This is a genomic window from Empedobacter sp. GD03739, from assembly GCF_029843245.1.
Classification (GTDB): domain Bacteria; phylum Bacteroidota; class Bacteroidia; order Flavobacteriales; family Weeksellaceae; genus Empedobacter; species Empedobacter falsenii_B.
In genome coordinates, this window is the sequence record NZ_JAOCHX010000006.1 from 1 (window position 1) to 91688 (window position 91688).

General features: G+C 31.2%; 78 protein-coding genes and 1 tRNA gene. 42 read left to right on the forward strand and 37 right to left on the reverse strand.

The annotated features are described in order from the left end of the window. Positions 1-3: 3 nt before the first annotated feature. From N5E64_RS03265 to N5E64_RS03280, 4 genes are all read right to left on the reverse strand, one after another. The gene (locus N5E64_RS03265) at positions 4-576 is read right to left on the reverse strand and encodes a YceI family protein (RefSeq protein WP_038331667.1); all 573 of its coding nucleotides are present in this window, start codon (positions 574-576) and stop codon (positions 4-6) included. A gap of 218 nt (positions 577-794) precedes the next feature. After that, positions 795-2057, reverse strand: coding sequence for a phage integrase SAM-like domain-containing protein (locus tag N5E64_RS03270; protein ID WP_280035694.1), 1263 nt, complete (start codon positions 2055-2057; stop codon positions 795-797). A gap of 299 nt (positions 2058-2356) precedes the next feature. Beyond that, positions 2357-2587, reverse strand: a complete 231-nt coding sequence (locus tag N5E64_RS03275; RefSeq protein WP_114999416.1) for a hypothetical protein — start codon at positions 2585-2587, stop codon at positions 2357-2359. An 87-nt stretch (positions 2588-2674) separates the two neighbouring features. Beyond that, the gene (locus tag N5E64_RS03280) at positions 2675-2989 is read right to left on the reverse strand and encodes a hypothetical protein (RefSeq protein ID WP_114999417.1); all 315 of its coding nucleotides are present in this window, start codon (positions 2987-2989) and stop codon (positions 2675-2677) included. Positions 2990-3105: 116 nt separating this feature from the next. Here N5E64_RS03280 and N5E64_RS03285 point away from each other — a divergent pair, with 116 nt between their 5' ends. From N5E64_RS03285 to N5E64_RS03310, 6 genes are all read left to right on the forward strand, one after another. Continuing rightward, a complete protein-coding gene (locus N5E64_RS03285) occupies positions 3106-3327 on the forward strand; it encodes a hypothetical protein (RefSeq protein WP_114999419.1) in 222 nt (73 codons plus the stop codon). A gap of 70 nt (positions 3328-3397) precedes the next feature. Then, the gene (locus tag N5E64_RS03290) at positions 3398-4318 is read left to right on the forward strand and encodes a WYL domain-containing protein (protein ID WP_280035695.1); all 921 of its coding nucleotides are present in this window, start codon (positions 3398-3400) and stop codon (positions 4316-4318) included. A gap of 76 nt (positions 4319-4394) precedes the next feature. Continuing rightward, complete coding sequence (locus N5E64_RS03295; RefSeq protein WP_280035696.1) at positions 4395-4724, forward strand: hypothetical protein; 330 nt, start codon at positions 4395-4397, stop codon at positions 4722-4724. A gap of 15 nt (positions 4725-4739) precedes the next feature. Further along, positions 4740-6083 carry a DUF262 domain-containing protein gene (locus tag N5E64_RS03300; RefSeq protein WP_121935429.1) on the forward strand — a complete coding sequence of 448 codons (1344 nt, stop codon included), beginning with the start codon at positions 4740-4742 and terminating at the stop codon, positions 6081-6083. Next, positions 6070-7860, forward strand: coding sequence for a DUF262 domain-containing protein (locus N5E64_RS03305; protein ID WP_121935430.1), 1791 nt, complete (start codon positions 6070-6072; stop codon positions 7858-7860). The genes N5E64_RS03300 and N5E64_RS03305 overlap by 14 nt, the downstream gene beginning before the upstream one ends. Positions 7861-7968: 108 nt before the next feature. Next, the gene (locus tag N5E64_RS03310) at positions 7969-9639 is read left to right on the forward strand and encodes an ATP-binding protein (protein WP_114999425.1); all 1671 of its coding nucleotides are present in this window, start codon (positions 7969-7971) and stop codon (positions 9637-9639) included. A 12-nt stretch (positions 9640-9651) separates the two neighbouring features. Here the strand turns inward: N5E64_RS03310 and N5E64_RS03315 are convergent, their stop codons facing one another. Then, positions 9652-10752: a Fic family protein gene (locus N5E64_RS03315; RefSeq protein ID WP_114999427.1), complete on the reverse strand. Its 1101-nt coding sequence runs from the start codon at positions 10750-10752 to the stop codon at positions 9652-9654. Between the two features lie 196 nt (positions 10753-10948). Here N5E64_RS03315 and N5E64_RS15765 point away from each other — a divergent pair, with 196 nt between their 5' ends. Together N5E64_RS15765 and N5E64_RS03320 are read left to right on the forward strand one after the other, a co-directional pair. Next, on the forward strand, positions 10949-11092 hold the full coding sequence (locus N5E64_RS15765; protein WP_125350087.1) for an Arm DNA-binding domain-containing protein: 144 nt from the start codon (positions 10949-10951) through the stop codon (positions 11090-11092). A gap of 201 nt (positions 11093-11293) precedes the next feature. Further along, positions 11294-11367: transfer RNA gene (locus N5E64_RS03320), tRNA-Ile, on the forward strand. A gap of 641 nt (positions 11368-12008) precedes the next feature. Here N5E64_RS03320 and N5E64_RS03325 read toward each other — a convergent pair. The 6 genes from N5E64_RS03325 to N5E64_RS15770 form a co-directional block, all read right to left on the reverse strand. Then, the gene (locus N5E64_RS03325; protein WP_280035698.1) at positions 12009-12956 is read right to left on the reverse strand and encodes a HipA domain-containing protein; all 948 of its coding nucleotides are present in this window, start codon (positions 12954-12956) and stop codon (positions 12009-12011) included. Further along, entirely contained in the window at positions 12953-13279 is a 327-nt protein-coding gene (locus N5E64_RS03330; RefSeq protein ID WP_114999432.1) for a HipA N-terminal domain-containing protein, read from the reverse strand. Before N5E64_RS03330 ends, N5E64_RS03325 begins: the two co-directional genes overlap by 4 nt. Beyond that, positions 13276-13482: a helix-turn-helix transcriptional regulator gene (locus N5E64_RS03335; protein ID WP_114999434.1), complete on the reverse strand. Its 207-nt coding sequence runs from the start codon at positions 13480-13482 to the stop codon at positions 13276-13278. Before N5E64_RS03335 ends, N5E64_RS03330 begins: the two co-directional genes overlap by 4 nt. Before the next feature lie 1523 nt (positions 13483-15005). Then, positions 15006-16250: an efflux RND transporter periplasmic adaptor subunit gene (locus N5E64_RS03340; protein WP_280035703.1), complete on the reverse strand. Its 1245-nt coding sequence runs from the start codon at positions 16248-16250 to the stop codon at positions 15006-15008. Position 16251: 1 nt separating this feature from the next. Continuing rightward, entirely contained in the window at positions 16252-20613 is a 4362-nt protein-coding gene (locus tag N5E64_RS03345; protein WP_280035777.1) for a CusA/CzcA family heavy metal efflux RND transporter, read from the reverse strand. A gap of 125 nt (positions 20614-20738) precedes the next feature. Then, positions 20739-21059 carry a DUF6660 family protein gene (locus N5E64_RS15770; RefSeq protein ID WP_280061562.1) on the reverse strand — a complete coding sequence of 107 codons (321 nt, stop codon included), beginning with the start codon at positions 21057-21059 and terminating at the stop codon, positions 20739-20741. Positions 21060-21398: 339 nt separating this feature from the next. Here N5E64_RS15770 and katG point away from each other — a divergent pair, with 339 nt between their 5' ends. Beyond that, positions 21399-23621: a catalase/peroxidase HPI gene (gene katG / locus N5E64_RS03350; RefSeq protein ID WP_280035705.1), complete on the forward strand. Its 2223-nt coding sequence runs from the start codon at positions 21399-21401 to the stop codon at positions 23619-23621. A 72-nt stretch (positions 23622-23693) separates the two neighbouring features. Here the strand turns inward: katG and N5E64_RS03355 are convergent, their stop codons facing one another. The 3 genes from N5E64_RS03355 to N5E64_RS03365 all read right to left on the reverse strand — a co-directional run bounded on the left by N5E64_RS03355 (position 23694) and on the right by N5E64_RS03365 (position 31546). Further along, positions 23694-26042, reverse strand: coding sequence for a BamA/TamA family outer membrane protein (locus N5E64_RS03355; RefSeq protein ID WP_280035707.1), 2349 nt, complete (start codon positions 26040-26042; stop codon positions 23694-23696). After that, positions 26039-31087 carry a translocation/assembly module TamB gene (locus tag N5E64_RS03360; protein ID WP_280035709.1) on the reverse strand — a complete coding sequence of 1683 codons (5049 nt, stop codon included), beginning with the start codon at positions 31085-31087 and terminating at the stop codon, positions 26039-26041. Before N5E64_RS03360 ends, N5E64_RS03355 begins: the two co-directional genes overlap by 4 nt. Positions 31088-31324: 237 nt before the next feature. Then, entirely contained in the window at positions 31325-31546 is a 222-nt protein-coding gene (locus N5E64_RS03365) for a hypothetical protein (RefSeq protein ID WP_038336897.1), read from the reverse strand. Positions 31547-31685: 139 nt separating this feature from the next. Between N5E64_RS03365 and N5E64_RS03370 the strand changes: the two genes are divergently transcribed. Beyond that, entirely contained in the window at positions 31686-32012 is a 327-nt protein-coding gene (locus tag N5E64_RS03370; RefSeq protein ID WP_125349744.1) for a hypothetical protein, read from the forward strand. Between the two features lie 40 nt (positions 32013-32052). Here the strand turns inward: N5E64_RS03370 and N5E64_RS03375 are convergent, their stop codons facing one another. Further along, complete coding sequence (locus N5E64_RS03375) at positions 32053-33120, reverse strand: patatin-like phospholipase family protein (protein WP_280035713.1); 1068 nt, start codon at positions 33118-33120, stop codon at positions 32053-32055. 78 nt (positions 33121-33198) lie between these two features. On the opposite strand from N5E64_RS03375, the gene N5E64_RS03380 reads away from it, so the two are divergent. Then, positions 33199-34080: an AraC family transcriptional regulator gene (locus N5E64_RS03380; RefSeq protein ID WP_280035715.1), complete on the forward strand. Its 882-nt coding sequence runs from the start codon at positions 33199-33201 to the stop codon at positions 34078-34080. 416 nt (positions 34081-34496) lie between these two features. Beyond that, complete coding sequence (gene ccoG / locus N5E64_RS03385; RefSeq protein WP_038336906.1) at positions 34497-35951, forward strand: cytochrome c oxidase accessory protein CcoG; 1455 nt, start codon at positions 34497-34499, stop codon at positions 35949-35951. Between the two features lie 47 nt (positions 35952-35998). On the opposite strand, the gene N5E64_RS03390 is transcribed toward ccoG, so the two are convergent. Next, positions 35999-36322, reverse strand: a complete 324-nt coding sequence (locus N5E64_RS03390) for a HopJ type III effector protein (RefSeq protein ID WP_038336908.1) — start codon at positions 36320-36322, stop codon at positions 35999-36001. Between the two features lie 157 nt (positions 36323-36479). Here N5E64_RS03390 and N5E64_RS03395 point away from each other — a divergent pair, with 157 nt between their 5' ends. After that, positions 36480-36800 carry a hypothetical protein gene (locus N5E64_RS03395; protein WP_038336909.1) on the forward strand — a complete coding sequence of 107 codons (321 nt, stop codon included), beginning with the start codon at positions 36480-36482 and terminating at the stop codon, positions 36798-36800. A gap of 330 nt (positions 36801-37130) precedes the next feature. Here N5E64_RS03395 and N5E64_RS03400 read toward each other — a convergent pair whose 3' ends face one another. Further along, positions 37131-37619 carry an SPOR domain-containing protein gene (locus N5E64_RS03400; RefSeq protein WP_038336913.1) on the reverse strand — a complete coding sequence of 163 codons (489 nt, stop codon included), beginning with the start codon at positions 37617-37619 and terminating at the stop codon, positions 37131-37133. Between the two features lie 415 nt (positions 37620-38034). Here N5E64_RS03400 and N5E64_RS03405 point away from each other — a divergent pair, with 415 nt between their 5' ends. Genes N5E64_RS03405 through N5E64_RS03430 form a run of 6 tightly spaced genes read left to right on the forward strand, consistent with a single transcriptional unit; the run spans position 38035 to position 46661 of the window. Next, positions 38035-39453: a c-type cytochrome gene (locus N5E64_RS03405; RefSeq protein WP_280035723.1), complete on the forward strand. Its 1419-nt coding sequence runs from the start codon at positions 38035-38037 to the stop codon at positions 39451-39453. A gap of 22 nt (positions 39454-39475) precedes the next feature. Beyond that, positions 39476-42637 (forward strand): TAT-variant-translocated molybdopterin oxidoreductase, encoded by a 3162-nt coding sequence (locus N5E64_RS03410; protein ID WP_114999473.1) that lies wholly within the window; start codon positions 39476-39478, stop codon positions 42635-42637. A gap of 34 nt (positions 42638-42671) precedes the next feature. Beyond that, positions 42672-44075, forward strand: coding sequence for an NrfD/PsrC family molybdoenzyme membrane anchor subunit (nrfD, locus tag N5E64_RS03415; protein WP_038336919.1), 1404 nt, complete (start codon positions 42672-42674; stop codon positions 44073-44075). Further along, positions 44056-44625, forward strand: a complete 570-nt coding sequence (locus tag N5E64_RS03420) for a DUF3341 domain-containing protein (RefSeq protein WP_221627898.1) — start codon at positions 44056-44058, stop codon at positions 44623-44625. Before nrfD ends, N5E64_RS03420 begins: the two co-directional genes overlap by 20 nt. Further along, positions 44625-45305, forward strand: coding sequence for a cytochrome c (locus N5E64_RS03425; protein ID WP_038336922.1), 681 nt, complete (start codon positions 44625-44627; stop codon positions 45303-45305). The genes N5E64_RS03420 and N5E64_RS03425 overlap by 1 nt, the downstream gene beginning before the upstream one ends. An 18-nt stretch (positions 45306-45323) precedes the next feature. Continuing rightward, complete coding sequence (locus tag N5E64_RS03430) at positions 45324-46661, forward strand: hypothetical protein (RefSeq protein ID WP_125349738.1); 1338 nt, start codon at positions 45324-45326, stop codon at positions 46659-46661. Between the two features lie 79 nt (positions 46662-46740). On the opposite strand, the gene N5E64_RS03435 is transcribed toward N5E64_RS03430, so the two are convergent. The 3 genes from N5E64_RS03435 to dnaG form a co-directional block, all read right to left on the reverse strand. Continuing rightward, entirely contained in the window at positions 46741-47052 is a 312-nt protein-coding gene (locus N5E64_RS03435; protein WP_180906125.1) for a hypothetical protein, read from the reverse strand. A 487-nt stretch (positions 47053-47539) separates the two neighbouring features. Continuing rightward, complete coding sequence (locus tag N5E64_RS03440; protein WP_280035729.1) at positions 47540-48031, reverse strand: septal ring lytic transglycosylase RlpA family protein; 492 nt, start codon at positions 48029-48031, stop codon at positions 47540-47542. A gap of 247 nt (positions 48032-48278) precedes the next feature. Continuing rightward, positions 48279-50225: a DNA primase gene (gene dnaG, locus N5E64_RS03445; RefSeq protein WP_280035732.1), complete on the reverse strand. Its 1947-nt coding sequence runs from the start codon at positions 50223-50225 to the stop codon at positions 48279-48281. Between the two features lie 164 nt (positions 50226-50389). On the opposite strand from dnaG, the gene N5E64_RS03450 reads away from it, so the two are divergent. The 3 genes from N5E64_RS03450 to sucD all read left to right on the forward strand — a co-directional run bounded on the left by N5E64_RS03450 (position 50390) and on the right by sucD (position 53224). Next, a complete protein-coding gene (locus tag N5E64_RS03450; protein ID WP_114999482.1) occupies positions 50390-51172 on the forward strand; it encodes an META domain-containing protein in 783 nt (260 codons plus the stop codon). An 88-nt stretch (positions 51173-51260) separates the two neighbouring features. Next, the gene (locus N5E64_RS03455) at positions 51261-52187 is read left to right on the forward strand and encodes a UDP-3-O-(3-hydroxymyristoyl)glucosamine N-acyltransferase (RefSeq protein WP_114999484.1); all 927 of its coding nucleotides are present in this window, start codon (positions 51261-51263) and stop codon (positions 52185-52187) included. A gap of 167 nt (positions 52188-52354) precedes the next feature. Beyond that, positions 52355-53224: a succinate--CoA ligase subunit alpha gene (sucD, locus tag N5E64_RS03460; RefSeq protein ID WP_280035736.1), complete on the forward strand. Its 870-nt coding sequence runs from the start codon at positions 52355-52357 to the stop codon at positions 53222-53224. Positions 53225-53274: 50 nt separating this feature from the next. Here the strand turns inward: sucD and N5E64_RS03465 are convergent, their stop codons facing one another. From N5E64_RS03465 to N5E64_RS03495, 7 genes are all read right to left on the reverse strand, one after another. After that, positions 53275-53697, reverse strand: a complete 423-nt coding sequence (locus N5E64_RS03465) for a hypothetical protein (protein ID WP_280035737.1) — start codon at positions 53695-53697, stop codon at positions 53275-53277. Positions 53698-53873: 176 nt separating this feature from the next. After that, a complete protein-coding gene (locus N5E64_RS03470; protein WP_280035738.1) occupies positions 53874-54281 on the reverse strand; it encodes a hypothetical protein in 408 nt (135 codons plus the stop codon). Then, entirely contained in the window at positions 54281-54940 is a 660-nt protein-coding gene (locus tag N5E64_RS03475; protein WP_219034278.1) for a DUF4240 domain-containing protein, read from the reverse strand. The genes N5E64_RS03470 and N5E64_RS03475 overlap by 1 nt, the downstream gene beginning before the upstream one ends. A gap of 242 nt (positions 54941-55182) precedes the next feature. After that, positions 55183-56319 (reverse strand): glutathionylspermidine synthase family protein, encoded by a 1137-nt coding sequence (locus tag N5E64_RS03480; protein ID WP_114999492.1) that lies wholly within the window; start codon positions 56317-56319, stop codon positions 55183-55185. Positions 56320-56328: 9 nt separating this feature from the next. Continuing rightward, complete coding sequence (locus tag N5E64_RS03485) at positions 56329-56718, reverse strand: hypothetical protein (protein ID WP_114999494.1); 390 nt, start codon at positions 56716-56718, stop codon at positions 56329-56331. Positions 56719-56724: 6 nt separating this feature from the next. Next, positions 56725-57003 carry a hypothetical protein gene (locus tag N5E64_RS03490; RefSeq protein WP_280035742.1) on the reverse strand — a complete coding sequence of 93 codons (279 nt, stop codon included), beginning with the start codon at positions 57001-57003 and terminating at the stop codon, positions 56725-56727. A 104-nt stretch (positions 57004-57107) separates the two neighbouring features. Then, positions 57108-58619, reverse strand: a complete 1512-nt coding sequence (locus N5E64_RS03495; protein WP_221855308.1) for a succinate CoA transferase — start codon at positions 58617-58619, stop codon at positions 57108-57110. Positions 58620-58814: 195 nt separating this feature from the next. Here N5E64_RS03495 and N5E64_RS03500 point away from each other — a divergent pair, with 195 nt between their 5' ends. Continuing rightward, complete coding sequence (locus N5E64_RS03500) at positions 58815-59636, forward strand: AraC family transcriptional regulator (protein ID WP_180906175.1); 822 nt, start codon at positions 58815-58817, stop codon at positions 59634-59636. An 8-nt stretch (positions 59637-59644) separates the two neighbouring features. After that, on the forward strand, positions 59645-60307 hold the full coding sequence (locus tag N5E64_RS03505; protein WP_114999497.1) for an alpha/beta fold hydrolase: 663 nt from the start codon (positions 59645-59647) through the stop codon (positions 60305-60307). Between the two features lie 39 nt (positions 60308-60346). On the opposite strand, the gene truB is transcribed toward N5E64_RS03505, so the two are convergent. The 4 genes from truB to N5E64_RS03525 are packed head-to-tail and all read right to left on the reverse strand — an operon-like array spanning position 60347 to position 63138. Continuing rightward, positions 60347-61057, reverse strand: coding sequence for a tRNA pseudouridine(55) synthase TruB (gene truB / locus N5E64_RS03510; RefSeq protein ID WP_125349728.1), 711 nt, complete (start codon positions 61055-61057; stop codon positions 60347-60349). A gap of 1 nt (position 61058) precedes the next feature. After that, positions 61059-61943, reverse strand: coding sequence for an undecaprenyl-diphosphate phosphatase (locus N5E64_RS03515; RefSeq protein WP_125349727.1), 885 nt, complete (start codon positions 61941-61943; stop codon positions 61059-61061). After that, a complete protein-coding gene (locus tag N5E64_RS03520; protein WP_052217597.1) occupies positions 61943-62245 on the reverse strand; it encodes a DUF3098 domain-containing protein in 303 nt (100 codons plus the stop codon). Before N5E64_RS03520 ends, N5E64_RS03515 begins: the two co-directional genes overlap by 1 nt. Then, positions 62245-63138 (reverse strand): ABC transporter permease, encoded by an 894-nt coding sequence (locus N5E64_RS03525; RefSeq protein ID WP_114999502.1) that lies wholly within the window; start codon positions 63136-63138, stop codon positions 62245-62247. The genes N5E64_RS03520 and N5E64_RS03525 overlap by 1 nt, the downstream gene beginning before the upstream one ends. A 106-nt stretch (positions 63139-63244) precedes the next feature. On the opposite strand from N5E64_RS03525, the gene rsmA reads away from it, so the two are divergent. From rsmA to N5E64_RS03540, 3 genes are read left to right on the forward strand one after another with little or no spacing between them, the layout of a single operon-like run. Next, positions 63245-64012, forward strand: a complete 768-nt coding sequence (gene rsmA / locus N5E64_RS03530; RefSeq protein ID WP_114999503.1) for a 16S rRNA (adenine(1518)-N(6)/adenine(1519)-N(6))-dimethyltransferase RsmA — start codon at positions 63245-63247, stop codon at positions 64010-64012. 3 nt (positions 64013-64015) lie between these two features. Then, positions 64016-65371 carry a magnesium transporter gene (gene mgtE / locus N5E64_RS03535; protein ID WP_114999505.1) on the forward strand — a complete coding sequence of 452 codons (1356 nt, stop codon included), beginning with the start codon at positions 64016-64018 and terminating at the stop codon, positions 65369-65371. An 11-nt stretch (positions 65372-65382) separates the two neighbouring features. Beyond that, positions 65383-65832, forward strand: a complete 450-nt coding sequence (locus N5E64_RS03540) for a GyrI-like domain-containing protein (protein ID WP_280035752.1) — start codon at positions 65383-65385, stop codon at positions 65830-65832. A gap of 476 nt (positions 65833-66308) precedes the next feature. On the opposite strand, the gene N5E64_RS03545 is transcribed toward N5E64_RS03540, so the two are convergent. Further along, positions 66309-67460 carry a PAS domain-containing sensor histidine kinase gene (locus N5E64_RS03545; protein ID WP_219034287.1) on the reverse strand — a complete coding sequence of 384 codons (1152 nt, stop codon included), beginning with the start codon at positions 67458-67460 and terminating at the stop codon, positions 66309-66311. A gap of 157 nt (positions 67461-67617) precedes the next feature. On the opposite strand from N5E64_RS03545, the gene N5E64_RS03550 reads away from it, so the two are divergent. Both N5E64_RS03550 and odhB read left to right on the forward strand, forming a co-directional pair. Continuing rightward, complete coding sequence (locus N5E64_RS03550; protein WP_280035753.1) at positions 67618-70407, forward strand: 2-oxoglutarate dehydrogenase E1 component; 2790 nt, start codon at positions 67618-67620, stop codon at positions 70405-70407. Positions 70408-70425: 18 nt separating this feature from the next. Beyond that, the gene (odhB, locus tag N5E64_RS03555) at positions 70426-71658 is read left to right on the forward strand and encodes a 2-oxoglutarate dehydrogenase complex dihydrolipoyllysine-residue succinyltransferase (protein WP_181816285.1); all 1233 of its coding nucleotides are present in this window, start codon (positions 70426-70428) and stop codon (positions 71656-71658) included. 75 nt (positions 71659-71733) lie between these two features. Here odhB and N5E64_RS03560 read toward each other — a convergent pair whose 3' ends face one another. Continuing rightward, complete coding sequence (locus tag N5E64_RS03560; RefSeq protein WP_280035755.1) at positions 71734-74046, reverse strand: outer membrane beta-barrel family protein; 2313 nt, start codon at positions 74044-74046, stop codon at positions 71734-71736. A 229-nt stretch (positions 74047-74275) separates the two neighbouring features. Between N5E64_RS03560 and N5E64_RS03565 the strand changes: the two genes are divergently transcribed. Then, positions 74276-75745, forward strand: coding sequence for a helix-turn-helix domain-containing protein (locus N5E64_RS03565; RefSeq protein ID WP_280035757.1), 1470 nt, complete (start codon positions 74276-74278; stop codon positions 75743-75745). A 47-nt stretch (positions 75746-75792) separates the two neighbouring features. Here N5E64_RS03565 and N5E64_RS03570 read toward each other — a convergent pair whose 3' ends face one another. Continuing rightward, on the reverse strand, positions 75793-77376 hold the full coding sequence (locus N5E64_RS03570) for an FMN-binding glutamate synthase family protein (RefSeq protein WP_280035759.1): 1584 nt from the start codon (positions 77374-77376) through the stop codon (positions 75793-75795). A gap of 232 nt (positions 77377-77608) precedes the next feature. After that, positions 77609-79192, reverse strand: a complete 1584-nt coding sequence (locus N5E64_RS03575; RefSeq protein WP_038332399.1) for an ABC transporter substrate-binding protein — start codon at positions 79190-79192, stop codon at positions 77609-77611. Positions 79193-79251: 59 nt separating this feature from the next. Between N5E64_RS03575 and mtaB the strand changes: the two genes are divergently transcribed. The 4 genes from mtaB to N5E64_RS03595 all read left to right on the forward strand — a co-directional run bounded on the left by mtaB (position 79252) and on the right by N5E64_RS03595 (position 83124). Continuing rightward, the gene (mtaB, locus tag N5E64_RS03580) at positions 79252-80589 is read left to right on the forward strand and encodes a tRNA (N(6)-L-threonylcarbamoyladenosine(37)-C(2))-methylthiotransferase MtaB (RefSeq protein ID WP_038332401.1); all 1338 of its coding nucleotides are present in this window, start codon (positions 79252-79254) and stop codon (positions 80587-80589) included. A gap of 111 nt (positions 80590-80700) precedes the next feature. Continuing rightward, entirely contained in the window at positions 80701-81231 is a 531-nt protein-coding gene (locus N5E64_RS03585) for a DUF4136 domain-containing protein (protein ID WP_114999525.1), read from the forward strand. 105 nt (positions 81232-81336) lie between these two features. Further along, positions 81337-81939, forward strand: a complete 603-nt coding sequence (locus N5E64_RS03590) for a porin family protein (RefSeq protein ID WP_114999523.1) — start codon at positions 81337-81339, stop codon at positions 81937-81939. Between the two features lie 54 nt (positions 81940-81993). Next, a complete protein-coding gene (locus tag N5E64_RS03595) occupies positions 81994-83124 on the forward strand; it encodes a carboxypeptidase-like regulatory domain-containing protein (protein WP_280035764.1) in 1131 nt (376 codons plus the stop codon). 10 nt (positions 83125-83134) lie between these two features. Here the strand turns inward: N5E64_RS03595 and N5E64_RS03600 are convergent, their stop codons facing one another. Together N5E64_RS03600 and N5E64_RS03605 are read right to left on the reverse strand one after the other, a co-directional pair. Further along, positions 83135-84001 carry a cupin-like domain-containing protein gene (locus N5E64_RS03600; protein WP_280035766.1) on the reverse strand — a complete coding sequence of 289 codons (867 nt, stop codon included), beginning with the start codon at positions 83999-84001 and terminating at the stop codon, positions 83135-83137. Positions 84002-84085: 84 nt separating this feature from the next. Beyond that, positions 84086-85327 carry an NAD(P)/FAD-dependent oxidoreductase gene (locus tag N5E64_RS03605; RefSeq protein WP_280035767.1) on the reverse strand — a complete coding sequence of 414 codons (1242 nt, stop codon included), beginning with the start codon at positions 85325-85327 and terminating at the stop codon, positions 84086-84088. A gap of 88 nt (positions 85328-85415) precedes the next feature. Here N5E64_RS03605 and hutH point away from each other — a divergent pair, with 88 nt between their 5' ends. From hutH to N5E64_RS03645, 8 genes are all read left to right on the forward strand, one after another. Continuing rightward, a complete protein-coding gene (gene hutH / locus N5E64_RS03610) occupies positions 85416-86930 on the forward strand; it encodes a histidine ammonia-lyase (RefSeq protein WP_038332296.1) in 1515 nt (504 codons plus the stop codon). 3 nt (positions 86931-86933) lie between these two features. Continuing rightward, on the forward strand, positions 86934-87665 hold the full coding sequence (fabG, locus tag N5E64_RS03615) for a 3-oxoacyl-ACP reductase FabG (protein WP_280035769.1): 732 nt from the start codon (positions 86934-86936) through the stop codon (positions 87663-87665). A gap of 5 nt (positions 87666-87670) precedes the next feature. Then, entirely contained in the window at positions 87671-88897 is a 1227-nt protein-coding gene (locus N5E64_RS03620) for a beta-ketoacyl synthase (protein WP_114999642.1), read from the forward strand. 1 nt (position 88898) lies between these two features. Continuing rightward, positions 88899-89147, forward strand: a complete 249-nt coding sequence (locus tag N5E64_RS03625) for an acyl carrier protein (protein ID WP_038332291.1) — start codon at positions 88899-88901, stop codon at positions 89145-89147. Between the two features lie 5 nt (positions 89148-89152). Beyond that, complete coding sequence (locus N5E64_RS03630; RefSeq protein WP_280035772.1) at positions 89153-90049, forward strand: lysophospholipid acyltransferase family protein; 897 nt, start codon at positions 89153-89155, stop codon at positions 90047-90049. A 209-nt stretch (positions 90050-90258) separates the two neighbouring features. After that, a complete protein-coding gene (locus tag N5E64_RS03635) occupies positions 90259-91071 on the forward strand; it encodes a hypothetical protein (RefSeq protein WP_125349713.1) in 813 nt (270 codons plus the stop codon). 15 nt (positions 91072-91086) lie between these two features. After that, positions 91087-91482, forward strand: coding sequence for a hypothetical protein (locus tag N5E64_RS03640; RefSeq protein ID WP_125349712.1), 396 nt, complete (start codon positions 91087-91089; stop codon positions 91480-91482). 5 nt (positions 91483-91487) lie between these two features. Beyond that, the coding region (locus N5E64_RS03645; protein WP_280035774.1) for a hypothetical protein at positions 91488-91688 on the forward strand (201 nt) is incomplete at its 3' end.

Sequence of the window (91688 nt, forward strand, 5' to 3'; positions counted from 1 at the left end):
TTATTATTTAGCTTTTGGAGCTGCAAATTCTAAGTTAGATGTTAAGGTAACAACATCACCTACAACAGCTTCTGGGAAATTACCACCGATATTAAAATCACTTCTTTTTACATTTCCTTTTACTGTAAATCCGTACGTTTTAACTCCGTTATTATTGATGCTTCCGTTGTAAACTAATTTTAATGCAACTGGTTTAGTTACTCCGTTTAATGTTAAATCACCAACCATTTTAAATTGATTTCCTTTAACACGTGTGATTCCTTTTGAAGAGAATTCTAATTTTGAATTTTTTGCTGCATTGAAAAAATCTGCTGATTTTAAATGATTATCACGAGCTTCAACTCCTGTATTGATTGAATTGATATCTGCAACTACATGAAATTTTGCATCGCTTAAATCTTCTTTTGTAAAGTTTAAATGAACATCAAAATTTTGGAATTGTCCTTCAACATCAGAAATTGTCATGTGAGAAACAGAAAAACCTAATTTTGAGTGTGCTTTATCATTTGTATAATTTTGAGCGAATGCAGACATTGAAGCTGCTGATAACATTAACGTGAATAATAATTTTTTCATAACGAATGATTATTTGATTGTTTTTAATTAATTATTTTGATAGGACAAATTTAGCTCAGACCTCAATGAGATTTCATTGACATAAGATAAGAAATTAAAAAACTTGATTTTTTCAACTAAAAAACAATCAAATTGTATCAATTAATATTCCAAAAAGTAAAGATTTTGAATTTGTTAGCAATAAAAAAAACACTTCAATAGAAGTGTTTAATATTATTTTACTGGACTAAAATACCAGTAGGTAGATGTTTTTTTATTCTCGATTTCCAAATATCCATTTCCTTCTGCTTTTGTACTTCCTCAATTTTTACATAGCGTCTGAAAGATTTTTCATCTTTACTATTTGTGATATTTCTTAAAACACGTTCATTCATTCCTAAGATTAAACCATTTGTAATAAAGGTTTTTCGTGCTACATGGGAAGTGATTAATTGATACTTTTGAAATTTTTTATAAACTCTTTCAGTTCCAATAAAACGCACTAACTTAACTTCATCAAACCATTTTAATTCTTCGCAACAATCTTGAATTTTTTTATTTAATTTCTGTGAGTAAATTTTAGGAATTGGATTGTAAATTGTGTTTTTATATTTCTCTAAAATAGCTTTTGCAAAATCATTTAATGGAATAATATGATCATTAGTTTTGGTTTTTATTAAGGATAAATTAATATGATCGTCGTAAATATTTGCATTATCAAGATTGTAAATATCTGAATGACGTAAACCCGTAAAACAACCAAAACAGAAAAAATCTCTTGCTCTTTCCATAGATTTATTTTCAAATTTATGATTGTACAATTCCATTAATTCATCCATAGACAGATAAATAACTTCTATTTCATCTTCAGTACGTTTAATTCGTTTATATTCAATAGAATTATGATATTGTCGATCAAAACTCCATTGCATAAAGGTTTTTATGATTGAAATTAATTTTCCGTAGTAATTATTAACCGTTTTACGTTCTTCAAAACAATAAAGCATAAAGACTTCTTCAAATTTCTTATTGATAGTATCAAAACGTAATGGATATTTTGTAAAAGTTTTAAAATCTTTTAGAAAATTTTGTACTGTAGTATATTTTTTAATTGTTCCAGTAGCTTTGGTTAATTTTGAAACATCAATAAATTCTTGAAATGCTTCAAAAAAGTCAATCGAAATTTTAGTATTATCTTCATCGAACCTTTCATTAAATATTTGTTCTGAAAAATCTATTTCATTGTATTCAAAAAACTTGAAAATAAATTCTACTTTTTCAATTACAGATTGGATTTCTTTATTTGAGACTTTATAAAATTCATAAAATGAACTCTTTTTATGGTTCTTAATGGAATAATTATCTTTATTCCAGTCAGTGTTAATAGTTTTCGCATTAATATTCTTACGAATTCTAGCTTTTCCGTGCGTAACAACTAATCTAATAGGAATCAGACCATCTTTGTTTATTTTATCTTTCCTTAGCTCAAAATGATAATTCATTATAACAACTTTTAATTAGGGGGTAAGAAAGGGGGTGTTTTTGAAATTAAAATAGGTTAAAATTAATTAAAACAAATTCATGTAAAACACTAACTATCTGTTATATAATGTGTAAAAATACATTAAAAGCTGGTATAAACAAACAGAACTCCAAGTGGGACCACAAAAGCACCTTTTTAAAGGTGCTTTTTTTATTTAATTATGCTGAATTTTAATCATTTAGCAATTTTACTACATTTTAAAATCACCATTTTTCACCATTGTTTTGATACCCGTTTGATACCCATTTTATTTTTTTATTAGTTTCTTTTACTCCAAGTTCTACCTTCGTTTTTTGAATAATATAATCCTTTACTTGTATTGGCAAGTAATTCTTTACCATTGTCAATTAACTCAATAAAGTTTCCATAAGAAGACCCTGAGAATCTTGTGCTCCAAGTCCTCCCATCATTTTTAGAATATTCTAATTTGTTAGAGTTTGTTGGATTGATACGAATCATTTCGCCATTGTAATTAATCATTTGTGACATAATTTTTAATATTTATAGTTTTTGTTAATGTGGACAAGTTAATCCCTGTTTTAATTATATTTTTTCGTTTTTACATAATTGTATTATTTATTTCTCTATCAAATAATAAAGAGATAATTCATAATCGTTATTTTCTACTACATCATTTTCTTCAATATTCATTACAATAGAAGCATTATTATGCATTTCTTTTTGAATTACATCATTGATTAATCCTATATCATCCATCGTAATTTCTTTAGAATGATCGCATTTAATTTTGATAACAATTTTATCCTGGAATGATTTATTTCTTAAAAATGATGACATTTCATTTACTATTTTTTCAATACTTCCTATAAAAGTTTCTTTTAAACCATTTTCTAAAATGTGCTTTTCAATTTTATATTCTTTTTCTTTCATTTTTTTTATTTTGTTTCAAAACTATATTGAGGTGTGGACATAGTATGGTCTTAGCTATTGATAAATTTGAAAATAATATTTTTTAAAAATTATGCACACCTAAAAATTTCTTAAAAATGATTGAAGAAAATATAAATAAAGTTGATGAATTAGTAGAATTGATAAAAGAATATTCTTCTAAAAATCCTGAACAACGATTTACACAAATCTTATTTAATTTAAAAATAAACGAATTTAAAGATGACGATTTTACACAGGGTTTAAGAGATAACTACAATGATCTTGATCAAAATGTATTGAAAAGAATTCGAGAACGATTAAGGTTATTAAATAAATAATTTTAATATAAAAGCAAACCGACATTGTTTGTCCGTAAGCTATTTTATGTTTGTATTAAAATTACAAAATATGGCTAAAAGAGAACAAATGTTTCGGTTGATGAATATATCAAACTTCCTAAAATCTAAACCAAGAGGTGTAACATTTAGAGATATTCAACAGTATTTGGAAAAAAAATACGATGAAGAAGATTATGATGGTGAATTAGCTTTCAGTGAAAAAACTTTTAAGCGCGATCGTAAATTGCTTCTAGAACTTTTTAAAATAGAAACAAAGTTCAATCGTTCTACAATGCTTTATCAGATTATTGAAGATAACGAATCAAATCAAACTATTTTTGATAATTTATTATTAGTTAATGCATATAAAAAGGCAGCTGACCAAGCGAACATCTTACTTTTTGAAAAAAGACAAGCTTCTGGATTGGAAAATCTTGATGGACTAATTCATGCGATTAAAAACACAAAAATTATTAGTTGCACTTATACGAAATATTGGGAAGGTGTTCCTAATAAAAAGGTTTTAGAACCTTATGCAGTAAAAGAATTTAGAAATCGTTGGTATTTGATTGCAAAAGATCGTAATGATGATGATTTTACTTTGAAAACATATGGATTGGACAGAATTTCAAATTTAGAAATCCATTCTTCAACTTTTGTAAAGAATAATATTGTGAATGTTGAAGATATGTTTATCAATTCGTTTGGTATTATTTCGACATTAGGACAAGAGCCAACTAAAATCACTTTATCTCTGATTCCATGGCAAGGAATGTATGTAAAATCCTTACCCATTCATCATTCTCAAAAGATTCTTGTAGACAATGAAAATGAGTTGAAACTTGAACTAAATTTAGTTCCAACTTATGATTTTTACCAAGAAATCTTAACGCATAATGAACGTTTATTATCATTAGAACCAAAAGTTGTAAGAGAGAAATTTTTAAAATTTTTGGAGGTAGGATTAAATAATCTTAAGAACCAAAAATAAAATTTTCAATTACGTAAAACCGTAAAATAAATTTTTAGAAATAAAATATTTTTGAATAATTACTAAAACCAAAATTATGAAACAAATAGAGTCGCTTTTTGATACCTATAATAAATTATATGAAGAGCTTGACAATGATAATTATGATGTTGAAGATGAAGTTTATGAGTTAGAAGATGAGGTAAGACTTTTGTTAGATGAATATAGTTTTCAGGATGAACCTATGTTTGAAAATCAAGAAACTGAATTAATTAAGCTTAGAAAACTTAATAGTTTAGTAAAAGAAATGAAACAAGAGTTTGATTTTTATAATGAAGAAGCTGAATTGGATATGATGTTTCCAAATAGACATGATGATGATTTTGATGAAGATGATATGAGTTGGCGTAATGTTTTTGGAGAATAAGTAAAGAATTTTAAAATGAATGAATCAAGAATAGCAAAACAAGAAATAAAATCACTAAAAGAAATTATTTCTAATAATAGTTTAAAAATACCTCCATATCAGCGACCTTACAAATGGGACGAAAAACACGTAACACAATTATTAGATGATATTTATGAACATATTATTATACAAGAAAAAACATATAGAATTGGCAGTGTTATTTTACATGAAGTAAATAAGAATGAATTAAATATTGTTGATGGACAACAGCGTTTAACGACTATTTCTATTCTTTTAAAAGCATTAGACAAGGAAGATTGTTTATTATTAAATCAAAAATATAAACATAAAATATCGAAAGAAAATATTGTTTACAATTATAGAGTTATTAATAATTGGAAACAAAAAATATCAAAAGAAAATATCGAATTTTTCTATAATAAATTGATTGAGAACTGTGAGTTTGTTTTATTTACGGTTTTTAATCAAGATGAAGCATTTCAATTATTCGATTCTCAAAATGCAAGAGGAAAAGAATTAGAACCTTATGATCTCTTAAAAGCATTTCATCTTAGAGAAATGAAGTATAATACTGAAGAAGAAAAATCTAATTGTGTAAAAAAATGGGAAGAATCTATCGAAAACCATACTTTGAAACCAATTTTTGATAATCATCTTTTTAAAATTAGAAAATGGGCTAAAAATGAATCTATTTATAATTTTACTAAAAAAGATATTGATGAATTTAAAGGGATTTCATTATATGAAAAGCAACAATTTCCTTATGAAGAAAGTTTGCGTACACTTGATGGGGTTATAACAAATGCTCAAAATGATTATTATCTTAAGAATCATAAAATGTCCCAAACCTATCCTTTTTCTATAACAATGCCTATTATTAATGGTAAACGATTTTTTGAGTATATAGAACATTATATAGAACTAAAAAATAACTTGATTCCGTTAGAGCAAAAAATGGAGGTGTCTGCATTTAATAAGTTTTATAAAAAGTATTGTTTATATTATCAATCTGACCGCGCTGGAGATCAGAAAGTAAGGAATTTATACGAAAATATTCTTTTACAATTTATAGATAGATTTGGTTTTGTGAGTGATTTTGAAAACTATTACATAGCATTTTATAAAGAAGTGTTTTTTATTAGATGTAACTCTAAATCTATTCGTTTAGAAACAATTTTGAATAGCCCATCAAGAAAAATTATTCAAGAAATAAATAATTCATTAGATCCTAATCAATTGAGAAACTATATTTTCAAACCAATTAAAATTAAGGAAGATTTGGATTTAGTGAATAATATTGAATTTATTAAAGAAGCCATAAACACAAATAATTTTAGAGAAAATGAATCAAAATAAAGCTATTTCGTTAAAAAATATATTATCTCAAAACCAATATGTAATTCCTATTTATCAAAGAAATTATTCATGGGGAAAGGGAGAAATATCGCAGTTGATTACAGATATTAAAGAGTATTTTTCGGGAGATAAAACAGATGAAGATAAAACAGATGGAGATAAAACTTATTATTTAGGTTCCTTAGTTTATTTTAAAAGAGATAATGGAGATTTAGAATTGATTGATGGTCAACAAAGACACACGACTTTAACACTAATAAATCTTGTTTTAATGAGTAATGATTACGGTCAAGTTAAATCAACAAATTTAAAATTCGATTCAAGAAAAAATATTCAAAATTATATAGAAAAATTATACAGTAATTTTTCTGATTTCGATAAAATATCATCACAAGGTGTAAAAAATATACAAGCAGCAATCAATATTATACAAGAAGAATTGAGTCATATTGATATGCAGAAATTTTCAACCAACTTCTATGAGAACGTGAAAGTTTTTTTGGTTGAAGTACCTCAAGATACCGATTTGAATCATTATTTTGAAATTATGAATAATCGTGGAGAGCAGTTAGAAAAACACGAAATTGTAAAATCTTTGTTAATGGGGAAAATTGATGATAATGATAATGAAACAAAACAAGTAAAACAGGAAAAGTTTGCCAAAATTTGGGACGCTTGTTCTGATATGACTGATTACGTTTGGTCTAATTTTAATTCAGATGAAAGGGAAATAATTTTTAAAGAACAGGAAAACATAATTTTTGATGAGATTAATTTTAAAACCAATTATTCAATAGATCAAGAAAAGACATTGAGTGAAATTCTTAACGATGAAAAATCTATTGACTTAAGCAGTTTATCTCAAGAAAAAAAAGAAATAAAAGCAAAATATCGTTCTATAATTGACTTTCCAAATTTTTTAATGCAAGTTCTAAAACTTGTAGATGAAAATACACCATTAGATGATAAAAAATTATTAGAATATTTTCAGCATAAAGACGAAGTCTTTTCATTAAAATTTATTAATTATTTATTGAAATACCGTATTGTTTTTGATAAATATGTCATTAAGCAAGATTTGACAGTATCAGAAGAAGATAGACAAAATTGGGGGATTAGGAAATATAATGAAACATTAGATTATAATGTTAAAACATTTTCTGAAAATGATGATGAATTAATAAAACTTCTAACAATGTTATATTATTCGAATCCATCAAATTCAAATAATAATTGGTTACATGATATTTTAAAATTTAATGATTTTTCATTGAATGGATATATTGAAAAATTATTGAGCATTGCTAAAGATAAATATGATGGAAAAAAAATAACCTACCCAGAAATTACTATTTATAATTTCTATTACATTGATTTTTTACTTTGGAAATTGTATAAAGAAGATGAATTAAATAAAGAAGATAAATTATATTCATTAAAGGAAAAAATCAATCGTAAAAAATTATGGTTTAAGGATTTTAAATTTAGCCAACTCAATTCTAAAGAGCATTTATTACCACAGTCTAAAATAAATGAGAATACGGAGGAAGCTAATTACTTAAATAACTTGGGTAATTTATGTTTGATTTCAGTTTCACAAAATTCATCAGCTAATGACCAACACCCAGAATATAAGAAGAGGCATTTTGCTAATGATAATTCATCCTTAAAACGTTTAGTGATGTTTGAAAGTTATGATAACGAAAATTGGGGAAGTACTCAAATAAAAGCTCATGAAAAAGAAATTTTACAACTATTAGAGAAATATAATAATTAATTTCTACATATAGACTCATCTTTAGATGAGTCTTTTTTTATTTTATAACTTTTTAATGGACATGTATTGTCTTTATCTAAAAATACATTTGTTACAAATAAGTAAATAATGGAAACTCTTAACAAAAAACAAATCTTAGAAAATATTGGTCTTTTATATGAAAAAGCTGAAAATTGTAAATTAGAAAACTCATTTTTTGAAAGTGCAAAAGATGAAATAAATTTACTACAACGTTATTTTAAATTATCTGAAAGTCAAATATTATTCATAGCTGTTATTATTGCTTTAAATTATAAAGGGAGAACTGTTGATTTGAATGATTTAATTCAATATTTTGATTGTAATCCAATGAGAATTCTTGAATTTTCAGACGATTTAGATTTTTTGCAAAAGCAGAAATTTATTAAAAAACAGAAGTCTAGACACCGAATAAAACTTCAAGGAATTTATGATGAGTTTACAATCAATGAAGAAATTACTAATGCCATTCTTAATAATAAACCTTTTCCTAAAATTCTGGATGAGAAAAAAAATGATGTCATAGATTGTTTGGAAGAAATATACAATTTGGGAAATCGTAGAGATGAAGACGAAATTTCTACTTCTGAGTTATTTAGATATACAAGACAAATAATTAATCTTCATGTCAATTTTCCATTAATTAAAAAAGTGAAACAATTTAATTTTACTATCGATGAAAATTATCTTTTCCTGTATTTGATTTGGAAAACAATTACGGGTAAAGAATCGACAGATATTGGTAGAGCATTAGAAGGAATCTATGAAAATGCTGGTAAGCGAATTGATGTAATGCAAAATTTAATAAATGCTAATCATGTATTATTAGAAAACAATTTAATTGAAATTGTGGAAGCGAAGTTTTTTAACGATACTGAAATGAAATTATCGAGTAAATCGTATCAACTTCTATTTGATTGTGGAATTAAATTAATGCACAATAAAGTAAAAAAAGATAATGTTATTGAACCATTAGAAATTGTTGCACGTGAATTGATTTTTGATCAAGATGAGATGAAGCAACTTAGTTTTTTAGAAAATTTATTAGAAGAAAGCAAGTTTAAAGAAACACAAAATAGGTTAAAGGAAAAAGGTTTACCAAAAGGAATTTCAATATTATTACATGGATTTCCTGGTACAGGTAAAACAGAAGTAGTTAAACAATTAGCAAAATCAACAAATCGCTCAATCATGAAAGTTGATATCAGTCAATCAAAATCAATGTGGTTTGGAGAAAGTGAAAAAGTCATTAAACGTGTTTTTACATCATATAAATCGTTTTTAAATGAATGTAATCACACACCTATTTTGTTATTTAACGAAGCTGATGCGATATTTTCTACAAGAAAAGAAATTAATAGCTCTAATGTTGCGCAAACGGAAAATACAATTCAGAATATTCTTTTGGAAGAACTGGAGAATTTTGACGGAATTTTGATGGCCACTACAAATTTGGCAACGAATTTAGATACCGCATTTGAGAGAAGGTTTTTGTATAAAATATTTTTTGATCAACCAAAAGAATCAATTAAAGCTAAAATTTGGAAATCAAAATTTCCTTATTTAACGAAAGATTCCTGCAAAAAATTAGCTGCAACATTTAATTTCTCTGGAGGGCAAATTGAGAATATTTACCGTAAAAGTGAGATTAACGAAGTGCTTTATGATAAGAAATGTAATATTAACGAAATACAACAATTTTGTAATGACGAATTAATAAATTCTGAAAGTCCTAAAATTGGTTTTGGGAAAAGTAGTTAAAAGCTTTGTTAACTACATATTCAACTCATATCTAACAGAACGTCCTGCACCTTCAGTAATCAATACTTTTTTTTCAACTAAATCTTGTAAATCACGTGTAGCCGTAGCTTTTGATGTTTTTGTTATCGAAATATATTTCTTTGCTGACATTCCGCCTTCAAATCCTTCTGCTCCTTGATCCAACATTTTGATAACGACTTTTAGCTGACGTTCGTTTAAAAGAGGTTTTGTTTGATCTAAAAACTTCGTTTTATTTAAAATAAAATTGGTTATTTTCTTTGCTTGGATTTGTGCATCAAGAATAGTTGTAGAAAAATACAAAATCCAATCTGTAATTTCTAATGTTTGCTGAGCATCTTTCAATGCTTCGTAATAATTCTTTTTATCCTTTTCAATCGTACTTGATAAACTCATGATTAACGGACGATTAAAACTTTCTGCTAAACATTTTTCTGCAATAGCACGTCCAATTCGTCCATTTCCATCTTCAAACGGATGGATTGATTCAAAATATAAATGTGCAATAGATGCTTTAATTAATGCATTTTTAATATCGATTGGTTCAACTTTGATTTCATTATACCAATTGACAAATTTTTGCATTTCTGTTGAAACTAATTCTGAAGGAGGAGCTTGATAATGTATTTTTTCACGTCCATATGCTCCCGAAACAATAACCATTGGCTCTTCACCGATTCTATAATTTCCTGCATTAATAGAAGTAGAATTTTCGAATAAGATTTTATGCCATTCTTTTACTAAATCTTCTGTTAGTTCAGTTTTAAAGTTATTACGAACATCGACCATTAATTCACCTATTCCACGTGCATTTTTATCTTTTATATGGCTAATAGAAGAATGAATCCCAATTTTATTTTTAATGGATGACATTACATCTTGACGGCTATAAAATTCGCCTTCAATCTCAGAAGTTTTAATTGCTTCATCAATCATAAATTGAATAATCGTTTCTTGCTTGATATCTTCGGGCAGGGTATCAATCATTCCTTTTAATTCGCCTGTTTTTAAAGCAAATTTTATAACTATTTGGTCAATTACAGATGAGTCATATTCAAAATTTGCCCAATTTTTATATTGCCAATTGTATTTCATGAGCCGATTATTTAATCTAATTGGCTCAAATATAATAAAAATATGAGCCGATTAATAAATTTATTTAGCTCATTAAGTTCATTAACATCAATTAAACATTTTAAATTCACTATTTTACTTCATCTTTCTTAGCCCAATTCTAAATAAGAAAATCATCATTCTTATAAAATAGATTTGACTTTTAAAACATATAATTATGAGCCAAATACAAATTTCATTGGTTTATAATAGGAAGAATAAAATCAATAAAAATGAAGAATTATTAATTCAGATTTGCTGTTATCAGAATGGAAAGAGAACATATTTTTCAACAGGTCAATTATATTTAATAAAGTTATAATGATAATAAACCATAAATTATTTCATTTCATTTTTAATCAAATTAAGGATTGTAAATATTATATAAAAATTTACACTATTATTATATTGTAATTGAATTTGTTGTAAAAAATATCAAAATTCTTTTATTTTTAACTTGTTTTTTATGTTTTAGATTTTATATATTTGCACCCATGAGAAAAGAAATTGATCTTTTACTTTGGGTCCTATAACTCAGCTGGTTAGAGTAGCTGACTCATAATCAGCAAGTCCTTGGTTCGAGCCCAAGTGGGACCACAAAAGCACCTTTTTAAAGGTGCTTTTTTTATGTCTATAATTTTTAATTTTATTTGTAATTTATTGTAAATAAAGTTTTTATGTTTTTTTTAGTAAGCTTGAAAGACTTTCTTCAATAAGGTAATCCCAATTTATTTTTTTATTTCATTTAACGATGAGCCGATTATTTTGATTAATTGGCTCAAAAAAGTATGAATTATGAGCCGATTAGTAGTTTTTGAGGTTTCAGATATATGTATTTTACGATGTGAATGAGACTAAGACTAAGACAAAGACTAAGGCTAAGGCTAAGACTAAGGATGCGGTTCTGAAACGAGTTCAGAATGACAAAATTTGTTGTTAAAAGTGACAACGAATTTGAATTAGAAAAAGGATTTTGAAAAACTATATTCATTCATTTTTTATTCATGAGTTATTAATTGTTTCAAATGAATATCTATAATTAAAATAGATTAAGCTATGAATAAAAAAGTTATAGAAAGATACTGCATTTAGAATGCTCAGGGAACGGTTTTCTTGGTGGCTGAGGTTTTCGAAGTCACATTTTACGATCTTTTCTTCTCGAGAGTTTGCTCTTTTCCCTTCGAGAGCCTAGGAACAGATTTTTCTTGGTGGCTGAGGTTCTTGAAGTCATACTTGCTCTAATTATTAGAACTAAACAATTTATTAAATCTAGTGTTCAATGTTTCAATATACGCTTGTTTAGTATCCTTATTTAAGAAACTAATCTCCACAAAATCGATCCATTTTAGTTTAATTTTGATGAATCTTTTGTAAATAGATTCTACTGATTTATTAGGTATTTTTAATGTTTTCGCTAACTGATTGAAATCTTCTATTTTTAATCTATTTTTTTTACCATTAATTGTTAATGCAGATTCTTCCTTATCATTGGGAATTAATAACAGCGTATTCAATAAATCGTAAGCTGGAGATAATTCGTATTCATTGAAATCATTTTCGATTAATGAATAGTTTTTAAGATGCATATCAGCATTTGCAGTCAAATAATTAAATAAAACAATTTCAAATAATTTTTGAGCTTCAAATCCACTATTTTTAGTTAGTTGATAGATTAATTTTCCGATTTTTTCTATTGAACCTCGATATTTATGTTCCGTTAAATTTTCAGTCAATTGACAAAAGTCTTCAACAGCAATTTTATCTTCATTTTTTCGATCAAATCGCTTTGTTAAATAAGCCAATTCACCTGAATTAAGCCGAATAAGTGTGTGTGTTGCTGTTTTTATTTTTACCAATTCCGCTAAATGCATGGTTAAGTCTTCATTTTCGGGTAAGTCGATATATTCTTTTGAAGCAGGTTTTAAAATATAATTTCCTTCAAGATCAACAATTGTAAATCTTGATTGTTTATTTATATCGCTTATAAGATTTAAAGATAATTTTGGCTGTACACCTGTAACTGCAACACTTTTTACAATCAACTCTTTTGCTAATTCTTCTAATTGTTTACTATCAAATTCAATTAGTGGAGGAGTAGTTGAACCAAATATTTTTTTAGAACATTTAGAATGAAAATCAGTTTCATTTTCTGCTAATTCTTTGTAACAACTAAGGCATTTTATCATAATTCTTCATTATTTGAAATGATAGAAACAGCTCCAATACAATCTTTGCAAAGGGTTAATAATAAACCAAAACGATCTTTAGAATTTAATTTCCAATTTTTTACTGCAATATTCAAAAGCCAACCTTCTGGTATTAATCCATCAAAAAAAGGAAATAAAATTTTACTTTCATACGAATCTTGTTGTTTTGGAAGCATTAAACTAATTGGTTTCGATTCCAAATTATTCAAATATTCTTGATCGTATTTAAAAATATAACCATTTTCATTTTCAGAAATTGTTCCTGCAAATAGATTTTTATAATAGACTAAACCTTTTCTCATTGCTCAATTTTATCAATTACACCAACTTCAGAACCAAATAAAGCTAAAACTTGATTAACTTTATCTAACCTTACAGAAGGTTTTCCTTGTTCTAGTTCACGAATAAATCTTAAACCAACTCCAGCTCTCTCAGCCAATTCAGGTTGTGTAAGTTTTAATCTTTTTCTTTTTTGTTTGATAAATTCTGCAATTGATTGATTCATATTATACCCTTTGAGGTATAAATATAGTCATAATTTTTATTTTATACCCAAAAAGGTATAATATTTATTTAAACGTAAGTATTATACCTTTTAGGGTACGATTATTTCTTTGTGGCTGAGGTTCTCGAAGTCACACTTTTACGATATTTTCCTTTTTAGAACTCAGGGAACGATCTTTTGGTGGCTGAATTTTTTGAAGATAAAATTCTATTCTCGATACAATTTTTCTTCATTATTATTTCGAAAAATCACTCGAACTGACGAATTTTAATTAAGACGTATAACAAATGGATATAAACTAAATTTTAACCATACTGAAAACCTTTTCTTCTTGATAGTTTGATCTTTTCCCTTCGAGAGCCTAGGAACAGGTTTTTCTTGGTGGCTGAGGTTCACGAAGCCACATTTTTACGATCTATTCCCTTCGCATGTTTGATTTTTTCCTTCTAAAACCTCAGTGACCATACTAAAAGCGAATTTGAATATTGGAAAAGAATGACGAAAACGGTATTAAAACACACACGTTAAGAAAATGGTTGAATGGAGCGTTTAAAAGGTTTTAGCCCGTAGGGTTTTTAAAATCTTTAGAGAAATGAGAACATATTTAGTAGAGAGTTTTACAGCCAAGTCTTTTTTCGTTAGTTTTTTTGACTATTCCCCGAAGGGCATATGAATACCTATAATTAAAATAGATAAGCTATGAATAAAAAAATGAAAGTAATAGATTTCTCGATACCTCAAATTAACAACGAGTTGAGGATCTGAACATAATTACGTGAATAAGAGAATAATTAGTAGTTCTTTATTTATTACTTTTTGCTTGATCAAAAAGTAATCAAAAAATCAAGACTGCGCTTACAAGTCGGTCAATAATGGCTATTCGCTAAATGCTTTAAATCATTCACATAAAAATGTGAACAGTAAATCATTTTTAACGCTCTTTACGCCGAATTGACGCTCGACTTTTCAGCAATAACAGTTTATAAATTCTTTGTTGAAAGTGGATTTGAATATTGAAAAAGGATGAAAACCCGGCATTAAAACTCACACGTTAAGAAAATGGTTGAATAAAACGTAAAAAAGGTTTTAGCCCGTAGGGTTTTTAAAATCTTTAGTGAAATGAGAACATTTTTAGTAGAGAGGTTTACGGCCAAGTCTTTTTTCGTTAGTTTTTTTGACGAAAAAAAGTGACATAAAAGAAAAGGAATACCTGAGCCATACCATGGCTCCTCCTCTTAATCTCAAATTCTTTATTTCAAATATTTTTTTAAATGACAACGATTCGTCAAGTTGAATTTATTTCAGCTTCTCAGTATCGGGTCAGTCTGAGTGACGTTTGTAAAACGTTGTATCGAAGAATTAGACGATGATAACGAATTATTAAAAAGTATTTGAGATTTTTGAATTACGAATTAAATAGTTACTTATTTATTACAACTACTAAAAAGTCCAATAAACATATTGTCTATCGGACTTTTTATTGGAAGTTAGTTAGGGGAACAACTCAATTTATTTGAATTGTTTTAGTGTCCGTGATCTCCGGAATTACTTAATTTAGCATTCACAAAGAAGGATCCTTTTACAACAATTTGCGCGTTTGGATCAACTTCATTTACGGTTGTAATAGCTGTGTAACCCATATCTGAAGAACCTTTTACAACTTCGATTTTTTCAAAGTTTATCGATTTTTCATTTTTATGTTCTTTGTTCTTTTCGTTCGGATCTTTACTTTCTTCGTCTGTATGCTCTTCTACTTTTTTGTTTGTTTTGACAAAGATGTAAAATTTACCATCTGCTTCTACAATTGCTTCATTCGGAACAGCAGGTGTAGAGGAATTACTTAAGCTTACGGCTCCTGTAATATTCATTCCATTTATCAATCCAGATTTATTTCCTCGTACTTTGCTATGTACTGCAATGGTTTTACTTTCATTTTCGAAAGAAGAACCAATGCTGTAAACGACTGCTTCGTAACTGTTTCCTGGATTATTTGTTAATTCAAATTGAATAACTTGACCAACTTTCATTTTAGGTAAATCTTTCTCGAAAACTTGTAAATCTAAGTGAATAGAACTGTTATCAATGATTTCAGCGACAGGAGACGAGACATCTACATAACTCCCTATTTGCGCAATAATTTTACTTACTGTTCCACTAATTGGTGCTGTAATTACCATTCCATTTTTCAAATTTGCATTGCTTACTTTAGAAGGATTAATTCCCATCATTTGCAGTTGACGAGACAAAGATGCTTTTTGAGAACGTAATGTTTTCAATTCAGCAGAAGAGTTCTGAAGATTCTTTTTTGCACCAGCATCGTTATCAAACAATTCTTTTTGTCGTCTAAATTCTTGCTCTGCATAGGTAATTCGACTCAAAACAGTTAAGTATTGTTCTTGTGTTAGAATAAATTCTGGGTTTGAAATTGTCGCAATTACTTGTCCTTTTTTGACATACGAACCTTCCTGAATAGGTAATGTTTGTATTACTCCACCAAACATGGATGATACACTGGCCATATTACTGTTTGGAACATTCAAAAGTCCGTTTGCTTTAATCATAGCCGTTAGCTCTTTTACTTCAATAGTTCCCAGTTTTATACCAACAGCCTTCATCTGTTCTTCTGTTAGCGTAACAATTGTTTGTGGCGTTTCTTCGTGTTCGGCTTCTTTTTCTTCTGTAGGTTGTGCCGTTTTTGTTTCTTTGGTACAACTATTTAGAAATAATATGGCTAACACGCTATAGATAATGATCTTTATTTTTTTCATTTTATTGATTGATGATAGAATTAATATTGACAATAGTTTGATTGACTTGTTGTATCGATTCAAGATATTTTAATTGAATATCCGTTGCGGTTTGCAATGCAAAAAGATATTCGACATAGGAAATTTCACCAGTTTTGTAACCCAATTGAGCTGCTTTTACAATTTTCTCTGCATTTGGAATGGCTTGGTTTACATAATATTCATATTGTTCCCAATCTTGCTGATATTGATTTACAGAATTATCCAATTGAATCTTTAATTGTTGTTTTTGAAAATTGGCTGTTTCTTGAATGGCTTGTTTATCATATTCCAATGCTTTGATTTTTGCTTTTGTAGCACCAAACGTTAATGGAATTGCTACACCAAGGTTTACTGAAGTAAAACGATCAAGGCCATTGTAATATCTTTCCACGCCATTTTTTTCGTGCATTCCAATCATCGATAAACTGTTTACACCAACTGAGAATTCTGGTAAACCTTCGGCTTTTACGACTTCTTTGTTTCGTTCCGTAATTTCTATCTGTTGGTAAAAAGCTTTAATCGTCGGATTATGTTCAATTGTAGAACCGTCTAAAATCCCAGTCAATTTTAATGGAATATAATTCGTCTCTTTGGTAATTGTAAAACTCTCTTCGGTATTCAATAATACGTTTAGATTTTTGTACGCATTTGCTAAATACACTTTGTTTTGTTTCAGCAACAAATTGATTTCTCCTTGCTGTGTTTCTGCCGTATTAATTTCGATTTTCTTAATATCACCTGCACTAAATCGAACCGAAGCAATTCGAATAAATTCTACATAAAGTTTATTTAATTGTTCGAGTTGATTATGGTTATATTCTAAATATTCGATCTGATAGAAATAGGTTCTCACTTGTTTCAACAATTCGTTTGTTGTTACTTCTTTTTGTATCTTCTTGCTATTTACTTCTGATTCTAAAACTGCCTTTCGATGTTTAAAAATCGTTGGAAATGGAATACTTTGAGAAATGGATAAACCATAATCAAATTTTGGACTCGCATATTGCCCAAGTTGTGCTTCCACATTTAATTTTGGTAATTCATTTGCGGTTCCTTTTAAAGCTTCACTTGATGAAATACTTCGTTCATTTGCTTTGATTAATGGATTATTTTCAATTGCAATTTGTTGTGCTTCTTGAATATTAATTGAACGAGTTTGCGCTTGAATAGATTGTCCCATCAAAAACATTCCGATGACAAGGAATGGAAGTGAATTTTTTGAATTCAATTTTATTTTCGGAAGTTTTGAATTAAATATTAAATATAACATTGGTAATACAAATAAGGTTAAAAAAGTAGCTGTGATTAATCCTCCAATGACAACTGTTGCTAAAGGTTTTTGAACCTCGGCACCTGCGCCTGTGGAAATTGCCATCGGTAAAAATCCTAACGATGCAACTGTTGCTGTCATTAATACTGGTCGTAATCGGATATTGGTTCCTTCCATTATTCGTTTTAAAATATTTTTCTCTCCTTCTTTTTCTAATTGGTTGAATGTTCCAATTAAAACAATTCCATTTAAAACAGCTACTCCGAACAAAGCAATAAAACCAATTCCGGCACTAATACTAAATGGCATATCGCGAATAATTAATGCAAAAATACCTCCGATTGCACTCATTGGAATTGCTGTGAAAATTAATGCTGCTTGTTTGAATGAATGAAATGTGAAATACAATAACATAAAAATTAATAATAAGGAGATTGGTACAGCAATCATCAAACGTTGACTAGCTGCTTGTAGATTTTCGAACTGCCCTCCATAGGTGAAATAATAGCCTGAAGGCAATTTGATTTCTTTGTCTAATTTTGTCTGAATATCTTTTACAACCGATTGTACATCGCGATCTTTTACGTTGAAACCAATTACAATTCTTCGTTTTCCTTCTTCGCGACTAATTTGTGAAGCACCCAATTTATAACTTACATTGGCAACTTGAGATAACGGGATTTGATTGCCAGAATTTGTCGGAATCATTAAATTGTTAATGTCATCTATGCTTTTTCGATGCACACTATCCAAACGAACAACTAAATCAAAGCGTCTTTCGTTCTCAAAAACTTGACCTGCTGTTTTTCCTGCAAAAGCTGTACTTAACATATCATTCACCTCTTGAATATTCAATCCGTAATTTGCCATTCGGATTCGGTCATATTCAACATTAATCTGAGGCAAACCACTTACGCGTTCCACTTGTGGCGCTGTAACACCTTCAACAGATTGAATTGCTTTTGAGGTTTTATCTGCATAATAAGAGAGAGAATCTAAATTTTCGCCAAAAATTTTGACAGCTACATCTTGTCGAATTCCTGTCATCAATTCATTAAAACGCATTTGGATTGGTTGATTTTTTTCAAAGAAAACACCAGGAATAACCTCTAGTTTTTCCATCATTTCATCACCTAATTCTTCATAAGAAATGTTACGTTTCCATTCGTCCTTTGGTTTTAGAACCACAATCATATCTGTTGCTTCAGGAGGCATAGGATCTGTAGGAACCTCAGCAGAACCTGTTTTACCAACGACCATTTTTACTTCATCAAATTCTTTTAAAATTCGAGAAGCTTGCATGGATGTTTCTAAACTTTGGGTTAAGGAACTTCCTTGTGGTAAAATACAGTGAAAAGCAAAATCACCTTCTTGTAATTGTGGAATAAATTCGCCACCCATATTTCTGAATTGAATAATTGATACTGCAAAAATTGCAACAGTAATACCAACTAACCAATATTTGATTCGGATTGCTTTTTCTAATAATGGTTCATAAACTTTATGGATTTTCACCATCATTTTATCTGAAAAAGAAGCTTTGAGAGTAGGCTTTTTTGATAAAAATAAAGCACTCATCATTGGGATGTACGTTAACGAAAGAATCAATGCGCCTAGAATTGCAAAGCCAACTGTTTTAGCCATTGGTGTAAACATTTTTCCTTCTACACCAACCAAAGTAAGAATAGGAATGTAGACAATAAGTATGATGATTTCCCCGAATGCGGCTGAATTTCTAATTTTTGAAGCTGAAAGAAAAACCTCTTCATCCATTTCTTTTTGGGTTAATCGATGCGTTGATTTTCTAAGCCCTAGATGATGTAAAGTCGCTTCTACAATAATAACTGCTCCATCGACTATCAATCCAAAATCAATAGCTCCTAAACTCATTAAATTCGCACTCACACCAAAAACATTCATCATTCCTAATGCAAATAATAAGGATAGAGGAATGGCAGATGCAACGATTAAACCAGCTCTTAGATTACCAAGAAAAATAACCAATACAAAAATGACAATTAATGCACCTTCGATCAGATTTTTTTCTACTGTTTTAATTGCACGATTTACTAAATTCGTTCGATCAAGGAAAGGCTCGATGACGATATCATCTGGTAACGATTTTTGAATTGTAGGTATTTTATCTTTAATTAGGTTAACCACTTCGTTAGAATTGGCTCCTTTTAACATCATTACAACACCTCCAACAGCATCTACTTCACCATTGTAGGTCATTGCTCCGTATCGTATGGCATGTCCTAGTCTTACATCAGCTACATCTTTTATAAAAATAGGAACAGTTCCCGTCGCATTTTTTATAGGAATTAATTTTACATCATCTAAAGAAGTTACCATTCCAATTCCTCGAATAAAGTAAGCATTTGGCTTCTTATCGATGTAAGCTCCTCCAGTATTTTGATTATTTTTTTCTAAGGCATCAAAAATATCTGATACACTAATTCCCATTGCGCGCAATCTATTCGGATCTAAAGCAACTTCGTATTCCTTCAATTCTCCACCGAAACTATTGATCTCAGCAACACCAGGCGTTCCGTTTAATTGTCTACGAACAATCCAATCTTGCATTTCGCGCAATTGTTTTGAATTGTATTTTTTCTCACTTCCCTTTTTAGGATGTAAAATATATTGATAGACTTCTCCAAGACCAGTACTCACAGGTGATAATTCGGGAATGCCAACACCTTGCGGAATGTCTTCTTGTGCTTCTTTTAATTTTTCGTTGACTAATTGACGCGCAATATAAATATCTACATCTTCTTTAAACACTACCGTAATCACAGATAAACCAAAACGAGAAATACTTCTTGTTTCTTCGATATCAGGAATATTCGCAATACTTTGCTCAATTGGAAAAGTGACCAATTGTTCTACTTCTTGACCAGCTAGAGTAGGGCTGACCGTAATAATTTGGACTTGATTGTTGGTAATATCGGGTACCGCATCTATTGGCAATTTTGTTGCGCTCCATACGCCCCAGATAATCCACAATACAGTCATAATTCCAATAACAATTTTGTTTTGGATACTAAATTTTATGATTTTATCTAACACAGATAATTTGATTAATTGTATTAACATTACCCACTTATTATCAAAATAAATGAGCACAGAAAAGTGTTGACTTCAATTTTATATCAATTGAAATCAATGTGTAGACGAAAAAAGAAATCGTCTCGTTAAGCAATATTTATTTTAGGAGGTTGCCAGATATCGGCATACAATTGGTTTTGAATTGTATTCTTTTTGAATTGTATTTTCTTGGAAGTATTTGGTTCAAAAACTTTAGGAGTTTTTAGTAATCGTGTAAATTTCATTGATGAAATTGTAATTTGACAACAATTACAAACGCACAAAGGACTACATTGATCTTTATGATCTGAATTATCTTTCTCACTATGCACCATAGAAACTTGCGTTCTATTAGTATTTGTGTCTTGACATGGCACAAATGATAGAACATTAACATATAATGCAATTATGAGAATTATAAATTTCATTGTTACAAATGTATAAACATTTTTTTGACTATAATAATTTTACGATGTTAAGATATATTGAAAATTAAGATTGAGAATTTCTAAGTCCTAAAGAATTATTTGAAATGTAGTTTCGTGTTGATACAAATATAAACTTAAAAGATTGTCGATTCTCGAAATCTCTTTATTCATTAAAAATAAACGAATCAATTTTTATAATATAATTAATAACTATTTAATTTACATTCTATATAAAATAAATTGATTGATTGATAAAACAATTTGATTTTTAATTGATAAGACAAATTGCTATATTTATGATATTTACAAAACAAAATAATAAACATAAAATAATCATTAATGGAAAATCAAGGAGGAGACATCTCAAAATGCCCATTTCACAATGGTAAAGTAGCGACAACACCTGTTGCTGGTGAAGGGACTCAAAATAAAGATTGGTGGCCTAATCAATTAAATGTTAGTATTCTTCGTCAACATTCGAACAAATCAAATCCAATGGGTGAAGATTTTAATTATGCAGAAGAATTTAAAAAATTAGATTTAGAAGCTGTAAAAGCAGATTTAAAAGCTTTGATGACGGATTCGCAAGATTGGTGGCCAGCAGATTTCGGTCATTACGGACCATTTTTTATTCGTATGGCTTGGCACAGTGCTGGAACTTATCGTGTACAAGATGGACGTGGAGGAGCAGGTGAAGGGCAACAACGTTTTGCGCCTCTTAATTCATGGCCAGATAACGTATCGTTGGATAAGGCTCGTCGCTTAATTTGGCCTATCAAACAAAAATATGGAAATAAAATTTCTTGGGCAGATTTAATCGTATTAACAGGAAATGTAGCATTAGAGTCGATGGGATTCAAAACGTTAGGTTTTGCTGGAGGTCGTGCTGATGTTTGGGAGCCAAATATGGATGTGTATTGGGGATCTGAAAAAATATGGTTAGAACCAAGTGGAGGAGAAAATAGTCGTTATTCTGGAGATCGTGATTTAGAGAATCCGTTGGCTGCTGTACAAATGGGATTGATTTATGTGAATCCTGAAGGACCAGATGGAAATCCTGATCCATTAGCTTCGGCTAGAGATATTCGTGATACGTTTGCGCGTATGGCGATGAATGACGAAGAAACTTTAGCATTGATAGCGGGTGGACATACATTTGGTAAAACGCATGGTGCTGCTTCGGCTGATCATGTTGGAGCTGATCCAGAATCGGCAGATTTAGAAATGCAAGGTTTGGGTTGGAAAAACTTGTACGGGACAGGAAATGCAGGTGATACCATTACATCTGGTCTTGAAGTAACGTGGACAAGTAAACCAACAGAATGGTCGAATTTATTCTTAAGTTATTTATTTGGTTTCGAATGGGAATTAACAAAATCTCCAGCTGGTGCTCATCAATGGGTAGCAAAAGATGTAGGCGAAATTATTCCACATGCACATGATTCTTCAAAAAAAATAAGACCAACGATGTTGACTTCTGATATTGCGTTACGTACAGATCCAGCATATGAAAAAATTGGACGTCGTTTCTTAGAACATCCACAAGAATTTGAAGATGCTTTCCGTAAAGCATGGTTCAAGTTGACGCACCGTGATATGGGACCAGTTTCTCGTTATTTGGGTGCAGATGTGCCAAAAGAAGTGTTTATTTGGCAAGATCCGATTCCGGCTGTTACGCATGAATTAATTGATGAGGCTGATATTGCTGATTTGAAAGCGAAAATTTTAACTTCAGGATTATCTGTTTCAGAATTAGTTTCTACAGCATGGGCATCTGCTTCGTCTTTCCGTGGATCTGACAAAAGAGGAGGTGCAAATGGGGCACGTATTCGTTTGCAACCAATGAAAAATTGGGAAGCGAACAATCCAATTCAATTGAATAAGGTTTTGACAACTTTAGAAAATATTCAACAAGAATTTAATTCAGTTAATTCTTCAAAACAAGTTTCGATTGCAGATCTAATTGTTTTAGGAGGAAATGCAGCGATTGAAAAAGCAGCAAAAGACGCAGGAAAAACAATTACTGTTCCGTTTACAGCTGGTCGCGGAGATGCAACTCAAGAACAAACCGAAGTAGAATCTGTAGCATATTTAGAACCACTTGCAGATGGTGTGAGAAATTACCGAAAAAATACAAGAAAATCTGTTTCGACAGAAGAATTGGTGATTGATAAAGCACAATTGTTGACCTTGACTGCACCAGAATTAACTGTTTTAGTTGGTGGAATGCGTGCAATGAATGCAAATTATGACGGTTCTAAACATGGTGTTTTTACAGATCGTCCAGGTGAATTGACAAATGATTTCTTTGTGAATTTATTGGATATGGGTACTGTTTGGAAAGCGACTGATGAAACGAAAGAAATCTACATGGGATCTGATCGTAAAACAGGAGCACCTAAATGGACAGGAACTCGTGCAGACTTAGTATTCGGATCAAATTCTGAATTGCGTGCCGTAGCAGAAGTTTATGCACAAGCAGATGCACAAGATAAATTTATCAACGATTTCGTTGCTGCTTGGAATAAAGTAATGAACGCAGATCGTTTTGATTTGAAATAAATATATGATTAAATAAAAAAAATGAGCGTCCATTGTGACGCTCATTTTTTTTATTTTTGCTTTACGCTTTGCTTAGAACGGATATCCAATGGCAATATTCAAAATTAAATTATCTTTTCGCCATGCTTTATCTCCGAAATCAATCTTATCAAATGTCCATCGATCATTTTTTTCATAATATGGGACACGAAGCGGTGTTGCTAAATCTAATCTTAATACTAAAATATTAAAATCTAGACGTAGTCCTAAACCAGCTCCAACTGCAATTTCATTCATAAACTCTTTTGAAAACTTAGCACCTGGACGTGTTTCATCTTCGTTAATTAACCAAATGTTTCCAGCATCAACAAACAAGGCGAGATTAAGAAAGCTGAATAATTTTTGTCTAAATTCTGCATTTACTTCTAATTTAATATCACCCGATTGATCATAAAAGAAATTTGCATTTTGGTTACGTGGATCATAACTTCCTGGTCCTAATGTTCGCGCTCTAAATGCGCGAATACTGTTGCTTCCTCCGACAAAGAATTGTTTCGAGTAGGGAACAAATTCTGAATTTCCGTACGGATAAGCGATGCCACCAATAAATCGTGTGGCAATTGATGATTTATCTGAAAATTTATGATAAAAACGGAAGTCGTGTTCCATTTTTGCGTATTGACTAAATGGAATTTTGAAAATCTTTTTTTCCTTGTCTTTTTTTACATTTGCACCTGTAATCAAACCAGTTAAATTTCCCGCTAAATCGACAGATCCACGGTAGTAAAATGTGCTTTTTCGTGGTAACATCGTGGTTGTATACGTGTATGAATATTGTGGTCCAAAGATTAATTGTTTGTCCACTACACGTTTTAAACTTGGGTTGATGATATTTCCAATTGAATCGTAAATCTTGCTATTGTATTCGTCTGTTACTTTTTCTGGAAAGACTAAAGTCGCACTAAAAATCTTTAAATTATATTCTTTTTGCGCATTCTCTTTCCAAACGTAACCAAATGACGTATTGAAATTATGTAAGGTATATAATTTTGATCTGTTTTGATATTCGTATCCAATTTCAATATTTGTTCTTGGTACAAATGCACTCGATGAATGAAATTTGAAAGGTGCTACAATTCTTGGAATCGAAAGTTGCGTATTAAAACCAGCTCTAAAAATGTTGTTGGCATCTTTTTGCCCTCCTAATTGCATATCAAAAGCACCATATAAAGCCATTTTAAGCTGTTCTGCTCCTTTAAATATATTTCGATGAGTCCAGTTCAAGTTTAATTCACCACCGCCGTAATTCGCCGAATTTGTTCGTCCTAAAACTTCTAATCTCAATGATTGGAATTCGCGTGGTGTTAAGGTATAATACACATCAAATTTATTATTAATAGAATCAGAGATCACGAAATCATTTTTCACAAATTTGAATACACCCAAATTAATTAATCGATTTAGGGTTAAATTATGATCTGCTCGGTTGTAAATATCTCCCGTTTTAAAATATAACGCACGGTCAAAAACTTTTGGTTTGAAACTGTTTTTAGAATCGACCATGTAAAATCCATTTTGCTCATATTTCGCTAAGGAGTCGTTGTTCATGGGCATATTGTAGATTCCTTTTCGAGCATCACGAATGTTATAATCAGGAAAAACAATTACTTTATCTATACTATACTGTTGTTTGGCTTGCTCTGGTGTCTTATCTTTTAATTTTACAAAAAGTTCAACATCTTGTTTATTTGTAACTGTACTATCCGCTTGTACAATAATGTTATCGGGATGAAAATAATAGAATCCATTTTCTTTTAGTCGCGCATCTATTCGTTCTCGTTCGGCTTTTATAACATCTAAATCAAAAGGCTGTTTATCTTTTAGTAAAGTGTTAGCTTGTGTTTTTTTAATTTCTTTGTTGACCGCTAAAGTGGTGTCTTTTGGGAAATTAATTTGGTTGATGTAATAACGTTTATGTGGTTTTAAAACATAATGTACTTCTGCTTTTTTGTTTTTACTTATTGTATCATCTTGTGCTTTGGCATTGAAAAATCCTTTGTTTTCTGAATAATTGACCAGAATTTTTTTATTGAATTCGATGTCTACATCTCCCAATAAAACAGGTTTTTCACCCACTTTATATTTTAACCAATATTTCAGTCCTTTTTGCTTTTTAGGTTCGCTGGTGATGTTGTAAATGTACAAACGCGGACGAAGTCCAAAAAAACTTGAATTAGGTTTTGGAATGATATTTTTTTCGAGATTATCTTTTAGTTCAGCTTTGTCGGCTTTGCTTAACGAGTCGCCTTCTATTGTTAATTTAGAGCCCGTGTAAAGCATTTCACCTTCTTTCAGAAAACGTGTATTGCTACAAGAAGAAATACCTAAAATAGAAATTGAACAAGTTATAAATTTGATATAGGTTAAAACTGATTTTTTCATGGTTTCACTTCTTGATTTTGTGTATTTCTATTTGCTCTGTTCGTTCTATTTTTTCTTCTTTTCTCGAAAATTTCTTTGAATTTATCGTAATCTAATGTGATGATAAATCCAACACCTGTTTCTACAATTTGTCCTTGTAATGCAACTTGGTATTCATCTTTTCGATAAGCTCTCAACATGTATCGACCATCACGAGATAAGCTATAATCAATTGTGATATCACCCGCAATATTAGTCATGTTTTCATTTTCTCGTGCATCACCATCTAATCCAAAATTACTTCCAACCGAAACTTTCAATCGGTCGTTTAACAAACGTTTGCTCACGGCAACATTCAGGTCTGTTCGTGTATTTTTAGATCCCGAAGAATAATCGTCTTGGGTATCTAATCCCAAATCGATATCAATTCCTTGGATTAAATCATCCGCCAAATTATTCAATTGTTGCGACAAAATATTACTTACACTTTGTAGCGCCATTGTTTCTGCAGAAACACTTGTTTTACTTTCGAATGGATTTTCGCCAATAAAACGATTCAATAATAACAAGGCAAATACTTGCTTGTTCATTTCGGCTTCATCATTTTTCAACTGATCCAATTTCGATTGTGTATTTTCTATCACCGCAGTTGCAATGGAAGGATTGTCTTTATCCATTGAAATATTGAATTTAATATCAGGTTTTAATAATTCACCTTTCAAAATTAACTCGGTATTGAACGGAATTCGTTGTTTGTACATGTTCATTTCAGAAGAAGAATAGCCCGAAATTTGTTGTTCGATTAAATCAATGGGAGCAACTTTTGTTTTGTATATCGCCGTAATGTCTAAATTGGCTGTAGTTGGCTCACCAGTCCATGTAATGGTACTTCCTTTTTGAATATCAAAACGACGTTTTAACAAGCTTACCGAAAGTTCGTACGCACCTTTTTCTACTTGATAAACGCCAACCAACGTCATTTTTCCTGAAGGATCCATTCCGCCTGTTAATTCTGCTTCACCTTGTATTTCAACAAAATCTCCGTTTGCTTTGTCGATGATAATAGATGTTTTAGCTTCTTTACTAATTTCAATATTGACACTTACATCTAACCCTTTTATTTTAGATTCGGCTATTAATTCATCTGTTTTAATCGTTTCTTGAAGCGCCACTTGATCTTGATCGATAAATTCGACAATTCCTTCGCGCTCTTGTAACGAAGGTGAGGATTGAGGTAAAACAAATGTAAAATTTGTGTCATCAGTTACGGTTAAACTTCCGTTTACTTTCGGTAAATCTAAGTCACCTTTTATCGTCAAGTTTGCATTAACAGCTAACTTTCCATACATAATCGCATCGTTCGATTTTTCTGAATTTACGACATTGAAATCTCGTCCATTTGCTGTTAAATTGAAGGCGAAGTCACGGTAAGTTTCCGTTAAAATTTCTCCTCTTATCGTTAATGAATTACCATCATTATCATTAATTTTGAATCGATTGAACTCAATTCCTTTGTTCGTGAAATCAATCGCGTCATCAATTTTTCTGAAATTACTTCCTGTTTCAGCAATCGTTAAACCTACTTGATTAAATTTCACCTGACCTAAAATGCTCGGTTTATCCATTGTTCCAACGATTTTTAGATTTCCAGAAATATAACCTTCTGTATCTTTGATTCGATTCATTGTAAATCCTTGCACTGATTTCATTTCTAATCGATTGATATCTAAAGCTAAATCAAACGCACTTTCTTTGGTATTATAATCTCCAAAAATCTTCATGTTGTTGCTGTTTCCATCTAAGGTAATATCAGCGTTAATCATGGTTGGAGAAGTGTTTTGTACTTTTGCTATAATATTTCCAATAGGATTTCCGAAAGCTTTTAAATCTGAAACGGTCAAATCAGCATTGAAGGTCATTTCTTTGTTTAAATCTCTAATTTGAGCTGTTCCATTGATTATTCCTTCGGCAGGTAAATCATCTTTTTTAATGATTTCTGCAATGGTTTCAATTTTGAAATCTTTGATGGTAATATTCAGCGGACTTGTTCCTTTTTCCGATTCAGATTGTAATAAAATTTGACTTCCATTGTTCATCAAACTGAAATTATTCGCCACAATTCCATCTTTTCTCAACTGAATTAAATTTCCTTCACCAACTTGCCATTGATCGTAGTTTAAGACCAATCCATTCGGATTAAGACTAATTTCCGCGATATCGTTTAGCGTTTTTAGATTTCCAGCCACCAAAAATTGCGTCGCATCTTTCACATCCTTTGTCGAAACGTTATAATTGATGACATTATTTGTAATATCACCATTCAAATCAATTTTTTGTAATTGAAAACTTTCGCTTTTTAACGCATCCACATTCAACGAATACAACAAGGCTTCATTTTGGTTGGATAGTTTTAAAATTCCGTTGTTAATTGTATTTGTTCCGTACGTTAAATTCGGAATTTTTCCATCTACATTAATCTGTTTTGAATCTGCATTATAAGTTGCATCAAATGTTATGGTTTCGAAGTTTTTCAAATCTGGAACAAATCTTCGAATCAACTCATCATCTTTAATTTTTGCATTCAAAGTAAAGAATTGATGAGGTTCTATTTTTTCGTCTTTATTTGGTTTCTGAAATTCATAATATTGGTTAATTGTTGAAGTTAATGAACCGAAAATTTGCGTCAATTTAAACTTTCCCTTCATATCCAAATCGGCCAATTGTGAAGTCAAACTAATTTGATTCGAATCAGCAGTTGAAGTCGCAATCAAGCTCACTTCTTGCATTGGAAAAACATCTTTTGTATTGGATAATGCAAAGTTTTTCAGGTATAAAGAACCATTTAAATAATCTGGGTTTAAATCAGCAAAATTGGCATCAATTTCTCCTGCAACAATCATTGGTTCATTGTAAAAACCAAGCTTTTGAACATCTAATTTGACAATATTTCCGTTCAATTTTACATCTGATAAATCCTTTTTGTACACACCAGAAGCAGTTAAATTAAGATTCGCATTTGGATCTTTTGAGAAAACATGCGCATCAAACGCACCACGATTCACTTTTGCGTCGAGCGCAATATTTTGATAAGTATATTTATTGTAATAAGCGGATGAAACGGTTCCCGAAAGTTTTGTAACCATTTTTTCTGGATTGAAACTTGTTCCAACAGCATTAATTTTTCCTGTTATTTTACCTAAATCCTTGTTGCTAACAAGTGTTCCAATATCCAAATTTTGTAGATCTGCTTTGACATTATATTTCTCAGCATCCTTTCTCAGCATGTTCACAATTGCATCAATTTTAGCATTTCCCAACGTAGAATTTATTGCCAATTGTGTATTGATAATTTCGGTTGTTCCTTTCGCTTTTCCTTTGACAGAAAGCTTTGAAGGAATTCTAATGTTATTTGGAATAGTATTTTTCGGAACTAAATTATAAATCGTTTTTGATGATGTCGAAAAGTTTTTGATGTTTAAATCATAAAATAAATTCTTCGGATTCATCGCATTTTTCACTCTTCCAGAAGCCGAAAGTTGCAAATCATCTAAACCAGAAACTTGTAAATTATTAATCAATAAATCGTTTACTTTTCCTTTTACATTGGTGTTAACACTTAGAATGGCGTTTGGATATTTATCGAAAGGCATTGTATTTCTAAGCGTTGGTGCAAGATTTAGAATATCTGCAAAACCAATTTTTGAGTTTTTGATATTCGCATTGACTAGAACATTTTCTGGATGAGAAGTTAACTCATTAATTGTATTGTAGTGCAAAATAACTTCGTCACGAAGAATAGTTCTTGGTGTTTGTAAATAAAGGTTTTTCAGATACGCTTGTGTATCTGCGTACAAGAAATTTGTTGTCAATTTCTGAATATTCAATCCTCTTGATTCCTTTATTTCTGCACTTTTTACTTGTCCAGCAAATGTGCTATTTTTCATTTCGAAATCGCGCAAATCAAGATTTAATTTAGAAAAATCCAAATGATTAAAATCCATTCCTTGTGCTGTTCGACGTTCTGCAGTATTGTTGTATTTTACTTTTACATTTTCAAATTTCGTTTCGTTCAAAACCAAATTCATTGGGGTTGAAGAAGTAGATGAAGTGGAAGTAGAATTGTTCGAAGAAAGGAATAAATTCGCTTCGATATCAGCGTCTTTCAACAAAATATTTTCGATGTCGAAAATTGAATTTTCAAGATCAAGTTTATTGATTTTCGTTTCGAATTCGTTTAAGTTAATTTTGGCAAAAGTCTTAGAGTTTTCATCACCATAATTGACTTTTATATCATTCAAATTAATTTTGTTTAATGCAATTTGAAGAGGGTTTTGCTTAGATTTTGGATCAATTTTATCAACATTATTTTCTTTGATTTTATTAACCATTTTTTGATCAAAATCAACCAACAAACCATTCACTAAAATATCATCAACCGCATAAGAATTTTGTTGTAAATCAAGTTTTTTAACACGCGTTTTGAAATCTTTGAATTTGACTTTAGCAAACATTCCAGAAATATCATCACCATAATCTACTTCAAAATTGGTTAAATTAATTCCGTTCAATTCAATTTTCATTGGCTTTTGATCATTCAAAGAATCTACTTTTTCTTCTACTTTTTTCGCAACTTCTTTTACAATATCTTGTTTCAATTTTAGTTTTAAACCATCCAAATTGAAATCGCCAATTCCATACGAATTTTGCTCTAAATCGAATTTTTTGACACGCGTATCAAATGAATTTAGATAAACTTTGATGTTATTTGCCGCTTGCTGATCATTGAAGGAAACATTAATATCATTCAGTTTTATTTTATCTAACGAAATGATAAATGGCTTTGAAGGACTTTCGTCTTTTTCGTCTGTTGCAAAAGCATTGATAATATAATTGAAATTGAATTTTCCATCTGGTTTACGAATAACATTCGCGTGAACACCATTTAAATCAATAGATTTTATATCGGCTTTACTTTTGGTCAATTGCCAAATATCTAAACCAACGTCAAATTTTTTGACCGATAAAAGTGTGTCGACATCTTGTCCTTGTAAAAAAAGATTTTCCATGACCAAACTGTTTGGAAAATCGATATAAATACGATCTAATTGAACTTTTGTATGTATTTTATTTTCGAGGTAATTAACTAATTTATTTTTTACAAAATTTTGTACAGCAGGAAACTGTAAACTAAAAATTGCAATGGTCAGCAATAAAATTATTGATAAAAGCGTAAGAGAGAAATATTTGAGTATTTTTTTTGTATTGAATTCCAATTGGTTAGATTTTATTCGTTTTAGTTGGATTCAAGATACAAATTTCCTACAAGGATAATACCAGAAATGTACTTTTTCATACATCGTTTTACCATTTTTGGAAACAATCACAACTCCATTAAAAGGAAATGAATGTTTTGAACGGATAATTTTTTCGAAGTCATGTTTTAATTTCGCGTTTTTTTGCGCAAAAATTGGTTGACAAATAAGGCAAATTAATCCTAAAGTCAAGATTTTTAGAAGAGTTTTCATTTTTGTGTTTTGGCTAATGTAAAAGTAAAATATTATCTGTTTTGAAATTGATAATATTTTAAAATTCTCTTAAAACTTTTTAATTTTCATTGGTAAAACCAATATTCTTTTATTAAATTTGAGTCAAACAATTGAAGCTATGAGAAGAATTTTTTTTGAAAAAGATAGCCACAAAGACTACTTATTTGTTATAATTGATCACGAAAGAGAATTGGATCAAATTTATAAAGTGGATAATTTTACTGACGAAACTGGACGTGAATATGTGTACACATTGATTGGAGAACGCAAAAAACTGAATGCAGATTTGTTGAAACCACATGTTGTTGCGCTAGAGAATGGAAGTTACACGAATTACAATGGAGAGGGAATTGTAACAGATTGTCACGCGTGTTTAGAAAGTATTGTGGATAATAGAGGATTGAATAGAGAACAAGAAATATTTGTTTATGTTCGAAATAAATAGAAATTAGAAGAGGCTTTGAAATTTTACTCAAAGCCTTTTTTTATGAGATTTCAACTTGATTGAAAATTAATTTTTGAACGACTTCATCCAAATGTTCTTTGTGTTTTGCGACATAATCATTGGCAACGTCCAATAATGTTTTAATGTTGCTGTTGGAAACATTTCCTAAATCCAATGCAGATTCTGGAATTTCAGGATTAAATCGATAATAATTTTGTTGATATTTTGGCTTCAATAAAGCGAACATGCTTCTCATTTCCTGATCGACCATATCAACGCCAGTCGAAATAAAAATGTCTACCAAAGGATCTACCCATTTCGATTTTGAAATTCCTGTTAAATGTTCGTGTTTATATGATTTTGCACGTGAACCATTTCCGAGAGAAATGATAATAAATTCTTGTAAAGGTGCTGTTCCATTATATTTTAATTCATCTTTGAAATATTTATTAAAATTTATTTTTTGCGTTTCGATAAAGCCAACAAAAGTTGGATTGTTTGCAAAAACACCACCATCAATGCAACTAAATTCTTGATCAGCGAATGATTTTATTTTTGCAGGTTCAAAATAAGTTGGCGCAGCTGATGAAGCACGGCAAATATCTTTTACATAGAAATTTCGGAAAGGAGAGATTCCATCAATCGAATTGAAAATTTTTGGTTTTTGATGCTCAGTATCATAAGAAACTATCGCGCAAGGACGAATCAAATCTTTTAACTCTGTATCTCCAAAAACGATTTTTAATTGCTCTTCCAATACAAGTGTTGGTAAATTATCTTTTAGCACACTCAACGGATTATTGAGAATTGTCCAAAATGTTTTTGAGAAGATATTTTTCCCTTCACCTAAATAAATATTCAGTGCATCTGTGATCGAGTGTTTTGCTCTTTTTGGATTTTCGGTAGAAGGAGATAATAACAAAGAAGCGATTAAAGCGCCAGTACTTGTACCTGCAATAAAATCGACATAATCGCCTATTTTGGCATTTTCGTCATGAATTTTCTTTAATTTATCTTCGATGTATTTTAAAATGACACAAGATATAATTCCTCTAATTCCGCCTCCATCCAAAGAAAGTAAGACAATTTTTTTCTCTTTAAATTCCATTTTTGATGTTCTATTGTTTAAAGTTAAACTTTTCCTTTTAAATATTCTTTATTTTTACACTTGATAATTTGTTTCAAAATGACCAAAAAACTTTTCCCAACATACGATATCTGTAATCTGAATACCGAAAAAAATAGCAATGAGTTGTTTTCCATCGATCATTTTAGAGGTTATGTTGATAGTAATCCTCATTTGCAGGAAGTTCACAGTCATAATTATTACCATTTGGTCTATTTTACAGAAGGTAGTGGTGAACATTTGATCGATTTTGAAAAGTTTGAGGCGAAATCTGGAACAATGTATTTTATGAAACCTGGACAAGTACACCAATGGTATTTTAAGGAAAAATATGATGGGTTTGTAGTGAATTTTTTCGATAATTTTTTTGATTGGATTGGAATTAATTCTTCCATTTTACAGAAATTTAGATTTTTACAATCTATTTTGGTGAAAGATCATGTGGTTGAAATTTCGCCAGATTTACAAGAAAAAATTGCAAGTTATTTTGAAGAAATGATAAATGAAAATCAAGAAAATAATCAATTCTCGAATTTAAAAATTGGTTTCCATTTGATGAATTTATTTATTGATATTGAACGAAGTTTGGAAGGCGTAAATATCAAAACAAGCGATTATCAATCGGTGTTGTTGGATAATTTTCAGACGCTTATCGAGCAAAATTTTAAGAACAAAAAACTACCAAAAGAATATGCCGAATTGTTGTACATCACGCCCAATCATTTGAATGCGCTTTGTAAAGATATTTTGGGTAATTCGGCAGGAGAGTTGATCAGAAGTCGTGTGGTATTAGAAGCAAAACGTTTGCTAGTTAATAAAGAAATTTCGGTGACTGAAATAGCTTATTTACTTAATTTTCAGGATGCATCTTATTTTGTGAAATTCTTTAAGAAATATACTGAATTTACGCCAGAACAATTTCGAAAACAATATTACGCTTAGATTAATTATTATTATATCGAATAGGAATATTAAAATAGATTTTTAAAGGATTTTCGTTAATTAATTAAAGCAGGTTTTATTTTGGATAATCTTTCTTCAACATCATGACTCAATTTCATGTTAAAACATTCTACGTAATTATCTGTTTTTTCTTCACATCCTGGATAAATTGCGAACTGAGTCACATTTTTTATTGTGTGTATTTTTTGTGAAAAAGTAAAAGTACAAATACAAATACAAAATACTAGTAGCTTTAGTAAGTTTCTCATAATAGGTGGTTTATGTTTTTGTTTGGTAAATATTTATAAATTAATGATTTATATCAATCTGTAAATATTACCATAAATACCATAAATAGTGCCAAGCTCTAACCTGATTGTAACGGTAAATTTGCATAGATATTAAGTAGAAGGTATATGAGTGATATAAAACAAGATTCAACGCAACTTGGTTTTGAAAAAGAGAATGAGCAATTCAGAACAGAAGTCGCAACAATGGATAAAAAAGGAACTCGAAAATGGGTGTATGCGAAGAAACCTTCTGGGAGATACACTAATTATCGAACAATTGTTTCCTCAGTTCTATTGCTTTTATTAGTTGGGTTACCCTTTATAAAATTACCAAATGGAAATCCTATTTTCAAATTTGATGTGTTCAATACGAATTTCATTCTTTTTGGTTATCCATTTTTTACAACAGATTTTTTCTTACTTGCTTTCGGGATGATTGTAAGTGTGGTTTTTATTATATTATTTACGACTGTTTATGGACGATTGTTTTGTGGATGGTTATGTCCGCAAACAATTTTTATGGAAAGTGTTTTTCGTAAAATTGAGTATTGGATAGAAGGTGATAGAAGCAAACAAATTCGTTTGGATAAACAAGATTGGAACGAAGAAAAAATTTTGAAAAGAGGAGGAAAGTGGACGATATTTTACATTATTTCGTTTTTCTTTTCGAATATATTTTTGGCATATATCATCGGAATGGATGAATTGATCAAAGTAATTACCGAAGGTCCATCAGAGCATGGAGGTTTATTATTGGGAACATTTATTTTTAGTATTTTTTTCTATTTTGTTTTCGCTTGGTTTCGTGAGCAGGTTTGTACGTTGGTATGTCCTTACGGAAGATTTCAAGGAGTTTTGATTGATAAAAAAACAATTCAAGTTTCGTATGATTTCAAAAGAGGTGAAAATACAAACGGACGCTCTAAATTTAGAAAAGGAGAAGATCGAATTGCTGTAGGAAAAGGTGATTGTATAGATTGTGGTCAATGTGTAGCGGTTTGTCCTACTGGAATTGATATTAGAAATGGTTCGCAATTAGAATGTGTAAACTGTACTGCATGTATGGATGCTTGTGATGATATTATGACGAAGATTAATCTTCCGACAGGATTGATTCGTTATGCTTCTGAAGAAAATATCGAACAAGGAAAATCATTTAAGATTACTGCAAGATTAATTGCTTTTACATTTGTATTGGTTGCAATGATAGGAGCAATGACGGTGTTTATGTTAAATAGAAGTGATGTCGAAGTGAAGTTTCTACAAGTTCCAGGAAAAGATTATGTCGTAGAAGGTGATTATATTATTAATACAATGCAATACAGTTTGATGAATAAAACCAACGAACCATATAAATTAGTTGTTCGTGTAAATGGTTTTAAAGGTGGAAAAACTGTTTTGTTAGTAGAACCAAATCAATATATACAAATAGATGAAGGAAAATTAAAGCAAGGTTTAATAGATATTAAAATTCCTAAAAGAGAACTGAAATCTTACAAAGTTCCAGTTATTTTAGAATTAAAAGATTTGAAGGGAAAAACCATCGATCATTATACGATTAGTTTTATGGCTCCTTTTTAGTTGAATTAAAAACGTCTTACATTTTGTAAGACGTTTTTTTTTTGAGTTTATTTTTTTGTCAACACTTCGTTTTCAAATGTCACACCTTTCCATCCGTTTTGCATAAATTGACGAATATTATTGTGATCAGTTCCTTCTGGCGAATCTAATACAGCTTGATAATGTTCTGCAAATAATTTTAAGGTATCATCTTCAGAGAAATTATTCAATTTTGCAAAAGCAAAAACCTTCGCACTTCCTTGATTTTGATCCACAGCATTTTCCTGATTTCCATTTACAAAAGCAGAAGCTGTATAAAGATAATTTTCTTCAATATGCGCAATAACATCAGCAAAATTAGCTTCGTTTTGGTTTAATTTTTCTAAAATCATTGTATCTTTTTGTCAAAAATAAGAACTTATTTTGAATACAATAAGTCATTAAGTATGTTAATTTTTTTATGCACTTAAATACTTAACGAATGTTTAACAACTTTCTGTTTATTAATTGATTAGATTTATAAGTATTAACCAAGTAAAAGTAAATTTTATGTTTGAAAGAAGGCAATTTAATTATGAAACGTCAAGTGTTGCGTTACGTAAACTTGCTGAAAAAGGATATCAAGAAGATTTTAATTTATTAGAAAGTGATTTGATTGATCATCCGCACGATTTTAGAATTATTTACATCTATCGTTATGAAGGGAATTCGAGCCCCGAAGATGAATCGAGTGTTTATGGAATCGAGAAAATTTCGACTGGAGAAAAAGGTGTTTTAGTTGCAGGTAATTTAGGATTTGTACAAACTAATTTAGCATCGATTTTAATTCAGTTAGAAATAGAAGGAAGAGGAGTTATTCTCAAAAACTAAATTTTAACTTATGAATCGACTACTAAATATTACCATTAAAAAATAAAAAAGCGTTACCAAGATTATTGATAACGCTTTTTTTATGTTTTCGAATAAATTTTAAATCTGTAAAAGAAGTTAATCGTTTTCTATTTTTAGTAATTGTCTATATTCAGAAAAACGATGCTCGCGAATAGGTCGTATAAAAGGTTCTGTTTTGAAAAATAAAACTAAACATGGAGAAATATTTTTATATTTTTCTACAAATTCAAACGAAATTAATTCACCATTCTTTATTCGTTGTTTTATTTTGTTGTGATAAGGATACATTTTCCTTTTTATAAAATAATATTATTTTGCTTTTCTACATAAAACCTTGAACGGAATAGAAAATGCACTATTATATTTTGATTTCAAACGACGAATATCTTTCGTAGCTGAAGCTCTTGTAAAATAATCTCCAACTAAAACGCGATAATCTGGTGAAAAATAAGCTGTTTGTGATGATAAGTCTGGATAGGAACGCGCAAATTCATTTCTTACCTTCTCTGCATCTTTTCTATCTTTCGAATAATAAATCTGAATTTTGAAACCATTCACTTGTGGTGTGCCTGCGCAAGGATCATTAGATTGTATAACTGGTTTTTTCTCTGTCGGTTTCTTTACAGTAGTGGTATAACTACAAACAGCGTCTTCTTTTGCTTTTAATACATTATTTATTCTACTATCAATTTCCATATTCAATGTACCATTGTTGATAATTTGAACGGTATCAATTTTATCTTGAGCAAAAACGCAAGAAGAAAAAGTAATAAGGAATAAAAAGATAAATTTTTTCATAAGATGAAATTAATTTGTGCAAATATACTTTTTACAATTAAGTTATTAAATTTTATAGACTTTTATTTTCTTACAACGAATATTGTTCCAATTTTTTTCAACTAACAAATATTTTATTGTCGTTTCGTAAAATTGATTGGCAGATTGTAATAAAAACAACAATGATTATTTTTTTAAATTATGTTAAATAGTAATTTTTCTTGTTCTAAATCTTTTCTATCAAATCAAATAGATAATATTTATACAGTGATATTTTTTAACAATTAATTTAGAAACGTTTTAAATTAAGCTCAATGACAAAGTTCAGTATGTAAACTTTATGATTTTATTAAGTATTGAAGCTATTTTTGCTGTTAGTTAAGTGTTCAAATAAAAACGAGTTAAAAGAAACAACGAACTGAGATTATTTAAGTAAATGAAGGCAAGATTTCTAAAAAGAATACGTTTATGGAGCTGCGCGATAATACTATCGACGTTCTCCCTAGCAAATGCCCAAGATGCAGGAAAAGGTTACGAATTATTCGAAGCCAACTGTACTGCATGTCACCAGATTGATGGTAAATTAATTGGGCCGGAATTACGTAATGTTGAGAAACGCGTACAAGAAGAAGCTGGACTTGGAAAAGAGTGGTTACACGCTTGGATTAAGGACAACAAAGCTTTGCGTGAATCAGGAGATGCGTATGCAAACAAAATTTATGCTGATTACAATAACACTGAAATGTTAGCTTTCCCTAACTTATCAGAAGGTGATATTGATAATATTCTAGCGTATACTGCCGATCCTGATGGTGGTAAAAAGGCTTTTGATGATGCAAAAGCTGCAAAAAAGAAAGAAGCTGCTGCTGCTAAAGCTGCTGCTGCCGGAAACGGAGGTGGAGCTAATTCAGGAGTAATTGCAGTAGGTTTTGTTGTTTTAGCGGTATTATTATTGTGGATCTTGGTTCGCGTTAATGCATTAGTTAAAGCGACAGCTACAGAGGAATTAAATGCAGAAACTGAAAGAGTAGCTTTTTCTTTTGCTGAATTCTTTCAGAAATACCAAAAAGTTGGTGGTGTGTTAATCGCAGTATTAGCATTCTTTGCATTGTACAACGTGTATTGGGGATTAATGGGAATTGGTGTTGATAAAGGTTATGAACCGGAACAACCAATTTATTTCTCTCACAAAGTTCACGCAGGTGTACAAGGTATCGACTGTCAGTACTGTCACAGTTCTGCTAAATACGGTAAAGTGTCTGGAATTCCTTCACCAAACGTATGTATGAACTGTCACAAAACAATCAAAGAATACAAAGGAGATTACTTCGAAGAAGAATTAATCACTTCTGGTAAATTCGCTGATGAGGAAGCAGTTAAGAATTTCTATACAGGAGAAATCCAAAAAATGTATAAAGCTATTGGATGGAATCCAGAAACGAACAAATACGATGGTCCACAAAAACCAATCGAATGGGTACGTATCCACAATATGCCAGATTTCGTATTCTTTAGCCACGCACAACACGTTGTAGCTGGAGAGAAAGCGATTAAGAAAGCGATTAAAGATGGAACTATTCCAAATGCTAAAGAATTGAACATTGGATCAGGAGACCAAGTTTGTTTTGCATGTCACGGACGTGTTGATGAAATGAACGAAGTGAAAATGGCGAATGATTTCACAATGGGATGGTGTATCGAGTGTCACAGAACTACTGAGGTAGATATGGACAACGAGTATAACAAAGAATATTACGCAGAACTACACGAAAAACTGAAAAAACAGTACGGTGACGCAACTAAGATTACAGTTGATGCTATCGGAGGTTTAGAGTGTGGTAAATGTCATTATTAATATAAAAAAGAGAGGAGTATAAATGGCTTCGAAGAAAAATTACTGGAAAAGTTTTGAGGAGTTAACTGACAATACATTAAATGAAAAGTTAACTACCAACGAATTTGCAGAAGAAATTCCTGTAGATAATTTCTTAGGGAATGATAACGCCATGGAGAATAGTCAAACTTCACGACGTGACTTTTTGAAGATTTTAGGGTTCAGTACAGCTGCTGTTACTTTAGCAGCCTGTGAAGCTCCAATCGTAAAATCTGTTCCTTATGTAGTGAAACCAGAAAACATTATGCCTGGTGTACCTACTTATTATGCATCTACAATTTTTGATGGATACGATTACGCGAACGTATTAGTACGTACAAGAGAAGGTCGTCCTATTAGAATTGATGCAAACAAAGGCGCAAAATATTATGGTTCTACAAATGCACGTGTTCAGGCATCTGTATTATCATTATACGATTCTGATAAAATAAAATCACCTTTAACAAACGCAGGTGAAAACTTCAAAGCAACATCTTGGAAAGAGCTTGATGCCCGTGTAACAAAAGCATTAGCATCAGTAGGAGGGAAAAAAGTAGTTATTTTAACTTCATCTTTACCTTCACCAACAACTAAAAAGTTGATTGCTGAGTTTGCAACAAAATATCCAACAACTCAACACGTTGTTTATGATGCAATTTCTTCTACGAATGCATTAGACGCAGCGCAAGAAGTTTATGGAAAAAGAGAATTGCCATTCTACGATCTTAAGAATGCTGAATTAGTTGTTTCTTTCAACGCAGATTTCTTAGGTGATTATAATGGTGGTGGAATGGAAGGTGATTATGGTATTGCTCGTAAACCAGGAGCAAAAATGATGCGTCACATCCAAGTAGAATCTGTTTTATCTTTAACAGGAGCAAATGCTGATACACGTTATCCATTAAAACCAACTGATACTGAAAAAGTATTGGCTGAAGTTTATAATAAATTAGCAGGTGGTTCAGCTTCATCTAAAGAAGCATTAGCTATTGCTGCTGAATTAACAGCAAAAGGTTCTAAAGCGGTTGTTATGGCTGATGGTTCGAAAGAAGCATACGCAATTGCATACGCAATTAACCAATTGTTAGGATCAGCTGCAGTTTCTGATAAAGCTGTTTTATTAAAAGAGTCTAACGACGCTGTATTTAATCAATTTGTTGCAGAAGCTAAAGCTGGACAAGTTGGAGTTTTATTAAACTTCCAAACAAATCCAATTTACAATGCTAAAAATGCAAAAGAAATTGAAGCAGCTTTCAAAAACATTGGACTTAAAGTTGGTTTAGTTGAAAAATTAGACGAAACTGCATCAGTAATGGACGTTATTGCTCCAGTTACTCACGGTTTAGAGTCTTGGAATGATTTCAACCCATTAACAGGTGTTTATTCATTACAACAACCAACAATTCCACGTGTATTTGATTCTCGTCAATTCCAAGATTCATTAATCGCATGGATGACAGGAGTAACTAAAGTAACAGAAGTAGAAGATCCAAATGATCCAATTATGGTGATGGCGGTTTCTGCAACTAGACAAAAAGTTTCTCCATATTACTTATATGTAAAACAAAACTGGGAATCAGCTATTTTACCAAAATTAGGTGTAGATTTCAACAAAGCATTATACAATGGTTATAATGAAGCGACTGAAACTTCTACATTTACTGCTAACACTGGTGTTGCTGCAGCTGCTGCTACAAAATTAGCTGCTGGTAAAGCGACAGAATGGGAGATTCAATTCTATTCTAAAGCTGGTTTAGGAGATGGTACACAAGCAAACAATCCTTGGTTACAAGAATTACCAGATCCAATTACACGTAACTCTTGGGATAACTATTTAACAGTTAATCCAAATGATGCGGAAAAATTAGGAATCAAAATTCAAGATAACTACAACGTTACAAACGGAAGAATGCAATTTGACGGTGAGTATGTAAACTTAACTGTTAATGGAGTAGTTTTAGAAAATGTTCCAGTATTCATCCAACCAGGTCAAGCAATCGGAACTGTAGGTTTAGCTTTCGGTTACGGTCGTACAAAAGCTGGTAAAGTTGCAAATAATGTAGGGGTTAACGCTTTCGCATTATACACTGGTAATGTAGGTGCATCTAACGTTAAGATCGAAAAATCTTCTCGTTCAGATAAACACGAATTTGCTAACATGCAACAACAACCAACATTGATGGGACGTTACGAAATCGCAAGAGAAGTTTCTTTAGCAGATTTCATCAACACAGATCGTCAAGAATGGAATCCAGTTGCGAAGATGCCAACATGGAGAGGAGATTCTCCAGTAGGTGAAGTAGATTTATGGGCTAGTTTTGATCGTTCTACAGGGCCTCACTTCAATTTAACAATTGATATGAACTCTTGTACAGGATGTGGAGCGTGTGTAATTGCTTGTCAAGCAGAAAACAACGTGCCAACTGTTGGTAAAGAGCAAATGCGTATGTCGAGAGATATGTATTGGTTAAGAATTGACCGTTACTACTCTGATGTAACTTATAACGATCCTAATGGACGTTTAACTCAGAAAGTAGCGTTAGAATTAGATCCAGATAACGAGCCACAACAATATACACGTTTAATTAAGCCAGAGGCTGAAAATCCAGATGTGATTTTCCAACCATTAATGTGTCAACACTGTAACCACGCTCCTTGTGAGACTGTGTGTCCAGTAGGTGCAACATCTCATGGTCGTCAAGGTCAAAACATGATGGCTTATAACCGTTGTGTTGGTACTCGTTATTGTGCAAATAACTGTCCTTATAAAGTACGTCGTTTCAACTGGTTTAACTGGGCGAACAATGATAAATACGACTTCCACATGAACAATGATTTAGGTCGTATGGTACTTAACCCAGATGTTGTTGTACGTACACGAGGAGTAATTGAGAAATGTTCATTCTGTATCCAACAAACTCAAGCTGCAATCTTAAAAGCTAAGAAAGAGAACAGAGTAGTTAAAGACGAAGAGTTTATGGCTGCTGCTGCTTGTGCTGCTGCTTGTGGAACAGGTGCGATGAAATTTGGTGATATCAATGATGATAAATCTGAAGTAAGAGCAGCATCGAAAGATAAACGTTCTTATGTTTTATTAGAAGAAATTGGTACAAAACCAAACGTTATCTATCAAGTAAAAGTTAGAAACAGAAAAGAACAAGCTTAATTAAATTAGTAAAGAATTAATAAGGTAAACAAATATGTCACATTACGAATCACAGGTAAGAGAACCCCTTATTTTAGGACATAAAACCTACCACGATATCACAGTAGACATTGCTCGTCCAATTGAGACGCCAGCAAGTAAATTGTGGTGGACATGTTTCAGTATAGCAATGGTTGCATTCATCTTTGGTGTTGGAGCAATTGCTTATACAGTAGGAACTGGTATTGGTGTATGGGGATTGAATAGAACGATTAACTGGGGTTGGGATATCACCAACTTCGTATGGTGGGTAGGTATCGGTCACGCTGGTACGTTAATCTCAGCCGTTTTATTATTATTCCGTCAAAAATGGAGAATGTCGGTTAACCGTTCTGCGGAAGCCATGACAATCTTCGCCGTTGTACAGGCAGCGTTATTCCCTGTAATTCACATGGGTCGTCCATGGTTAATGTACTGGGTATTCCCAATTCCTAACCAATTTGGATCTTTATGGCCTAACTTTAACTCACCATTATTATGGGACGTATTCGCGATTTCTACGTATTTCTCTGTATCAACAGTTTTCTGGTTGATGGGATTAATTCCTGACTTCGCTATGGTACGTGACCGTGCAACAAAACCATTCGCTAAGAAAATCTACGGAATCTTATCATTCGGATGGGGTGGTGGAGCAAAACACTGGCAACGTTTCGAAGAGTTATCTTTGGTATTAGCTGGTTTATGTACACCGTTAGTATTCTCGGTACACACGATTGTATCTTTTGACTTCGCAACGTCGGTAATCAAAGGATGGCACTCAACAGTATATCCTCCATATTTCGTTGCTGGAGCTATTTTCTCTGGTTTCGCGATGGTACAAACATTATTAAGTGTAATGCGTAAAGTTTTACACTACGAAGATTATATCACACGTAAACACATCGAGTACATGAACATTGTAATCGTTGTAACAGGTGGTATGGTTGCAGTAGCATACTTAACAGAGTTATGGATCGCTTGGTATTCAGGATCTCGTTACGAAGACTTTACATACTTCTCTCCAGGAGCAGCAACAGGACCTTATTGGTGGGCATTCTGGGCGTTAATTATCTGTAACGTTTTAGTACCAGGATTATTATGGATTCGTCCAATCAGAAGAAACTTCTTCTGGACATTCGTTATCTCTATCGTAGTTAACATCGGTATGTGGTTCGAGCGTTTTGATATTATCGTTATCAACTTATCTCGTGACTATTTACCATCGAGCTGGACAATGTTTATGCCTTCATGGGTAGACGTAGGTATCTTCTTAGGTACTATGGGATTCTTTTCTGTGTTATACTTATTGTACGCACGTACATTCCCAGTTATTTCACAATCTGAATTAAAAACTATTTTGAAATCATCAGGCGAAAGCTATAAAAAACATCATACTGAAGATGAGCATCACGAACACTAAAATCGTTTATGGTCTTTACGGAGACGATGATGATTTATTAAAAGCAGTAAAATCTATTCGTAAACAAGGTATTACGATAGATGAAGTATATACACCTTTCCCTGTACACGGTTTAGATAAAGCCTTAGGATTAAAGAAAACTCGTATTTCTGACCTTGCTTTCTTCTACGGTGCATTTGGTACAACGTTAGCATCTTTGATGACATGGTTTATTATGAACCATGACTGGGCTCAAGATATTGGAGGGAAACCATCTTTTTCTTGGGGTGAGAATATGCCAGCTTTCGTTCCTATTATGTTCGAGTTGACAGTATTCTGTGCAGCGCACTTTATGTCATTAACATACTTAGTGCGTAACAAAATGTACCCAGGTGCTAAAGCTAAAAACCCAGATCCACGTACAACAGATGATAAATTCTTAATCGAAATCAGAACAGCTGATGTTGAGAAAATCAAAAATGTATTTGTAGAAACTGGTGCTGAAGAAGTAACTGTAAAAGGTGATGTAGTCGTAGAACCAAGTGTTAACAATTTAGTACAAGAAGCATAATGAAAAAGATAGCATTACTTATAGGATTAGGAAGTATTATTATCACTTCTTGTTCTGATAAAAAACGTCACGCAAGTATCGTATATATGCCAGATATGTATTATCCTACGGCATATGATCCTTATGAAAAGGCAACTTTTGGTTACCCTCATGACGAAGAAAACTCTGAAGTTCCTGTATTAAGTAAAAATCATAATATGTCTGCATTAGAATCTGTAGAAGGTGCTGTTGCAAGAACAGATGGTGATATTTTACCATGGACTTTCAAAAACAATAACGCTGGTTATGCACAAGCAAAAGCAGTAACTGTTTCTCCTTTGAATGCGGCTAACAAAGCTGCAGACTTAGAAAGAGGTAAGTTATTGTTTGGACAAAATTGTGCAGTTTGTCACGGTGAAGCTGGTGATGGACAAGGTTCAATTGTAAAATCTAAAGCTTATTCAGGTGTTCCTAATTATAGCGAAAGAGATGTTACAGTAGGTTCTGTTTATCATGTAATTATGTACGGAAAAAATGCGATGGGTTCTTACGCATCTCAATTGACTCCTGCAGACCGTTGGAGAGTTGCTGAATATGTAATGAGTTTGAAAGGTGCTACGACAGCTCCCGCTGCTCCTGCTGGAGACGCTACTGCTGAAGCAAAACCTGCAACAGAAACTGAAACAGCAACTAATAAATAATAAAATAAGTTAATTATTATGCAATATACATTTTCCCCAAGATTAAAAAATGCATCACTTATCTTAGCTGTTATAGGTATTGTACTTTACGGGATAGGATTTTTCTTACATCAACAAGATGTTGCTAATTCAACTGAATATATTAACGGTTTGATTGAAGCTCACCCAACTCAATTTTTTGGTGACTACATTTCAGATTCTTATGCATCTATGAACACAGATCATGCTGGACACATGGAGCATTTGACAAATTTATTGAAAAACAGACCTTGGGCTGCTTTCTATGTACCAGCTTATTTATCGTTTGGTATTGCGGCATCTGCTTTGTTTTTCTTATGTATTCAATTCGTAGCTAACGCTGGTTGGTCTATGGTAGTATCTCGTGTTATGGAGGCTATCGCGTCATTTTTACCAGTTGGTTCTGTACTTGTAGCTATCATCGTTTTAGGATCTTATTTTCATATGAATCACTTATTCCACTGGATGGATGCTGATTTAATAAATCCTGATAGCGAGAAGTATGATATCTACATGGCAAACAAAGCTCAACTTTGGTTAAGCCCTAACTTCTGGTTAATACGTTGTGTTATTTACTTAGTAGTATTATCTTTAATGTTACCAGTAATTAAAAACGCAACACGCAAATTAGATGAGACAAACGGAGACTTAAAAGTGTACGCTCAATTGTACAAAAAATCAGTAATTTACTTAGTGATTTTCGCAATTTGTTCTGCAGCATTTGCTTGGGATTTCGTGATGTCTTTAGATCCACACTGGTTCTCTTCATTATTTATGTGGTACGGAATGGTTTCATACTTAGTTTCTGCGGTTTCTATTATGGCAATTATTTCTATCTACTTAAAAAGAAAGAACGCTTTACCATTATTTAATGATAACCACTTACATGATTTAACAAAATACATGTTCGGTTTCTCATTATTATGGTCTTACTTATGGTTCTGTCAATTCATGTTACAATGGTACGCAAACATTCCTGAGGAAGCTCAATACTTCCAACAACGTATGGCGCAATACCCATTATATTTCTGGATGTTGATCATTAACTTAGTAGCCCCATTCTTGATTTTAATTTCATCAAGCATGAAACGTCGTTACCAAATCGTTTTCGCGATGGGATTTGTTATCATTTTTGGACACTACTGGGATTTCTACAACCAAATTATGCCAGCAGCTGTTGGACCATTCCACAACTTTGGTTTAATGGAAATTGGAGCATTAGTTGGAATCGGTGGATTATTTACATTCGTAGTTATGAATGCAGTTTCTAAATTAAACTTAGAAGCAAAAGGTCACCCTTACTTCCACGAATCAAAAATTTATGAATATCCTTTCTAATTAGAAAGATGTTATAAAATCTAAAAAGCTCGATGCATTTGCATCGAGCTTTTTTATTTGATTAATAATTGTAATATTCTTATTCTTGAATTGTTCTACGTTTTATTTCCAAATCAACCAAGAAATGATCGACATCGTCATCTGTTGATAAATTTCCAACCACGTAAACACCTTTATCTCCGTTTTGATTATTGATTATACCATAAACAGAAGATTCGTCATCAGGATCAGACATTCCTTCGTAACGATAAATACACACGATATCAAAGATTTCAGGAGCTTGTTTTAATTGATCTTTTTCGATATTATAGTCAATCGTAAAACCATTTTCTTTTAGTTCGTCTAAGGCTTCGTTTGTTGTTTTGTAGCGGTATTGGATTTTTTCTTTCATAATTTTAATAGTTTAATTATTGATTCTCAAATACTATTCCAATCAGTATATTCATTAAAATATAGTAAAGTATTTTTTGGTAAGGTTATTGTATTATCCCAAAGTGAATATAATGAATATGATTATGAAACTAATAGTATTAAAAAAAATTAACTTGATTGCGTTTTTTGCCCTCGCTGCTTTATTTTTGGTATCGTGTGATGGTTCTCAACTATATATGGATTAGAGCATCAGCATAAACACAAAAAGAAGTATAAGAAATATCCGAAGTACGAAGTAAGATATGATGACCATCGTAGCTTACCACCAGGTCAACACAAAAAAGTACACGGTTATAAATCTGCAAAACGATATGCACCAGGTCAACAAAAGAAAAATAATGGGAATTATTATAAAAAGAAAGGGCATCATAAACATCATAATGATTAAAAAAGAAAAGGATTGAACATTGTTCAATCCTTTTCTTTTTTAATATCTAAAAATTGTTTTACTCTACAACTTCCATTTCTACGTTTAATGTTCCCGAATTAATAGAACCTATAGAAGTAAACGCTGCTTTACTCAAATCCAATAAACGAGATTTTGTATGTGGTCCTCTATCGTTTATTTTTACAACAACAGATTTTCCGTTATTTGTATTGGTTACTTTGACTTTTGTACCGAATGGTAAAGTTTTGTGGGCTGCAGTTAAGTTATTTTTGTTATATAACTCGCCACTAGAAGTTTTTTTACCGTGAAATTTATCAGCATACCATGATACAATTCCACTTACTTTTTTTCCAGCTTTTTCAACAATTTCCGAAATCGCAGTGTTATCTGTTTTATTAAAATCTGAAAATTTATTGATTAAATTAAGTTTCAAATTTTTAGTTATAGTAACTGGTAACGGATTTTCTATTGAAAAGTTTGATTTTCCTTTAGCTTGAGCCATTGGGATAATCATCAGCATTACTAATAATGTTAAAATATTCTTTGTCATTCTTTAGTTCTTTCTGAATCTTTATCTAAAATAAGCATAATAGATTTTGTTTGTACATGCATAGTTTTTTCTAATGATTTTCAGAAAATAAAAGAGACCTAAATGTCTATGTTTAGTAGCTTTAGAAAGAATTGTTAACAATAAGTTAAAAATATAGTCACTTATTAAAATTTTTAAGAACTATTTGTAATTTTTATGTAAATATTTATTAGTCAGTGAGTTGTGATTTTAATCAGTAAATGTTAAATTAAATGACGCGATTAAGATGTTGATTTAAGATATTTTTTAATCCAGTAAAATGCATAATTTGTTGAAGAATTTGACTCGTTTCTTCGATTGATAATTCAGGATTTTTTGTTTGATGCATCAATTCTTTAATCACATTATCTATGTAAATAATTTTGAAGCGAAGTAAAACATCAAATAAATCTTTGTGCACAAATTCTTCTTTTTTCTTAATGTTGATGCCTTGCTTTACTGTCCAGTTTTCGCTTAAACTATGTTTTTCTAACATCATTTCCGAAGCAAGCTGTACAATTTCTGGATTGGTTAATCGAGAAAAATAAGTTCCTGTTCGCAATTCATCATTTCCCAAACCAACTTTCACTTCTTCTAAAATAGATTGATAAAGTGGATTACTCAAACTTAACTCGTTTTCATCAAATTGAGAAATGATTTCTTGGTTAACTGTTGTTTTATATAGCTCGTTGTTCTCGTTCTTCAAATCAACTTCTAAATCACCAAATTGCATAATCAACTTAATGATTTCATTTTCTACAGTTTGCTGAACATTGATGACTTCTTTTGTAGACGGAACAACCGAAATAGCAGGTTTTTTAGTTCGCGCATTATCGGTAATATGAGAAGACGAAGAAGTCGATTTATCGCCAGAATTTTGCAATTGAGCCAATTCTTTGAACAAAACTTCTTCTCGAATTTCCATAATTTTAGAAGTTTCTGCAATGTAAACCTCCTGCTTGATAATATTCGGAATAAGTGAAATCGATTTGACAATTTCTCTAATTAATTCCGCTTTTTTGATAGGATCATTCTTCGCATCTTCCAACAAAACATTTGCCTTAAAACGAATGAAATCGGAGGCATTTTCTTTTATATACGCTTCGATTTCTGTTGTCGAATGTTTTTTCGCAAACGAATCCGGATCTTCGCCCTCTGGTAACAATAGAATTTTGACATTCATTTCTTGTTCCAAAATCATATCAATTCCGCGGAAAGAAGCTTTGATACCAGCATTATCGCCATCGTACATCACAATGATGTTCTCTGTCAAACGTTTTATCAAACGAATTTGCTCATTTGTAAGTGCTGTTCCAGAACTCGCCACCACATTTTGTATTCCAGCTTGATGCAGAGACAAAACATCTGTATAACCTTCAACCAAAAAACATTGATCGGCTTTTGTAATGTGTTGCTTTGCCTGAAATAATCCGTAAAGCGTTTTACTTTTATGATAAATTTTATTTTCGGGAGAGTTTAAATATTTAGCAGCTTTGGCATCATTTCGCAAAATTCGTCCACCAAAACCTAATGTTCTACCAGAAAAACTATAAATAGGAAACATAACACGTTCGCGAAACTTATCATATTTCTTATTATCTTCTTTGAAAGTTGCTAAACCAGCTTCTTCAATTAATTCTTTCGAATAACCATTTTTTAAAGCATATTCAGCAAAAGCATCCCATTGTTTTGGCGAATAACCAAGTTCAAATTTATCGATAGTTTCTTTGGTGAAACCACGTTCACGGAAATAACTGAGACCAATTAAATTTCCTTCTTCCGAATTATGCAATTGATTAGTGAAGAATTTCTTCGCAAAATCAGTCAAGATATATAAACTTTCTCGGTCTTTTTCTTCTTGTTGTTGCTCAAAAGTATATTCACCATCTTCTTCAATCTCGATGTTATAACGTTTTGCCAGCCATCGCAACGCTTCTGGATAAGTAAATTGTTCAACTTCCATCAAAAAAGTCACAACATTTCCACCTCTTCCAGAAGAAAAATCTTTCCAGATTTGTTTGGCAGGCGAAACAACAAAAGAAGGTGTCTTTTCATTACCAAAAGGCGAGAGTCCTTTTAAGCTAGAACCTGCACGTTTTAAGGTAACAAAATCACCAACAACTTCTTCTACACGAGCTGTTTCGAAAATTATATCTATCGTTCTTTGAGAAATCAAATTGAATTATTTTTTGAGAATTATGTAAACAAATTAATTCTCAAAATTAAAACAAATTCTTTACTTGGCTTCATCTTTTCAAAACCTTTGTAGAAATGTATTTTAACATTTTTGAGATTTGGTATGATATTCGTTTATTAGACTGAAACTTGAAATTAAATTTTATGAAATCAACAATTTTAAAAATATCTTTTGCAGCAATTTTAGCAACAGGATTTTTAACATCTTGTTCTACTGTAAATAATGTGATAGGTAATACTGAAAACACAAATAACAACTCTATTTTAGGAAAATGGGAGTTGAGCCAAATCAATTTTATGAAGGCAGGTTCTATTGCAGAAGCTTATCCAATGGGAACTCCTTACCTTAATTTTATCTCGAATAGTATGTTAAATGCTTCGGATGGTTGTAACACTTTGAATGGAGGAGTTACAATTTCTGGAAATGAAATTACATTTGGTAATATGATGTCTACGATGAAAGCTTGTCAAAATGTTGAAGATTCTAATTTCAGTTCAAAATTAAATGGAAAATTAAAATACTCTATTTCAGATAATAAATTGTTATTAATTCAAGGAGATATTGTCATCATGACTTTTGTTCGTCCTGGTACTTTAGCAGGTTCTTGGGAATTAGAAGAATTTATTGGTAAAGATAGAAGTGCAAAATCAGTAGACGATCGTTTCCCAAATCAAAAACCTACATTAACATTCCAAAATAACAAGGTTTCAGGTAATGATGGATGTAATAATTTGACAGGAGCTTATGTAGCAGTAGGCAATTCATTGACAGTAAAAAACATCGCAACAACGCGTATGGCTTGTCAAGGTGTAGATTCTGATGCTTTTGGAGAGCGTTTTAATAATGTAAATAAATACGAAATTGTAGACGGAAAATTAGTTTTGTTTGCAAATGATGTTAAAACAATGGTTTTCAAGAAAAAATAATGAAATTCAATTCATAAATCATTAAAGCTGTCATTTTTTGACAGCTTTTTTATTTTTATATTTGTAGACTTTTTAAAAGGAGAGAAAGATGAAATTTCCACAAACACATCAATTAAAAGATATAGCATCAATTATCGATGCGAAATTTATTGGAGACGAAAATTTTCCAGTAGAAGGAATCAATGAAATTCACCGTGTAGAAGCGGGAGATATTGTTTTTGTTGATCATCCAAAATATTATGATAAAGCGCTACAATCGAATGCAACAATTGTTTTGATTAACAAAGAAGTTGATTGTCCAGAAGGAAAAGCTTTGTTGATTTCTGATGATCCTTTCCGTGATTTTGTCAAAATTGGACAACATTTTATGGCGTTTGAAGCTGCTACAAAACAAATTTCTGATTCTGCAGAAATAGGTGAAGGAACAATTATTCAGCCAGGCGCATTTATAGGAAATCATGTCAAAATTGGAAAAAATTGTGTGATTCATTCTAATGTTTCAATCAATGATTATGCAATTATCGGAGATAATGTAATTATTCGTTCGGGAACAGTTTTAGGAGCTGATGCATTTTACTACAAAAACCGTGAAACAGGTTTTGATCGTTTAAAATCTGTCGGAAATGTTATCATCGAAAATAATGTAGAAATTGGTGCGAATTGTACGATAGATAGAGGAGTTTCTGCTTCTACAATTATTGGTGAAGGAACAATAATGGATAATTTAATTCAGATTGGTCACGATACAATTATTGGTAAAAAATGTTTGATTGCTTCGCAAGTTGGAATTGCTGGTTGTGTAAATGTAGAAGACGAAGTTTCTATTTGGGGACAAGTTGGGATTACAAGTGGTGTAACAATCGGTACAAAAGCGGTATTATTAGCACAAGCAGGAGTTAGTAAATCTCTGGAAGGAGGAAAAACATATTTTGGTTATCCAGCTGAAGAGGCTCGAGGATTGTATAAAAAAATGGCTGTCACAGAGATAATGGTTCGCGATTACAAGAGAAAATAAAATTATCTATAGAAAATATTTTATAGCCGACCGTTTGGTCGGCTTTTTTTATGATAAATATCTTATCCTTTTTTGTCCTGTTCCAATAAAGATTTAGTGTATTTTTTACATTGAATATTTTTTAAAATGCAAAACTCCTTTTATATTTGTGTAAATTAAAAATCACAATGTCTGTATTAGTAAACAAAGATTCAAAAATAATCGTTCAAGGTTTCACAGGGAAAGAAGGAACTTTTCATGCTGAGCAAATGATTGAATATGGAACACAAGTAGTAGGTGGTGTAACTCCAGGGAAAGGAGGACAAACTCACTTAGGGTTACCAATTTTTAACACAGTAAAAGATGCTGTTGATCAAGCAGGAGCAGACGTTTCTATTATTTTCGTTCCACCAGCATTCGCTGCTGACGCTGTAATGGAAGCTGCAGAAGCAGGTATCAAAGTAATTATCTGTATTACAGAAGGTATTCCAGTAGAAGATATGGTAAAAGTACAAGCGTATGTTGATCAAAGAGATGTAACATTAATCGGGCCTAACTGTCCTGGTGTTATCACTTCTGAGGAAGCAAAAGTTGGTATTATGCCAGGTTTCATTTTCAAAAAAGGTAAAGTTGGTATCGTTTCTAAATCAGGAACTTTAACTTACGAAGCTGCTGACCAAGTTGTAAAAGCTGGTTACGGAATTTCTACAGCAATCGGAATTGGAGGAGACCCAATTATTGGAACTACAACGAAAGAAGCTGTTGAATTATTTATGAATGACCCAGAAACTGAGTGTATCGTAATGATTGGTGAAATTGGTGGACAATTAGAAGCTGAGGCTGCTCGTTGGATTAAAGTAAATGGAACTAAACCAGTTGTAGGATTTATTGCAGGACAAACTGCACCAAAAGGTCGTACAATGGGACACGCTGGAGCTATCGTTGGTGGAGCTGATGATACAGCACAAGCTAAAATGGCAATTATGGAAGAATGTGGAATCCACGTTGTTGCATCTCCTGCTGATATTGGAGCTACAGTTGCAAAAGTTTTAGGATAAGAATATTCTTAATCAAAATAGTAAAGGAACTCAAATTTGAGTTCCTTTTTTTATTTTAAAATTCTTGTTATGCAATAAATATTATATGTAATCAATACAATCAATAATACTCCTAAACACATTAGTAATAAATCAAATCGCCCTTGAAATTTATTTGAAAAATCGATTTGTATTAACTCTTTATTTTGATATTTTAAAGCTTGTATTGATATTATTTTCTTATTATTTAAATGAGAATAAAAATAAGGTTGTGCCAGTTTTTTGATTTTGTAATCATTATCCTCTTTAAAAATTTCGAATTCAATCAAATTATTTTGATGATTTGTTTTAACAAATTCATATCCATTAATTTTATTGAAATTTTCATATTGTAAGTTGAATTTTATTTGAGGATATTCTTTTAATTTAAAGATTAAATATTCTTTTCGATTTTTCCTTTTTCCACTAAAATCTATTTCTGGCTGATAAGCCATATGACCTTTAATGGTTTTGTATTCTTGTATTTTATCAGGCTGATAATTTTCTATGCTAAAAAATAAAATAAATATTATTAAAGAGGAGAAAATCAATGATGTAATTATAATATATTCTTTTTCTACAAAACTTATTTCAAAATCTTCATTCTTTTTTATTTCAGGATAATTAGTTTTTAAATAAGATAGAATCTCTCATCAAACACATATTTATTATGAACTTCTTTAATACGACAAACTATTTTATTATCAGCATACAATTGAATTAATTGTCCATTAGATTTCTTTTTATAAGAATCTTTATATTCACCGTTTGTAATACTATAGCTTGTGAAATCTATCGCTTTCTTATATACTAAATTAGTATAAATAAGTTTGTTGTTATTAAACTCATAAGACTCTTTACTATTACTAATTATAAAATAAAGTTGAACTATAATAAGTCCAGAAATTAAAAAATAATTGAAAGAGCTATAACCAATTAATATAAAAAAGAAATAGGCAACTACTGAAATTAATGTGACAATTTTCCTTAGAGCACTATCTTCCCTTGAAGGAATAAAATGGGTATTAAATATTATCATTATAAAAACTCGTCTTCATCATCAAAATCATCCTCCATTTCGTCATCATCTGGAGAATAATCTTCGATAAAAACTTTGAATAATCTTGGACAAATGATTTGCAAATTGGTTAAATTTTCATCATCCCAATCAAACTCAGGTTTTGGAGATTTTTCGGTATAAAATTTAAAACATTCTTTGTCTACAAAGTCAATAATCTTGTGTTCGAATTTTTCATAGAAAACATCATCAGCGATTAAATGAAAATCTTCAAATTCATATAAATCATCTTCGTTGAAGCCTTCGTTAAAATAATCAGCTAAATTATCAGGATTCAAAATTGCCTTTTCAAACAATTCTTGTCCTTGCGAAATAATCCAATTTTTGAAATAATAGAAATGTGTTGGATCTGTATCATCATTCATAATACAAGCTGCACACCATATTTCAGGCGAATGTAATGAATAGGAGTAGAACTCTAATCGAAGTTGAAAACCAATAATATCCTCGGCAGTTAGATCTTCTAATTCTTGTTCCAAAGCCTTTTCTTGATCTTGCAAATTATTGGCATTGAGCAAAGAATTTTCTATAATTTGCCAAAACAAATCTTCTTCGAGCATACGCGAAATGCGCTCTGAGGGAAGGGTTGAAGAGTTAAACAAATCATCTAAAAAATCCATATTTCTACTTTTTAGTTTGTATTTAGTTGGTTTTGATTCGTAAAAAATTATCTAACGTTTTATTTCTTAAACCTTTAATTGATAAAACATTTTAATAAAATCTTTTTATAATTTATAAATAAAATATGATGAAACCTATTAATTTTTAAACTATTTACAATTTTTAAGGTAATTGTTTGATTTTGTTTAAACTAAAAAAAGTCTAATTCGAAGTGGAATTAGACTTTTTGGTTTTAAATATTTTACTCAATAATATGCGGGACAAAACGACTTTTATCAGTTGTAATAAATTGGTCACTTTCGCGGAACGTAATTCCACATGATTCTTGTCCAATAATCCAACTTCCGATAATGGTATAACCTGTTTCTTCATGATGTAAATTAGCCAAAGCTTGATAAATAAAACCTTCTTCACCATATTCTCCTGAAGTTTGCTCCGAAATAGTTCCGTTTTTTACAACTTCTATATTTGCGCCTTCACGTGATAACAATGGTTTTTTGACATAATTCTTCATCTCTTTTGGTGAATCTGTATAAGCTTCTAATAATAATGGATGATCTGGATACAATTCCCATAAAATTGGTAAAATAGCTTTGTTCGAAAGAATCATTTTCCAAGCAGGTTCTATCCAATTTGCGTTGATTTCATCATTTTTGATGTTGTATGCAAACAACTCGTTCATCATCCATTCCCACGGATAAAGCTTGAAAATATCTGTAATTGGTTTTTCTTCTAAATCAACAAAATTGACATTATTCCAACCGATTTCGTCAACGTAAATTAATTTGGTATTAATTCCGGCTTGTATCGCACAATCTCTGATATATTCGATATTCGTCAAATCTTCTAACGATTCTCTCACGCAAGAAAAATGCAATGTTTCACCTTTCAAATAAGGTTTTAACATTTTCCATGTTTCAATTAATTTATCATGAACAGAATTGAATTGATCTTTCGTTTCTCCAAAATAATTTTCCATCCAAAGCCATTGTACAACACCACATTCGAACAAAGAAGTTGGTGTATCAGCATTGAATTCTAACATTTTTAATTGATCATTATCATAAGCAAAATCAAAACGTCCATAAATACTTGGCGCATCATTTTCCCATGTATCAATCAAATAAGGTTGGATAAATTTTGGAATTTTAAATTCGTCCAAACGATTATTTTGAATCACATGTTCGACAGCATTCAAGCACATTTCCCATAATTCGTTTGTCGCTTCAAAAAATTTATCCGCTTCTTTTTCTGAAATCGAATAATAATAATCTTCTACCCAATAGGTTTGTTTATTTTCGTCTGTATGATAACCAAAGCCGATATTTTCTAACCTTCCTTGCCAGTTTTCGTCAGCTTTTATTCTTTTTAATTGCATAAAATTTGTTTAAGATGAAACTGAACGAGAAGAAGCAGATTTTCCGAATCCACCACGAACAGTTTGACTTTTGTACGCTTGTGCTTTTGCAGTATTTGTTCCAACATTAGATTGTTGATGCAAACCTTGACTTGCATAGCCCATTCCGCCACCAGTTAAGCTACGAAAAGCCATAAACCACAGCAACGAACTTCCCATTCCGCCGTGATGTGAACCACCAGAATGCGACGAATAATTTGACGTGACATCTGTGTAAGGCGCAGTAGAATCTGCACGCATATATACCTTTTGCGCATTGTTTGTAACAGGCGCTTCTTCACGATTCATACACGAACTAAGAACCGAAGAAATTAACACTAAAGTCACAACTTTACTTGCTCTTTTTTCTTTTTTATTCATGATAGATTATTGAATGGTTACGTAAATAGGAATTTTAGTAGAATCGGTAGGTGTATATTGTTTGTGCGTAATCAACGTATCTACTTTTTCTGCAATCATCAAATCGTTTGACCAAATTTTTTGTTTAGTAATATGTAAAACAGAATCGCCTTTTGTTTCTGTTGTTAAAACAACTTCGCGAGCCGATTTTTTATCAATTTGTTCTAAATTCTGATTTTCGTTTTGATTAGATTGACACGCAAAAAAAGTTGTCAATGGTAGTGTTACTAAAAGTATTTTTTTCATGTTTCTTAGACTTCTAACAAAGTTACATTATTTCACAAAAAAAGCACAATTCAGAAATTCTGAATTATGCTTTTTGAAAAAGTATAGTCTTATTATTTATTATTCTAATGATTCAAAACTAATAATTCTTCTTTTTTCATAGAACCTGTTTGTTTCAATCTTGTGTGCCAAGAGAACGCTTCTTCTAAGATATGTGGCGTTTGACCACCTCTTTCTGCACAAGCTCTTTCGAAATAAGATAATAATTCACCTTTATAATCTGGATGAACACAGTTGTTGATAATTTCGATAGCTCTTTCGCGTGGTGCTAAACCTCTTAAATCGGCTAAACCTTGCTCTGTAACAATAATATCTACATCATGTTCTGTGTGATCGTGATGAGAAACCATCGGAACGATAGACGAAATATTTCCACCTTTTGCGATAGAAGCAGTAACAAAGATTGAGATAAATGCATTACGAGCAAAATCTCCAGAACCTCCAATACCATTCATCATGTGTGTACCAGAAACATGAGTTGAGTTTACGTTACCATAAATATCACACTCTAAAGATGTATTGATTCCAATAATTCCTAAACGACGAATAACTTCGGCAGAGTTAGAAATAGATTGAGGACGTAAAACAATTTTATCTTTATAATTGTCGATGTTTCCTATAACACGGTCATAACATTCTTGAGAAACTGTCATAGAAGATGCCGAAGCAAACTTCATTTTTCCAGAATCAATTAAGTCAAATGTAGAATCTTGTAAAACTTCTGAGTACATTACTAAATCTTCAAAATCAGAATGTTCTAAACCACCTAAAACAGCGTTTGCAACTTTACCAATACCACATTGTAATGGCATTAATGATTTTGTAAGACGACCTTCTTCAACTTCATTTTCGAAGAATTTCACAATGTTTTGAGCAATTGCAGCAGTCGCTTCATCAGCTGGTTGAATGTCTCCAGGAGCATCTTGAATGTCGTGAAAAACAATTCCAACAATTTTAGAAGGATCTACTTTTATTGTTTCTGTTCCAATTTTTGTATCACAAGCAGTGATGTTAATTGGTGTACGTTTCCCATATTCTTCTACACTATAAATATCGTGAATACCTTTTATATTTGTAGGGATAGACGTGTTAATCTCAATGATTAATTTGTCTGCATTTGCAGCAATTTCTGCATTATTACCGATAGAAGTTGTAGGTACTAAAGAACCATCTTCTAAAATTTCAGCAACTTCTAAAATACCTAAATTAATTTTAAATTGTCCATCTAAAATATGTTCAGCAGTTTCTCCTAAATGCTGATCGATAAATAAAACATTACCTGCATTTATATTTTTACGCATTACAGTGTCTACTTGGAATGGTAAACGTTTTTTTAATGCTCCACTTTCTACTAAAGCTGCGTCTGTACCATGTCCTAATGAAGCTCCTGTTACTAAAGTGATTTTTAAATTTTCAGATTTGGCACGCTCCGCAACAGCTTTTAATACAACTTTTGTATCGCCTCCTCTTGTAAAACCACTAGAACCAACAGTCATTCCATCTTCAAAAAATTTGGCAGACTCCTCTGCTGTCATTACTTTTGACTGTAAGTCAGTTAATTTTATTCTTTCCAACATAATGCAACTTTTTCTTTCTAATACTATTCAATAATTGTTCCCTTCTGAACGAGGGGAATTACAAATATTGGACTAATTAATAAAAAGTTAATATTAAAAATAGTCAAATAATTATCTATTTCGGACATTTTTATTTGTGTACATTATACATCATATCAAATAAATTATTATATTAGTTCGCAGATTAAAGAAACTATGAATATACATTTGGATAATAAGTTCGAAACACGATATTACTTAACCGAAATTGACAAATTACCAACCTCAATTTTCTGTTACCATAAGGAAATTTCGGAAGCATACGTGGTAGAACATAAACATAACAAAGCGCAATTTCTTTATTGTGAGGGAGGAATAGTTTATGTAAAAATAGGAAAAGATACCTTTTATTTACCTGCAAGACACTATATGTGGATACCGCCTCATGTGGAACATAGTATACACCCAAATACACCAGAGGTGATTATGAGAAATTTATATTTCCCTATTAATGAAAGTGATAATTCGTTTTATAAAAAAGTAGGAATCTATCCTGCTGATGGATTATTGTTAGAGCTTTTATTATTTTCTAACCAATGGAAAGGAGATATTGTTCCAGAAAACAGAAGCGAATATGTAATCGCACAAGCTTTTAAAGAAATATTACCTAAAGTAAGCAAAAGTAGTTTACGATTAGCTCTTCCATTACCACACGATGAACGTCTGAAAAAAATCGTTCAATTCTTAGATGATAATATGGATTCTTCGATTACAATGAAGAAAATTACAGCCGAATTCGGTTTCTCTGAACGATCATTATCACGATTATTCCAAAAAGATTTGAATATGACATTTGTTCAATATTTCACTATTTTAAGAATGTTACGCGCTTTACAATTGTTAATTGATAATACGTATTCAATCAGTGAAATTTCGACAATGGTTGGTTACAATAGTTTACCAACATTTAGTAATACATTCCAAAAAGTAATTGGAGTTCGTCCAACAGATTACTCAAAGAAAAAAGATATATTATAAATTAAGGTATGAAAATTTATCAAGTAAGTGGATTAGGCGCAAACGCAAATGCTTTTCGAAATCTACGCTTGGAACAAGATTTTGAGCAAGTTTATATTCCTTGGTTAGATCCAGAGAAAGATGAAACTTTGGCTCATTATACCGAAAGATTATTAGATAAAATAAATCCCACAGAAGATTTTCTTTTGATGGGATTATCTTTTGGTGGAATAATTGTGCAGGAAATGAATCGTTTTATTAATCCAAAACATACATTTCTGATTTCGACAGTGAAGAATAGGGCAGAGCTTCCGAAGTTATTTCGATTCTCGGCTTCTATTAATGCACATAAAATAATTCCGATGAGTTTCTTAACTTCGGATCGGACATTTTCGTACATGATGATGCGAAAATTATATTATACTGATCGAGAAAAAGATAATATTGACGATATTTTTGAGTTTCGAAACAAAGAATATTTAAGTTGGTCGATTCATAAGATTGTAAACTGGGAACATTCTACAGCTTATCATGAAGAAAATATTACACATATTCATGGTACAAAAGATATTGTTTTTCCGATTGAATATATCAAAGATGCAATACAAATAGAAGGCGGAACACATATTATGGTGATGCAAAAGCCAAAATTAGTGAGCGATGAAATAAATAAAGTATTAATCACTTTATAACTAAAAAAAGCTTGAACATTTGTTCAAGCTTTTCTGATTTTATACTTCTTCTGTTGTATTTTCTTCTTCAAAATAGCTTTTTTCTAAAGCGAAATTTTCAGCATTGATGACATCAAATTCGCCAATTTTTGTACGACGAAGTGCTGTTAAATATCCACCAGAATTGACTGCTTTTCCAAAATCAAAAGCCAAAGAACGAATGTAGGTTCCTTTGCTACAATTCACTTCAAAATCGACAAAAGGTAAATCTATTTTTGTAATTTTAAAATCGTGAATCGTTATTTTACGTGCTTTACGTTCTATTTCTTGACCTTCGCGAGCTAATTCATATAAACGTTTTCCATCTACTTTTACCGCTGAATGCATTGGCGGAAATTGTTCAATTTCTCCAACAAATTGTTTTGTTGCTTCGCGAATAATTTCTTCTGTGATATGATTTGTCGGAAAAGTTTCATTTTCTTCCGATTCTAAATCATAGGTAGGCGTTGTAACACCTAATTTAATTGTACCAGTATAAGTCTTTTCTTGCGCCTGAAATTCATCAATGCGTTTTGTCCATTTCCCTGTACAAACCAATAAAAGTCCAGTAGCTTTTGGATCTAAAGTCCCAGCATGTCCAACTTTTATTTTCTTTAAGTTATATGCTTTTCTAATGTTCCAACGAATCTTATTTACAACATCAAAAGATGTCCAATCAAGTGGTTTATCAATCAAAAAAACGTGACCTTCTTGTATTTTTTCTACATTCATCTTATTTGTGCTGAATCATTGTAGTTTCTACTGAAGCGGCATTGTCTTTTTCTGCTTGTGTTGGAGAATTATATGAGAAATAAATCAATAAAATAATTCCGATGATTATTCTGTACCACCCCCAAAATTTGAAACCATATTTTGTTAAAACTGCGATAAATGTTTTCACTGCGATTAATGCTACAATAAATGCTACAACATTTCCAATTAAGAATAATATAATATGGTTTTGATCTTGTAAAATCATTTCATAACCTTTCATTGGTGTTGCAGTATCTTCTCCCCAAGTTTTAACAAAAATAGAATAAACTGTAACCGCTAACATTGTCGGAACCGCTAAAAAGAATGAAAATTCTGCAGCTGCTTTACGCGATAAACCTTGTGTCATACCACCAATAATAGAAGCGGCAGAACGAGAAGTTCCAGGCATCATCGCCAAACATTGCCAAAAACCAATGATAATTGCTTGTTTTAATGTGATGTCTTTTTCATCATTAATTTTAGGATTTTTGAACCATTTATCTACAAATAATAAAATGATTCCTCCGAAAACTAACATTCCAGAAATAGCAACTTGATTTCCTAAAACAGCCTCGATTTTATCATCGAATAGTTTTCCTAAAATAAGTGCAGGAACAACCGCACAAGCTAATTTGATATAAAAATTGAAATTGAAATTTTTGAAGTCAAAGAATTTTTTCCAATATAAAACTACGATTGATAAAATTGCTCCAAATTGTATCGAAACTTGAAACATTTTTAAGAATTCGCTTTCTGGCATTCCCATCAAAGCTGCTGTGAATCCCATGTGTGCTGTAGAAGAAATTGGTAAATATTCGGTAAGACCTTCTATTATAGCAATTATAATTGCTTGTAAAGTATTCATTATTTTTCTTTATTCGGATTGATTAAAATGGCATAAATCTCGACGATGAAACCAACGACAACTAAAAATGGCGCTAATCTAATTCTACGAAAAGAATAGATTTCGTCGTTCCAATAATTTGCATCCCACGTTCCATCTGGTCTTGTGTTGGCATCGTGTCCTGTCATTAATAAAAATCCAAGACCAATTAGTGCAACACCAATTGCCATGAAAATGTAATTTCTTTTTCCGAATAAAAAAGTAAAACCAGCATCATTTGTAGATGCTGATTTTTTTGTTGTATCGATAGAATTTGATTTCATTAATAAAGTTGATCAGTTTTTAATCTTAAATAACGCCATGCAGCAAACAATGTACTGAAAACGGCAATAACAACTCCAATTCCAATTAAAATAAGAATAAGTGGAGTAAAACTTGGGTTCCAAAGTACTAAACCAACTTTTGTTGCTAAAATGTACCATAAGAAACCTAATCCTACAGCTGCAATAAATGCTGCTAAGAAACCTAAAACTGCGGCTTCTATCAAGAAAGGTTTTACAATAAAACGTCTACGCGCACCAACTAATTGCATTGTTTTGATGCTGAAACGTTTTGCGTAAATTTTCAGACGAATAGAGTTGTTGATTAATACAACTACAATTACTAAGAAAATAACAGCAAAAATCATAATCCAGAATGTAATTTTATTGATGCTGTGGTAAATCGTTACCATCGCTTCTTTGTCACTTTTTACTTCGTCTACAATCGGATTTTTTGCCAATACCTTATTAATAGAATCAATTTGTTCTACAGATTGTATTAATGCAGGATTCAATGTGATTTGAACTGATGCAGGGAAAATACTTTCTTCGAAGAAATCACTACCATCCGTACCCAAATCTTTTTTCGCAATTTTAGCTGCATCCTCTTTGCTGATATACTGTGTAGCTTCAACAAAAGGATACTTCACTTTCAACGAATCGATATAAGATTTCTGTAAATCAAGCTCCTTATCTTTTAATTTTGGATCTTCGACATCTTTAAAATATGCCTCGATTTTTAACTCTCTTTTTAGATGTTCTGCGTAACTTTGTGCATTAATGACAATTAAGCCGAAAATACCTAATAGAAATAAAACAAGCGAAATACTAATCACAACAGTGATGTTTGAAGATCGCAGTCTTTTTTTCTCAAATTTATCGTTCGTTTTTGACATTTGGGTTAATTTTGGGGCTAAGATAAAAAAAACTTATTTCGCAAGAAAGATATTCCGTATATATTCTACGGTAAGTTGGTTAAAGAAAACTTAAAATTTAGAATTTTTGAAAGTAAAAGCTAAAAAACATTTAGGTCAGCATTTTTTGAATGACGAAAATATTGCACGAGACATCGCCGAAGGGTTAACTTGGGAAGGCTATGATCGTGTCTTAGAAATTGGTCCAGGAATGGGCGTGTTGACAAAATATATTTTACAAGCAAAGAAAAATATAGAGGTTGTGGAGATTGATACAGAATCAGTCGAATATTTAAAAGAATATTATCAACCATTTTATCCAGGATTTAAAATTCATTCCGAAGATTTCTTGAAAATGGACTTTTCATCAAAGTTTGATGAACAAATTGCTATTTTAGGAAATTTTCCGTATAATATATCTTCGCAAATTATTTTTAAAACTTTAGAAGAGCGTTACACTGTTCCCGAAGTTTGTGGAATGTTTCAGAAAGAAGTAGCCGAACGTATCGCTTCTAAAAAAGGTACAAAAGATTATGGTATACTTTCTGTATTAGCGCAAGCTTATTATCATTGTGAATATTTGTTCACCGTTCCAGAACACGTTTTTACACCACCACCAAAAGTGAAATCGGGCGTAATTATTATGAAACGCTACCGAACAGAAATTGAAGGAATCGAACAAAAACGATTTTTTCAAGTCGTAAAAGCTGGTTTTGGACAAAGAAGAAAAACGCTTCGTAATTCGTTGAAAGCTTTGGGAATTCCTGAAGATTTAAACGATCACGAGTTTTTGAACATGCGCGCAGAGCAATTATCTGTCGAAGATTTTATTGAGTTAACGAAAAGAATGAAATAGATTATGGAGGTAAAAATTACAAAAGATTTTATTGAAGATTTAAACGAAAGTATTAATCAGCAAAATGCAAAAGCAGTTAAGGAGATGTTGCAAGATTTGCACCCCGCCGATATTGCTGAATTGTTTGATGAGCTTTCGACCAAAGAACAATCTTTTGTAATTGATTTACTCGATAATGAAATTTCTGCAGATATCCTTCTTGAATTAGAAGAAGATGATCGACGTAAATTCCTGAAAACGCTTACTGCAAAAGAAATTGCTGAAGATGTCATTAATGAGATGGATACCGATGATGCTGTTGACGTCATTAATGAGCTTTCTGATGAAAAGAAAGATGAGGTAATTGCGCAATTAGAAGATCAAGAACACGCCCGCGAAATTGTAGATCTTTTACGCTACGACGAAGATACAGCTGGAGGTTTGATGGGAAAAGAGTTGATAAAAGTCAACAAAGACTGGTCGGTAATCACAGCAGTAAAACAAATGCGAAAACAAGCTGAGGATTTAGAAGAGGTTTTCTCAATTTATGTGGTTGATGAAGATGAAAAATTACTTGGAACATTGAGTTTGAAGCGTTTGTTGACGACTTCTGCGAATACAAAAGTGGCGGATGTTTACAATGAAAAGATTCAATATGTAAAGACCTATACAAAAGATATGGAGGTTGCGAAAGTAATCGAAAAATATGATTTGTACGAAGTGCCTGTAGTAGACGAATTAATGCGTTTGGTTGGTGTAATTACGGTGGATGATGTGATTGATGTGATTCGTGAAGAAGCTGAAGAAAATTATCAATTAGCAGCCGGGATTACTCAAAATGTCGATTCTGATGATAATATCTTAAAATTAACTCGCGCTCGTTTGCCCTGGCTTTTATTGGCTTTGGTAGGTAGTTTTGTAGCTGTTAATGTGTCGCAAAGTTTTAGTGATGCGATGAATTTGTATCCGCAATTATTCTTTTTTACGCCGCTGGTTGCTGCCATGGCAGGAAATGTTGGTGTGCAATCTTCTGCTATTATTGTGCAAGGTTTGGCGAATAGTAATATTTCGGGTTCTATTTGGAAAAGATTAGGAAAAGAAATGTTATTGGCTTTATTAAATAGTACATTATTAGCTTTTGTGCTTTTATTGGCGACACATTTCTTAATGAGTACGAGTTACGAAATTTCCTCAACCATTGTATTAGCTTTAGTTATTGTGATGATTTTAGCAAGTTTGATTGGGACATTTATTCCAATTATGTTGCATAAATATGGTGTTGATCCTGCGATTGCAACAGGTCCATTTATCACAACAAGTAATGATATTTTTGGTTTGTTGATTTACTTTTCGATTGCGAAAATGATTTTAGGATTTTAAAAACTTTAAAAATGAATAAGTTAAAAATTATAGGAATAGCAACTCAAACGTCTAATAATGATAGTCAAGCGATTGATGATTTAGGAAAATTGTGGCATCAATTTTTCGATGAGAATATAATTGCTAAAATTCCAAATGCAATTAGTTCTAATATTTATTCTGTTTACACAGATTATGAAAGTGATTTTACAGGAAAGTATATGACAATTATTGGTTTAGAAGTTTCTTCATTAGATGAAATTCCAGAAGGTATGGTTGGTCGTGAATTTGAGCCACAAACATTCAAAAAATATATTGCCAAAGGAGAATTGCACGAAGCAGTTGGGAAAACTTGGACAGAAATTTGGAATGATGATGCAAATCTAAATCGCACGTATAAATATGATTACGAATTGTACACCGAAAAAGCTCAAAATCCTGCTGGTGCAGAAATTGAGATTTATATTGGTGTAAAAGAATAGTAATTAATACTGATATATTAGAAAATAATATTAAAAAAATGAGCTGAAAGTAAAACTTTTCAGCTCATTTTTTATTTTGGATATTTTGTAGGATTTCTATGCGCATTAAAAACTGCATAAATAAAAAAGTTTTTTCTTCTTCATTAGTTTCAAAAAAAAACAAATAAGGAAAAGATCTAAAAGGTTTTGAACGCAAATTTCTATAGTTCACTTGATAGAAAGGATTATTTCCAAAGTTTCCAAAACTTAAGATTTTGCCGCAGATGTAGAAAAGTTTGAATAATAAGAAAGAGCTTGTTCAATATCTTGGGCAGCTTCAGAAGAAATTCTAGTCTTATAAATCATATTTTTCGTGTAATTCTTTCAATACATCTTTTGCGTTCATAATTATTAATTTTACAAAACAGTTGTCGTTCTAACAAAGTCACAAAAAGTATACCTTATTATATAATCAAGATTTTGTGTAATATTTCTGATTATTTTTTCAATAAAATCTTAAACTCAGTTCCCGTTTCTTTAGATGATTTAGCTACAAATATTTTTCCTTTGTGATAATCTTCGATAATTCGTTTTGCTAATGATAATCCCAATCCCCAACCGCGTTTTTTGGTAGTAAAGCCAGGTTGAAAAATCTTTTTCTGCAATTTGGTCGGAATTCCAGAACCTGTATCAGCAATAGAAATTTCGACAAATTTACCTTTCGTTTTTATATCGATATCCAAAACGCCTTTATTTTGCATTGCATCAGCGGCATTTTTCATCAAATTTTCGATAACCCAACTATATAAAGAAGAATTAAGATTGATGTTAAATTCATCGACATCGGTAGTAAAGTTTAATTCAATTCCTTTCGAAATGCGTTGCGAAATATAATCCACTGTTTGTTTGGAAGTTGAAATAATATCAGTTTGTTTGAGTTCAGAAGTTGAACCAATTTTCGAGAAACGTTCGGCAATATGTTTCAATCGATCCACATCTTTTTCAATTTCTATGACTGAAGTTTGATCGATTTCTTCCAATTTCAATAATTCGACCCAACCCATCAACGAAGAAAGTGGTGTACCAATTTGATGTGCCGTTTCTTTTGCCATTCCAGCCCATAAATAACTTTTTTCGGTGTCACGAACTGTTTTGAAATACCAGTACGAAAATCCAAAAAACAGTAAAATCAATAAAATAATGATGAGTGGATAATATTGTAATTGATTGAGAAGTTTTGAATTTTTGAAATAAACATAATTTTTAGTTCCGATTAATTCAACATCAATTGTTTGTTCCGACGATTTCATTTTGTTGACATATTTTTTTAATTGAACCGAATCTTTTACGATGGATTCATCAATATTTTTGGTGTCTACAATAATGCCTTTTTCGTCTACAAGTGCAACAGGAATTGATTTGTTGTCTTCAATTAATTTGAATAGAAAATCTTGTGTTTTCGGATCTAAAAATTCGGATGAGCTTATTAACTCTAACGATCGCGCATAATTCTCTACACGTTTGTGTTCTTCACGTTTTAGCTCTTGTACAATTTTGTTACTCGACCATATTGTAATAGCGAAAATCACAAATATTATAAAGAAGCCAATCCAACGTTTGTTTATTTTTTTTGTTAGAAAATTTCTCATCTAAATGTAAAATCTTTCTTAAATTTATATCAAATGTAATGATTATTTGATTATAATATATTTTTATGGCGAGATAAGATAAATATGATGAAAGTAATTTTTTTTAAAGCCTTAAATAGTTTATTTTTGTAGCTAAATCTCATAGAGAGTAAAATTTATGGATCGTTTTTCGTTTTTAAATGCCGCTCATTTAGAGTTTATAGGCGACTTATATGATCAATACGTCCAATATCCGGATAGTATTGAACCAAGTTGGAAAGCTTTTTTCCAAGGGTATGACTTTGCGAATGCAACATATGATGGAGAGCCATTATTTGCACCAGCAACACAAACAGCTCCTAACAAAGCTAGTCAAACAACGCAAGCAGTAGTTAATCCTGCAGTAGTATCTCAAGTTCCAGACAACGTACAGAAAGAATTTAAAGTAATCAATTTGATTGATGCTTACCGTTCTCGTGGACATTTGTTTACTAAGACTAACCCAGTTAGAGCGCGTAGAACTTTTGAACCTTCATTAGACATCAAGAACTTCGGTTTGACAGATGCCGATTTAGGATTGACATTCAATGCTGGTGAAATTTTAGGTATTGGTGGACCAATCACTTTACGTGAAATCATTGGACACTTAGAAAACATGTACTGCGAATCTATCGGAATCGAGTATATGTATGTAAGAGAACCTCAAAGAATTAATTGGATTCAGAATTGGTTAAACCAAAACTTGAATCAACCAAAATTATCTAAGGAGGAGAAAGAACGTGTTTTAGAAAAGTTGAATGAAGCAACTGCTTTTGAAAACTTTATGCACACGAAATATGTTGGACAAAAACGTTTCTCAGTAGAAGGAAATGAATCTTTAATTCCTGCTTTGGATACATTGATTAACCGTTCTGCAGATCACGGCGTACAAGAGGTTATCGTAGGGATGGCTCACCGTGGTCGTTTGAATGTTTTGGCTAACATTTTTGGAAAATCATATTCTCAAATCTTTTCAGAATTCGAAGGAAAAGCTTTTGATACAGATTTAATGGCTGGTGATGTTAAATATCACATGGGATCATCAAATCAAATCAAAGCATTGAATGGAAAAGATATCCGAATCAATTTAGCACCAAACCCATCTCACTTAGAGACTGTAGATGCAGTTGTAGAGGGGATTACACGTGCAAAAGTTGAGGAAGATTACAAAGATGATTATTCTAAAATTATTCCAATCTTAATTCATGGTGATGCTGCTGTAGCTGGACAAGGAATCGTTTACGAGGTTGTTCAAATGGCAGGATTAGACGGATACAAAACAGGTGGAACAGTACACGTTGTGGTAAATAACCAAATTGGGTTTACAACAAACTATTTAGATGCGCGTACATCTACATATTGTACAGATGTTGCAAAAGTAACATTGTCTCCTGTAATGCATGTAAATTCTGATGATGTAGAAGCGGTAGTTCACGCTTTCCGTTTTGCAGCAGATTATCGTGCAGAATTCGGTTCTGATGTATTCATCGATTTATTAGGATACCGTAAATATGGACATAACGAAGGTGATGAACCAAAATTCACTCAACCTAAATTATATAACTTAATCGCTAAACACCCAAATCCTCGTGAAATTTACAAGGATAAATTATTAAAAGAAGGTGTAATTGGTGAAGAAATCGTTAAACAAAAAGAAGCGGAATTTAAAGCTTTATTAGAAACGAATTTTGAAGCTTCTAAAGAAATTGAGCGTAATCACATTTTCCCTTTCATGCCAGAAGAGTGGGAAGGATTTGAAATTGCTGATGATGCAAAAGTTTTTGAACAAGCAAATACTGCTTACGACGAAGCAAAATTAAAAGAAATTGCAAAAGCTGTTTCTACCGTTCCAGAAGGTAAAAAATTAATTAAAAAAGTTTCTCGTTTAATTGAAGGACGAGGAAAAATGATTGAGGAAGATAAAATCGACTGGGGATTAGGAGAAGCTTTAGCTTTCGGTTCTATCTTAACAGACGGACGTAACGTGCGTGTTTCTGGGGAAGATGTAGAACGTGGAACTTTCTCTCACCGTCATGCGGTTGTAAAAACTGAAGACACAGAAGAAGAAATTATCTTATTAAACCATATCAATAATGAACAAGGTCAATTAAGAATCTATAATTCATTATTATCTGAGTATGCAGTTTTAGGTTTTGATTATGGATATGCAATGGCAAATCCTAAAGCGTTAACTATTTGGGAAGCTCAATTTGGAGATTTCGTGAATGGAGCGCAAATCGTAATCGACCAATATATTTCTGCAGCAGAAGATAAATGGAAATTACAAAATGGTTTAGTAATGTTATTGCCTCATGGATATGAAGGGCAAGGAGCAGAGCACTCTTCAGCACGTTTAGAGCGTTTCTTACAAATGTGTGCTGGTAACAATATGTTTGTTGCAAATATCACAACTCCAGCTAACTTCTTCCACGCATTAAGAAGACAGGTTGTAACAGATTACCGCAAACCATTGGTTGTAATGTCACCAAAATCATTATTACGTCATCCATCAGCAGTATCATCATTAGCAGATTTCGCAAATGGAGGTTTCCAAGAAATCATCGAAGATGTAACAGTAGATGCGAAAAAAGTGAAAAAAGTAGTTTTCTGTTCAGGAAAAATCTACTACGATTTAGACAAAAAACGCCAAGAATTAGGTGATAAAGAAACTGCAATTATTCGTTTAGAGCAATTATATCCTTTAAATGAAGAAAAAGTAGATGCTATCATCTCTAAATTTGGTAATGCTAAATTGGTTTGGGCACAAGAAGAACCAGAAAATATGGGAGCTTGGATGTATATCTTACGTAAGTTAAGAAAATATCCATTCGACGTAGTTTCTCCAGCAGAAAGTGCTGCAACAGCACCAGGTTCAAGTAAACGTTGGGCTGCAATTTACGAAGAGGTAATTAATAAAGTATTCAATTAAAAAATAAAGCTAATAGATATGTTAGAAATGAAAGTCCCATCACCAGGGGAATCAATCACAGAAGTAGAGATCGCTACGTGGTTAGTAAAAGACGGTGATTACGTAGAAAAAGACCAAGCAATTGCAGAGGTAGACTCAGATAAAGCAACATTAGAATTACCAGCAGAAGAAAGTGGAATTATCACTTTGAAAGCGGAAGAAGGTGATGTTGTAGAAGTAGGACAAGTTGTTTGTCTTATTGATACATCAGCTGCTAAACCAGAAGGAGGAAGCGCTCCAGCTGCAGAAGCACCAAAAGCTGAGGTTAAAGAAGAAGTAAAAGCTGCTCCAGCTCCAGTTGCTACATCAGCACCTGCTGCTCCAGCTGCAACTTACGCTACGGGAACTCCATCTCCAGCGGCTAAAAAAGTTTTAGACGAAAAAGGTATCGATGCTTCTCAAGTAAAAGGTTCAGGACGTGACGGACGTATCACTCAAGATGATGCAGCTCGTTTTACACCAGCAATGGGAACTTCTACTCAAGGAACTCGTGCTCAATCAGAGAAAAAATTATCATCATTACGTCGTAAAATTGCACAACGTTTAGTTTCTGTTAAAAATGAAACTGCAATGTTAACTACATTCAACGAAGTTGATATGTCTGCAATTTTTGCTTTACGTAACCAATATAAAGACGAATTCAAAGCTAAACACGGTGTTGGTTTAGGATTCATGTCTTTCTTTACAAAAGCAGTTACACGCGCATTAGAGTTATACCCAGACGTAAACTCTATGATTGACGGTGACTACCAAGTAAAATTTGACTTTGCTGACGTTTCTGTTGCAGTATCAGGACCAAAAGGTTTGATGGTACCAGTAGTACGTAATGCAGAAAACTTAACTTTCCGTGGTGTTGAGCAATCTATCAAAGATTTAGCAATCAAAGTACGTGACGGAAAAATTTCTGTTGATGAAATGACAGGAGGTACATTTACAATCACTAATGGTGGTGTATTTGGATCTATGATGTCTACACCAATCATCAACCCACCTCAATCAGGTATCTTAGGAATGCACAATATTGTTGAGCGTCCAGTTGTTAAAAACGGACAAATCGTTATCGCTCCAATGATGTATGTTGCTTTATCTTATGACCACCGTATCATCGACGGACGCGAATCTGTAGGATTCTTAGTTGCAGTTAAAGAAGCGGTAGAAGATCCATTAAACGTATTAATGGGCGGTGACGCTAAAAGAGCTTTAGAATTGTAATACATAAAAACATTCTAACAATCCATAAATTGAAAGCCATTCGAAAGAATGGCTTTTTTGGTTTATAAGTTGAGATTACCTAATTCTCCTTTCCTCTTCATTTACTTTATTCTCTTTTGAGATAGTTTTATTTAAACGACCAAAATTATATTTAACACCAACTGATAGTTCTTGATAGTCGACTAAAAATAGGTTTTTAGAACTAATTTTATCATAATTCAGTGTTTCGCTAAATTTCATTTGTTTGAATAAATCATTGAAACGAATAGAAAAATCAAAGTTTTTGTATGATTTTGTCAATCCAAGGTTAACGATAACTTGAGAATTTCGATCATAAATTCCTTCTGTTCGTTTGCTTAGCCAATATCCATCAACCATGAAATTGAAATCTTTTCCCAATTTGAAATTATGATTAGAGTATAAATAGATATATGGAACGGATTTTTTAAGAACAGCTTTTTTATCAATTATTTTACTATAAATCATAGCTAAACTAATTTGTGTTGACCAAAATTTATATTCGAATGGAACATCCAAAGCAACAGAAATGTTTTTTTCTTTTTCGAAATTAATCGTTGTAAATGTTGAAATATTTCTCACATCATTATAAATTAATGTATAATTCATCGGATTTTTACTTTGATAATACGTCACATTCATGTTCCATTTTTTTAATGAATAATTCGCTGAAAATGTGTCGGTGTAAGTAGGTAAAATATTAAAATTTCCACTGTATTCGATATAAGGACTTCCGTACAAATTCCCAGAAGAAAGATTGCTGTAATTCGGTCTATCAATTGTACGTTTATAGTAAATTGTTAACGCATTTTTATTATCAAAAGTGTAATTAATTTCTGCATTCGGAAACCAATCGATGTATTTTTTATCAATATCCGAAAGTTGTTTTATTTCATCAAAACCTTTAGAATTAGTCGTTTCTGTTCTTAATCCAGCTTTATAATTCCATTTTTCATAATTTTTAGTGTATTGCAAATAGGCGGAAAGATTCAGTTCTTTGAAATTATAAAGAAATTCTTCTGATGATTGTTGAGGAAAAAATGTTTCATTATTCGTCTCAGATTTTGCATGCGTAAAACGTCCTCCAAATTCAATTTTTTGATCAGATTCAAACTTTTTCTCTACATCAAATTTTCCTGCAAAAACCTTAAGACGATATTTTTGATAGCGCGATTGATTGTATTCGACATCATTCTCATTAATCTTATTATAAAAATCATATGTTGTTCCTGTATTATAAATCGTGTATTGTAATCCTGTTAAAATACTTGCGTCAATTGATTGAATATTTTTATTGTAATTCACCAAAGTATTCACAAAATTTCGATGATTTTCATTATCATTTAACGTTAAAATAGATTGATTTTCATTGTTTTCGGTATATTCTGTTTTGGTATCAAGCAAACCTTTATCTTTTCTAAAATTTGAATTAATAGCAAACGAAAAATAATCTCCAGATTCATTTAATTCCTGAAAAAAGCTTGTGTTTACAATAAAATGTGGACGTTTAGTTTGCGATTTTATGAAATAATTGGACTGAATATTTTTGTCTTTTATGCGATAATCGAATCCATTTCCTTCCCACGGATTTAGTTGATTATAAGATGCGTTCAGTTTAAATTCGCTTTTATTTTTACGAATTTGAAAAGTCGAATTGAAATAATTATTAAACTTTCTTTTGAAAGATAATGTTTCTTGCAAAGTCAATTTTAAACCTTCTTTTTTACTTTTCTTTAGATTAATTTTTACGATAGATTTTCCATTTGCTTCATATTTAGCAGAAGGGTTTTTGATAATTTCAATCGATTTTATATCCTCAATTGCTAAACTTGAAATGGTAGAAAAATCAACTTGTTGATCGTCCAAATACAACAAAGGATTTCCTTTTCCAATAATTGTCAATGTTTCTTGATCTGCGCCCAACATGACGCTTGGTAATTTTGAAAATAATTCTTTGGTTGTAGCAAGTTTATTAAAATTTGAATTAGCGACATCAATAGTATAATTGCCATTTTCTATTTTGAAAGTTTCCTTTTTTCCATTGATTACAACTTCATTAATTTGTACAGTTTCATCAATATTTAAGTGAAATGTTTTATTTTCATTCAAATAAAAAGGTTCTTCATCTTGAATTTTATTGTCATAAATAACTGAAATTGAATAAGTTTTTGGTTCTAAATTTTCAAAGTTAAAATTTGAATTTTTAGTTTCAATTGTTTGAATAACATTTTGAAATTCATCGTATAAAATAACTTTTGCGTGAATTGTTTTTGATTTATTTTCTGATGAAATATTTCCTGTAATCGAATATTTTTCTTGTGCAAAAGCAAAAGAACTAATCAAAATGAGAATTAATTGTAAAAATTTCATAATATAATTGTGTTGATTATTGTTTTACTTACATTTAGAGGAAGTAAAATTTTTGTTTGAACAATTTTAATTTATATTTTTAAATGTTTTTTATCAACTTGGTGTCAAATGATAATTGTTTACAATGTTATTCAAATTAAAGAAATACAATATGTTACGTTTTATAATTTCAGAAAATAGGTTTCTTAAATTTATCACAGTTATTCTATTCATATTCAGTTCAATAAATATGTTTGGAAAAACACAAAATGATAAAGCTGAATTTTTGCGTCAAAAAAATAATGATTTGGTTGAAGAAAATCTTCGAATTATTGATTCTACGATTTCAACAGCTTATCGATTGAATGATAAAGTTGTGTTGAGTGAAGCTTATATCGAAAAAGGAAATTATTTTTTGGAGCAGCGTAATTACAATAATGCTTTGAAAAATTTTACTATTTCAAAGGAATTATCAACTGAAATAAAAGATGATTTTACATTTTATTCTTCGCTTGTTGGAATTGCTAAAACAAAGGAAAACTTACATGAAACAAAGGAATCTATAGTCTTGTACGAAACTTCTTTACCTTATTTCGAAAAGCATAAAGAGCAACCAAAATCGTTCAGCATTTATCTCTCAATTCTTGGGAAATTGTCTTATTTATATAGCAAAACAAATCATCTGAACAAAAGTGATTATTACAATAAAATTGAATTATCTGAAACGGTTGATACAGCAAATTATCAATATGCATTGAAGAATAAGGGAATTATTGATTTCTACAAAAAAGATTATAATTCAGCATTTAATACATTGAAAAAAGCGCAACAAACTTTCTGGAAGCAAAATGATATTAAATGGTATGTGATTTCGGAGCAATTTTTAGGTGAAATTTTATATCAACAAAAGCGAAATAAAGAAGCAATCCAATATTTTGAAAATGTTGTAGAATTCTCAAAACAATATAAAATTCTTGATGAAGAATTGCGACTTTCTTATGAAAGAGTGGTTGAATATAATGAGAAGTATGGAAATAATCGAGATAAATTATTATCTGTTAATAATTTATTGTCTTTTGATAGTTTATTTTATGTGGCTGATCATACTGTTTTGAAACCAAATCTTGAGAAATATGAAAATACATTCTTGAAAACTGAAAGAAATTTATTGAAAGAAAAGAATCAAAACTTTAAAAAAACTTCATTTTTTGGTTTGGTTGCAATTCTAATTTTTGGTGGAATTGTTTTTTATAAAATGAATCAAAAACATCAAAAAAAGAAGAATTATTTACAAAAATGTCTTGATGAAATAATGATAATTGAAGCAGATATCAAGGAAGAAAATCAAGTAGAAAAAACAAAATTTGAGGTTGAAATTGATGAAGATTTCGAACAAAGTTTGCAATTATTTGAAGAACAAAAGTTATTTCTAAATCCAAAATTTTCGTTGAATGATTTGGTTCTAGAATTGAACGCCAATCGAACAATTGTGTCATATTATATTAATCGTTCGAGATCGAAAAATTTTAACCAATATATCAATGAATTGAGAATTAATCATCTTTTGAAACGAATTGAAAATGAGCCAAATCTCAAAAAATACACAATTGATTCGTTGGCAGAAGAAACAGGTTTTAATTCGAGAAAGACTTTTTCAGATGCTTTTTTGGAACATACAGGTTTTCGTCCGTCTCAATATTTACGGAATATTCTTGAATAAAAAAAGCAATCCAATTGGATTGCTTTTTTACTATTATATGAAATTGATTAATTGACTTTACTTAATGTACGAATTCTAATTTCTTGTAAAACATCTTCTACAGACATTCCTACATATGCACCTTCTTCTACAATTGGGTATAATTGATCGTAAGACATAATACGTGTATTGTCGATACGTAAATTTACGTGATAACGATTGAAATCTCTGTGAGATTTAACACCTGTTGCAGAAATTAACTCAGATAAAATATGCATTGTTTTCTTGTGGAAATTATACATACGAGTTGCTTTATCTTCTACGTCTAAACCTTTCATTAATTCACGATCTTGCGTCGCAACACCAACAGGACATGTATTTGTATTACATTGTAATGCTTGGATACATCCTACAGCCATCATCATTGCACGAGCCGAATAAACTAAATCCGCACCAATAGCCATTGCACGAGCAATGTGGAAAGAAGAAATAATTTTTCCAGAAGCTACAACACGAATATCTTTTTTAAGACCATAACCACGTAAAGTATCAACTGCAAAAGCTAAACCATCTAACAAAGGCATACCTAAAGAGTTTGAAAACTCTACAGGAGCAGCTCCAGTTCCTCCTTCACCACCGTCAATTGCAATATAATCTGGTTTGATACCCGTTTTAATCATTGCTTCACAAATCTCGATAAACTCACGTTTAATCCCAATACACAATTTAAATCCAACTGGTTTTCCACCTGATAATTCTCTTAATTGTTTGATGAAATGTAACATTCCTTCTGCATCAGAGAAAGCTGAGTGAGATGGAGGAGAATCAACAGTTGTATATGGTTCTACAGCACGAATCTTAGCGATTTCTGGAGTATTTTTATTTGCTGGTAAAATTCCTCCGTGACCTGGTTTTGCACCTTGAGAAATTTTCAACTCAATCATTTTTACATTTGGTAAAGTAGCACGCTCTACATACTTATCTGGATCGAAACCACCATCAGCTGCACGACATCCAAAATATCCTGTACCAATTTGCCAAATCAAATCTCCACCTGGCTGTAAGTGATATGGAGAAATTCCCCCTTCACCTGTATTGTGCGCAAAGTTTCCTAATTTGGCTCCTTTGTTCATTGCTAATACAGCATTTTCACTTAACGAACCGAAAGACATTGCAGAAATGTTTAATAAACTTGCTAAATAAGGTTGTTTACATTCACTTCCACCAACTTTTACACGTGGATCATCAGCATGTTTGATTTTTCCTGCATACATCGAGTGATTTAACCACTCATATCCTGGTTCATAAACATCTAATTGCGTCCCAAAAGGAACTGTGTCAATTACATTTTTTGCACGACGATACACCATACTACGCATCAAACGGTCAATAGGTTTCCCTTCAGTATCCGTTTCAACAAAGTATTGCATAATTTCTGGACGAATACTTTCTAACAAATAACGTCCATGTCCAATAATTGGAAAGTTTCTTCTGATAGCGTGTTTTGTTTGCGAGATATCTGCAAATCCTAAAGCAATCAAAGGAAGAATAATTATTAAAGACCATAAGATACCTGGCCAAAAATAAGAGATTACTCCAATTGCAACAAGAGTAACGATAGATCCTACTACGAAAAGTTGTCTTACTTTCATAAGTAAAAATTTAAATGATTTTGATTAAAAATTTGGTGTCAAATATATCTAAAAAAACTCGGTTTAACGCCTATATTTCTGAAATAATTTCTTTTAAATTGTTGATTTCAAACGTTAGAGAAAACCCATTATTTCAAATAAGTTAACAATTATCTAATGTCGTGAAATAAAATGAAATATTATTTAGATTTTTTTAAAAGATGTTCAAACTTTTTGAGAAATGTCAAAGGAATTATTCTTTATAAACTCTCGTTAAATCTAATAATTTGATAGGTCCCATCGAAAAATTCTTAACTTTTTTATTCAAAAATAACGTCGTTTGATCATAAAATAATGGCAAAATTGGAGCGTTTTGCATCATCAATGCATCCATTTTTTGATAAATTTTGGCACGTTCGTCTGAATTATTAGTCAAAAATGCTTGTTCATACATTTTATCAAATTCACCATTTTTGTAATGTGAATAATTTGGTCCTTCTGGCGCAAAGTTTTTCGAATAATATAAGGACAAAAAGTTTTCGGCATCTGGATAATCTGCGCCCCAATTTGCACGAAACAACGTAAATTTCCCTGTTGCTTTTCCATCACGCATTGTTGGTCCAGGTACAACATTCACTTTTATCGGTAAACCTAATTTCGCCATTTCCGCCGCAATATATTCGCAAACATCTACATATTCTTGCACTGTTGTCAGCTCGATTGGCGTAATTTTTCCGTTCGTTTTTTTATAGCTATTGATTAATTCGCGTGCTTTTTCGGGAGAATATTTGTAACCACTTTCGGGAGAATAACCTGGTAAACCTTTCGGAATGAAACCTCCATCTGCTTCAAAAGCTTGCCCTTTCATCATATATTTGATGATTTTGTTTTTATCAACTCCATAATTTAAGGCTTGACGCAATTTCAAATCAATTGCATTTGGTGCATCAAGGTAAAAACATAAATAAACGGTACTTAAATAAGGAACTTTTTGAATCGTTAAAATATTCGAATATTTTGGATTCAGATCACCGATTGGATTTAGAATTTCGTCTTTATAAGAAGGATCCAAATCTGCCATCATATCCAAATTACCTTTGATTAATTCTAAAAATTCTGAATTTTTTTCAGGTAAAAAAGATAAATTAACCGCTTCTAAATATGGTAAACGTTGACCTTTTTCATCAAATTCGAAATACTTTGGATTTTTTCTGAAAACCATTTTTACGTTATCTTCCCAAATCTTAAATTGAAAAGGACCCGTACCAATTGGATGTCTCAAGAATTCTTCGTTTCCATTTTTGAACAATTCTTTCGGAACAACCGAAGCATATTTCATCGAAATTAATCCCAAAAATGCAGGATAAGCCTCTTTTAATTTAATTTCAAAAAGTGTATCATTTATCGCTTTATATGAATCAATATTATTCATAATCCAACCTCCAGAACCTCCAGCTTTCGGATCTTTTAAACGATTAAAACTATACTCGAAATCTGAAGCCGTTACAATTCGAGTCGAATCTTTTCCGAAAGCTTCATGTTTATGAAAAAAAACATCATTTCTCAAAGTAAAAGAATACGTTTTTCCATCTTCAGAAATTGTCCAAAATTTTGCAATATCTGGCTGAATTTCTAGTTCGTTATCAATCTTCACTAAACTATTGTACATTAAATTGCATGCCCAATTATTGGCTTGTGTACGTGCATTGATAGGATCTAAAGAAGAAATATTATCGTAACGATTTAATTTAAATACTTTGTTTTCATCGATTTCAATTTTCTTAGAACACGAAAATATTGAAACGAATAACATAATGTAGATAAAGTATTTAGTCATTTTGAATAGCTGATTTATTTATGTTTCAAAACTATGGATAATTTCTTAAATTTGCAGCTATGAATAATCAAACTAAAACAGTTGCATTTCATACATTGGGATGTAAACTTAATTTTTCTGAAACTTCGACGATCGCAAGAAACTTGAAAGATAATGGATATCAGAAGGTTGAGTTTACAGATTCTGCGAATGTGTACGTGATAAATACATGTTCGGTAACCGCAAATGCAGACAAAGAGTGCAGAACGATTGTGAAAAATGCAATGAAAGCAAATCCAGAAGGTTTTGTTGTCGTTGTAGGTTGTTATGCGCAGTTGAAACCGCAAGAAATTGCGGAAATGGAAGGTGTTGATTTGGTTTTAGGAGCTGCAGAAAAATTTAATATTGCTGAATATTTAGACGATATCAATAAAAAAGAAGAAACAATTGTACATTCTTGTGAGATTGAAGAAGCCGATTTTTACGTTGGTTCATACTCAATCGGTGATCGTACGCGTGCTTTTTTGAAAGTGCAAGATGGTTGCGACTACAAATGTACGTATTGTACAATTCCTTTGGCTCGTGGAATTTCGCGTTCAGATACAGTAGAAAATGTTATCAAAAATGCGAATGAAATTGCACAAAAAGGAATCAAAGAAATTGTATTAACGGGTGTAAATATTGGTGATTACGGTAAAGGTGAATTCGGGAATAAAAAACACGAACATACTTTCTTGGAATTGGTACAAGAATTAGATCAAGTTGATGCGATAGAACGAATCAGAATTTCTTCGATTGAACCAAATTTATTAAAAAATGAAACAATTGATTTTGTTTCAAAAAGTAATCGATTTGTTCCGCATTTCCATATTCCATTACAATCTGGTAGCGATGAGATTTTGAAGAAAATGAAACGTCGTTATTTATCTAATCTTTATTTAGATCGTGTAACAAAAATTCGCGAAGTGATGCCAAATGCGTGTATTGGTGTAGATGTAATTGTTGGTTTTCCAGGAGAAACAGAAGAATTGTTTATGGAAACATATAATTTCTTAAACGAATTACCAATTAGCTATTTACATGTATTTACTTATTCGGAGCGTGATAATACAGAAGCGATCGAATTTGAAGGAGTTGTAGATCAAGGAGAACGTAAACGTCGTAATAAAATGTTACGAATTTTATCAGAGAAAAAACGTCAAGCTTTTTATCAGTCTCAATTAAATTCTACTCAAAAAGTGCTTTGGGAACATGATAATAAAGACGGGAAAATGTTTGGTTTTACAGAAAATTATGTAAAAGTTCAGACAGATTTTAATCCTGAATTAGTCAACGAAACGCAAATTGTAGATTTGGTTAGAATCAATCACAATGGAATTGTTGAAGTGAAAATTCAAGAGTTAGAATTAGCAAAATAAAATTGTAAATATTAGTTAAAAAGAAGTTCATGTATTTTGAGCTTCTTTTTTTTTTGATTTACCTTTACATTTAGGAATAATAATTGTAGTTTTAAATAAAAAATCAAGGTCATGAAAATTATACACTTTACTTTTATAATTTTGTTGTCATTATTTGTAACAAGCTGTGGAACAGTTCAAGTAAGTACAGATTACGACAGATCAACAAATTTTGCTTCATATAAAACTTATACTTTTCACCAAAAAGGATTAGATAAGTTAAAGGTTAACGATTTGGATAAGAATCGACTAATTAAAGCAATTGATGCACAAATGGCTACAAAAGGATTTACAAAAGTAAGTTCTGATGCAGACTTAGTCATTAATTTATTGACAAGTTCTAAAGAACAAGTTTCTGTAAATAATAACAATTGGGGCTACGGTCCTTATGGTTACTATGGCGGATATTACGGCGGAAATAGCGTTTCTTCTTATCAAGCAGGAACAATTGTAATAGACATTATTGATGATAAACGTAATATATTGGTTTGGCAAGGTGTTGGTTCTGATCTTAATTTGAGTAATATCAGTGCTAAAGCGGAAAGAATCCCGAAAGCAATTGAAGAAATTCTTGCTAAATTTCCTCCTCAACCAAAAAAATAAATTTTCGAAAATAATATAGAAAGTTCTTCATTTGGAGAGCTTTTTTTATGAAATGAAGTTTGTATTAAAAAAAGCTTTAATTTTGTTAAAATTATACAATAACTTATGAAAAATTTAAAAACCAATCTATTAAGTTTATTTCTTTTAAGTTTATCTACTTTTTCTTTTGCTCAAATCGAATTTGGAGTTAAAGGAGGTGTTGGACTTAGTAACACAACTATTGTTCATGGAGTTTCTAAAGAGAGAGTTGGATTTTTAGTTGGAGGAGTTGCAAAATATCAATTAACTACTCGAAACGAAAATCATTATTTACAAGCCGAAGTTTTATATACTACTCAAGGTGAATATTCGTTATATAAAGAAGGTGGAGAGAAATACAAAGCTTTCTTAAATTATATCAATATTCCAATTATGTATAAATACTATTTTGATGATCAAGGAAAAGATTTCTTCGTTGAAGGTGGTCCTCAATTAGGTTTCAAAGTATCAGAAAAATTTGATGAAAATGAACCTGAAAGAGAAAATAATGTTCCAAAATCGTTTGATTTAGCTTTTAATATCGGTGGAGGTTATTCTATTGATAGAAAATACGAAATTAATTTACGCTATCAATATGGTTTAATAGATACTTACGACTATAAACGTTGGGATAATGGAACAAATCGTTCATCATTTTTAACTTTAGGAATTACATATTTCTTCAAATAAATTCAAAACCGCTTTATAGCGGTTTTTTTATTATCTTGTTTTAAAATTTAGTCAATGAATTTTAAACAAATTATTATTTTAGGTTTTTTCTTAATTAGTAGTAATCTATTTGCACAAAATACAATTAAAGGAAAAGTGATTGATGAAAAATCGCTTCCAATTATTAATGCTGAAATCTATGTCGATAATTCTACGATTAAATCAAAAACGAACGAAAAAGGTGAATTTGAACTAAGTCTTCCTAATGGACAATATAACTTAATTGTTCGTGCAAGTTTGTTTGAAAATTATATTTTGAATGTTAATACAAATCAAATTACATTTTATAAAGTAGTTTTAGAACCTGAAGTGGTAGCGTTGCAAGAAACAGTTGTTCAAGCAATATCTAAAGAAGATTGGTTGTATTATTATCAGACTTTTTTGAAATTGTTTTTGGGAAGTAATGAAGCTGCTAAAAAATGTAAAATCGAAAATCCTAAAGATTTGAGGTTTAAATATGATAAAAATACACAACAATTATCTGCTACTTCTAGAAATCCTTTAATTATTACAAACAATTACTTAGGTTATAAAATAGAATATGATTTGGTTGATTTTAATATTAATTTCAAGTCAAATTATGTCTTAACTCTTGGAACAGCACTTTTTACTGAGCTAAAATCATCAGCTTCTAAAGAAAAAAAATGGCAAGAAAATCGTCGTAAATCTTATTTAGGAAGTGTGACTCATTTTATGAAAGCAGTTTATGATAATAAAATTGAGGAAGAAGGATATGATATAAAACGATTGATTCGCAAGGATAATCCAGAATATATAAAGTTTAAAGAAGAAACTTTGTTAGGAGGTAGAATCGTAGGTAAAGTTCCTCCAAAAATTATTACTTATTTAGTTAATCAAAAAGTTCCATCTGATAGTTTGAAAATCGTTGATAATAATAATCAGTATCTTAATTTTAAAGGATTATATTCAGTTGAATACAAAAATGAAAAAGAGGATTTGGACTATGCAAAACAGAATGGTGCAAAATATATTTCGAACCAACTTTCTATTTTCGCTATAAAAAGCGATTTATTAAAAATTGAAGAAAATGGTACATATTACCATCCTGCTAATTTGGTTGTTGAAGGATATTGGAGCTGGGAAAAAATAGCAAACATGGTTCCTATGGATTATAAAATTGAGTAATATTTAAAACCTATTTCTTAATTCCATAATATCCATGACTTTTCTTTATTGCCCATTTTTCTTTAAAATGAATCCATTTTAGTTGAAAAATCTTGCGCATTAACTTATCTGTATAGCGCATAATAAATACATGATAAATGGTATTCATCACTTGAAAAAACTCATTAGGAAAGGCGCGTAAAGACATTGAAAATCCTGCTTCTAAATAACGATTATAATGCCAATAACCACGTGGGATAAATAAAGCATCGCCATGATTCATGACAAAATCAAAACCTTTTGCGTGTTTCAAAGCTGGGAATTTTTCGTAATCGGGATGATCATAATCAATTTCGTAAATTGTATGTACCGAAAGTGGAACTTTATATAAAGCTTTGGATTGTTTTGGATCAAACAACAAAATTCGTTTATCACCTTGGAACTGAAAATGAATGAAATCCGTCATATCGACATCATAATGCATCAAAACTTTAGCTTCACTTCCTCCAAAAAATAGTGTAGGCAAACGTTCAAAATATTTTAAACCTAGATCAGGATAAGTGAAATTTTTGAGTAATTCGGGAATTTTATCTTTGATGATAAAAAAGAAAATTCTCAAATCAGAGGGTTCTTTTTTGATTAAATCCACATATTCATTAAACTTCATATGTGTAGCAGGAGTGTCCGAACTTTTGTTAGCGTCAGCAGGTTTGCTATCGTATAAAGGTACAATTTGTTCTCCAGCTTTTTCTTTGATATAATCGAGATTCCATTTGTCAAAATCTTTCCAATTCTTTGCATAACCTTTCAATAACAAAGGTTTCCTTTTTTTGAGATAATTTTTGATGAAATCTTCTTTCGAAATTGATTCAACTGTATCAATAGTCTGAAATTGCATGCGTTTTAAAGTATTGGATTACTCAAAAATAGAGAATCTATCTGAATTAAAAACAAAAAAGCCAACATATTGTTGACTTTTCATTTATTCTGTTTCTTTAACCATTCGAATCAGATGCGCCATATTCCGAATTACACTATTGTGTTTTTTTACAAATGGATTTTCTTTGTTCCAAACGTATCCTGCTAAAACAGCACAAATTTTTTCTTTGACATCAGGATTTTCAGGTTGATGGAAAAATAATTCTTGCAAATTTCCTGTGTACCATTCTTGCACATAAGTGGTGAAAACATCGATACCTTCTTTCATATAATCTTCGTAATCTGTCTGCCAGTCTACTTTTTCGCCATTTATTTCTTTAATAGCAAGTTTAGCAGCTTTCAAACCACTTTCTGTTGCGAAACAAACACCAGAAGAGAAAACAGGGTCTAAAAACTCGGTACTATTTCCTGTCAAAACATAACCATCTCCATACATTTTAGTCACCGCAGCGGAATAATTTTTTAACCAAATTGGGTTAAATTCAAATGGTAAATCACCAAAACGATTGACGTAAAAATCGGATTTTTGAATTGCATTTTGCAAAGCTTCTGTTGTATCTTGATTGGTTGATAATTGATTGATATAATCTGTTGGGCCAACGATCCCTACACTTGTTTTTCCATTCGAAAAAGGAATTACCCACAACCAAACTTTCGTTTCAATAATATCAAAAGAAATCTGCGTTCTTTCTTGACCTTCAGAGCGACGAACATCATTAATATGTGTGAAAATTGCTGAATGTGGATTTAGTTTTGATGGACTATCAATATTTAATAATCGTGGTAAAACGCGTCCATATCCACTCGCATCAATCAAAAATTTTGCATTGATTTGATACGTTTCTCCATTTTGTTTTTTTACAGTTGTAATCGATTTTTTTCCTTCAAATTGAACATCAATTACTTCTTCATTAAAACGCAAATCTGCACCTTTGTCTATAATTGCATCAGCTAAAGTCATGTCGAAATCAGCACGCGGAACTTGCCAAGTCCAATCTTGTCCTTTCCCAAACTTTTTACTGAAATCGAAAATACAAATTTGTTCGCCTCGAATAAATCTCGCACCAGGTTTTACTTCGAAATTTTGTTTCTCTAAATAAGGTAACAATCCAGCTTCTTCAAAATGATCCATAGAGCGAGGGATCAAACTTTCACCAACAACAATTCTGGGAAATTGAGTTTTTTCTAAAACAATAACTTTAATGTTTTTTTCTCTTAAATAGGCTGCTGCAACCGATCCCGAAGGTCCTGCACCAATGATTAAAACATCTGTATTTTCAATCATGACTTTTTGTATAGTTTTTTAATTATTTTTGCAACTGATTGAGGGAGTAAATAACCAAAATCGATAAATCTTTTACCTAATCAATAACATGACAAAATTAACAATTGACACTATAGAAAACATACTTTTTGAGAATAAAAAATTATTGCTTGATAAATCAACATTTGATCGTGTGGAGAATAGTTTTAAATTTTTAAAAGAATTTTCAAAAAATAAAATAATTTACGGCGTAAATACAGGTTTTGGACCAATGGCACAATATCGTATTGAAGATGAAAATACAATTCAGCTTCAATATAATCTAATCAGAAGTCATTGTACAGGAATTGGAGAACCGTTGACGTTAGACCAAACAAAAGCTGCGGTTATTGCACGTTTTAATACGCTTTCGTTGGGATATTCTGGGATTCATCCTTCAGTTTTAGTATTGATGCAAGAATTAGTAAACCGTGATATTTTACCTGTCATTTATCAACATGGAAGCGTTGGTGCTAGTGGAGATCTGGTTCAATTGGCGCATTTGGCTTTGACATTAATTGGAGAAGGAGAAGTTTTTTATAAAGGAGAAATCAAATCGACGAAAGAAGTGTTTGAACTTGAAAATCTTCAACCAATAGAAGTTCATATTCGCGAAGGTTTATCAATTATGAACGGAACTTCGGTAATGACGGGAATTGGAATGGTAAATTTGATTAAAGTTAATCAATTAATTAATCTTTCGATTACGTTAAGCTCGATGATGAATGAAATTGTACAATCTTTTGATGATCATTATTCAAAACCGTTGAACGAGGCTAAACAACATGTTGGTCAACGTTATGTGGCGAATAAAATGACCGATTTTTTGAATGATAGCAAATTAGTCAAAAAACGTGCAGACGAATTATATCAAGAACGTACTGAGAAAATTTTTGAAGAAAAAGTACAAGAATATTATTCGTTGCGTTGTGTTCCTCAGATTTTAGGACCAATTTATGATACTTGGAATGCCGCGAAAGAAGTACTAGAAAATGAAATAAATTCGGCGAGTGATAATCCAATTATCGATGTTGAAAATCAAACTGTTCATCATGGAGGAAATTTTCATGGCGATTATGTTTCATTAGAATTGGATAAATTAAAATTGGCTGTTACGCGTCTATCAATGCTAAGTGAACGTCAATTAAACTATTTAGTCAATCCAAAAATCAATAATATTTTACCACCTTTTGTCAATTTAGGAACGCTTGGTTTTAATTTCGGTTTGCAAGCTGCTCAATTTACGGCGACTTCTACAACAGCTGAAAATCAAACACTTTCTACGTCAATGTATGTGCATAGTATTCCAAACAACAATGATAATCAAGATATTGTGAGTATGGGAACAAATGCGGCTACGATTTGTGCAAAAGTGATTGATAATACGTTCGAAGTGTTGACGGTTCAGAGTATGGCTGTAACGCAAGCGATAGAATTTTTACAAATACAAGATAAATTATCTTCGAAAGGAAAAGCTTTTTATGATTCGATTCGTAAAATTGTTCCTGTATTTAAAGAAGATGAGGTGATTTATCCTTATCTTAAGGAAGTTAAAAAATATTTACTAAATAATAAAGTAAACTAAAGCATGAAATGTGCAATTGTAACAGGTGGTTCTCGTGGAATTGGAAAAGCAATTTGTTTGAAAATTGCAGAAGAACATGATTATCATCTTTTGATAAATTATAATTCGAATGAAGCTGCTGCGTTAGAGACTTTGAAAGAAGTGGAAGCGTTAGGTGGAACAGGAGAAATTTTAAAATTTGATGTGGCTGACGCAAATCAAACGCAACAAGTTTTAACCGAATGGACAGAGAAAAATACAAATGCAATTGTAGAAGTAATTGTAAACAATGCAGGGATTACGAAAGATAATTTGTTTATGTGGATTTCACAAGATGATTGGTCAAATGTGATTAATACGAGCTTGAATGGTTTTTACAACGTAACTCATTTCTTTATTAATCCATTATTGAGAAATAGATTCGGAAGAATTGTCAATATAGTTTCTGTTTCCGGTTTGAAAGGAACGCCAGGACAAACCAATTATTCTGCTGCAAAAGCTGCTGTGATAGGAGCGACGAAAGCATTGGCACAAGAAATAGCAAAACGTAATGTAACGGTGAATGCTGTTGCGCCAGGTTTTATCGAAACGGATATGACAGATGAATTGGATCAACAAGAATTAAAGAAGCTGATTCCAGCCAATCGTTTTGGAAAAGCCGAAGAGGTTGCCGATTTGGTAAGCTTTTTGGTTTCTAAAAAATCGAGTTATATCACGGGAGAAGTTATTAATATAAATGGAGGAATTTATTCTTAGATAAAATGAGCCAAAGAGTCGTAATAACAGGAATGGGTATCTATTCTTGCTTAGGAACATCATTAGAAGAAGTAACAGAATCTTTGCGTCAAGGAAAATCAGGGATTATTTTTGATGAAGAACGCAAAGAATTTGGCTTTAAATCTGCTTTGACAGGAACTGTTCCTGCACCAGATTTGAAACCTTTTTTGAATCGTAGACAACGAATTACAATTGGTCAAGAAACAGAGTTTGCGTATATGGCAACTTTAGAAGCGTTGAAAAATGCTAATTTGACGGAAGAATATATCAAGACTAACGAGGTTGGAATTATATATGGAAATGATAGTGTTTCGAAAGCAATTATTGATGCAATAGATATTGTTCGCGAGAAAAAAGATACTGAATTAATTGGTTCTGGAGCGATTTTCAAGTCAATGAATTCCACTGTAACCATGAATCTTGCGACAATTTTTGAATTGACTGGAATCAATTTTACGATTAGTGCAGCTTGTGCAAGTGGCTCGCATTCGATTGGATTAGGTTATATGATGATCAAAGATGGTCTGCAAGATATGATTATTTGTGGAGGAGCACAGGAAATCAATAAATATGCAATGGCAAGTTTTGATGGTTTGGGTGTTTTTTCCGAAAATGAAGCAAATCCTACACAAGCTTGTCGTCCTTTTGATAAAAATCGTGATGGATTGGTGCCGAGTGGAGGTGGAGCAACATTGATTTTAGAAAGCTATGAATCCGCAGTAAAACGTGGTGCGCCAATTATTGCTGAGGTTTTGGGTTATGGTTTTTCATCGAATGGTGGACACATTTCTACGCCAAATGTAGATGGGCCAGCAATTGCGATGAATAGAGCGTTGAAACAAGCAAAAATTTCTGCTGATGAAATTCAATATATCAATGCACATGCGACTTCTACGCCAGTTGGTGATGCGAACGAAGCAAAAGCGATTGACCAAGTTTTTGGAAAAACGAAACCTTTTGTAAGTTCTACAAAATCGATGACGGGACACGAATGTTGGATGGCAGGAGCAAGTGAGATTATTTATTCTAACTTAATGATGATGAATAACTTTATTGCACCAAATATTAATTTCGAAGAAGCAGACGAAGATTCAGCTAAATTAAACATTGTTAAAGAAACCTTAAATAAAGAATTTGATGTATATTTGTCGAATTCTTTTGGATTTGGTGGAACGAATTCTGCCTTAGTAATTAAAAAATTTAACTCCTAATATGGTGAAAAGTAAAATCGCTGAAAAATTAAATGCTATCTTAATTGATGAATTTGAAGTTGATCCTTCTGTGATTTCAGAGGAAAAAAATATTAAAGAATCTTTAGATTTAGATAGTTTGGACTATGTTGATTTAGTGGTAATCATTGAATCTAATTTCGGTGTGAAATTAATTAAAGAAGATTTTCAAAATATGATAACTTTTGAAGATTTCTATGCAATTGTAGAACAAAAGTTAGAGAATAAATAACAGATATGAAACAATGGGATGGTCGTTCTAAAGGAACGGTCCTGGGATACAAAATATTTGTCAACGTTATGAAAAAGCTCGGAATTAAGGCTGCTTACTCAGTCTTAATTTTTGTAGCTTTTTATTATTTTATAACGGCTTATAGTAGTAACAAATCTATTTACGAATACTTTCGTTATCGATTAAATTTTTCGGTTTTCAAATCAATTTTAAGTGTTTACAAAAGTTACTATACTTTTGGACAAACCTTGATTGATAAAACAGCGATTAATGCAGGTTTACGTAACAAATATTCGTACGAATTTGATGGAATAGAATTATTAAGAAATCTATTGAATCAAAAACAAGGCGGAATCTTAATAAGTGCACATGTTGGTAATTTCGAAGTAGCCGAACATTTTTTTGCAGATATTGACTTTGATTGTCAAATTAATTTGGTTACAACAGATTTAGAACGAAATGTTATCAAAGAATATTTAGAAAGTATTTCGAAGAAACCTTCGGTAAAGTTTATCTTGATTCAAGAAGATTTATCTCATATTTTCGAAATAAATAATGCGCTTAGTCGAAACGAATTAATTTGTTTTACAGGAGATCGTTATTTCGAGGGAAATAAAACGATGTCAGAAGTGCTTCTTGGAAAACAAGCTAATTTTCCTGCAGGACCATTTTCTATTGCTTCTCGCTTGAAAGTGCCCGTTGCTTTTGTGTATGTAATGAAGGAAAAAAATTTACACTATCATTTATATGCGCGTCAAGCAAATTTCAAACATCGTGATGCAAATGCACTTTTGAAAGAGTTTTGCGTCAATCTAGAAACCATTGTAAAAAAATATCCTTATCAATGTTTTAATTCCAAAATGATTAAAACCTCCGATAAAACTGCTAAATTTTGGCTATAAAACATTGTTTTTCGATTTTGAACTTTAGGTGATTTCGCTTGATATCATTGGTGAAACGAAGCCTGATTAATTCAAGTTTTGAAAGAATAATTGTTTGATAGGTATTGAGTTTCAATGTTAAATTTAGGTAAATATGATTATATTCATGTGAATTATTTAAAGTGGTCATTAAAAATATTATTTTATTTGAAATCAATTTAAACAATTACATGAAAAACTTATTTAAAATTTCTACAGGTATTTCTGAAATGCCTATTGCTCAACAAAAAAACATTTCTGGTGGTTTTTGGGATGACACTATCGGTTTATCTACTGTTATTATAGATCCAGATCCAGATTGGCCATCTTTTAGTTTCCCTTCGTCAACACCTCCTACATATGGTAGTGGTGGAGGAGGTGGAAATGAACCAGATCCTGAAGATAATGATAATATAAAAGATCCAGAAAAAGCTCTTGAACAAATAGAAACTAAGATTAATGAAAAGATTTTAGACATGAAATTATATTTAAAATTAGGAGCAAAAGAATTAGATGCTAAAGATATTCAGAAAGCTATTGATGGATATGAAAAAACTCTGAAAACAATAGAATTAATGAAAAATTCTGATAATAAATATAGGATAGATGTTAAGGATAATCATGATAATGATCCTAAACATTCTAATGGGGAATTTTATTATGATAAAAAAACAGGAGAATATGTTATTCTTATAGAAGGAACAGGGGAAGCTCATCTTCCTATATTAGTTCATGAATTAGAACATGTAGATCAATTTGAAAATGGAGAATTAGGATTTAATGAAGATGGGAGTTTTTCTGCATATGATGCTCAGGACGAAATGGATGCTTATCAACAACAGGAAAATTTTTACTTTAACCCTATTGACGGATATAAAGAAGTAAATTCTGATAATTTTTGGGATGATTACAATAAAGGAGGGGTCTATGATTATTTAAAACCTAAAGAAAATGGTGGTAATGATGGAGATACAGATATTCCAAGTTCATATAGTAGATCTTAAAAAAAAAATATAATTATGAAAAAAATTTTTTTAATTACTTCAATATTTTCTTTTTCTTGTATGTTTGCTCAAGAAAAAAAGTTACTACCATCTTCTATAAAGATGTTAATAGATGAATCAAACATAAAAAAAGAAAATATAATAGATTTACAAACATATATAGAAGAATACTATATAAATGCAAGTAAATATTTTAATAAAGGAGCTTTACCAATAGTTGAAAAAGGGGAATATTCTGTACTTTTAATTGATGAAAAAGACAATAAAATTATTAAAAAATCTTCGGATTTTAAAAATATAGATCCTTCTAAAATAAAAGAGTTTACCTATGAAAAATCTGCTAAAGCTGAATATTTAGGAGGTTATTTTGGGGCTAATTTTGGAGTTATTTCTATTAAATTAAGAAAATAATAAAGTTGAAAGTTTACGATAAAAATAAGGTTCTAGAAGTTTCTAGAGCCTTATTTTATGAAAAATATCCTGATGCGGACTGTTTTGTTTTGACAGGTAGTCAGCTAGAAGAAGAATTTGTATCTATTGTAAGTGATATTGATATCTTAATAATTGATTCTAACTTATCAGGTGTATCTTCAGAAGGAATGTTTTATAAAGGTTAT

Bases quoted from the DNA above. Each gene is read 5' to 3' on its own strand.
- N5E64_RS03265 (WP_038331667.1), bottom strand. From the start codon at position 576: ATGAAAAAATTATTATTCACGTTAATGTTATCAGCAGCTTCAATGTCT.
- N5E64_RS03270 (WP_280035694.1), bottom strand. From the start codon at position 2,057: ATGAATTATCATTTTGAGCTAAGGAAAGATAAAATAAACAAAGATGGT.
- N5E64_RS03275 (WP_114999416.1), bottom strand. From the start codon at position 2,587: ATGTCACAAATGATTAATTACAATGGCGAAATGATTCGTATCAATCCA.
- N5E64_RS03280 (WP_114999417.1), bottom strand. From the start codon at position 2,989: ATGAAAGAAAAAGAATATAAAATTGAAAAGCACATTTTAGAAAATGGT.
- N5E64_RS03285 (WP_114999419.1), top strand. From the start codon at position 3,106: ATGATTGAAGAAAATATAAATAAAGTTGATGAATTAGTAGAATTGATA.
- N5E64_RS03290 (WP_280035695.1), top strand. From the start codon at position 3,398: ATGGCTAAAAGAGAACAAATGTTTCGGTTGATGAATATATCAAACTTC.
- N5E64_RS03295 (WP_280035696.1), top strand. From the start codon at position 4,395: ATGAAACAAATAGAGTCGCTTTTTGATACCTATAATAAATTATATGAA.
- N5E64_RS03300 (WP_121935429.1), top strand. From the start codon at position 4,740: ATGAATGAATCAAGAATAGCAAAACAAGAAATAAAATCACTAAAAGAA.
- N5E64_RS03305 (WP_121935430.1), top strand. From the start codon at position 6,070: ATGAATCAAAATAAAGCTATTTCGTTAAAAAATATATTATCTCAAAAC.
- N5E64_RS03310 (WP_114999425.1), top strand. From the start codon at position 7,969: ATGGAAACTCTTAACAAAAAACAAATCTTAGAAAATATTGGTCTTTTA.
- N5E64_RS03315 (WP_114999427.1), bottom strand. From the start codon at position 10,752: ATGAAATACAATTGGCAATATAAAAATTGGGCAAATTTTGAATATGAC.
- N5E64_RS15765 (WP_125350087.1), top strand. From the start codon at position 10,949: ATGAGCCAAATACAAATTTCATTGGTTTATAATAGGAAGAATAAAATC.
- N5E64_RS03325 (WP_280035698.1), bottom strand. From the start codon at position 12,956: ATGATAAAATGCCTTAGTTGTTACAAAGAATTAGCAGAAAATGAAACT.
- N5E64_RS03330 (WP_114999432.1), bottom strand. From the start codon at position 13,279: ATGAGAAAAGGTTTAGTCTATTATAAAAATCTATTTGCAGGAACAATT.
- N5E64_RS03335 (WP_114999434.1), bottom strand. From the start codon at position 13,482: ATGAATCAATCAATTGCAGAATTTATCAAACAAAAAAGAAAAAGATTA.
- N5E64_RS03340 (WP_280035703.1), bottom strand. From the start codon at position 16,250: ATGAAAAAAATAAAGATCATTATCTATAGCGTGTTAGCCATATTATTT.
- N5E64_RS15770 (WP_280061562.1), bottom strand. From the start codon at position 21,059: ATGAAATTTATAATTCTCATAATTGCATTATATGTTAATGTTCTATCA.
- katG (WP_280035705.1), top strand. From the start codon at position 21,399: ATGGAAAATCAAGGAGGAGACATCTCAAAATGCCCATTTCACAATGGT.
- N5E64_RS03355 (WP_280035707.1), bottom strand. From the start codon at position 26,042: ATGAAAAAATCAGTTTTAACCTATATCAAATTTATAACTTGTTCAATT.
- N5E64_RS03360 (WP_280035709.1), bottom strand. From the start codon at position 31,087: ATGGAAAATCTTTTTTTACAAGGACAAGATGTCGACACACTTTTATCG.
- N5E64_RS03365 (WP_038336897.1), bottom strand. From the start codon at position 31,546: ATGAAAACTCTTCTAAAAATCTTGACTTTAGGATTAATTTGCCTTATT.
- N5E64_RS03370 (WP_125349744.1), top strand. From the start codon at position 31,686: ATGAGAAGAATTTTTTTTGAAAAAGATAGCCACAAAGACTACTTATTT.
- N5E64_RS03375 (WP_280035713.1), bottom strand. From the start codon at position 33,120: ATGGAATTTAAAGAGAAAAAAATTGTCTTACTTTCTTTGGATGGAGGC.
- N5E64_RS03380 (WP_280035715.1), top strand. From the start codon at position 33,199: ATGACCAAAAAACTTTTCCCAACATACGATATCTGTAATCTGAATACC.
- ccoG (WP_038336906.1), top strand. From the start codon at position 34,497: ATGAGTGATATAAAACAAGATTCAACGCAACTTGGTTTTGAAAAAGAG.
- N5E64_RS03390 (WP_038336908.1), bottom strand. From the start codon at position 36,322: ATGATTTTAGAAAAATTAAACCAAAACGAAGCTAATTTTGCTGATGTT.
- N5E64_RS03395 (WP_038336909.1), top strand. From the start codon at position 36,480: ATGTTTGAAAGAAGGCAATTTAATTATGAAACGTCAAGTGTTGCGTTA.
- N5E64_RS03400 (WP_038336913.1), bottom strand. From the start codon at position 37,619: ATGAAAAAATTTATCTTTTTATTCCTTATTACTTTTTCTTCTTGCGTT.
- N5E64_RS03405 (WP_280035723.1), top strand. From the start codon at position 38,035: ATGAAGGCAAGATTTCTAAAAAGAATACGTTTATGGAGCTGCGCGATA.
- N5E64_RS03410 (WP_114999473.1), top strand. From the start codon at position 39,476: ATGGCTTCGAAGAAAAATTACTGGAAAAGTTTTGAGGAGTTAACTGAC.
- nrfD (WP_038336919.1), top strand. From the start codon at position 42,672: ATGTCACATTACGAATCACAGGTAAGAGAACCCCTTATTTTAGGACAT.
- N5E64_RS03420 (WP_221627898.1), top strand. From the start codon at position 44,056: ATGAGCATCACGAACACTAAAATCGTTTATGGTCTTTACGGAGACGAT.
- N5E64_RS03425 (WP_038336922.1), top strand. From the start codon at position 44,625: ATGAAAAAGATAGCATTACTTATAGGATTAGGAAGTATTATTATCACT.
- N5E64_RS03430 (WP_125349738.1), top strand. From the start codon at position 45,324: ATGCAATATACATTTTCCCCAAGATTAAAAAATGCATCACTTATCTTA.
- N5E64_RS03435 (WP_180906125.1), bottom strand. From the start codon at position 47,052: ATGAAAGAAAAAATCCAATACCGCTACAAAACAACAAACGAAGCCTTA.
- N5E64_RS03440 (WP_280035729.1), bottom strand. From the start codon at position 48,031: ATGACAAAGAATATTTTAACATTATTAGTAATGCTGATGATTATCCCA.
- N5E64_RS03450 (WP_114999482.1), top strand. From the start codon at position 50,390: ATGAAATCAACAATTTTAAAAATATCTTTTGCAGCAATTTTAGCAACA.
- N5E64_RS03455 (WP_114999484.1), top strand. From the start codon at position 51,261: ATGAAATTTCCACAAACACATCAATTAAAAGATATAGCATCAATTATC.
- sucD (WP_280035736.1), top strand. From the start codon at position 52,355: ATGTCTGTATTAGTAAACAAAGATTCAAAAATAATCGTTCAAGGTTTC.
- N5E64_RS03465 (WP_280035737.1), bottom strand. From the start codon at position 53,697: ATGGCTTATCAGCCAGAAATAGATTTTAGTGGAAAAAGGAAAAATCGA.
- N5E64_RS03470 (WP_280035738.1), bottom strand. From the start codon at position 54,281: ATGATAATATTTAATACCCATTTTATTCCTTCAAGGGAAGATAGTGCT.
- N5E64_RS03475 (WP_219034278.1), bottom strand. From the start codon at position 54,940: ATGGATTTTTTAGATGATTTGTTTAACTCTTCAACCCTTCCCTCAGAG.
- N5E64_RS03480 (WP_114999492.1), bottom strand. From the start codon at position 56,319: ATGCAATTAAAAAGAATAAAAGCTGACGAAAACTGGCAAGGAAGGTTA.
- N5E64_RS03485 (WP_114999494.1), bottom strand. From the start codon at position 56,718: ATGAATAAAAAAGAAAAAAGAGCAAGTAAAGTTGTGACTTTAGTGTTA.
- N5E64_RS03490 (WP_280035742.1), bottom strand. From the start codon at position 57,003: ATGAAAAAAATACTTTTAGTAACACTACCATTGACAACTTTTTTTGCG.
- N5E64_RS03495 (WP_221855308.1), bottom strand. From the start codon at position 58,619: ATGTTGGAAAGAATAAAATTAACTGACTTACAGTCAAAAGTAATGACA.
- N5E64_RS03500 (WP_180906175.1), top strand. From the start codon at position 58,815: ATGAATATACATTTGGATAATAAGTTCGAAACACGATATTACTTAACC.
- N5E64_RS03505 (WP_114999497.1), top strand. From the start codon at position 59,645: ATGAAAATTTATCAAGTAAGTGGATTAGGCGCAAACGCAAATGCTTTT.
- truB (WP_125349728.1), bottom strand. From the start codon at position 61,057: ATGAATGTAGAAAAAATACAAGAAGGTCACGTTTTTTTGATTGATAAA.
- N5E64_RS03515 (WP_125349727.1), bottom strand. From the start codon at position 61,943: ATGAATACTTTACAAGCAATTATAATTGCTATAATAGAAGGTCTTACC.
- N5E64_RS03520 (WP_052217597.1), bottom strand. From the start codon at position 62,245: ATGAAATCAAATTCTATCGATACAACAAAAAAATCAGCATCTACAAAT.
- N5E64_RS03525 (WP_114999502.1), bottom strand. From the start codon at position 63,138: ATGTCAAAAACGAACGATAAATTTGAGAAAAAAAGACTGCGATCTTCA.
- mgtE (WP_114999505.1), top strand. From the start codon at position 64,016: ATGGAGGTAAAAATTACAAAAGATTTTATTGAAGATTTAAACGAAAGT.
- N5E64_RS03540 (WP_280035752.1), top strand. From the start codon at position 65,383: ATGAATAAGTTAAAAATTATAGGAATAGCAACTCAAACGTCTAATAAT.
- N5E64_RS03545 (WP_219034287.1), bottom strand. From the start codon at position 67,460: ATGAGAAATTTTCTAACAAAAAAAATAAACAAACGTTGGATTGGCTTC.
- N5E64_RS03550 (WP_280035753.1), top strand. From the start codon at position 67,618: ATGGATCGTTTTTCGTTTTTAAATGCCGCTCATTTAGAGTTTATAGGC.
- odhB (WP_181816285.1), top strand. From the start codon at position 70,426: ATGTTAGAAATGAAAGTCCCATCACCAGGGGAATCAATCACAGAAGTA.
- N5E64_RS03560 (WP_280035755.1), bottom strand. From the start codon at position 74,046: ATGAAATTTTTACAATTAATTCTCATTTTGATTAGTTCTTTTGCTTTT.
- N5E64_RS03565 (WP_280035757.1), top strand. From the start codon at position 74,276: ATGTTTGGAAAAACACAAAATGATAAAGCTGAATTTTTGCGTCAAAAA.
- N5E64_RS03570 (WP_280035759.1), bottom strand. From the start codon at position 77,376: ATGAAAGTAAGACAACTTTTCGTAGTAGGATCTATCGTTACTCTTGTT.
- N5E64_RS03575 (WP_038332399.1), bottom strand. From the start codon at position 79,192: ATGACTAAATACTTTATCTACATTATGTTATTCGTTTCAATATTTTCG.
- mtaB (WP_038332401.1), top strand. From the start codon at position 79,252: ATGAATAATCAAACTAAAACAGTTGCATTTCATACATTGGGATGTAAA.
- N5E64_RS03585 (WP_114999525.1), top strand. From the start codon at position 80,701: ATGAAAATTATACACTTTACTTTTATAATTTTGTTGTCATTATTTGTA.
- N5E64_RS03590 (WP_114999523.1), top strand. From the start codon at position 81,337: ATGAAAAATTTAAAAACCAATCTATTAAGTTTATTTCTTTTAAGTTTA.
- N5E64_RS03595 (WP_280035764.1), top strand. From the start codon at position 81,994: ATGAATTTTAAACAAATTATTATTTTAGGTTTTTTCTTAATTAGTAGT.
- N5E64_RS03600 (WP_280035766.1), bottom strand. From the start codon at position 84,001: ATGCAATTTCAGACTATTGATACAGTTGAATCAATTTCGAAAGAAGAT.
- N5E64_RS03605 (WP_280035767.1), bottom strand. From the start codon at position 85,327: ATGATTGAAAATACAGATGTTTTAATCATTGGTGCAGGACCTTCGGGA.
- hutH (WP_038332296.1), top strand. From the start codon at position 85,416: ATGACAAAATTAACAATTGACACTATAGAAAACATACTTTTTGAGAAT.
- fabG (WP_280035769.1), top strand. From the start codon at position 86,934: ATGAAATGTGCAATTGTAACAGGTGGTTCTCGTGGAATTGGAAAAGCA.
- N5E64_RS03620 (WP_114999642.1), top strand. From the start codon at position 87,671: ATGAGCCAAAGAGTCGTAATAACAGGAATGGGTATCTATTCTTGCTTA.
- N5E64_RS03625 (WP_038332291.1), top strand. From the start codon at position 88,899: ATGGTGAAAAGTAAAATCGCTGAAAAATTAAATGCTATCTTAATTGAT.
- N5E64_RS03630 (WP_280035772.1), top strand. From the start codon at position 89,153: ATGAAACAATGGGATGGTCGTTCTAAAGGAACGGTCCTGGGATACAAA.
- N5E64_RS03635 (WP_125349713.1), top strand. From the start codon at position 90,259: ATGAAAAACTTATTTAAAATTTCTACAGGTATTTCTGAAATGCCTATT.
- N5E64_RS03640 (WP_125349712.1), top strand. From the start codon at position 91,087: ATGAAAAAAATTTTTTTAATTACTTCAATATTTTCTTTTTCTTGTATG.